The sequence below is a fragment of the Pseudoalteromonas sp. NZS100 genome (assembly GCF_015864815.1).
Lineage (GTDB): Bacteria > Pseudomonadota > Gammaproteobacteria > Enterobacterales > Alteromonadaceae > Pseudoalteromonas > Pseudoalteromonas distincta.
Window position 1 is genome coordinate 170,667 of the sequence record NZ_JADYWM010000002.1, and the last position, 115,343, is coordinate 286,009.

Annotated in this window: 99 protein-coding genes (2 of these 99 cut by a window edge); 58 read left to right on the forward strand and 41 right to left on the reverse strand. The window is 39.0% G+C overall.

What is annotated here, in order from left to right; translation table 11 throughout:
* Positions 1 to 938 carry the 5' end (the start) of a GGDEF domain-containing protein gene (locus I6E69_RS02585; RefSeq protein ID WP_197120577.1) on the reverse strand. 982 nt of this gene lie to the left of the window's left edge, so only the first 938 of its 1,920 coding nucleotides appear in the window; its start codon is at positions 936 to 938; its stop codon lies beyond the left edge, outside the window.
* 177 nt (positions 939 to 1,115) lie between these two features.
* Complete coding sequence (locus tag I6E69_RS02590) at positions 1,116 to 2,771, reverse strand: pseudouridine synthase (protein WP_197120578.1); 1,656 nt, start codon at positions 2,769 to 2,771, stop codon at positions 1,116 to 1,118.
* 316 nt (positions 2,772 to 3,087) lie between these two features.
* Between I6E69_RS02590 and poxB the strand changes: the two genes are divergently transcribed.
* Positions 3,088 to 4,812: a ubiquinone-dependent pyruvate dehydrogenase gene (poxB, locus tag I6E69_RS02595; RefSeq protein WP_197120579.1), complete on the forward strand. Its 1,725-nt coding sequence runs from the start codon at positions 3,088 to 3,090 to the stop codon at positions 4,810 to 4,812.
* 244 nt (positions 4,813 to 5,056) lie between these two features.
* Here poxB and I6E69_RS02600 read toward each other — a convergent pair whose 3' ends face one another.
* From I6E69_RS02600 to I6E69_RS02610, 3 genes are all read right to left on the reverse strand, one after another.
* On the reverse strand, positions 5,057 to 6,283 hold the full coding sequence (locus tag I6E69_RS02600; RefSeq protein ID WP_076924234.1) for a threonine/serine exporter ThrE family protein: 1,227 nt from the start codon (positions 6,281 to 6,283) through the stop codon (positions 5,057 to 5,059).
* Between the two features lie 116 nt (positions 6,284 to 6,399).
* Positions 6,400 to 7,629: a glycosyltransferase gene (locus I6E69_RS02605; protein ID WP_197120580.1), complete on the reverse strand. Its 1,230-nt coding sequence runs from the start codon at positions 7,627 to 7,629 to the stop codon at positions 6,400 to 6,402.
* Positions 7,626 to 8,621, reverse strand: coding sequence for a LacI family DNA-binding transcriptional regulator (locus tag I6E69_RS02610; protein WP_197120581.1), 996 nt, complete (start codon positions 8,619 to 8,621; stop codon positions 7,626 to 7,628). The genes I6E69_RS02605 and I6E69_RS02610 overlap by 4 nt, the downstream gene beginning before the upstream one ends.
* A 166-nt stretch (positions 8,622 to 8,787) precedes the next feature.
* Between I6E69_RS02610 and I6E69_RS02615 the strand changes: the two genes are divergently transcribed.
* From I6E69_RS02615 to I6E69_RS02675, 13 genes are all read left to right on the forward strand, one after another.
* Positions 8,788 to 11,250 carry a prolyl oligopeptidase family serine peptidase gene (locus tag I6E69_RS02615; RefSeq protein ID WP_197120582.1) on the forward strand — a complete coding sequence of 821 codons (2,463 nt, stop codon included), beginning with the start codon at positions 8,788 to 8,790 and terminating at the stop codon, positions 11,248 to 11,250.
* Between the two features lie 63 nt (positions 11,251 to 11,313).
* Positions 11,314 to 11,526, forward strand: a complete 213-nt coding sequence (locus tag I6E69_RS02620) for a S9 family peptidase (protein ID WP_197120583.1) — start codon at positions 11,314 to 11,316, stop codon at positions 11,524 to 11,526.
* 71 nt (positions 11,527 to 11,597) lie between these two features.
* Positions 11,598 to 12,215, forward strand: a complete 618-nt coding sequence (locus tag I6E69_RS02625; protein ID WP_197120584.1) for a LysE family translocator — start codon at positions 11,598 to 11,600, stop codon at positions 12,213 to 12,215.
* A gap of 305 nt (positions 12,216 to 12,520) precedes the next feature.
* Positions 12,521 to 13,243 carry a hypothetical protein gene (locus I6E69_RS02630; RefSeq protein WP_002960140.1) on the forward strand — a complete coding sequence of 241 codons (723 nt, stop codon included), beginning with the start codon at positions 12,521 to 12,523 and terminating at the stop codon, positions 13,241 to 13,243.
* The gene (locus I6E69_RS02635; protein ID WP_039488413.1) at positions 13,243 to 14,145 is read left to right on the forward strand and encodes an LPP20 family lipoprotein; all 903 of its coding nucleotides are present in this window, start codon (positions 13,243 to 13,245) and stop codon (positions 14,143 to 14,145) included. Before I6E69_RS02630 ends, I6E69_RS02635 begins: the two co-directional genes overlap by 1 nt.
* 8 nt (positions 14,146 to 14,153) lie before the next feature.
* Positions 14,154 to 15,284, forward strand: coding sequence for a hypothetical protein (locus tag I6E69_RS02640; RefSeq protein WP_197120585.1), 1,131 nt, complete (start codon positions 14,154 to 14,156; stop codon positions 15,282 to 15,284).
* Entirely contained in the window at positions 15,281 to 16,648 is a 1,368-nt protein-coding gene (locus tag I6E69_RS02645; RefSeq protein WP_149603554.1) for a hypothetical protein, read from the forward strand. The genes I6E69_RS02640 and I6E69_RS02645 overlap by 4 nt, the downstream gene beginning before the upstream one ends.
* A gap of 9 nt (positions 16,649 to 16,657) precedes the next feature.
* Positions 16,658 to 17,953: a hypothetical protein gene (locus I6E69_RS02650; protein WP_002960146.1), complete on the forward strand. Its 1,296-nt coding sequence runs from the start codon at positions 16,658 to 16,660 to the stop codon at positions 17,951 to 17,953.
* On the forward strand, positions 17,953 to 18,666 hold the full coding sequence (locus I6E69_RS02655; RefSeq protein WP_149603555.1) for a hypothetical protein: 714 nt from the start codon (positions 17,953 to 17,955) through the stop codon (positions 18,664 to 18,666). Before I6E69_RS02650 ends, I6E69_RS02655 begins: the two co-directional genes overlap by 1 nt.
* An 18-nt stretch (positions 18,667 to 18,684) precedes the next feature.
* Entirely contained in the window at positions 18,685 to 19,902 is a 1,218-nt protein-coding gene (locus I6E69_RS02660) for a murein transglycosylase domain-containing protein (RefSeq protein WP_002960150.1), read from the forward strand.
* A 1-nt stretch (position 19,903) separates the two neighbouring features.
* Positions 19,904 to 20,473, forward strand: a complete 570-nt coding sequence (locus I6E69_RS02665) for a hypothetical protein (RefSeq protein WP_197120586.1) — start codon at positions 19,904 to 19,906, stop codon at positions 20,471 to 20,473.
* A gap of 77 nt (positions 20,474 to 20,550) precedes the next feature.
* Positions 20,551 to 20,799 carry a DUF4282 domain-containing protein gene (locus I6E69_RS02670; RefSeq protein ID WP_002960155.1) on the forward strand — a complete coding sequence of 83 codons (249 nt, stop codon included), beginning with the start codon at positions 20,551 to 20,553 and terminating at the stop codon, positions 20,797 to 20,799.
* 149 nt (positions 20,800 to 20,948) lie between these two features.
* A complete protein-coding gene (locus tag I6E69_RS02675) occupies positions 20,949 to 21,440 on the forward strand; it encodes a DUF2798 domain-containing protein (protein ID WP_182692473.1) in 492 nt (163 codons plus the stop codon).
* A 52-nt stretch (positions 21,441 to 21,492) separates the two neighbouring features.
* On the opposite strand, the gene uvrA is transcribed toward I6E69_RS02675, so the two are convergent.
* Positions 21,493 to 24,051: an excinuclease ABC subunit UvrA gene (uvrA, locus tag I6E69_RS02680; protein WP_197120587.1), complete on the reverse strand. Its 2,559-nt coding sequence runs from the start codon at positions 24,049 to 24,051 to the stop codon at positions 21,493 to 21,495.
* 256 nt (positions 24,052 to 24,307) lie between these two features.
* Between uvrA and I6E69_RS02685 the strand changes: the two genes are divergently transcribed.
* The 6 genes from I6E69_RS02685 to I6E69_RS02710 all read left to right on the forward strand — a co-directional run bounded on the left by I6E69_RS02685 (position 24,308) and on the right by I6E69_RS02710 (position 29,184).
* Positions 24,308 to 24,712 carry a hypothetical protein gene (locus I6E69_RS02685; protein ID WP_039488419.1) on the forward strand — a complete coding sequence of 135 codons (405 nt, stop codon included), beginning with the start codon at positions 24,308 to 24,310 and terminating at the stop codon, positions 24,710 to 24,712.
* 55 nt (positions 24,713 to 24,767) lie between these two features.
* Entirely contained in the window at positions 24,768 to 25,313 is a 546-nt protein-coding gene (locus tag I6E69_RS02690; RefSeq protein WP_197120588.1) for a hypothetical protein, read from the forward strand.
* Positions 25,314 to 25,507: 194 nt separating this feature from the next.
* The gene (locus tag I6E69_RS02695; protein WP_197120589.1) at positions 25,508 to 26,704 is read left to right on the forward strand and encodes a DUF3800 domain-containing protein; all 1,197 of its coding nucleotides are present in this window, start codon (positions 25,508 to 25,510) and stop codon (positions 26,702 to 26,704) included.
* A 133-nt stretch (positions 26,705 to 26,837) separates the two neighbouring features.
* Positions 26,838 to 27,305 carry a hypothetical protein gene (locus I6E69_RS02700; protein WP_197120590.1) on the forward strand — a complete coding sequence of 156 codons (468 nt, stop codon included), beginning with the start codon at positions 26,838 to 26,840 and terminating at the stop codon, positions 27,303 to 27,305.
* A 302-nt stretch (positions 27,306 to 27,607) separates the two neighbouring features.
* The gene (locus I6E69_RS02705) at positions 27,608 to 28,429 is read left to right on the forward strand and encodes a hypothetical protein (RefSeq protein WP_231619690.1); all 822 of its coding nucleotides are present in this window, start codon (positions 27,608 to 27,610) and stop codon (positions 28,427 to 28,429) included.
* 323 nt (positions 28,430 to 28,752) lie between these two features.
* Positions 28,753 to 29,184: a universal stress protein gene (locus tag I6E69_RS02710; protein WP_008165663.1), complete on the forward strand. Its 432-nt coding sequence runs from the start codon at positions 28,753 to 28,755 to the stop codon at positions 29,182 to 29,184.
* A gap of 348 nt (positions 29,185 to 29,532) precedes the next feature.
* On the opposite strand, the gene I6E69_RS02715 is transcribed toward I6E69_RS02710, so the two are convergent.
* Positions 29,533 to 31,116 (reverse strand): sulfotransferase, encoded by a 1,584-nt coding sequence (locus I6E69_RS02715; protein WP_197120591.1) that lies wholly within the window; start codon positions 31,114 to 31,116, stop codon positions 29,533 to 29,535.
* Positions 31,117 to 31,201: 85 nt separating this feature from the next.
* Complete coding sequence (locus I6E69_RS02720; protein WP_197120592.1) at positions 31,202 to 33,616, reverse strand: TonB-dependent receptor; 2,415 nt, start codon at positions 33,614 to 33,616, stop codon at positions 31,202 to 31,204.
* A 479-nt stretch (positions 33,617 to 34,095) separates the two neighbouring features.
* Between I6E69_RS02720 and I6E69_RS02725 the strand changes: the two genes are divergently transcribed.
* Both I6E69_RS02725 and I6E69_RS02730 read left to right on the forward strand, forming a co-directional pair.
* Positions 34,096 to 35,190 carry an NADH:flavin oxidoreductase/NADH oxidase gene (locus I6E69_RS02725; protein ID WP_197120593.1) on the forward strand — a complete coding sequence of 365 codons (1,095 nt, stop codon included), beginning with the start codon at positions 34,096 to 34,098 and terminating at the stop codon, positions 35,188 to 35,190.
* A gap of 75 nt (positions 35,191 to 35,265) precedes the next feature.
* Positions 35,266 to 36,462 carry an MFS transporter gene (locus I6E69_RS02730; RefSeq protein ID WP_197120594.1) on the forward strand — a complete coding sequence of 399 codons (1,197 nt, stop codon included), beginning with the start codon at positions 35,266 to 35,268 and terminating at the stop codon, positions 36,460 to 36,462.
* 81 nt (positions 36,463 to 36,543) lie between these two features.
* On the opposite strand, the gene I6E69_RS02735 is transcribed toward I6E69_RS02730, so the two are convergent.
* From I6E69_RS02735 to I6E69_RS02750, 4 genes are all read right to left on the reverse strand, one after another.
* On the reverse strand, positions 36,544 to 37,407 hold the full coding sequence (locus I6E69_RS02735) for a DMT family transporter (RefSeq protein WP_197120595.1): 864 nt from the start codon (positions 37,405 to 37,407) through the stop codon (positions 36,544 to 36,546).
* 232 nt (positions 37,408 to 37,639) lie between these two features.
* Positions 37,640 to 38,383 (reverse strand): FadR/GntR family transcriptional regulator, encoded by a 744-nt coding sequence (locus I6E69_RS02740; protein ID WP_002960591.1) that lies wholly within the window; start codon positions 38,381 to 38,383, stop codon positions 37,640 to 37,642.
* Positions 38,384 to 38,810: 427 nt separating this feature from the next.
* The gene (locus I6E69_RS02745) at positions 38,811 to 39,794 is read right to left on the reverse strand and encodes a Gfo/Idh/MocA family protein (protein ID WP_197120596.1); all 984 of its coding nucleotides are present in this window, start codon (positions 39,792 to 39,794) and stop codon (positions 38,811 to 38,813) included.
* 40 nt (positions 39,795 to 39,834) lie between these two features.
* Positions 39,835 to 40,845, reverse strand: a complete 1,011-nt coding sequence (locus tag I6E69_RS02750) for an AraC family transcriptional regulator (protein ID WP_002960595.1) — start codon at positions 40,843 to 40,845, stop codon at positions 39,835 to 39,837.
* Between the two features lie 102 nt (positions 40,846 to 40,947).
* Here I6E69_RS02750 and I6E69_RS02755 point away from each other — a divergent pair, with 102 nt between their 5' ends.
* The gene (locus I6E69_RS02755; protein ID WP_197120597.1) at positions 40,948 to 42,552 is read left to right on the forward strand and encodes a GMC family oxidoreductase; all 1,605 of its coding nucleotides are present in this window, start codon (positions 40,948 to 40,950) and stop codon (positions 42,550 to 42,552) included.
* Between the two features lie 27 nt (positions 42,553 to 42,579).
* On the opposite strand, the gene I6E69_RS02760 is transcribed toward I6E69_RS02755, so the two are convergent.
* The 3 genes from I6E69_RS02760 to I6E69_RS02770 all read right to left on the reverse strand — a co-directional run bounded on the left by I6E69_RS02760 (position 42,580) and on the right by I6E69_RS02770 (position 44,287).
* Positions 42,580 to 43,395 (reverse strand): class I SAM-dependent methyltransferase, encoded by an 816-nt coding sequence (locus tag I6E69_RS02760; protein ID WP_165723378.1) that lies wholly within the window; start codon positions 43,393 to 43,395, stop codon positions 42,580 to 42,582.
* A 3-nt stretch (positions 43,396 to 43,398) separates the two neighbouring features.
* Positions 43,399 to 43,800 (reverse strand): hypothetical protein, encoded by a 402-nt coding sequence (locus I6E69_RS02765; protein ID WP_165723377.1) that lies wholly within the window; start codon positions 43,798 to 43,800, stop codon positions 43,399 to 43,401.
* Positions 43,801 to 43,867: 67 nt separating this feature from the next.
* Positions 43,868 to 44,287 carry a DUF3429 domain-containing protein gene (locus tag I6E69_RS02770; RefSeq protein WP_149593146.1) on the reverse strand — a complete coding sequence of 140 codons (420 nt, stop codon included), beginning with the start codon at positions 44,285 to 44,287 and terminating at the stop codon, positions 43,868 to 43,870.
* Positions 44,288 to 44,568: 281 nt separating this feature from the next.
* Here I6E69_RS02770 and ahpC point away from each other — a divergent pair, with 281 nt between their 5' ends.
* Positions 44,569 to 45,138: an alkyl hydroperoxide reductase subunit C gene (gene ahpC, locus I6E69_RS02775; RefSeq protein WP_002960601.1), complete on the forward strand. Its 570-nt coding sequence runs from the start codon at positions 44,569 to 44,571 to the stop codon at positions 45,136 to 45,138.
* Positions 45,139 to 45,292: 154 nt separating this feature from the next.
* Positions 45,293 to 46,867 carry an alkyl hydroperoxide reductase subunit F gene (ahpF, locus tag I6E69_RS02780; protein WP_165723376.1) on the forward strand — a complete coding sequence of 525 codons (1,575 nt, stop codon included), beginning with the start codon at positions 45,293 to 45,295 and terminating at the stop codon, positions 46,865 to 46,867.
* Between the two features lie 429 nt (positions 46,868 to 47,296).
* Here ahpF and I6E69_RS02785 read toward each other — a convergent pair whose 3' ends face one another.
* The 3 genes from I6E69_RS02785 to I6E69_RS02795 all read right to left on the reverse strand — a co-directional run bounded on the left by I6E69_RS02785 (position 47,297) and on the right by I6E69_RS02795 (position 50,547).
* Positions 47,297 to 49,318 (reverse strand): ATP-binding protein, encoded by a 2,022-nt coding sequence (locus I6E69_RS02785; RefSeq protein WP_024605668.1) that lies wholly within the window; start codon positions 49,316 to 49,318, stop codon positions 47,297 to 47,299.
* Positions 49,319 to 49,545: 227 nt separating this feature from the next.
* Positions 49,546 to 49,767, reverse strand: a complete 222-nt coding sequence (locus I6E69_RS02790; RefSeq protein WP_007581825.1) for a hypothetical protein — start codon at positions 49,765 to 49,767, stop codon at positions 49,546 to 49,548.
* Positions 49,768 to 49,776: 9 nt separating this feature from the next.
* Complete coding sequence (locus I6E69_RS02795) at positions 49,777 to 50,547, reverse strand: undecaprenyl-diphosphate phosphatase (RefSeq protein WP_165723375.1); 771 nt, start codon at positions 50,545 to 50,547, stop codon at positions 49,777 to 49,779.
* A 236-nt stretch (positions 50,548 to 50,783) separates the two neighbouring features.
* Between I6E69_RS02795 and I6E69_RS02800 the strand changes: the two genes are divergently transcribed.
* The 3 genes from I6E69_RS02800 to I6E69_RS02810 are packed head-to-tail and all read left to right on the forward strand — an operon-like array spanning position 50,784 to position 52,905.
* The gene (locus tag I6E69_RS02800) at positions 50,784 to 51,071 is read left to right on the forward strand and encodes a hypothetical protein (RefSeq protein WP_165723374.1); all 288 of its coding nucleotides are present in this window, start codon (positions 50,784 to 50,786) and stop codon (positions 51,069 to 51,071) included.
* Positions 51,068 to 52,663: a PepSY domain-containing protein gene (locus tag I6E69_RS02805; RefSeq protein ID WP_182753073.1), complete on the forward strand. Its 1,596-nt coding sequence runs from the start codon at positions 51,068 to 51,070 to the stop codon at positions 52,661 to 52,663. The genes I6E69_RS02800 and I6E69_RS02805 overlap by 4 nt, the downstream gene beginning before the upstream one ends.
* Complete coding sequence (locus tag I6E69_RS02810) at positions 52,660 to 52,905, forward strand: hypothetical protein (protein ID WP_165723373.1); 246 nt, start codon at positions 52,660 to 52,662, stop codon at positions 52,903 to 52,905. The genes I6E69_RS02805 and I6E69_RS02810 overlap by 4 nt, the downstream gene beginning before the upstream one ends.
* Positions 52,906 to 52,913: 8 nt before the next feature.
* Here I6E69_RS02810 and I6E69_RS02815 read toward each other — a convergent pair whose 3' ends face one another.
* Entirely contained in the window at positions 52,914 to 53,750 is an 837-nt protein-coding gene (locus I6E69_RS02815) for a patatin family protein (protein ID WP_165723372.1), read from the reverse strand.
* Positions 53,751 to 53,917: 167 nt separating this feature from the next.
* On the opposite strand from I6E69_RS02815, the gene I6E69_RS02820 reads away from it, so the two are divergent.
* Positions 53,918 to 54,790 carry an SMP-30/gluconolactonase/LRE family protein gene (locus I6E69_RS02820; protein ID WP_165723371.1) on the forward strand — a complete coding sequence of 291 codons (873 nt, stop codon included), beginning with the start codon at positions 53,918 to 53,920 and terminating at the stop codon, positions 54,788 to 54,790.
* A 238-nt stretch (positions 54,791 to 55,028) separates the two neighbouring features.
* Here the strand turns inward: I6E69_RS02820 and I6E69_RS02825 are convergent, their stop codons facing one another.
* Positions 55,029 to 56,468: a diguanylate cyclase gene (locus tag I6E69_RS02825; RefSeq protein WP_165723370.1), complete on the reverse strand. Its 1,440-nt coding sequence runs from the start codon at positions 56,466 to 56,468 to the stop codon at positions 55,029 to 55,031.
* Between the two features lie 197 nt (positions 56,469 to 56,665).
* Between I6E69_RS02825 and I6E69_RS02830 the strand changes: the two genes are divergently transcribed.
* Positions 56,666 to 57,559 carry a cation diffusion facilitator family transporter gene (locus tag I6E69_RS02830; protein WP_002960617.1) on the forward strand — a complete coding sequence of 298 codons (894 nt, stop codon included), beginning with the start codon at positions 56,666 to 56,668 and terminating at the stop codon, positions 57,557 to 57,559.
* 69 nt (positions 57,560 to 57,628) lie between these two features.
* Here I6E69_RS02830 and I6E69_RS02835 read toward each other — a convergent pair whose 3' ends face one another.
* Positions 57,629 to 62,143: an EAL domain-containing protein gene (locus tag I6E69_RS02835; protein WP_165723369.1), complete on the reverse strand. Its 4,515-nt coding sequence runs from the start codon at positions 62,141 to 62,143 to the stop codon at positions 57,629 to 57,631.
* A gap of 166 nt (positions 62,144 to 62,309) precedes the next feature.
* Here I6E69_RS02835 and I6E69_RS02840 point away from each other — a divergent pair, with 166 nt between their 5' ends.
* The 3 genes from I6E69_RS02840 (at position 62,310) to I6E69_RS02850 (ending at position 64,956) form a co-directional block, all read left to right on the forward strand.
* Complete coding sequence (locus tag I6E69_RS02840) at positions 62,310 to 62,861, forward strand: isochorismatase family protein (protein ID WP_165723368.1); 552 nt, start codon at positions 62,310 to 62,312, stop codon at positions 62,859 to 62,861.
* 120 nt (positions 62,862 to 62,981) lie between these two features.
* Entirely contained in the window at positions 62,982 to 64,448 is a 1,467-nt protein-coding gene (locus tag I6E69_RS02845; protein WP_024597358.1) for a methyl-accepting chemotaxis protein, read from the forward strand.
* Positions 64,432 to 64,956 carry a DUF6436 domain-containing protein gene (locus tag I6E69_RS02850; protein ID WP_024608847.1) on the forward strand — a complete coding sequence of 175 codons (525 nt, stop codon included), beginning with the start codon at positions 64,432 to 64,434 and terminating at the stop codon, positions 64,954 to 64,956. The genes I6E69_RS02845 and I6E69_RS02850 overlap by 17 nt, the downstream gene beginning before the upstream one ends.
* A gap of 61 nt (positions 64,957 to 65,017) precedes the next feature.
* Here the strand turns inward: I6E69_RS02850 and I6E69_RS02855 are convergent, their stop codons facing one another.
* Positions 65,018 to 65,575 carry a TMEM165/GDT1 family protein gene (locus I6E69_RS02855; RefSeq protein ID WP_024597356.1) on the reverse strand — a complete coding sequence of 186 codons (558 nt, stop codon included), beginning with the start codon at positions 65,573 to 65,575 and terminating at the stop codon, positions 65,018 to 65,020.
* A gap of 342 nt (positions 65,576 to 65,917) precedes the next feature.
* On the opposite strand from I6E69_RS02855, the gene I6E69_RS02860 reads away from it, so the two are divergent.
* Complete coding sequence (locus tag I6E69_RS02860; protein WP_002960627.1) at positions 65,918 to 66,112, forward strand: (2Fe-2S)-binding protein; 195 nt, start codon at positions 65,918 to 65,920, stop codon at positions 66,110 to 66,112.
* Positions 66,113 to 66,177: 65 nt separating this feature from the next.
* Here the strand turns inward: I6E69_RS02860 and bfr (I6E69_RS02865) are convergent, their stop codons facing one another.
* From bfr (I6E69_RS02865) to I6E69_RS02885, 5 genes are all read right to left on the reverse strand, one after another.
* A complete protein-coding gene (bfr, locus tag I6E69_RS02865) occupies positions 66,178 to 66,642 on the reverse strand; it encodes a bacterioferritin (RefSeq protein WP_165724973.1) in 465 nt (154 codons plus the stop codon).
* Positions 66,643 to 66,654: 12 nt separating this feature from the next.
* Positions 66,655 to 67,125 carry a bacterioferritin gene (gene bfr / locus I6E69_RS02870; protein ID WP_002958985.1) on the reverse strand — a complete coding sequence of 157 codons (471 nt, stop codon included), beginning with the start codon at positions 67,123 to 67,125 and terminating at the stop codon, positions 66,655 to 66,657.
* Positions 67,126 to 67,656: 531 nt separating this feature from the next.
* On the reverse strand, positions 67,657 to 69,792 hold the full coding sequence (locus I6E69_RS02875; protein ID WP_197120598.1) for a TonB-dependent receptor: 2,136 nt from the start codon (positions 69,790 to 69,792) through the stop codon (positions 67,657 to 67,659).
* Positions 69,793 to 69,864: 72 nt separating this feature from the next.
* Positions 69,865 to 70,935, reverse strand: coding sequence for a PepSY domain-containing protein (locus tag I6E69_RS02880; RefSeq protein WP_197120599.1), 1,071 nt, complete (start codon positions 70,933 to 70,935; stop codon positions 69,865 to 69,867).
* A gap of 103 nt (positions 70,936 to 71,038) precedes the next feature.
* Complete coding sequence (locus I6E69_RS02885) at positions 71,039 to 71,917, reverse strand: cation diffusion facilitator family transporter (protein ID WP_039488448.1); 879 nt, start codon at positions 71,915 to 71,917, stop codon at positions 71,039 to 71,041.
* A 251-nt stretch (positions 71,918 to 72,168) separates the two neighbouring features.
* Between I6E69_RS02885 and I6E69_RS02890 the strand changes: the two genes are divergently transcribed.
* From I6E69_RS02890 to I6E69_RS02925, 8 genes are all read left to right on the forward strand, one after another.
* Positions 72,169 to 76,932, forward strand: a complete 4,764-nt coding sequence (locus I6E69_RS02890) for a PAS domain-containing protein (RefSeq protein ID WP_197120600.1) — start codon at positions 72,169 to 72,171, stop codon at positions 76,930 to 76,932.
* Between the two features lie 12 nt (positions 76,933 to 76,944).
* Positions 76,945 to 77,427, forward strand: a complete 483-nt coding sequence (locus tag I6E69_RS02895) for a GNAT family N-acetyltransferase (RefSeq protein ID WP_002958990.1) — start codon at positions 76,945 to 76,947, stop codon at positions 77,425 to 77,427.
* A gap of 79 nt (positions 77,428 to 77,506) precedes the next feature.
* Positions 77,507 to 78,013 carry a hypothetical protein gene (locus I6E69_RS02900; protein ID WP_197120601.1) on the forward strand — a complete coding sequence of 169 codons (507 nt, stop codon included), beginning with the start codon at positions 77,507 to 77,509 and terminating at the stop codon, positions 78,011 to 78,013.
* Positions 78,014 to 78,035: 22 nt separating this feature from the next.
* Entirely contained in the window at positions 78,036 to 78,647 is a 612-nt protein-coding gene (locus tag I6E69_RS02905) for a superoxide dismutase (protein WP_197120602.1), read from the forward strand.
* Positions 78,648 to 78,721: 74 nt separating this feature from the next.
* Complete coding sequence (locus tag I6E69_RS02910; RefSeq protein WP_197120603.1) at positions 78,722 to 80,074, forward strand: DNA-3-methyladenine glycosylase 2 family protein; 1,353 nt, start codon at positions 78,722 to 78,724, stop codon at positions 80,072 to 80,074.
* Positions 80,074 to 80,544: a methylated-DNA--[protein]-cysteine S-methyltransferase gene (locus I6E69_RS02915; RefSeq protein WP_024595650.1), complete on the forward strand. Its 471-nt coding sequence runs from the start codon at positions 80,074 to 80,076 to the stop codon at positions 80,542 to 80,544. The genes I6E69_RS02910 and I6E69_RS02915 overlap by 1 nt, the downstream gene beginning before the upstream one ends.
* A 72-nt stretch (positions 80,545 to 80,616) precedes the next feature.
* A complete protein-coding gene (locus tag I6E69_RS02920; protein ID WP_039488454.1) occupies positions 80,617 to 81,411 on the forward strand; it encodes an amino acid ABC transporter substrate-binding protein in 795 nt (264 codons plus the stop codon).
* Between the two features lie 93 nt (positions 81,412 to 81,504).
* On the forward strand, positions 81,505 to 82,098 hold the full coding sequence (locus I6E69_RS02925) for a thymidine kinase (RefSeq protein WP_007582344.1): 594 nt from the start codon (positions 81,505 to 81,507) through the stop codon (positions 82,096 to 82,098).
* On the opposite strand, the gene ltaE is transcribed toward I6E69_RS02925, so the two are convergent.
* Both ltaE and rlmF read right to left on the reverse strand, forming a co-directional pair.
* On the reverse strand, positions 82,072 to 83,076 hold the full coding sequence (gene ltaE / locus I6E69_RS02930) for a low-specificity L-threonine aldolase (RefSeq protein WP_138490360.1): 1,005 nt from the start codon (positions 83,074 to 83,076) through the stop codon (positions 82,072 to 82,074). The genes I6E69_RS02925 and ltaE overlap by 27 nt on opposite strands.
* A 40-nt stretch (positions 83,077 to 83,116) precedes the next feature.
* A complete protein-coding gene (rlmF, locus tag I6E69_RS02935; protein ID WP_197120604.1) occupies positions 83,117 to 84,049 on the reverse strand; it encodes a 23S rRNA (adenine(1618)-N(6))-methyltransferase RlmF in 933 nt (310 codons plus the stop codon).
* 128 nt (positions 84,050 to 84,177) lie between these two features.
* On the opposite strand from rlmF, the gene I6E69_RS02940 reads away from it, so the two are divergent.
* On the forward strand, positions 84,178 to 85,086 hold the full coding sequence (locus tag I6E69_RS02940) for an alpha/beta fold hydrolase (protein WP_002958999.1): 909 nt from the start codon (positions 84,178 to 84,180) through the stop codon (positions 85,084 to 85,086).
* Here the strand turns inward: I6E69_RS02940 and I6E69_RS02945 are convergent.
* The 3 genes from I6E69_RS02945 to I6E69_RS02955 form a co-directional block, all read right to left on the reverse strand.
* Positions 85,083 to 86,516 carry a sulfotransferase gene (locus I6E69_RS02945; RefSeq protein ID WP_197120605.1) on the reverse strand — a complete coding sequence of 478 codons (1,434 nt, stop codon included), beginning with the start codon at positions 86,514 to 86,516 and terminating at the stop codon, positions 85,083 to 85,085. The two genes, I6E69_RS02940 and I6E69_RS02945, sit on opposite strands and share 4 nt — an antisense overlap.
* Before the next feature lie 250 nt (positions 86,517 to 86,766).
* Positions 86,767 to 89,349, reverse strand: coding sequence for a TonB-dependent siderophore receptor (locus tag I6E69_RS02950; protein WP_197120606.1), 2,583 nt, complete (start codon positions 89,347 to 89,349; stop codon positions 86,767 to 86,769).
* Between the two features lie 317 nt (positions 89,350 to 89,666).
* Positions 89,667 to 89,840, reverse strand: coding sequence for an oxidoreductase-like domain-containing protein (locus I6E69_RS02955; RefSeq protein WP_154902924.1), 174 nt, complete (start codon positions 89,838 to 89,840; stop codon positions 89,667 to 89,669).
* A 103-nt stretch (positions 89,841 to 89,943) separates the two neighbouring features.
* Here I6E69_RS02955 and I6E69_RS02960 point away from each other — a divergent pair, with 103 nt between their 5' ends.
* Complete coding sequence (locus tag I6E69_RS02960) at positions 89,944 to 90,366, forward strand: hypothetical protein (protein WP_002959004.1); 423 nt, start codon at positions 89,944 to 89,946, stop codon at positions 90,364 to 90,366.
* A gap of 87 nt (positions 90,367 to 90,453) precedes the next feature.
* Complete coding sequence (locus I6E69_RS02965) at positions 90,454 to 91,818, forward strand: M17 family metallopeptidase (RefSeq protein ID WP_197120607.1); 1,365 nt, start codon at positions 90,454 to 90,456, stop codon at positions 91,816 to 91,818.
* Between the two features lie 38 nt (positions 91,819 to 91,856).
* On the opposite strand, the gene I6E69_RS02970 is transcribed toward I6E69_RS02965, so the two are convergent.
* Entirely contained in the window at positions 91,857 to 92,243 is a 387-nt protein-coding gene (locus tag I6E69_RS02970) for a VOC family protein (protein ID WP_024595717.1), read from the reverse strand.
* A 70-nt stretch (positions 92,244 to 92,313) separates the two neighbouring features.
* Positions 92,314 to 93,393, reverse strand: coding sequence for a ketoacyl-ACP synthase III (locus I6E69_RS02975; RefSeq protein WP_197120608.1), 1,080 nt, complete (start codon positions 93,391 to 93,393; stop codon positions 92,314 to 92,316).
* Positions 93,394 to 93,546: 153 nt separating this feature from the next.
* On the opposite strand from I6E69_RS02975, the gene I6E69_RS02980 reads away from it, so the two are divergent.
* From I6E69_RS02980 to I6E69_RS03005, 6 genes are all read left to right on the forward strand, one after another.
* Positions 93,547 to 94,854: an amidohydrolase family protein gene (locus I6E69_RS02980; RefSeq protein ID WP_197120609.1), complete on the forward strand. Its 1,308-nt coding sequence runs from the start codon at positions 93,547 to 93,549 to the stop codon at positions 94,852 to 94,854.
* A gap of 8 nt (positions 94,855 to 94,862) precedes the next feature.
* On the forward strand, positions 94,863 to 95,267 hold the full coding sequence (locus tag I6E69_RS02985; RefSeq protein WP_024595765.1) for a DUF4440 domain-containing protein: 405 nt from the start codon (positions 94,863 to 94,865) through the stop codon (positions 95,265 to 95,267).
* Between the two features lie 61 nt (positions 95,268 to 95,328).
* Positions 95,329 to 96,570: a sensor histidine kinase gene (locus I6E69_RS02990; protein WP_197120610.1), complete on the forward strand. Its 1,242-nt coding sequence runs from the start codon at positions 95,329 to 95,331 to the stop codon at positions 96,568 to 96,570.
* Positions 96,567 to 97,094: a response regulator transcription factor gene (locus I6E69_RS02995; RefSeq protein WP_188161085.1), complete on the forward strand. Its 528-nt coding sequence runs from the start codon at positions 96,567 to 96,569 to the stop codon at positions 97,092 to 97,094. Before I6E69_RS02990 ends, I6E69_RS02995 begins: the two co-directional genes overlap by 4 nt.
* 27 nt (positions 97,095 to 97,121) lie before the next feature.
* Positions 97,122 to 97,544, forward strand: coding sequence for a thiol-disulfide oxidoreductase DCC family protein (locus I6E69_RS03000; RefSeq protein ID WP_024594548.1), 423 nt, complete (start codon positions 97,122 to 97,124; stop codon positions 97,542 to 97,544).
* A 102-nt stretch (positions 97,545 to 97,646) separates the two neighbouring features.
* A complete protein-coding gene (locus I6E69_RS03005) occupies positions 97,647 to 97,925 on the forward strand; it encodes a peptidylprolyl isomerase (RefSeq protein ID WP_002959014.1) in 279 nt (92 codons plus the stop codon).
* Between the two features lie 79 nt (positions 97,926 to 98,004).
* Here the strand turns inward: I6E69_RS03005 and I6E69_RS03010 are convergent, their stop codons facing one another.
* From I6E69_RS03010 to I6E69_RS03035, 6 genes are all read right to left on the reverse strand, one after another.
* Positions 98,005 to 98,352, reverse strand: a complete 348-nt coding sequence (locus tag I6E69_RS03010; protein ID WP_182681587.1) for an energy transducer TonB — start codon at positions 98,350 to 98,352, stop codon at positions 98,005 to 98,007.
* A 167-nt stretch (positions 98,353 to 98,519) separates the two neighbouring features.
* Positions 98,520 to 99,179: a DsbA family oxidoreductase gene (locus I6E69_RS03015; protein ID WP_008134379.1), complete on the reverse strand. Its 660-nt coding sequence runs from the start codon at positions 99,177 to 99,179 to the stop codon at positions 98,520 to 98,522.
* A 114-nt stretch (positions 99,180 to 99,293) separates the two neighbouring features.
* The gene (locus tag I6E69_RS03020; protein ID WP_197120611.1) at positions 99,294 to 100,514 is read right to left on the reverse strand and encodes a Xaa-Pro peptidase family protein; all 1,221 of its coding nucleotides are present in this window, start codon (positions 100,512 to 100,514) and stop codon (positions 99,294 to 99,296) included.
* Positions 100,515 to 100,615: 101 nt separating this feature from the next.
* Complete coding sequence (locus I6E69_RS03025; protein WP_193227135.1) at positions 100,616 to 101,224, reverse strand: flavin reductase family protein; 609 nt, start codon at positions 101,222 to 101,224, stop codon at positions 100,616 to 100,618.
* A gap of 9 nt (positions 101,225 to 101,233) precedes the next feature.
* The gene (locus I6E69_RS03030; RefSeq protein ID WP_197120612.1) at positions 101,234 to 101,956 is read right to left on the reverse strand and encodes an SDR family NAD(P)-dependent oxidoreductase; all 723 of its coding nucleotides are present in this window, start codon (positions 101,954 to 101,956) and stop codon (positions 101,234 to 101,236) included.
* On the reverse strand, positions 101,953 to 102,351 hold the full coding sequence (locus I6E69_RS03035) for a thiol-disulfide oxidoreductase DCC family protein (RefSeq protein WP_024594554.1): 399 nt from the start codon (positions 102,349 to 102,351) through the stop codon (positions 101,953 to 101,955). Before I6E69_RS03035 ends, I6E69_RS03030 begins: the two co-directional genes overlap by 4 nt.
* 120 nt (positions 102,352 to 102,471) lie before the next feature.
* On the opposite strand from I6E69_RS03035, the gene ppc reads away from it, so the two are divergent.
* Entirely contained in the window at positions 102,472 to 105,117 is a 2,646-nt protein-coding gene (ppc, locus tag I6E69_RS03040; RefSeq protein ID WP_197120613.1) for a phosphoenolpyruvate carboxylase, read from the forward strand.
* A 136-nt stretch (positions 105,118 to 105,253) separates the two neighbouring features.
* Complete coding sequence (gene cdd / locus I6E69_RS03045) at positions 105,254 to 106,180, forward strand: cytidine deaminase (RefSeq protein ID WP_197120614.1); 927 nt, start codon at positions 105,254 to 105,256, stop codon at positions 106,178 to 106,180.
* Between the two features lie 98 nt (positions 106,181 to 106,278).
* Here cdd and udp read toward each other — a convergent pair whose 3' ends face one another.
* A complete protein-coding gene (gene udp, locus I6E69_RS03050; protein ID WP_002959023.1) occupies positions 106,279 to 107,034 on the reverse strand; it encodes a uridine phosphorylase in 756 nt (251 codons plus the stop codon).
* A gap of 464 nt (positions 107,035 to 107,498) precedes the next feature.
* On the opposite strand from udp, the gene I6E69_RS03055 reads away from it, so the two are divergent.
* The 5 genes from I6E69_RS03055 to I6E69_RS03075 all read left to right on the forward strand — a co-directional run.
* A complete protein-coding gene (locus I6E69_RS03055; RefSeq protein WP_024605708.1) occupies positions 107,499 to 108,608 on the forward strand; it encodes an arginase family protein in 1,110 nt (369 codons plus the stop codon).
* A gap of 129 nt (positions 108,609 to 108,737) precedes the next feature.
* Positions 108,738 to 109,427 carry a transporter substrate-binding domain-containing protein gene (locus I6E69_RS03060; protein WP_002959026.1) on the forward strand — a complete coding sequence of 230 codons (690 nt, stop codon included), beginning with the start codon at positions 108,738 to 108,740 and terminating at the stop codon, positions 109,425 to 109,427.
* Positions 109,428 to 109,574: 147 nt separating this feature from the next.
* The gene (locus I6E69_RS03065) at positions 109,575 to 110,876 is read left to right on the forward strand and encodes a hemolysin family protein (protein WP_197120615.1); all 1,302 of its coding nucleotides are present in this window, start codon (positions 109,575 to 109,577) and stop codon (positions 110,874 to 110,876) included.
* A 290-nt stretch (positions 110,877 to 111,166) separates the two neighbouring features.
* Positions 111,167 to 112,336, forward strand: a complete 1,170-nt coding sequence (locus tag I6E69_RS03070; protein ID WP_024594995.1) for an efflux RND transporter periplasmic adaptor subunit — start codon at positions 111,167 to 111,169, stop codon at positions 112,334 to 112,336.
* A gap of 12 nt (positions 112,337 to 112,348) precedes the next feature.
* Positions 112,349 to 115,343 carry the 5' portion of an efflux RND transporter permease subunit gene (locus I6E69_RS03075; RefSeq protein ID WP_002959029.1) on the forward strand. It continues 140 nt past the right edge of the window, so only the first 2,995 of its 3,135 coding nucleotides appear in the window; it begins with the start codon at positions 112,349 to 112,351; its stop codon lies off the right edge, out of view.

Genomic DNA, 115,343 nt, shown 5'->3' on the forward strand with positions numbered 1-115,343 from the left:
TTCTCTTTAGTTAAAGTTAAAGCTTTATCGTAGTTGGCTTGTAAGTACTCAATGCTAGCAATTGAGTACTGAGCAAAGGTTAAGCCTTTTTGCATATTAACTTTTTTGAAATAGAGCAATGCTTTGTCTAGGTATATTAAGGCATCTTTAGGCTTCTTAATCTCCAGCAATACATTGCCTAAGCTCCAATATGCTTTTGAGGTAAAAAGCCCATCTTGTGTTTGCTCATATGCCGCAACCGCTTTTTTTGCATAATATACGGCTTTGTCTTTTTCGTTTAGATAATTATATGCATCGGCTATTTTTCTAAAAAAGTATCCTTGAGATGCTGAATCGTCATCTTTTAATGCTAATTCTAACCCCTCTAGTGCAACATTTAGGGTCTTTTTCAATGCATCTGTATCGGTGTAATAGTAAGCAAGTGCTCGTAAAATAATGATTTTTTCTTTAGTTGAATGCTGTTGCAAGCTCTCTTCTAATTTTGTGGCTAGCGTTTGTGCTGGAGCTGGGTTTGGCTCCCTCGCTAGAGACTTGAGTTGTGATTCGAGAAATAATAAATATACACTTTTTTGATTTGGTAACTCTTTGTTCTTTAAGTAATAGGATAAGTGTGTGTTTAACGCTTCGTATTTTTCTTGTCTAAAAAGTAACTCCGCATACAAAGCGGCCGCTTCTAGATGAAGGTTTTCCCAATTTTGCTCTTTGCTTATTTTAAACGCTTGAGTGAGTTTGTCTTCATTTTGAAGATAGTCTAGTTCATTTAGTTTTATGTTATTGATGAGGGTTTGAGTTGTTTCAAAGTCTAACGCATGTAAAGTTGCACTTAATGAATCGCCGTTAGCTGAGGCAAGCTTACTTAAAAGTAAAAATAAAATGAGAACAACATACTTTGCCCATAAAGTATTACCTAAAATCTTTATTTGTGTATTGTTAGCCATGTTAATCCTTTGCTGACTTATTTTTATTATTGAAATAATTATTCACATTGCTTAATAAACTTGGGCTTGAACAATTTTTTATACTCATCATTGAAGAAAAAGACCACAAACGATATCAATTTAATTAATAAAAACCAACACATTGTATAATATAATGGTTGTAGCTATGTGTTTTTATTAAAAATCTGCGGCTACTTCAAACTCTAATCGTTTAAGTGTAATTGGGTGAGTAAATGCTAAGTATTCTGCATGTAAATGTAATCTATCGGCTTTTTGCCCGTAATGTGTGTCGCCTATAATTGGCATGTTTAAACCTAAACTGTGCGCGCAATGCACTCTTAATTGATGAGTACGCCCTGTTTTAGGATATAACTGTAATCGGGTAATATTGTTGTTACGCTCTAAAATGTGCCAGGTAGTAAGTGATGGCTTACCGTGTTTGTAACACACCATTTGGCGCGGTTTATCATCAAAGTCGAGCACTAAGGGTAAATCAATTACTCCGCTATCCTCAGCTACATTACCATTAACTAATGCGACATAACGTTTATCTATAGTGCGGTCAATAAATTGCTTTTGCAGTGCTTTGTGCACGCGTTTATTAAGTGCAATCATCAATAACCCAGAAGTCGACATATCTAACCTGTGCACAATTAGTGGGCCTGATGCCTCTGGAAACTGCGTTTTGATTCGCATATAAACTGAGTCTTCAATATTTACGCCAGGCACAGATAAAAACTCAGCGGGCTTATTTACCACAAGTAAGTCGTCATCTTTATAAACAATATTTAAATCTTTACCTTGAGCTGGGTTGATAAGTAGCGGGTTATCTTCAACATCTAAACCCTTTAGCATGTGCCCAAGTATTGGTTGGCATTTACTGTAACAAGAAGGGTAGTAGTTTTTATGTTGCCTAATTGCTGATTTAGGTGCAGCTCCCCACCAAAATTCAGCTATTGCAAGTGGCTTTAAGCCATGTTTATAGGCGTATTGTAATAATTTAGGCGCTGCACAATCGCCAGCACCCGAAGGAGGAGTATGCTCAGGCAGTGCTGCAAATATGGCATTTAAGTCTGTAGTTTCACCATTTGCATTTAAAAATTGGTACTGTGCAAATAGCTTTTTTTGTAAGCTTTTAGAAAGCGTTTTACGGCGTTTTTTTAAATGAGCAATTTCATCAGAAATATTGATGCGTGTTTGCTGCAGTGACTCGATTATATTTTGCCAATAGGCTTTAAGTGACAGCAGTTGCTTTTTTTCTACGATACTTTGCCCTGCAAGCTTATTTTTTAACTGCTCAAAATCACTTTCGCTAAGCTCTAATTCGCCTTCGGTACGTTGTATTTTACGTTGCTGGCGACCGGCTTGCATTACTGTCTGTTGGGCTAATAGTGCTTGCTGGTAGCTCTGTGTTGCATCATCAAGTTTGCTATTAACTTCATGCAGTTGTTCGCTATTTTCTAATTGCTCAATTTGAGCATTAATATCGTTAATTATTTTACTTTGAGCCAAATAGCTATCGTCTTGCAGTTGCATGCTAGAAACTGGCGGTACAAAGCTAATATTGGCTTTATCACCTTCAATTTGCCCCGAATAAGCACTTAAAAAGCCTAATTGTTGCTTAGCATTTTGCACCACTAAAACCCCAAACATTTTACCGGCATTTTCTGCTTTTAAATGCGTTAACGTTTCAAGTTGTTGCTGTAATTGTTTTGTGGCTTCTACAGCTATTGGTTGCGGCTCGTAATAAAAAGGGAAAGTAAACTTTTCAGGGAGCGCGAGAGAATCAATATTTTGAGAAAATAATGTAAAGCACGAAGCAGAATTTGACATAGAAGTAGGAGAAAAGCATTCAGTAAAATAATTGAGCGCATAATAACATATTCATAGTTAAGCCACTAAAAATCTCGCACCCGCATATTCATAAATACTTTAAAGCGGACATTCATGTTTTATGTATCAGTATGGGGTCGCAGCAAGCATAGGCGTTTGTTAGTAAAGTCTCAGTAGTAATATATCTATCATTATAAAAATATTTAAGCTTATCGATTCTCAATAATTGAGCGCATTTCGAAACGATGACTTACCTGATAGATCAGAGACGAAAAATCAATTTACAGAATAACTGAATATTTAGGAGTTCTATATTATGAGTCAAAATATCGCAAGTTTTATCACTAAAACCCTCGAACAAGCGGGCGTAAAACGTATTTGGGGAGTAACTGGTGATTCACTTAACGGCATTAGTGAAAGTCTGCGAAAAATAGGAACAATTGAATGGCTAGGAACGCGACATGAAGAAGTTGCCGCATTTGCAGCCGGTGGCGAAGCGCATTTATCAGGGGAGCTTGCGGTGTGTGCGGGTTCTTGCGGGCCAGGTAACCTTCATTTAATTAATGGCTTATTTGATTGTCAGCGTAATAATGTTCCGGTATTAGCTATTGCCGCACATATTCCTTCATCTGAAATTGGCAGTAGTTATTTTCAAGAAACCCACCCGCAAGAATTATTTAAAGAATGCAGTGTGTATTGTGAAATGGTGTCGAGCCCCGAGCAAATGCCGTACCTGCTAGAAACCGCAATGCGACAAGCAATATTAAATAAAGGCGTGAGTGTACTTGTGCTACCTGGCGACATTGCATTAAAAGATATGCCTAAAGCTATTAAGCCAAAATGGAATGTGCCAAAACCAGCAACGCATACTCCCGCTTTATCTGATATTGAAGCAATGGCGACTCATCTTAATAAAAGTAAAAAAGTAACCTTGTTATGTGGTGCTGGTTGTAAAGATGCCCACGACGAAATTGTTGCGCTAGCCGAAAAATTACAAGCACCGATAGTGCATGCTATGCGTGGTAAAGAATTTATTGAGTACGATAACCCTTACGATGTTGGTATGACCGGATTCATTGGCTTTGCGTCGGGGTATCATGCAATGCAAGAAGCCGATACATTACTTATGATTGGTACGAGCTTTCCTTATCGTGCATTTTATCCCGAAAATACCACTATATTGCAAATTGATAATCAGGCCGCGTCACTCGGGCGACACGTGCAAATTGACTGTGGCGTATTAGGCGATACAAAAAATTCAGTGACCACTCTGCTTGATTATATTAAAGGTGAACGGAGCAGTTCGCACTTAGAAAAAAGTGTTAAAAACTACAAAGAGTCTCGACAAGATCTCGATGAACTAGCTACTGGCAAAACCTCGCAAAATTTAATTCACCCGCAATACCTAACACGTTTACTCAACGAGCAAGCGGCTGACGATGCTGTTTTTACTTGTGATGTAGGTACGCCAACAGTGTGGGCTGCACGTTATTTGTCAATGAATGGAAAGCGCCGCTTAATTGGATCGTTTAATCATGGTTCTATGGCAAATGCCATGTCGCAGGCAATGGGGGTTCAATCTGTAGATAGAGACCGCCAAGTCATTGCAATGTGTGGTGATGGTGGCTTTTCGATGTTAATGGGCGACTTAATCTCGCTTAAACAGCTTAATTTACCAATAAAGATTGTTGTTTATAATAATCGCTCACTTAGTTTTGTGGCTATGGAAATGAAAGCAAGTGGGTTTTTATCAAGCGATACCGATTTAGAAAACCCAAGCTTTGCTAAAATTGCAGAGGCCTGTGGCTTAAAAGGGATTCATGTAAGCGACCCTGAAAAATTACCATCGGCAATGAACGAGATGATGAATCACTCAGGACCTGTTGTTTTAGAAGTCGATACAGCAAAACAAGAGCTTTCAATGCCGCCGCAAATCAAATTAGAGCAAGCAAAAGGCTTTAGTGTTTACATGATGAAAGCGCTGATAAATGGCAAAGGTAACGAGATTGTAGAGCTTGCCAAAACTAACTGGTCACGCTAGTTAAGTTACTTCCCTATTGAGTATTTTTGCTCAATAGGGAAGTGTAAATTAGAAGTAGGATATGATTAAAATGGAAGGTTTTTTAGTATAGTGTTGGAATCACTACGATGCTTTTGAGCTCACTCAAGTGCGATGTAAAGAGCTAAAACACTTAGCATTGGCATCAATTGCTACTTGGTAGTTGTTTTAGTTTAACGTTTCACTCGCTTTACTCAATCAAAGTAAAGCGAGCGCTCAGTATCACTTACAAACTCTTTTTAGGCGGTAGGGCGACGTTTGCAAATATTAGTCCTGCAACAAGCGACATAAATATTAAAAACGTTTGTTGGCCTATGTGTTCTGCGTATATAAAGTCTTGGCCTTCAATGAGTGAGTTTAAGCCAATATAGGTTTTGCTACCTGGTACTAATACAATTAAGCCTTGCATGGCCACAATAGAGGCTGGCGCATTAGCAACGCGGTTAAACAAGTTACTAAATATACCCACCGATAAAGCACCCACAAACGTACCTAACGTGTAATCAAGATACATAGCCGAGCCAATACTGGTGCCATACGCTATAAAGCCTGATGCAATAGACCAAACCGCATGCTTAAGTTTGGTTCTAAAAATCACGATTAAGCTGCTACAAAGTAAAAATATAGCCAGCCATGCGGTCCATTTTGGTAATGGCTCAGGTTGTACAAAGTCGGCTTGCCCAAAGAGTGCAAAGCCAATACCTATACCAATGAAACCACCAAAATACAGTTTAAACAACAGCATAAACGAGTCCATTACCCTTGCTGTGCCCGACACTAAATGCCGCGCTGCAAGCTCTGCTAAACCAAGCGCAAGTGCTAAACCGGGTATAAATACAATAATGGCCGAAAGTACCACCAAGCGTATATTTATTTCAGGCGTTATATACACGCTTACTGCACATGCAAGTACTGCTGATATTATGGCAACTAATGGCTCAAGCATGTGAGCTACGCGTTTTGAGCGACCAGACCAAAGCACAAACACATAAACGACTAAAGTAAGCAGCGATGACCAAATAACATCAGTCCAGCTAGTACCCATTAACATAGCAAACGCACCACCAGAAGTTGCAAAGGCAACGCCCGTTGTTAATTTATTATATGGGTTTGGCATCACAAAAATTGCGTCTAGTTGCGCATCAACTTCTTGTAAACTTAGCTTGTCGTCAAGCATTTGGTTTACAAGGTCGTCGGTGTCGGCAAGTGAGCCTAAATCGTGATCGCCAGGGTCTACACGTGCAACGTGGGTGTACTCATCTTCGTGGCCATCGGTCCAAATAACAAACGTTACAGAGGTTGGCGACATAACAAATGACGATTTAAGTCCTAAGTAAGTAGCCACTTCCATTAGGTGGGCTTCTAGGCGGTAGGCTGGGGTGCCATACTTGTGAAGCATTTTACCCAATTTAACGATAAATTTGCGTTTTTCTGTAAAGGTTGCAGTTTTCAAATCTTTTTGGACCAAATATTGCGATAACTAAGCTAAAAATATAGACAATACAGCTAAAACTGCCCACGTTTGATGGGCGCGATTTTAAACACTAATTGGTGTGTGTCTAGTCATTTTTAATCTAATTTTTTATTTTTTTCAGCTATCCATTGCGACATGTATTGAGTGCTGCGCATTGTATGATGTTTGAGCATTTGGCCTGTGAAGTTTTTTTTGCGATGAGCGCTTAAATCGCAACTTATTGAATCAATTTTTTTAATTAACGCTGCGCTTAATTGGGCTTTATCGTACAGCGTATTAAGGAGTGTATTACCATCTTGCTGCGCTTGTTCAAAGTCACTTTGATTGTTGTGCATTTCAATGGCAGCGTTGGCAAAGTCATCGGCTGTGTTGGCTACTTTACCTGGCCATGGTAAATCGTTATGCATACCCTCTGCGCCAATGTTAGTGGTAACGCTGGGTGTTTGCATTATCATGGCTTCAAGCAATTTACCTTTAATGCCTGCACCAAAGCGCAGTGGAGCTAAACATACACGCGCACTTTGCATTACATCAAACGCATTATCGGCCCAACCTTTTATTAAAAACCCTGTTTTAGGGTTATTTAATGCCGTGGCTTTTGGTGGTGGGTAGGAGCCATAAATATGTAGTTCTGCTTTTGGGAGTTGCTTGCGAATAAGTGGCCATATTTTTTGCAAGTAAAGTACAGCATCCCAGTTTGGTGCGTGCCTAAAGTTACCTATGGTCATAAAGTGCTGGCGCTGCTCAAACGTTTTTGTACTTGTAGGTAATGAGCTTAAATCGACCATAAACGGTAAATGGTGTAATAGGCTTGGCTCTATTTTAAATACGCTGTTTAGCAGGCTCATTTCATAACTTGAAATAATTAAGCTTAGGTCGCAGCGTAAAATAGCGGCAATTTCGCGTTTTGCGATGTCTGAGTGTAAATCGCTGGTTGTAAACTCACGCTCACCTTTGTGCGCTTCGTGGCGAGCGTTACGCAAACATTGTAAATCTTCGGTATCTAATATTTTAATGGCATTTGGGCAATGCTTATCGACGCGCCAGCCAAATTGTTCTTCCATCATAAAGCGGTCAAACATGACTATATCTGGGTTATAGGCTTTAACGTATTCGTCAAAGCTGTCGCAGTTTAGTGCAATGCTTTGGCTGGTTATACCAAAGTCGTCAAGGTTTACCATGTGGTCGGTGCGCTGCGCGGGCGTTGCAAATTCAACGTCCCAGTTTTGCGCTCTAAATGCATTTAATAACGACATCATGTGCGTTCCCGCAGCAGACGAATTTGGCTCTGGCCATACGTAGCCAATTACCAGCACTTTTTTCATTGGCTAGAATCTCTAATTTGTAAGTTTACATTTACCAGTGTTTTTACTGGCGGGGCTGTATTTTGTAGTAGCTCTTGCAGTATTAAAAGGCACCGCTTAGCTATATCAGTTGTACTAATAGCCACGGTGGTTAAGTGATTATTTATAACCGCGCTATTAGGAATGTGGTGGCAACTCACTACTTTAATACAGTGATGAGTTAATGAGTTAATAGCGGCAATAACACCTTGAGCAATAATATCGTTTGCACACACCACTGCGTTTAATGTGGGGTTGTGTTTATATGCTTCTATAAATGCATTTTTAGCGCTAAGGGCTGTGTTTACTGCGCAGTCAATGGGTGCTAATGGTGCAATGCTGTGCTGCGCGCATGCGGTATTAAAGCCACTTTGCAGTGCTTGTGAATCACTTAAAGTAAGTTCATTGCCTATAAATGCTATGTTTGTCACGCCTTGTGCGAGTAAATGCATACTGGCTACGTGGCTGGCTTTTTTATAGTCGGGTAATACACACGGAGCTGCGCTAAAGGGCACTTCGCTCATTAAGGTAATTACTTTGTGTTGCGCGCTGAGCGCATCAAGCCATTTGGGGCAAGTATTAGCAACGGGGCAAATAATAAATGCAGCCGCGTTGTATTCTTTTAAGTTTTTAACTGCGTTTGCTTGTAGCTCAAGACTATTATTACTGCTTACAATCATGGCTTGTAAGCCATTGTCGTTTAACAAAAGTTGTAGGCTGGTGGCAAGTTGCGCCATAGTTGGGTTTGTTAAATCATTTATTACTATGGCCACTAAGTTAGAGCGTTTTGAGCGCATAGCAGCGGCATCACGATTATAAACGTACCCTAGCTCATCTATCGCTTTGAGTATTTTTTGTTTACTTTTATTGCCCACTTTATCGCTTTGGGTAAGCACCAACGATACGGTTGATTTTGATACACCAGCACGCTCTGCAACATCAAAAATGGTGACTGATTTGGCTTTGTTATGCATTGTATTTTAAGTACCGCAGTGGTGAATAAATAGCGCTGTAGTTTAGCTTAATCAGCACTATTAAGTCATCTTTTAGAGGTGTTTAACTTACCTTAATACTTTATGAACAAAGCAAAACGTGTTTATATACGCCTATAAGAGTAAAAAATAACAAAAGGATAAAAACATGAGCGCTTTTAGGCTGTTAGTTGCCTTTATTTGTTGTGCGGCATTAGTCCCAACAAGTTACGCCGAGCAGGGCTATCAAACCCCATCACCCGAACTTGCAGCATTGGTTGACGCTAAGTTAGCACCCACTAGTTACTTATCGAGCGATGGCCAATGGCTAGCGCTTTTTGAACGCAAACGTGTAGTAACCCTTGATGAACTTGCAAAAGAAGAGCTTAAGCTTGCAGGTATTAAGCTAAACCCCGCTAATTTTTCGCGCTCTCGTGTGAGTGCCAAATTTAGTGCCGTGGAGCTAAAGCATGTTCAAAGCGGGTCGGTTATTAGCATTAACAACTTACCTAATGGCATTATCCGCTCACCTAAATGGTCATCTAATAGTAAATATTTAGCCTTTGTTGTTGAGCAACCAACCCAAGCCAACTTATGGCTTTACAGCGTTGAAACCAAACAAGCAAAAGAGTTAACTAGTGCTGCGTTAAATTCGGTACTAACTGCCTCACCATATAAATGGCTGCCAGATAGCAGCGCCATTGTTGCAAATCTCGCTGTTAATTTTGGTAAACCAAGGCTTGAAAATAATAGCCAAAATGTAGTGCCTGTTATTCAACAAAGTACTGGCGAAAAAGCGCCAGCACGTACTTACCAAAATTTATTAACCAGCCCGTTTGATGAATCACAGTTTAAGTTTTACGGCCAAGGGCAGCTGGCTTACATTACGCTTGATGGCAATACTCAAGCAATAGGTAGCCCTTCTTTATTTAAATCGTTTTCGGTATCACCTGATTCTACCAATATTTTAGTTGCCGGTATTAATGAGCCGTTTTCGTATCAAGTGCCTTACAGCCGCTTTGCAAGCACGTGGCAAATATGGGGCATGCGCGGCTATGCATTAGCAGAGCTGGCAAAACAGCCACTTGCCGATAATATTCCGCAAGGTTATGACAGTGTACGCACTGGCCGCCGTGATTTTGAATGGCGAGCCGATCAAGGTGCTGAAGTTATTTGGGCCGAGGCGCAAGATGGCGGCGACATGAAAACCGACGTTGAGCATCATGATTATGTTTACAGCTTACGTGCACCCTTTAAACGCGAGCCTAAATTATTTGCCAAAGTAGAGCGCCGTTATGCGGGAATGGAGTGGGGCAACGAAAACGTAGCAATGCTGACAGACTGGCGCTTTAGCGATCGCCAAGTACGCACCTTTGTTGTACAACCTCGAAATGCCGACAGAAACCGCGTGCTATTTTCAGAGCGTAGTTACAACGACGCGTACAAAGACCCGGGTAATGCCATTTACGAGCGCAACGATTTAGGCGCAAACGTAATTAAAATTGTAGGCGGGCGTTATATTTACCTGCGCGGTAACGGTGCTTCAGAGCAAGGTAATGTGCCGTTTTTAGATAGGTACGATGTTAAAACAAATAGCAGCAAGCGTTTATGGCAATCAGAAGCGCCATACTACGAGCGTGTACGCGCTCTGCTTGATGACGAAGGTGAGCGCTTTATTACTATTCGCGAATCTAAAACTGAGCAACCTAACTTTTTTATACGTGATTTAGATAACGACACGTTAACGCAACTAACGACATTTGAGCATCCGTACCCTGCATTTAAAGGCGTAACTAAAGAGCAATTACGTTATAAACGCGACGACGGTGTTGAGCTTTCGGGCACGCTTTATTTACCACCAGGGTACGATAAAACACAAGGCCCGTTACCGGTACTTATGTGGGCTTACCCACTTGAATACAAAGATAAAGCCGTTGCATCGCAAGTACGCGAATCGCCTTATGCATTTACCTACATTGGTTATTGGGGGCCAATGCCTTACCTTGCTAAAGGGATTGCCGTGTTTGACGACCCTAAAATGCCAATAGTGGGTATTGATGGCAGCGAGCCAAACGATAATTTTAGAAAGCAGTTAGTATCAAGTGCGCAAGCAGCTGTTGATGTATTAGTTAAAAAAGGCGTTGCCGATAAAAACAAGATAGCCATAGCAGGGCACTCATACGGTGCATTTATGGTTGCTAACTTATTGGCTCATAGCGATTTATTTAAAACAGGTATTGCCCGTAGCGGCGCGTATAACCGCACATTAACGCCGTTTGGTTTTCAAGGAGAAGAGCGTGATTTTTGGCAAGCACAAAGTGTGTACGCTAATATGTCGCCGTTTTTCCATGCTGAAAAAATTAACGAACCAATGCTAATGATCCACGGTCAGGAAGATCCTAATTCTGGCACTTTCCCAATGCAAAGTGAGCGCATGTACGCAGCGCTAAAAGGTTTAGGTAAAGATGCTCGCTTAGTAATGCTCCCTTATGAAGCACATGGTTACCGTGCGCGTAAAAGCTTATTACATGTGTTGTGGGAACAAGAACAGTGGTTAGATAAGTATTTGTTAAATGATACAGCAAAGCCATTAGAGGTTATTACTGCACCCGTGGTAAGTGCTGGGCAATAGATGCTTTTTACATATGCGGTGGGGTGCAAGAAGACCCACCCTCAATCTCACGGAACCTTCCCAATGCAAAGTGAGCCCATGTACGCAGCCCTAAAAGGTTTAGGTAAAGATGCTCGCTTAGTAATGCTCCCTTATGAAGCACATGGTTACCGTGCGCGTAAAAGCTTATTACATGTATTGTGGGAACAAGAACAGTGGTTAGATAAGTATTTGTTAAATGATACAGCAGAGCCAGTAGAGGTTATTACTGAACCCGTGGTAAGTGCTGGGCAATAGTAATAAAAATGAGTAAGTAACAGCGCGGCTACTTATAGCCGCGTTTTTGCTTTTAATATGAGAGTAAATTAATGATTGATGTAGCAGCACTTGCGGTTTTTATTCCTACGTTCTTTTTTGTGTCGATAACGCCTGGTATGTGTATGACCCTTGCCATGACACTCGGTATGAGCATTGGCGTGCGCCGCACATTATGGATGATGATAGGCGAGCTGTTAGGTGTCGCAAGTGTTGCTATAGCTGCGGTATTAGGCGTTGCAAGCGTAATGCTAAATTACCCTGATGCGTTCGCTATTTTAAAGTGGGTAGGCGGTGCGTACCTAATTTATATTGGCGTTAACATGTGGCGAGCCAAAGGAAAAATGTCGGTCGATACCTCAAAACCAAGTGACGTAAGTAGGAAGTCGTTATTTACGCAAGGTTTTGTAACCGCAATAGCAAATCCTAAAGGGTGGGCGTTTATGATTTCACTACTGCCACCCTTTATAAGTGTTGAGCATGCTGTAGCCCCTCAGCTTTTAGTATTGCTTGGCGTTATAATGACCACCGAATTTTTAAGTATGTTAGCTTACGCAACAGGCGGTAAAAGCTTACGTTTATTTTTAAGCCGTGGTGATAATATAAAATGGATGAACCGTATTGCTGGTAGTTTAATGATTGCTGTAGGTGTGTGGTTAGCGTTGGACTAATTATTCAAGATTAACGCTAAACGTGATTGAACAATATCTATACAGCTTGCAAGGGTTTTTTATATAAAACTAAATAAATAGAGCTATCACACAAAAATGAGACAAAAGTATTAACTTAAGCTGAACACCTTGTCGTGGTTACATTTGTTTATTTTTTTGTTGATAGTAATATAAATTTATTAATTTTCTGTGTTGCATTTTTTTACAAATTCGGTAATTCTATTCTCATATTCAAGGAAGAATGAATCAAGTCAACAGCTTAGCTTTGTGCTTTCTTGCCTTTTTAATGTATAGGGAATTACCTCATGAAAAAAGCTATTCTATCCGCACTTATTTTTGTACCTCTTTTTGCTGGTTGTGTTTCAACAACCGATACTAGTACTTCTGCTAATTTAGACCGCAATACTGCAGTTGCAGAGTTAACTACTCGAATGGATACACTCGGTTATTTTCACCCGGTGGCTGTACAGGTAGGTATTGACGAATTTTTAAATATGTCAGCTATTATCCTTGAGCGTCAACGAAAAGTTATGGGTGAATACCGCACTCAAACTGATAACTACCGTGATGTACAAGCCTTTTTATATGCCCATCAAAAGTCGACACCAGAGCAGCTTCAAGCTGCAATCGAAGAGTTTGACGCAGGAGCAAAGAATAAAGATGAAGAAATTGGTCATAAAATAGCAGCTTATAACTTAGCGAACGAAGGTATTTATCAGCAAAATGTTGAACTTGCGACTGATTTAACGGTAGAGATTGCTAAATCTGCTTATATTTTAAGCCAACACAGCACTGTCATAGCGAAAGTAACAGCTTTAAAAATGGGTGGAAATCTTGTCAGTTCATGGCTTTCAAGCGATGAAGAGAATGCTGAGCAAGAAGAAGATCCTAAAGATATAGGCACCGCTCTTATTAAAGCAAAAGATCAACTTGCGTTAGCGCTTGAAGCAAACGAAATTATAGAACTTGAGCAAGCAACAATTACTGCAATAAATGAGTTACAACTTGAGCAAGAAGCGAAAGGCTAATGAAAACAAGCATTTTTGCTTTTTTTATAGCATGTGCTTTTAGCTGCTCAGCTCAAAACTGGCCAGATTGGGTAACTCAACCGCAAAAAAGTGATGAATATATTACTGCGGTTGGGGTTGGTGAGAGTCGCTTAGCTGCAAAGCAAGCGGCTATAGCCGATATTACTACTCAACTAAGCGTTGATGTAAGTACGCAGCAATTACAAAAGCTCATAAAGCAGGACAACCAAGCAAGCAATTATTTTGAACAAGCAACAACCTTAACTAGTTTACCGTTTACATTAACTGGACTAGAGGAGCTAAATACGCTTGAGCAAAATAACTTATTTGCTTTAAAAATGGGAGTTAAAAAATCGACTTTAGTAAAAAACCTAAAATCTGATTTATTAAAACTTTCTCGTATCTCTGCGCCAAAAAATGACAACGAACAGCGTTTCATTTGGGCACTTAAAAATAGTGGAGGTCTTGATGTTGCGGCAAAAAAGCTAGCAGTATTAGAGCTCCTTTCTGGGCCTAAGCTATTAATTCAATCGACTTTAAATAATTTATTGAATGAGCAAGCAAAAGCATTAAATGCTGTTTCTTGTGATGTGATCGGTGCTAATAATATTAGCGAAATTAAATCAGCACTAAATAATGCACTCCCACATAGCGGCGATACACGTTTATGGATGCGTCCCCAAATACGTTGGCAGTACGCCAAATCTAATAATAATTATTCAGCCAAAGTTATTTTAACTCTAGCGCTTACGCGTAGTTCAAGTCCTTTCAAAGTATTACTACAACAGGATCTTTTTGCGCAAGAAAGTGCTACGACACAAGAAAATGCAAAACAAAAAGCGATTAACAATTTAGTACAACAACTTAAAGCGCCTGCTAGTCAGTGGCTGTTCGATATTTAGGAATGGTAATGAAATTAATAAAAAACTTAACTCTATCAGCATTTACACTCGCCTTATTAGCAGGGTGTAACTCTTCACCTAAACAAGGAAGTGCTACACAATCAGGGTTGGTTAGTAACAACGCCTCAAATACCGTAATAGCCAAAAGTGCTTATATATTTAATGACGCGGATATAGCTATGCCTGCATATTTTGACACCCAAGGTCTAGAGCGTTGCACGTTTGATGCAAATACAGAAACAGATAGTTGTCCGCTTAAAAAACCAATCGTACGCATGTACTTTGATTTAGCTGGTGTAAATGGCAGTGGTATTGGTGTTGATGCTATGCGCGAGTTTGACAACCAAAACTTATTGCTAATGCTCGAAAATCAATTTGCAGGAATTAATCGCTTCAGGATAGTAACGCGTGATGATGATGCTATTTCAAAGGAACAACAATTAATTTTACAACAACAAGGAGTGGCTGCCGCTGCCAAGCGTGCAGAAGTTAAAGCGTTAATCCCCGATTTTGTAGTAAAAATAGACTCACTCAGAACATTAAAAACCGAAGGTTCAATTACCGATTGGGCCGACTATACATTAGAGTTGACAACAGGCGTTATAAATCCGCAAACACGTGAAAAACTATCGCACCCTAATTTAGGCAAAATTCGTGTTAAATCTGAAGATGTACGTGATCGCTCGGAGTTAAAATTTACGACTGTAAGCGGGCGCTACGTCGCAGGTTTTCACTTTGATCAAAGTGCTCATGTAAATGCAGTACTCAGTGATATGGGATCGCGTGGTATTGATATCTTGCTTACCCGTATGTTGAGTGAAATGCCTGCCACAGCGCAAGTTTTAGGTATTAAAGGGAACAAAATTAGTTTAGATAGAGGTCAAAATGCAGGCGTACTTCCTAACGAAACAATGATAGTTTTTAGCTATGAAGCAGGATTTGTTGAACCGATTGGCGTTGCGAATGTTAACCCTTCGCGTAGTAGTGCAAATGGTGAAATTATTCGTTGGAAAGACTCCGATGCAGCAGATGATGTTAAAAACAAAGCTGAAAATGGTATTTATCGACCGTCAAATGGTACAAAAATATTTGCTGTATCGGTCGGTACTCCCGCTGACTTTTTGGAGAGCCGTACATGATCAAAAAGCTTGGTTTATTAGCATTATGTTCCTTGAGTGCGCAAGCTCAAGTGAATGTATTGTCTGATGGTACACTGCAAACACAGTCATGTGCATATGGACGAGGTAGCACGGCTATCTCGGGTGCAAAAGCCCAAGCTAGTGCTGAGCTTATAAGTTTTATTAAAGGTAATAAAAGCTTAACAACCCAGAGTGCACAGCAACATTTAGCAACCAGTTTAGATGATGATGCCGCCAGCTTATATGAGCAACAACGCACTATGATGATGGAAGGTTTGAGTGCTGGTGCCGTTCCTTTAAATTACTCAACGCCTACACTCAGTGGTAACGACACATGCATGACTGTAAGCCTTAACCCGCAAGAGTTAGGAGAGCCGCAAGAGCAAAGCTGGCAACAAACCACTCAAAATATTAGTGTGACAGTAATAGGCCAAGGCTGGAAAAAAGAAGGTAAAACAGCACTGACGATTGCAGAGCAAGATGCTTTGCAACGTGCTGTATCGCAAGTTGTAGGTGTGTGGCTTACTCAGCAGCATACGCAATCATCAAGTACAAGTATGAATATTGTTGACGGTAACGAATCAACAAACATGCAAGAGTTAATAGGGCAACAGCTTTCGAGTCATAGTGAAGGGCTTGTGAAAGAGTGGCAAACCCTGCAAACCAGAGAACTGCAAAATGGTGGTGTGGAAGTCACCGTTATGGCTGTTGTAGAAAAAACACCACTTATTCAAAAAGCATCTAAATTACTAAGCATGATTGGATCACCTAGAGTGCAAGTTATTGCGCCTGAACCATTAAAAACCGAACTAAAAGTTTGGTTAAACGAGCAAGGAATTGAAGTTGGTAACGCGGCTAGTTTAGTTATTTATGCAAAATCTGAAGTGATTAAGCGCGCTAACAACAGACAACTTTATTTAAGTGCTGACGTTAGAGATTTAGCTGGAAACATTTATGGTCAGTGGAAAAACGATCCTTCATTTATGTCGTTGCCTAATGCTCCTTACGTAGAAAAAGATTTAATGGCAGTACATTTGGCGAGCGAGTCACAATCAAAAGCGCTTCATAAAGCCCTTAATAATGCATTTACTCAAGTAGTTGCAAGAGGGGGCTTGGTTCGTGAAGTCATGTTGCCAAGCAATAAGCTAACGCAACCAGAAAAATTGCATGATGTGTTAAGTACGTTAGGTGGCGTAAGCGATATATCTATACATAAACAGCAAAAATATACCGTAGCAAGCCTGAGATTTAAAGGTAGCACCGGGGAGCTTGCTCATGCGCTTGATCAGGCGTTAATGACAATAACAGCAAAAAGCCTTTCAAAAATTACAGTCGAAGACGACTTTACACTCAGGTACAAATAAGGATAGATGATGAAATTAAAAATATTAACATTAGCAATGGTTTTAGCTATGCCTGCAATCGCAGAGGAAGAATTTAGCCTAACAGATATGATACCTGCTCGCCCAGGCGCGCAAGTAGTGGGTGCTGAACAAGCCCAAGTTTCTGGCGATGTAGTGGTTGCAAAAGATACAAGCGTTGCAGTTGCTGTTGCTCATCAGGCACTGATGGATGACAACGAAGACGGTATTAAAATGATTCAGGTTGGTAGTGGCACCGGTATTTTATCTATTGGTAGTGCCAGTTATAACACCTACGAAAATATGAATGCGACTTTGCTGTCTAAACGCGGTGCTTATAATCAAGCTTATTTAATTGCGAAAAAACAATTAATTGAAAATATGAAAGGTGTTGAACATCAATGTAGCAATGTAGTGTCTGCAAGAATGGATGTTATTGATACGGGCGTTGAAGGTACGGCAAACGAACAAACTAATATGATGGAGGCGTGTAAAGAGTCTGTATCGGGCTCGTTAGCGGGCTTTGTTACTTATGACGTTTACGACAACGTTGATGATAAAGGCGTACGTGTAAGCTTAATTTCAACGCCTAAAACACGTTCACAAATTAAAGGTAATCGTGGTGCCGTAGCGGTAACTACTGAACCGAATGTAATTTTCCAACAAGTAATCAGTGATGTTAAAAGTGGTGTTTTACCACCTGTTGGCGCCAAAGTACTTACTAACGCTGATACTGGCGAAGTTATCGTTTTAGGTTATGGCTCTGCAATTGCACGTCAAAATAGAAACAGCAATGTTGCTCGTAAGCTTAAAGGCGTTGCTAAATCGCAATCGCAAACACGTGCGCGTTCTGCGTTGCTTGCCACTATTCAAGGTGAAAAAGTGTATTGGCAAGGTAGCTTTAACGAAAAGCAAATGGAAGGTACCAAACAGTTTGAGTACGATGACCCATACTTAAATGATCCGCAACAAGTAGAAATTCTTGAAGAAGATCGCAGTACGTTTTTAAATCAATTAAAAACATCTGACGAGTATTCAACCGTTGCAAAAGGTAAATTACCACCTGGTGTAAGTGTTAAAAGTTTTGCAAGTGATGATGGATTTTGGCAGTACAGCGTAGCTGTTTATGCGCCAAGCTTAGAGGCAACGGCACGCAAAGCAGCTAAAGAGATGGAAGGTAATAATGGCCAAACTGTTAACGGTGTAAGTCACTACGGCCACAAAATAAAAGCACACGGTGGGTTAAACGAAAAAGCGGCTAACCCTCAAGGTGCATCAGGTAAAGTAGCGAGCGAAAAGGAACTTTAATGCTAGCACCTATTTTAGCGCTTTCGTTGGTGGCTTCGGCCACTTTCGACTCAGAGCAAACCATTGAACAACAAACTGCTTTTTTTAAAAGTCAGGCTAATGGTCAATACGCCCGAGTAATGGCGTTAAAATCGAGTGCAAAAAATGCGCTTGAGCAGGCATGTCGAAATGCATTGACCTTGCCTGAGCGTCGTATTATTAGAAATACTTTAGCTAAAAAGCTCAATATTACTTTGCCAGAGTCGGTAAGCTTTATTGACGCTGAAATTACGGACTATGAGCAAGAAAAACAGCAAGAATGGTTAACTTGTACTGGTGTTGTAACACCTGCTGCGCAAGATATTAACGAAGCTGGACTTGCCATTAGAGCGGCTTGGCAAGTTGGTAGCCAAAAAGATAAAGCAAACTTACGCGCTTTATTGCAAGTTGCATTGAATCACCCTACAACGATGTCTGATGCAGTAGCATTAGCAGCTGATCAATCGCCAGAGGAGCAACGTTTAAGCTATCTCGATAAATATTTAAAAGCGAGTGAGTTAAAACTCGATGAAGCGAGAGCCTCAGTTGCACAAACCTGGTTTGTTAATAAGCGCTATAAGCAAGTAATTTCGTTAACCCGGCGATGTGAAAGCATAGACTGTAAGCGTTTAAACTTAGCTGCTCAAACTGAGTTTGATAATCTATCTGCTGATGATTTAAGTAGTTATTTTTAATTTTATAGGGATATAAAAATGCACTCAAAAGTTAAAATATTACTAAAAATTAGCGCTTTAGCTTGTTTAACTATGAGCTTAAATAGCTTAGCTCAAACAAGTGAAGAAGCCGAATTTGAGGCTTTTTTAAAAAAGCGTCAAAGTGAGTTTAGTCAGTACGAACAACAGCAAAGGCAAGAATTTGAAGCGTTTGTAAGTGCTTGGCATAATGCGCAAAATGCATATTTAAAACAAGTAACCCAAAAGTGGCAAGATCCAAATCTGCCAAGCTCAACAGTGTGGGTTAAATACAGTGATGATCTAAATAAACGCACGAGTGTAAATTTCGAAAGTGGTGAAGTCGTTGTTGAGTTATTAAACAGCCAAAACGACGAGCAAGCAGTTGAATATGCAAAGCAGCAATTAAATGAGCTTTCACAAGTAACGGTTAATAAAACACTTTCAAATGATCCCGTTTATATTGCGGCAAATAACACAATAAACAGCAAAAACTTTACCTCAACGGGTAAGCCTTTAAATAAAAAAGTTGAGCAAAGTAAGTCACCAAAAACGACTCAAGCTAAAAAAATAGTCGAGCAAACGGTGCTCTCTACAGAGATTGTAAAAGAGGTGCTCACTGCAAAGGCACCTGTAATAACAAAACAAAAAGACAGGGTAAAAATTAGCTATAAATTGCCCGATAATACACTTTCGAATCAAGCAAAACGTTATCTACCAGAAGTCCAACAGCAAGCCAAGCGTTATAACTTAGATCCCGCACTGTTATTGGCAATTATACATACCGAATCGAGTTTTAATCCGCTTGCACGCTCGCCAATTCCTGCTTTTGGTTTAATGCAAATAGTGCCTACTTCAGCGGGTAAAGATGTGAGCAATTTTTTGCAAGGTAAACCGCTATTACTTAGCCCTGAGTACTTATTTCAGGCTGATAATAACGTAGAAGCAGGCAGCACTTATGTGCATATTTTAAGTAATCGTTACTTTAAAAATGTACGTAATGTGCAATCAAGAATTTACATGAGTATTGCAGCTTATAATACTGGCCCAGGTAACGTAGCCAAAACGCTGAGTGGCTCTAAATCACTGAACCAAGCAAGTATTGCAGCTAATGCAATGTCAGCTGAGAAGGTTTACACCCTAATGGTTAACAATTTACCTGCGCAAGAAACCCGTAACTATTTACAAAAAGTGGTAAAACGCACCGCTTATTATCAAAAGCAATTGAAAGGAATTTAAAATGAAAAAGTTATTACCTCTAATAGCCGCTTTAGCATTAGGTGCGTGTTCAAGCACTGAAAAAACACAGTCTGAGCCGTTAGCAAAAAATGATTCAGTACCAAGTTGGGTGTTATTACCTGTGTCTGATAAAGGTTTAGCATCGTCGTCATGCGTACCTTGGTCAGGCAGTATGTCAACCGACAGAGCACAAGCAATTGCAGCTGCTCGCGCCGATTTATCTCAGCAAATACAGGTTAAAGCAAGCGTTATGGACAAGCTATACCAACGTAAAGCACAAAGTAATGATGAGCTAAACGTTGGTGGAACTTTTGAGCAAGTAAGTAAGCAAGTTGCACAGCAAAGCCTTATGGGTGCTGTGCCACAAGAAGTTGCATTTGCTAAATTAGACGGGGTAAAGCAACTTTGTACATTCGTTGTAATGAGCAATACACAAGAAACATTTAATAACCTAGTAGCTCAATCTGGTAAGCGTCTAGATCCTAGTTCACGCGAAGCGCTTTACGAAGAGTTTAAAGCCCAAAAAGCGATGAAAGATCTTGAAAAAGAGCTAGATAGTTTAAATAAATAATAAAAAATTCTATATTGCTAGTTTAGTTTCTAACTCCGCTAAACTAGTATTCTTAAACGGAGTTATAAAGGACTAAAATGAAAGATATATTCTTTTTTGATTCAATGTTAACCCCAAAAATAATTACATTCGTTTACTGGTTAATTTTAATAGGTACTTTGATCTCAGGTGTAACAACAATGTTTGCTAAGTATGGTGGTGGTTTCATTAGTGGTTTGGCCATAATTGTTGGTGGGGCAATTGGTGCGCGCATCTGGTGTGAGCTATTAATTGTATTATTTAAAATTCATGAGAATCTTCAAAAAATAGCTAATAAATCAGAATAAATTTAAATACTCATAAAGTAGTGGTTGCATCGAGTGCTACCACTACTTTTAATCTTAGGCGGTCCAACCAATTTAAAGTAGTTGATATTGTCAATTAATTTGCTATAGTTGACTTTGTCATCTATTTAACGCTTAAGGCATGCCCAAAAATGAGTACACCTGTATCAGCAAATCCAGTAATGGTTGAGCCTAAAAAAACACCTGTAATTTATAAAATACTGGTTATGGTTAGTATTATTACCTTAATTGGCGGTACTCTAACTGGCATTATGACTTATGTGAATGTGGGTGTTACAGAGCATTTTTATGCAGACTGGTTTACTTCATTTATAAGTGCAGTACTTGTAATGGCGCCTGTTGGTTTTGTAATGATGACCTTAATGCATAAGCTAGTTAATAAGTTATTGCCTAGTAGTAGCGAGCTAAAACGTAATTTAGTGATTAGTGTTTTTATGGCGCTGATCATGGAGTCGGTGATGGCGTTTGTTACCGCTACTAATAATATTGGCTATGCAGATATGCGTGTATTTGTAACTGGATGGGCTGAAGGGTTATTAGCCGCATTACCAATAGGTTTAACTATAATGCTGATAATGTCGGTTACGGTAAAACCTAAAATAGAACGCTTTTTAAAAAGCTAATAACAAAAAAGAGCCATTGGCTCTTTTTTGTTATTTAGTGTTTACCTGCTCTTTAAATTGCGCCATTCAAAAAAGGTGCTGTTCGGCTTATTTTAGATTGAGCTACCTCTGTAGGTTTACCTTGGGCTACAATTAAGCCGCCTTCTTCACCAGCACCGGGTCCTACATCAATTACCCAGTCACTATTGCGAGCTACTTGCATATCGTGTTCAACCATAATGACGGTATTGCCAGCATCAACTAATTTATTTAACTGCGACATTAACATTGATACATCGGATGGATGCAGGCCTGTAGTTGGCTCATCAAGAATATAAAGTGTGTTACCGCGCTGCGCACGTTGCAGCTCCGTTGCTAATTTAATACGCTGCGCTTCACCGCCCGAAAGCTCAGTGGCAGGTTGCCCTAAACGCAAATACCCAAGACCAACTTGCATAAGTGCATCGAGTGCTCGCAGTATTGCAGGTTCGTTTTCAAAAAAGGTATGCGCCGATTCAACCGTTAAATTGAGAATATCGCTGATGTTTTTATCACGATATGTAACCTCAAGTGTTTGCTCGTTATAACGTTTGCCATGACATACTTGGCAAGGTGAGTAAACGCTAGGTAAAAACAGTAGTTCTATACTTACAAAGCCAACGCCTTCACAGTTTTTACAACGACCTTTTGCAACATTAAACGAAAAGCGACCGGCATCGTAACGGCGCTCTTTCGCTTTTTTTGTAGAAGCAAATAGTTTACGCACGTGATCAAACAAACCCGTGTAGGTAGCTAAGTTTGAACGAGGGGTACGGCCAATCGCTTTTTGATTTACGGTAATTAGGCGGCTTATATTATTTATACCTTCAATGATTTTTCCGCTGGTGTGTGTTTGCAGCTCTTGTTCGAGTAAGTCGGCTTCGTCGGTGGGGGCTTCCGGTATTACTTTTTGCCCAAGTGCTTCGTAAACAAGTTCTACTAACGCTTGGCTTACTAAACTTGATTTACCAGAGCCCGAAACCCCAGTAACGGTTGTCATTACGCCTAGCGGAAATTCTGCATTGAGATTTTTAAGGTTGTTACGCTCAATATCAGCTAATTTTAACCACGCTTTTGGCTGCCTTTGCTCCTTTTTTTGCGCGCTGTTTTGAGTAGACTCTTGACTGGTGTTTTTAGCAAAAAGGTGACGACCGGTGTGCGAATTTTTTATTTTTCTTAACCCTTCAACAGGGCCGCTGTAAATAATGTCGCCACCATGCACACCGGCATCAGGGCCGACATCAACAATCCAATCGGCATGGTTAACAACGCTAACATCGTGTTCAACAACAAATACAGAATTGCCAGCCGCTATTAGCTCATCGAGTGCTTTTAAAAGTGCTTGTGTGTCGGCAGGGTGTAAACCCGCTGATGGTTCATCTAACACGTAAACCACCCCAAATAATTTAGAGCGAATTTGTGTGGCAAGTCGCAACCGTTGTAGCTCCCCAGGTGAGAGCGTTGGCGTTGTACGCTCAAGCGACAAGTACCCTAAACCAAGCATGGTTAGTGCTTCAATACGGGTAAGAATATCGCTGGTAATGCGCTGCGTAACAATGGCTTGCTCTGGATTTTTTGTATTTTTATTTATTTTGGGATTGGCGGCATTACTTAGTTTTTTAGCAAGCTCGTTTAATGTAAGTTGAGATAGCTCGCCAATATCGAGCCCTGCAAATTTAACACTTAACGATGCTTGTTTTAATTTTTTACCTTGGCAAGTAGGGCACTGCGATATTTGCATAAACTGCGATACGCGCTTTTTTGTACGCGGGCTTTGGGTAGTAGCAAAAGACTGTAAAACAAAGCGTTTAGCGCTTGAAAAAGTTCCCATGTAGCTAGGATCTTCGTTATTTTTTATCGCATTTTGTGTTTGCTCATAGGTGTAATCTGGGTATACCGGCACAGTAGGTGTTTCGTCGGTAAATAAAATCCAATCCCGTGCTTTTTTAGAAAGCTTATTCCAAGGAGTATCTATATCGTAGCCAAGGGAAGTAAGAATACGGCTTAGGTTTTTACCTTGCCATGCTGGTGGCCACGCTTCAATGGCGCGCTGGCGAATAGTTTTTGTATCGTCTGGCACAAGTAGCTTTTCGGTTACTTCAAACACTCGGCCTATTCCTGAGCATTCTGGGCACGCACCTTGTGGCGTATTTGGCGAAAACGCATCAGCATAAAGTATGCCTTGCCCTTTGGGGTAATCGCCAGCACGAGAGTAAAGCATACGTAGCGCGTTAGAAATAGTTGTTATGCTGCCAACTGATGAGCGAACCGAGGGTGCGCCGCGCTGCTGCTGCAAAGCAACGGCAGGCGGTAGCCCTTCAATAGAGTCAACATCGGGCTCATCAACTTGATCTATCAACCTACGGGCGTAAGGCGATACTGAATCAAGATAACGGTGCTGCGACTCAGCAAACAGCGTTCCAAAAGCAAGCGACGATTTTCCAGAGCCCGATATTCCTGTAAAAACAACCAATGCGTTACGAGGTAAGTCAACGTCTACATTTTTTAAGTTGTGAACGCGCGCCCCTCTTACTTGAATGCTGTTACTGGGATCAGATAAATTCATTGTTGAGTTTTTATGTGTGCTTGCCATACGTTTATACTCCTGTTTAATCGCGCTTTTTACTTTAAGTTAGCTTTGAATTATTTACTCTTATCACTCGTTATTACCTCAAAGTAGCGCAAGCACACTGAATGAGCGCTTAGTCTGTAGTGGCGCAGCCAAAGCGCTGGATAAAATTACGATGATTGTTTGTTTACATAATAGGTATGGAATGCGAATATAATTTAAACAGTTATTGTTATGTAATTTACTAGGTATGTTACTTGGTAATAAAAAGGAACTAACAGTGAATAAAGCCTTAGTGATCATTTTATTGGTGCTTTCGTGGGCAACCCAAGCCGACTCTATTAACGCGCTAAATGTCGACCGTGCAGTACCAAATAGCATGCACTTATCGTTTGCAAACGATAGCAACATAACCCCTAAAAAAGGGGATTTTAAAATCGTTAATTATGTATTAATGAGTAATGAAGAGGGCGAACGCTGGGCTGTTATAACGCTAACTAACTTATCGTCGGGCAATCGCGAATTAGGCGAGGAGCACTTACTTGCGCTTTTTGCTGATGGCAGCCGATTCATGCCAATGGAATTTAAACTCGGTTTTAAAGGCAACGAAACACAATCGGTTACTGTATCGTTTGCCGATTATAAGTTCCCTATTTTAAGTGTGTATTCGAGTAACGATTTGTAATTAATAACGATGCGATAATATTAAATTAGGGATATTTCTAAAATTAAGGATTTTTATGAAGTTTGAAGATGCGCAACAAAATATGAACCTCGCATACTTCGGTGGTGGAACCGGTGTATTAGTGTCTGGCTTGGTTTGGTGTATAGCTGGCTTTGTCGCATTACTGCATTCAAATCAATCGAGTATGCTTACTTTGTTTTTTGGTGGTATGTTTATACATCCTTTAGCCATGCTACTTTCAAAAGCTCTTAAACGCTCTGGCAATCATGACCCTAAAAATCCATTAGGTAAATTGGCCTTAGAAAGCACTATTATTTTATTTGTTGGTTTGTTTTTAGCGTTTTACGTAGCAAAACTTCAAGCTGAATGGTTTTATTCAATAATGCTGATGATAATTGGTGTTCGCTATTTAGTTTTCAACACTTTATATGGCATGAAAGTGTACTGGATTTTAGGTGCTTCGCTTATGTTTTTTGGCATGTTGTGTATTGTATTAAATGCCAATTTTGTAATCGGCGCCTTTATTGGCGGGATAACCGAAATAGTATTTGCGCTAGTAATATTTGCCCAATCGAAAGGTATGGTTTTAAAAACAAAATAACAAGCTCTTATAATCGCAAAATAGTGTGCAGTTGGAGTTACCCTTCAGCTTGGTAATATAGCAAAGGTTTTAAAGTATTGAGTATCTGTAAATTGCATGTATCCATTAGTCGGTTTAGAGCGATAACCGGTCATTGAGATTGGCTAAATATGCGGAATGAGCGCTCTATTAAATTGTTAAGTGTCAGGGATAGTATGAGCAAAAATAGTAAAACTAAAAGAGATGCCAAGAAAAAATATCAAATGCGTTTGCAGAACCAACAAAAGGAAGCGGCTTTACGGGTGAAACAAATGATTCCGACTATCTATTGTGATGAATCTGGCAATACCGGTTCAAATCTACTTGACCCAAATCAACCTGTATTTACTTTAGCAAGTTGTCGATTTTCTGAATACGACTCCAAGAAGTTAATTGCACTTCTTGAATCCAGCTCACCTCATGAGGCGCACTTTAAAAACTTACGCCGAAGGAAGTCAGGGCAGGATGGTATTATTAGACTTATGAGTAGTAAATTACTCAACTTAGGAACAGTGAAGGTCAATATTTTCTTAAAAGAGTTTATGATTACTACGAAAATTGTAGACATACTTATTGAGCATATGATGCACATTTCCGGTGAGGACCTTTACTTAAACGGTAGGAATATAGCGCTATCTAATATGCTCTATTACTGCTTGCCTTCATACTGTGATGAAAACTTAGTAAAAGCTATGTATAAATCATTTGTAATTATGATTCGAGAGCAAGGCCAAAATCATATTGATGTTTTTTACTCCAGTGTTGAGAAAGTAAAAGAATCATCTAGTAATGAAAAATTTAAGCAAAATATCGATCTTATATTATCTACTAAAGACTGTATTGATGATGCACTAAACGGTATCGACAAATTTTCATTAGATCCTTCAATTCCAGCGTTATTTAGTCATTGTGCACAATGGGGTGAGGCATTCCCTAAAGGATTCCATATTATCCATGATGACTCACACAGTATTGCAAAGCAGCGTTTGTTATTTGCTCAGTTTATGGATTGGACTCAAAATGAAGTCGAACTGGGTTATGATCGAAGAAAATTTAATCTTCCTCTAAAAGGTAAGTCATTAAAGTTTGCTAGCTCGGAAAATCACTTACAGATACAAGTAGCGGACATCATTGCTAGTTCATTTTCATATTGGGCTGCCGGAGTGAGTCGTGGAGAAACAGAAGATTATTTGTTTTTAGAGTTAGCTAAGCTTAACTTGGATAAATATATTGGTCATAACAAAATATGGCCGACGCAGGACGTTACTCCTGAGGACTTAGGAACCGTACACGATGGTGGTCTAAATGCGGCAAATTATACACCGTTTTTTCTAAATAGAGCGGTTCCTAATCCAGATGTGGCAAACACTTAACAAGGCTCCGCTGCGACGGAAATGTACTTCATTCGACAATAACTTCTTTAAGTTAAACAGTGGGTTATAATCAACAATATGGCATACTCTACATGTGCCATGTTTAGTTTAAATTTCTTAAAGGTTTATTTAAATGAAGAAACTAACGATAGTAATGACAACTGCTTTATTCTCAAGTGTTTTACATGCCAATACAATGTATGACGGCATTTACTATTGCAAAGAATCAGCGTCGACCGCGGTCGGTATTGGAGTAAATGGCGAAAGTGTCATAGAACTAGACTTGATGACACTCACCGTTAAGCTTAAAAATGGGAAGTTAACTATCAAGGACGGTGAAATATTTCACCCTATTTCAAAAAAGAAGATGAGCTATGAATATGAAATTGTCGATGGTGGAAATAGCGGTCGAATAACTATTTTGAGTTATACTGACAGTGGTTTTTTCGCTCATTCTATGAATCAAAATTTTTCTCTTAAAAAACAAGGCTCAAAGCTATCATTTTCACAATACAATGGTTATGCCTACAAAGTACCTAAAGGGAAAAGTTACATGAATAGAGTTGCGCAGGTGTCTAGTGGGAAGTGTGAAAAGTGGTAGATTCAAACAAATGTTTTGTAGGTTTTCGAAGTAGTGAGTGTGTTATAACAAACATTTAAGAGTGCTCCCCAACGCTTAGCACTTTACATTCCATCATTAGGTTGAGTGTTTAAGGTGGTATGGTTAGGTTCAGTGGTAGTGTTGCTCACACCTTAATGCGGTGCTACCAATGACCGCTCATGGCACTCAACCGCACTTCGGCTAAGAGCGAACTACTGACATTGAGCTAATCTTCATTGTTAGAAAGCATTATGCTGTAGCATTATAATGACTTTTTATTTTATAGGGATCTGAAATAACAAATGATTAGAACTTTTTTGTTGTGTTGCGCTTTTATAATTGCGACGTCTGCTTATGGAAATATGCCATCCTATTTCAACGAAGATATTGATAGCGAGTACAGAGAGCTGCTTAAACATGCAGACAAGATGCTTCCTGAAACAAATAAACAGCTAGCATATCTTCCTTCATTCTTTCCATTTAGCCTGTTGGATGTTCGCCCAACAAATTTCGTCAATAATAATGACAAGCAAGCCTTTGCAAATTTTAATTTTGGGGTATTAGGAAGTAGGTTCCTGAATATTAATAAGAAGCAACTTTCTAATTTGCCAAGCATCTCAATATGCAAAGAGCAAAAATGTAAAAAAGAACGAATTAAGCTGATAAAGCAGTTTTTAGTGGATTCAAAGAGTGAAGTTGAAATGTTGAGACAAAATACAAATATTTATATTGTCCAGCAAACGGCACCACATGTTTTTCGCATAAATAACACGTTTTATAGTCCAACGCAGCTTATTACCTACTACCCATCCAAACAAGCAGGATTCATCCCGTCAGGTGACTATAAGCTATCCAAGCCTGAAGAAGCTCCCAAAATGTTGGCATTATCTGAAGTTACTAAGGTTCTGAGAGAGGTAATGGCTAAGTATAATGTTGCTGCAATCACGAGAGTAAACGAAGAGAGTCTCAACATAATCTTTGGAGGTATAAGCGATAACCACTGGGGAATCGTTATTAACCATAAATCAACTATTCCAACTTCTGGTGATTATAGCCATATAGGTTTGGAATTCGATATTGTTCAAAAAGTTTCAGATAGCAGTTTTTACTATCAGACTAACTAATGGCTGTTATTGGCACTTTTGTGAAGTTCAACTGTGAGCGAAAAACTGACTGTCAGCCCCAATTATTCCAAATATTGATTATCTTATAAAAGAAACAACAACGACAACCAGAGTAATAAACCCAGCAATCACAGCCTAATCAATAAGCATAAATTGATGAGGTATTGTTACTTTTAGTGCCTTATTGTTATTTATTGATCGTAATCAATAGATAACCCTTTAATACTCACTACACTTAACTTGCTGAGATGGAGCCGAGTCTATTCTTATGGAGTTGGTAATATCATTGAAAAATATGATTTTAAATTGTGAAGGAGAATAATATGCGCACAGGTAATATTTTATGGCCTACGGATTTTTCTGATACTGCATCACATGCTTTGCAATATGCCATTGAAATGGCGAATTTGTATCAAGTAGGCATTCGTATTTTACACATTGTTGATCAGCCTTCAGATAATGAAAATTATATGATCCTTGCGATAACTCCCCAAGAGTTAGCTAAAAATATGGAAGACGCTGCGGCGAGTAAAATGCACGAGTTATTAGGTCAGTTGAATACTGATTTAAAGATTGAAACAGTTATTCGACATGGTGATGCCATTAATGAGATTTTAGATGAGACTAATAGCGGTGATATAGGCATGGTGGTAATTGCCAGTCATGGGAGAACCGGACTTTCTCATTTTTTGAATGTTAACGTTGCAGAAACGATCGCCAATAAAGCTGATTGCCCAGTGTTAATAGTCAAATAAAATTGGCGCGTATCTCTTGTCCCGCTGCGGTTTTAGACGGGACAAAGTGGCCAGCAGGTTGGGTAAAAATGTGAGTTGTGTAAACATCAATACACGGTTTAATTGCCCGAAAGTGAACGTTTCATACTGGGGCAGTACCTGCATGTATAACCTGGTCTTTTCCTCATGAATTGACTGAATAATTAAGGTCCGCTTATGGCCACCCTCCAACCACTCCACAACATAAAATGTTGAAAATAATTGGCAAGGTATTTTACTGTGTCGGATGGCGCTTCGCTTATCCGGCCTACGCTGGCACAAAGCGGACTATCCCTAAGTCCACTCATTTAACTCCCAGCTATAAAACCCTTACTCAAAACTGATACCTTGTTTTAAAAGGTACTCCACTGCTTTATCTGTATGTGGCTTAAATGCCTTCCAGCGGCCAATTGCTTTATTGTTAAGTGGTTGGCGTACTTGCATTTTACTTGCAGTAGAGACCGGTGCGGTGTTTAAGTGAAAATCTATACACTGGGGTTGCCACTCTAGGTTACAAAAGCTGACTAACTCTTTAATTTGTTGCTCGGGCTGTGCGACTAATTCTTCGTATTTTACTAATTTTATATTGCTGTGCAGGGTACTAAAGTGCTGCATTAGTTTGTAAAAACGGCTGTAAAATTTTGCAGTGTCGAGTAAATCGAGCGAGTACGCGTAGTAGGGGTTATTAATGGTAAATAATTGGCGATAGTTGCCAATACAGGTGTCCATTGGATCGCGCAGCATACAAATTATTTTGGCGTTTGGCAGTGCTTTGGTTATTAAATCGATATAAAAAAAGTTAAACGGGAGCTTATCAATAAAGTGTTTATGGCTGCCTGTTATTACGCGTGTTGCGTTTAAATAGGTTGACCCAAGCTGATTAAAATCAAGCTCGTAGGCTTTACTGAGCGTTTGAGTGTCGAGCACGTGAGGTGTTTGTGTTTGGCTTAGCTTTTTAACGCTTAGGCCAAAGTCTTGTAATTCACCGGCTGATTGCACGTCGCTGTGGCTCGATAAAATACGCTCAACTAATGTGGTGCCAGAGCGGGGCATACCTAATACAAAAATAGGTTCGGCCGTTGGGTTACCTTGTGTTAGCGCTTGTGTGTGCTGCTCACTTAAGAGTTTAATGTGTTCAAATAACTCAGTTGAGCTTTTATGGTCAAACGGCTGCACAGCACGTTTTGCTACTTTACCTTGCTCTAACGCGTTAAAAGCTTCTGAAAATTCACCAATATCTTGATACTCTTTTGCTAAAGCATGGCCAATATGCAGTTTTGCATCGGGGTGCGTTACTTGCTCAAATACGTTTTTTAAGCGCTCAATATGGTTGTTTTGCTTACTTACTTTAGTTAAATCACTTAATGCAAAATGACTTTGATGGTGCAGCGGGTTAAGCGCTATGGCATTTTCAAAAGCGTGTTGGGCTTTATCAAATAGTCCTAAAAACTTAGCGCTTACACCGTAGTTATAATAAAACGGTGGTTGAGCTTTGTTAGCTGCTGTAGCCAGTGTAATAGCGCGCTCAAAGTAGTTAAGTGCGTGTTCGTGAATGCCTGCTTGAGTAAGTGCAACGCCAAGTGTGTCGGCATCAAGGGCTTTAGTTATTTGTTTTAATGGCACCGATAGTGCGGTGTTTTTTGCTTTTTGTAATTCGCCAGTAAGTGCGTAACATTTAGCAAGTTGCGCGGTGTATTCAATACTTTGGCCAAGGGTAAGGGCTTTTTCGATGAGCTTTATTGCTTTGTGTATTTGCCCAACAGTTAAATTAACCATTGCCAGCAAAAAATACCCATCAGCAAAGTCTGGTTTGAGTGTAACTAACTCCACAAGGGCTTTGTGTGCTTGCTCTATTTTACCTTGGTTTAGGGAGTGTATTGCGCTTTGATGAAGTTGCTTTAAATTTGGCTGCATGGTTTTTGGTAATTATTTTGTGAAAGAAAATAAAAAGGCTCAAATAAATTTGAGCCTTAAAACATTGTTTAAAAATTACTATAAATTATATTTCAAATTTGTAGTTAAATTTAACACCTACCGTAAGCGGGCGATTAATGTAATGGCCGTAGTTACGTTGTATGTCGGCACCATTTGCTGATGTTATATCGGCATCTGAACGACGAACTGAGGTAACTGCGTATTTGTTGAATAGGTTATCAACATATAGGGTAGTTGACCATGCATCAGCTGTTAATTTAGCAGATATATTACTTAAGCTGTAACCTGGTAGTGTTTCGCCATTGTCATGCAAGCCAACTCTTGTAATTACATCGCTTTGCGCGGTTAGACCGTAGTTAATATCAAGCGTTTTGTCGTTAAATACATCTGTTTGATAGTTTACACCCATTGAGAACTGATGCTCTGGAGAGCCTGGTAAACGGTCGCCGTCTTCTGCGCCATCGGTACCATCAGCATTAAACAAAAATGGTGCATCTGATGTTAGCTCTGCTTTTGTATAAGCATAGGTTGCATAAACTGAAAACGAGTCAGATAAAATGGCACGGGTAGATATTTCAATCCCTTTTGCGTTAGCGCTACCTGCGTTAGATAAGTACGGTAGTTGGCCTACATCAGTAGCGCCCGCAATTTGTGCATCATCCCAATCTACGTTAAATAGAGCGGCGTTAAAGTGAAGTTGGCTTCTAAACCAGGTGCTTTTAAAGCCTAACTCGTAGTTTGTTGTTGTATCGGCATCGTAAAGCATTTCTTCTGGACTACCACAACCTGCTTGGTTAGCTGGTAATGGATCAGGACACGGTGCTAAACCATTTGAACCGCCGATTCTAAATCCTTCACTTACCGTTACATAGCCCATGACTGAATTTGTGAATTGGTATTTAGCATTAAACTTAAAGAGGCTGCCGTTATCGTCAGCTTCATTTTTTTCAAAGTTTAATGAAATAGCATCAGGTGCTGCGTCATCAAATAAGGTATTAAATAATGGAAAATCTACAGCTGACTCAGATTCAACGTCGTATTGGTATAAACGCATACCTAAAGTTACGTCTAGTTTTTCTGTTACTTGGTAGCCTATTTCGCCAAACAAAGCTGATTCTGTTATCTCGGTACGATCTACCGAGAAGTACTCAAGTTGATCTGGGCGAGACTGCGAAGCGCCAAAGTTTTCTACTGCAAAGTCACCAAAGCCAGGCGTAAACTCTTTACTAGAAGCATCCGTTTCTATTTTGTTGTAAAACGCACCAACAATCCAGTTTAAGTCGCTATCGCCTTGCGATACTAAACGCAGCTCTTGGGTGAAGGTGTCTTCTTCTTCAATCTCACGCGTGAAAGATGAAAACGCTGGGAATTCTTCATAGCCGTAATCAAGACGAATAAGTAAGTCTGTTTGATCGCGTTGACCGTCGGCATCAAAGCTCGAAATACCGGTAGCCGATACTAGCTCTGCAAAACCTAAGTCGGCTTTTAGTTCAAGGCTTAGTAATTGATCTTTTTTCTCGCGAGGCTCTTCAAAGCGATAAGCCGATTCGTATTTACCTATTACATCGCTTAAGCCGTTGTTTGCATTAAGGCTGTTGTAATGAACAATCGAGCGGCCTTCGCTGTCTTGGTTTTGGTAAAAGTAGTTAAGCGTACCTTCAAACGATTCATTTGGTTTAAAGCGTACAGAAATACGACCTGTTGTGGTGGTTTCGCCGTTGGCGTCTTTCACATTTTTAAGGTTGTTGTTAACCGCTGAGCTATCGCTCCAATCTGGATCAGGTAGTGATACGCCTGGCTCGCGTACTACGTAGCCGTAATCGATAAAACCCGGATCTTCATATACGTTTAAGCTGGCGCGTACTGCTAATTTATCTTCAATAATAGGAAGGTTAAAAATAAAACCGCCTTCGCCACCTAAAGAGTCACTTTCTTTTGTTTGAAATAGGTCGCCGTAAACTTCAAGCGATGTAAAATCAAGCTCAGGCTGTTTAAGCATGTAGCGAATTGCACCGCCCAATGTGCCTGCACCATAAAGCGTGCCTTGTGGCCCAATTAATACTTCAACACGCTCAATATCTACTAGGCGCATATCTACCGAAACTGGAATTTCGTTAATGTAAGTAGATACTGTGCCGCCATCTGATGATGGACCAGACGAGTTTGTATTTAAACCACGAACAATAATAGGCGAGCCTGAGCGGCCACCTTGATCGGTAATTGTTAAACCAGGTACCCAGCGCGCTACATCCGCAAGCTCACTGATATTTTGATCTTTCATTATATCAGCATCAAGGGCTGTAATATTTAGCGGTGCATTTTGCACAGAGCCGCTGCGCCTTGTTGCTGTAACTTCGATTACTTCGAGTGATTTGTTTTTAGCTGCAACTTCTTCTTGAGCAAGTGCGGCATTAGGCAATAAAAATACGCTAGAAACAGCGCTCGAAATAGCCAAGGTTAACAAGCTTGGTTTAAACATAAAAAGTGATCCCCAGTTCAAATGTTTTACATTAGTAAATTAAGTTAAGCAGTTTATCAGGGAGTGAAGTCGCTTGGAATATTTAAATTGAATTTTAATTCACTTTTATAGAATAAATATGGTTGATATGTAGGGTTTTTATTTGGTTAATCGGTAATACAGGCAATGGCTTAGTGTAATTAGGTACAGTTAGATTAAAAATTAAACCCTTGTTTAAAGGTAAATAGTCATTCATATTTTTAAAGATGGTGTTATGACGTGCTCGTTAAACAAATTATTACATTAAAATTAATATTTCATAATGTCATTACTTATACTTTTATTAGCACTATTAAAGTGTATTTTGATCCCCATTAAGAGTGTTAAGTCGCCATTATTAGTGACAGTTTAAGTTATTGAGTGAGCGTGTTTGATTGCCGCTTCGTATTCTCTTTTTTATTTTGTCCGCACTTTTTTGTGCGTGTTTTTAAGGATTAACAATGAGCCAACTATTTTCGCCTTTATCACTTGGGCAAGTAACGTTAGATAACCGTATTATTATTGCCCCTATGTGCCAGTATTCAGCCAATAATGGCGCTGCTAGCGATTGGCATACTATTCATTTAGGCCAATTGAGTTTAAGTGGTGCAGGGTTACTTATTTTAGAAGCAACAGCAGTAAACCCAGAAGGGCGTATTAGTTACGGCGATTTAGGGCTTTGGAATAATGAAACCCAGCAAGCACTAGGCAAAAGCCTAAAAGCAGTAAGGCAATACAGCCCTATGCCTATTGGTATTCAGTTAGCGCATGCTGGGCGCAAAGCATCAACTGAAAAACCATGGGACGGTGGTGATGCCATTGCACCTGATGATGTAAATGGCTGGCAAACGCTCGCACCTTCGGCAATTGCGTACGACGCTAACAGCCCAGTGCCAAAAGCAATGAGCCAATCTGACATAGATTCACTAATTAAAGATTTTGTAAGTGCAGCTAAACGGGCTGATGAACTCGGCCTTGATTTAATCGAGCTACATGGTGCGCACGGTTACCTGTTACATCAATTTTTGTCGCCACTTTCAAACAAGCGCGATGACAACTACGGTGGCAGCCTAGAAAACAGAATGCGCTTATTGCTTGATGTGTTTAAAGCGGTAAGAGAGGTATTCCCCAGTAATAAAGCGGTAGGTGTGCGTATTTCGGCAACCGATTGGGTTAAAGGCGGCTGGGATTTAGAGCAATCGATAGTGCTTAGTAAAGCGCTTGATGAACTAGGTTGTGATTTTATTCATGTAAGTACAGCAGGCCTAAGCCCTGAGCAACAAATACCAGTAAAACCTAATTTTCAGGTACCGTTTGCAACAGCCATCAAAGAAGCGGTTAAAATGCCTGTTATAGCGGTGGGTTTAATTACACAGGCGCAACAAGCCGAAGATATTATTAGTGAGCAGCAAGCCGATGGCGTAGCACTAGCGCGTGGTATTTTATATAACCCGCACTGGCCGTGGCATGCAGCTGCAGAGCTTGGCGCTACAGTAACTGCACCTAAACAATATTTACGTTCAAGCCCACATGGGCAGCCATCACCAATAAAATAAAGTTTAGTTTTTTTGTAGAAACCCAACCCGCGTTTGCGGGTTGGGTTTTATTATTTTTATAAAGTAGAGACACACATGACCCAAACAGGCGTTTCAGCGCAACCTCTTAGCAATACACTCGTTACTATTATTGCTTTGTGTTGCGGTCTTATTGTTGCCAATATTTATTACGCTCAACCTATTATTGAGTTACTTGCCCCAGAAGTTGGATTAAGTTCACGCAGTGCTAGCCTTATCGTATCGCTTACACAAATAGGCTACGCTTTGGGGTTGTTTTTTTTAGTACCACTAGCTGATTTAGTTGAAAATAAAAAGCTTATGTTGGTCACTCTTGGTGTGTCGTTTTTGAGTTTAGTGGGTACGGCACTTGCTGATTCACCTAATGTAATGCTTATTTTGTGTTTGATGATAGGTATAAGTTCGGTTTCTGTTCAGGTGCTTATTCCGCTTGCTGCGCATTTATCGTCTGACGAGAAGCGCGGGCAGGTTCTTGGCAATATTATGGCGGGTTTGTTGTTAGGTATTTTGCTAGCAAGACCTATATCGAGCTTAATAGCCGATCACTTTGGTTGGCGTGCTGTATTTTACTTTGCAGCAGGGTGTATGGTGTTTATTGCAGGCGTAATTTATTTTGCTATTCCAAGCAGGCAACCGACCCATAAAACAACGTATTTTAAGTTATTAAAATCGCTTAAACAGTTAATGATTAGCCAACCAGTGCTGCGCCAACGTTCACTTTTTCAAGCGTTAATGTTTGCATCGTTCAGTTTATTTTGGACGAGCGTACCGGTTGTGCTTGCCCGTGAGTATGGTTTATCCCAATCAGAAATAGCATTATTTGCACTAGTGGGCGCAGCAGGTGCTGTAGCAGCCCCCATTGTTGGGCGTTTGGCTGATAAAGGTTATACGCATCAGTTATCGTTACTGGCCAAACTTATTGCAGCACTGTGCTTTTTACCAAGCTTATTTGAGTTACCTTACGGCATTATAGTATTGGCATTAACCGGTGTGTTTATTGATTTTTCTGTGCAGGCCAATATGGTATTGGGTCAACGTGCAGTGTATGCACTAGAGCCACAAAGCCGTGCGCGTTTAAACGCTATTTACATGACTAGCATATTTGTAGGTGGCGCAGTAGGCTCGCTTATTGCCAGCCCATTATATGAAGCGGGCGGGTGGACAGCTATTGCTCTGGTCGCTACCGGCATGCCGCTTATTTCGTTGATTGGCTATTTGGTTACAACTAAAAAGCAAAGTAAGGCTGTGAGTTAAAAAATTACCAGATACAACACAATAAAGTCACCATGTGCGTGGTGACTTTATTTAACTTGTTTAGGTTAGTTTGGTAGTTAATTAAGTAGCCTGTTTTTTTGCGTTTGAAAACGAGCTACCAACAGATGCAATAATTACAAGCAAAATAGCGAGCCACTGCCATAAAGTAAGCAATTCACCCAGTATAATAAACCCTGCGAGCGAGGCAATTGCAGGCTCTAAGCTCATCATTACGCTAAACCCTTGTGAAGGCATGTTACGCAGTGCAACCATTTCAAGTGTATAAGGCAGTGCACTTGATAAAATAGCGATACCAATCCCCAGTGGGATAATTTCCCACGTAAACGCGGCGCTTTGCATAATGCCGCCGTAAGGCACTAGCACTATAGCGGCAACAGTCATGCCCAATGCGACAGTGGCTCCACCAGAGCTTTGTGTGCCCGTTTTTTTACCAAATAATATATAACCTGCCCAACATGCACCGGCACCAAGAGCAAGTGCAACACCTAATGGATCAAGACTGTCTTGGCCGCTCATATCTGGAAGCAAAAGCAAAATACCGGTAATAGCACAGGCAACCCAAAATAAGTCACGTTTGCGGCGTGATGAAAATAAGGCAACAGCAAGCGGGCCTGTAAATTCAAGCGCTACACCTATGCCTAGTGGAATGCGTTCAATAGCGTAATAAAACAAAATGTTCATGCCGCCTAAACTTAAACCATACACAATTATAGGAATACGATTACCCGTAGTGGGTAAGTGTTTCCAAGGTTTAAACACTAAGCAAAGTATAAATGCAGAAAAACCAAGCCTAAGGGCTGTCGTGCCCTCTGGGCCAACAATTGGAAAAAGTTGTTTTGCAAACGACGCGCCCGTTTGAATGGTCATCATGGCAAGCAATACACACACGATAGCCAGTAAATAACTTTTTGAAGATGCTTGCATTTTAATCCTTGAGTTGAGTAACTCTATCAATTAGTTATGTAATGCAGGGAGTATAAAAGCTAAACCCGCCCGATATTAATGGCGGCATACTATCTTTTTTTAAATTTATAGGTAAGTGTTTGCGACCAAAAATAACGCAATTAAAAGTATATTAAATAGGGAAGGTAAATAAAGTAAGAGGTAAAGTTAGCAAACAAGTGTTTGCTAACTTTAATAAGTTGGTTAAAAGGCCTTAGTGGGCACTTTTATTAACTAAGCCGTCAAGCGAGTAGAGGCCTCGTTTTTCATCATTTTTGCGTTTAATTTCTTCAAGTGCGCGCGATTCTACGGCATCAAATAAAGCATTAATTAAGCGATTAAAATGTTTGTGCATTGCACTGCGCGCTGCATTTGCATCATGCGACTTTAGGGCTGTATAAATAGCGGTGTGTTCGTCCATAACGCATTCGTTATTGTTTTTACACACACTGCCATAGTCAGCAACAATTTGTGGATTTGTTAAACGTAAATCCCACAAGTTAGACACTGCAAATTCAAGTGCTTTATTACGCGTTGCTCTAGCTATAATTTCGTGGAACTCACGATCGGCTTGCTCAACATACAGGCCTTTTTCCATAGCAATTAATGTTTTATTTAGTTGCTCTAGTTCTTCTTCTGTAATGCTTTGAGCAGCTAAAGCGGCAATTTCGCCTTCAATTAATGCGCGAGCTTGAGTAAGTTCAAATGCACTGATCTCTTTTGATTTTATAGATGCATTTTTTTGTTCTACTACGTAAACACCAGAGCCAGTTTTAACTTCAACTCGGCCACGTACTTCTAATGCGATAATAGCTTCTCTAATGGTAGGGCGGCTTACATCAAACATTTCTGCAAGTTCACGTTCAGGTGGTAAACGACTCCCAGCAGAAAATTCGCCTTGATTTATTAAAGACTCAATTTTATCAACTATGCGCCAAAATAAGCGACGATTACCCATACTTTACCTTCATTACCTTAAGGAATAATGGCCTCTGGGGCCTATAAGTCAAAACCAACTGTTAATATCAGAGGTTACCTTAAAATTCACTATTATGTCAAAATTCTAACGCGATGTTAGGGTTAAAAACCACTATACACCAATGGTTGCATTCTTGTATTACCAATTTAGTTTAAAATAATGTAATTGGCCAGCTTGATTGGTAATGTTTTTATGTGTTAGGTTAGATTTAAGGTTATTGAGTAATAAATATTGGTAATAAACCGAGTTGGGTTGTCAGTGTTAAGTTTGTTGTAGAAGTATTTGATTGCCCATGGATGGGGATCGCTATTTTAAAGTGTTTTGTAAAATGTGTCGTTGTACGAGAGCTATTTAAGCTTTCTTCTGGGCGTTAACTGTCGTTGGTTAACGCCCATATTTTATTTAATTAGTCGTTAGGGTACACAACCCCAAGCTGTTTGCGCGCTTCATCAAGAACGCTCATTACGTTACTGGCTAAAATGTGCGTATTAATTGGTGACTCAAGGATATTTTGCTTCACTAATGACATAAAATGCTCAACTTCGTATTTCATAGAGTGCTCATCAAACGGCTGGGATATAACCTCTACCTCACCATTATTAGCAATAAACTCCACCTTTTTGAGTTGCGATACGGCTTCTATTCGTATGCGTCCAAGCTCGCCTTGTATTTCGGTTATGTTGTCGCCTTGCGATATTTTAGAGTAGCTAATAACGGCTTGTTTATCAGCGTAGTTTAGTAATACATCGCCCGCACCATCTACACCTGTATCAAGTAATACGCCACTGGCACTTACGCTTTGCGGCGCTCCCCAAAGTGCAATTAATAAATACAGTGGGTAAATCCCTAAATCAACTAAAGCACCATTAGCAAACTCGGGTAAAAACGTATTTGGACGTTCACCATTTTTATACCTATCGTAACGCGATGAGTATTGACTGTACTGGCCAATATATTTACGAGGTGTGCCAATTTTTACCATTGCCTGTTGTAGCTGTTCATAGTTAGGCAAGTGAGTGGTCATCATGGCTTCCATGTAAAGGCGCTGATGCTTTTTTGCTGTAGCTATAATGCTTGCAAGCTCTTTAGAATTGGCAGCTGATGGTTTTTCGCCAAGGACATGTTTACCCGCTTCTAGACACATAACGGCATATTGTTTGTGTAAGCTGTTAGGGGCGGCTATGTAGACAGCATCAACATGTTTATCTTGGCAAACTTGCTCGATTGAGGTGAAAATTTTTGCTTGTGCATTTGGGTGTTTGGCTAAAAACGCTTCGCCGCTAGATACTGCGCGCGAGCACACCCCATATAAATTAAAATCGTTTAACGTATTTGCAGCGGCTAACAATGTGTCGCTAATAAAATTGGTGCCAACAATAACAAAGTTCATGCTCACTCCTTAGCTTAAATAAAAATAATAATAAGAGTGTTTAGTTTAACATTTTTTTAGTCCTATATGCTCGAGGGGAGCACCCAAACCAGCGTTTAACATTAACACTTAGTGTTGCTTGTTCCTGATACCCTAAAAGCTCAGATATGGTTGAGATTGTAAATTGGTTTTGCGCTAAATAGTGTGCAGCTAAAGCGCGGCGAGTGGCATCTTTTAGTTTTACAAAGCTCGTATTATGTTTGATAAGTTCTCGATGCAGAGTACGCGGGTGCATACCCAGCGCAGCTGAAATAGTTTGGTTACTACATTGATAAATAGGAAGCATAGGCCTAATTAGTGCACTAACTTGGTTGGGCAACGGTTGTGTGTGTTCTTTGTTTTTTGCCAAGAAGTTTAGCGCTGCTTGTACTTTATTTAGTTTAGGGTGATCAAGCTCAAGAGTTAAATCACTTTTTGAGATTACAATGCCAGCGCTGTTGCGATGCTCTATAACGTTACAACCAAGGTAAGTGTTATAGGCACGAGTATTAGTACTTAACTTTTTTGGCAAAAATATATTAATTGGTTTGCAGCGGTTATTACTCAGCTTTTTAATAACAGCTAATGCTAAACCAATGGTTAGCTCAATGACTTGGTTTATGTGCGGTAATGGTTTTAAATTAATTTCGAATGATAAAAACAAGCTTTTATCATTCTCTAAAGGGTGCGAGTTTAAGCTAAGTGCAGGGCTGTGTAAGTAAAGGTATTTAATAACCCAATTAAGTGCATCACCTAAATTAGTACTACTTTTGGCAGCTATTGCAATATGTCCTAAAATATCAAAATTTTGTCTACTTGCGAGCTTAAGGCCAAAACTAGAGCAATTGAACTTACAAGCACAGTATTCTAAAAGCTCAGCGTAGTCTCGATAAGGTAAATATTGGTTGTCGAGATTTTTAAAGTCAACGTTACTAATATTACAGCTTTGCATTATTTCATGCGGATCGCCGCCAAATTCGCTAATTAGCGTATCTATACCTTGTAATGACGTGGCTCTGATTAGGCTGCTCATGGTTAACCCCAAATAAGTGATGTCTAAAAATATCAAGTTTTATTGGGTTTTTCTATGCACTATTACTGTTAAGGCCGTTTAAAACTTTTATTAAGGTACACCATGAACAATACAACATTTGATTACATTGTGATTGGCGCAGGCAGTGGCGGCTGCGTTATGGCATCGCGTTTGTCTGAGGATAAAAATGTAAATGTTTGTTTAATTGAAGCTGGCGGCAGCGATAAAAGTGCATTTGTGCAAATGCCAGCTGGCATAGCAGCGAGTGTGCCTTATGGCATAAATAGCTGGCATTACAATACGGTGCCACAAAAAGCGCTTAATAACCGCTGTGGTTTTGTGCCGCGCGGCAAAGTATTGGGTGGGTCAAGCTCTACCAATGCAATGGTTTATATTCGCGGTAACAAATACGATTACAATAATTGGGCACAGCTTGGTAATGAAGGCTGGGATTTTGAGAGTTTACTCCCGTACTTTATTAAAGCTGAGAACAATAAAGCGTTTATAAATAATGAGCTGCACGGAACAAAAGGCCCGCTACATGTACAAGAGCTAAGTAATCCAAGCAATGTAAACCAATATTTTCTAAATGCCTGTGCTGAGCAGAGCGTTAATTTAAGCGACGATATAAATGGCAAAGAGCAAAGCGGCGCGCGTTTATCGCAGGTAACTCAGCACAATGGCGAGCGTTGTAGTGCAGCAAAAGCATATTTAACACCGCATTTAAACCGCCCGAATTTAACGGTATTAACCCATAGCCACGTTAATAAAATAAATATAGCTAATAAGATAACGCAAGGCGTGCAAATAGGGCGTAATAAGGAGGTTATTAATTTACGTGCTAAACAAGAGGTAATACTTAGTGCTGGCGCTATTAATTCGCCGCAAATATTAATGCTTTCGGGTATTGGCCCAAAAGAGCAGTTAAGTGCACATAACATTAAGGTTCAGCACGTACTTGAAGGTGTTGGCGCTAATTTACAAGATCACTTAACGGTAGTGCCACTTTATAAATCAAAAACAAGTAAAGGCACATTTGGTATAAGCCCGCTTGGCATTGCCAGCATTTTAAAAGGATGCGTTAACTGGTTTAGTAAACGAGAAGGGCGATTAACCAGTAATTTTGCAGAGTCGCACGCGTTTATTAAATTATTTGAAGGCTCGCCAGCGCCCGATGTGCAGCTAGAATTTGTAATTGGGCTGGTGGACGATCATAGTCGTAAATTACACACTGGGCATGGTTACAGTATACACAGCAGTATTATGCGCCCCAAAAGCCGAGGTACTATTACATTAGCCGATAACAACCCGCGTAGTGCACCGCTTATAGACCCTAATTATTTAAGCCACCCAGATGATTTAACTGTAATGCTTGCAGGCCTTAAAAAAACACTCGCTATTATGCAAAGCAACGCTTTTGATAACATACGCGGTAAAATGCTCTACCCGCTTGATATAAATAATGATGAGCAGCTAATTGAGTTTATACGCCAAACTGCAGATACCGAGTATCACCCAGTAGGGACATGTAAAATGGGGCAAGACTCAATGGCAGTGGTAGATACTAATTTACGAGTACACGGGGTGAGTAACTTACGCGTAGTTGATGCGTCGATTATGCCTACTATTATTACCGGCAACACAAATGCGCCGGTAATTGCGATTGCTGAAAAAGCGGCTGATTTAATTAAACACGAAAACGTATAATTGAATTAACAATAGCAGGGCTATTAATTAGCGATAAAACTCATTTAGCCATTGTTGCCAATCGCTTTCAAGATGTAGCATTTGCTGATGCTTTTTAGCGTTTAGATGCTTGGCTTCGTCCTCGCTTGCCACATAAGGCCCAACGCGGCATAGGGGGCAATGGTTAGATGTTAAGTATGCAGGCTTTGTAAGGCGTGAGCTTAATTCGCTAGTATGTTTATCGAGACTTTTTGGGCTGAAAACGTAAGTTATGCCGCTTGTGTCTTTAACGTGTTTATCGCGGTCAACATTACGAATTTTATAACCTTCAAAATGGCTAATATCAAATGGGATTTGGCCTAAATAATCTGCGGTTAAACCGTTATTTAAACTCCCTTCTATATTCCACTCACGATAAGGTTTTACATCCTTTGAGGTGATGTAACAAAGCATTGGCCCATTTTTATCAAGCGCGTATTCGTTAGCGTATTTAATAAATTGGTGCAGTAAAGCGCGGTTTAATACGTTCATACTGGTTTGGCGCGTGTTGTTTTCAAATGCTTCACGGCCAACAAATGCAGGTATAAGCGGAAACTGAAAAATAACCACATCAAAGCTGTGCTGGTTTTCACTTAGAGCTTGCCAACATGCAGGGTTTGTTACATCAAAACTATTAAGTACCTCAACGTTATGCGCTTTTAAGTTGCTAAGTGCATTGTGCTGGTACTTTTGCTCAATAGTAGTTTGGTCATCGTAAGTGGATGCAACCAAAACTTTTGGCGATAGATGGGTGTAAATAGCGTTCGAAAACGATAAATCGCCATCGCCTACGGTGAGTATTCGCCATTGAGGATTTAAATACATATTTTATTTAGTGTTTATGTGTGTAGCAGTATTATTTATATTGCTATTTGTTTGTGAGTCTTTTGCTAGTAAACGATGAAACGCAAGTCTGGTTTTTAATCCTTCGATTGCGATTTGTTTAATAATAAGATTAAAGGTAATTAAAATAGCAAAGGCAATATGAATAGGGCCGTGAGTGAACCCTGCATCTGTATCGTACAGTGTTAAACCGAATAGCAAAAATAAGACGACTAATAATATTTCGAGTAATTGACTTGAATAAAAGCTTAAACGACCTTCGCTTTTATGATCTTTTTTAATGCGAATAGCACAAAAAAATGGGATCACTTTGATTTTAAATGCAGCGTTTTTTTCTACGTAGTTTTCGCCAAGTTCGTCGAGTTGTTGGCGTAGTTGGTCAATCATGGTGTGTCCTCAAATAGCAGTGCGCGGATATTACCTTATTACCACGCAATATTTAAGTTTACAGCTGCTATTTAGGGTAAATACTCATACCAATAGTCAGAATGTGACAAACAAACACAACAGAGGTAAGTACAAAGCGCATTTTTTGATAATCTTTATGATAGGTTTGCCATTGTGGCGTGGCTTTTTCAAATATAAGTACTAACCAAAAACTAGCACCTAGCCAAGCCAGTGCCCACTCTACAGGTAAAAATGATACAAATGGAACTGGGATAACAGGTAATACCGCTTTAATTGCATTGCTATAGCTTTGCTCTCCGGCGCGCCATAAGTTACCCGCCATAAATGCTAAAATGGCGATACTGTAAAAAGTAAAAAACTCTAAGTTAAGGCTATTACTGCCAAACATGAGTGGCCAACCTACACACCCTAAAAACGGGATTAAGCCTAGATAACCTAGCTGTATATGGTTAACAAATTTTTCCATTACGGTGCGCCTTATATTTAATGACTTATTTGAAGCGGGGCTATTGTAGCAGTATTGCGATTAGCGGTCTTAATAATTCGCCAGCGTTTACAATTCAACTGATGTTTACAATAACAATGATTATATAGTTCAACCCAAAAAACCGATTGTTTTAATCTAAACAATCAATTTTATTTAATTTCCTATTGGCCTTATTGTACTACTCAAGCCAACGCAGAAGGTCGTTCAAAACGAAAGCGTTGATTACTTTTAAAATACATAAACACAGATGAGGAAATACCATGAGCACTTCATTAATTAATACAAAATTACAACCATTCAATGCAACCGCTTACCACAACGGTGACTTTGTAGAATTGTCTGAAAAAGATGTTCTAGGTAAATGGTCAATCTTCTTCTTTTACCCAGCAGACTTTACATTTGTATGTCCTACCGAATTAGGTGACCTTGCAGATTACTATGCACAACTTCAAGAAATGGGCGTAGAAGTTTACTCAGTATCTACCGACACTCATTTTACTCATAAAGCATGGCACGACACGTCAGACACTATCGGTAAAATTACTTACCCAATGATTGGCGACCCAACAGGGCGTATTACACGTAGCTTTGGTGTAATGATTGAAGAAGAAGGTTTAGCACTTCGCGGTACATTTGTAATGAACCCAGAAGGCGAAATTAAAGTAATCGAAACTCACGATTTAGGAATTGGCCGAAGCGCTAAAGAACTAGTTCGTAAAGTACAAGCTGCACAATACATTGCAACTCACGATGGTGAAGTTTGCCCTGCATCTTGGCAGCCAGGTGAAGACACACTTGCACCTTCACTAGACCTAGTCGGTAAAATCTAAGTATAGATTTATTCCTACTATAAGGGCAGGTAACTGCCCTTAAATCAACGAACATCCGTTTGTTGGTGCCTCCTATATCAATATACTTGTTTAAGCACATGCATTATTTGGCATGGGAGGCTTGCTGTTTAAATTTTCCTAAAAGGGTTAAGCCATGTTAGATAACAACATAAAAAATCAATTAAAAAGCCATTTTGAATCGCTTACTCAACCTGTTGAGCTGCTTATTGCCTTGGATGACAGCAAAAAATCAGCAGAAGTAGAAAGCTTAGCGAACGATTTAGCCTCACTGAGCGATAAATTTACGGTAATGAACAACCCAGATACAAGCGCGCGTCGCCCGTCAATGGTTGTACATTCACCTATTAAAAATACCCATATTACGTTTGCAGGCGTACCTATGGGCCACGAATTCACAAGTTTAGTGCTAGCACTTTTACATACTGGCGGACACGCAAGTAAAGCTAAAAGCGAAGACATTGAACAAATACAATCGCTCACTCAAGAACTCAGCTTTGAAGTATACATAAGTTTAAGTTGCCAAACGTGCCCGCAAGTAGTCCAAGCACTTAATACTATGGCAGCGACAAACAGCAATATTAAAGCGACCATGATTGATGGCGCATTATTTCAAAGTGAGGTAGAAGAGCGAAATATTTTAGCTGTACCGGCTGTGTATTTAAATGGCGAACCATTTAGCCAAGGTGCACTAAGCCTTACCGATATACTCAATAAAGTAGATAGCAAAGGGGCACAGCGCCAAGCTGAATCGCTAAGTAAAAAAGATAAATTTGATGTACTTGTAATTGGTGGCGGGCCTGCGGGCGCATCGGCTGCGATTTACTCAGCACGAAAAGGTTTAAATACAGGTATTGTTGCCGACAGATTTGGTGGACAAGTTGCAGATACATTAGCAATAGAAAACTTTATTTCGATTAAGGCGACTGAAGGGCCTAAATTGGTTGCTCAGCTTGAAGAGCACGTTAAAGAATACGATGTTGATGTAATGCATAATCAGCGTGCAGCGGCACTTGGTTATAACAATGGCTACGAAATTACACTAGAAAATGGCGCAGTACTTAAAGCTAAGTCGCTCGTACTTGCAACTGGTGCACGCTGGCGCGAAATGAACGTACCAGGGGAGCAAGAATATCGCGGCCATGGTGTGGCATATTGCCCACATTGTGATGGCCCTTTATTTAAAGGTAAACCTGTTGCCGTAATTGGCGGTGGTAATTCAGGTATAGAAGCAGCAATCGATTTAGCTAATATTGTGCAAAGTGTTACGGTACTTGAATTTGCAGACACACTACGTGCTGATGAAGTGCTTATTCGTAAAGCTAAAAGCATGGCTAATATTACCATTATCAAAAGTGCACAAACTACCGAAGTACTTGGTGATGGTAAAAAAGTAACTGGCTTAATGTACACAGATAGAGTTACAGGGGAGAGCAAAGAGCTTGAACTTGCCGGTATATTTGTACAAATAGGCTTAATACCAAATACTGAGTGGTTAAAAGACAGCGACCTTGAATTAAGTAAATTTGGTGAAATACTGATTGATGCTAAAGGCGCAACTTCATTACCAGGAATTTACGGCGCGGGGGATGCAACCAATACTCCGTTTAAACAAATTATTATTGCAATGGGCAGCGGTGCAACAGCAAGTTTAGGTGCATTTGATTATTTAATTCGTCACTCTGAAGAAGCTGATCAAAGTGCTGCTTAACATTATTTAATAAAAAATTTAGTAAAAACTCTCTTGATATAACAGCAAGGCTACACCCATAGCTGTTTGTTAACCCAAGCCGCCCTTCTCCAAAGGCGGCTTTTTTAATACTTAAGAATTAGCACACGATTTAATCGCACCCACCGCCAGAATCGCCGCCGCTACAATTTGTATGAGAATGCGATGAGTTACTGCTAGAGGAAACTGATGAGTCACTGCCAGTATAAGCTGATGATCCACGTGATGACTTAGCACTGATAAATGTAACTAACAGCAATACGCCTGATACGATAACTATTGTTATTGATGAGCTCCATTGCCCAGTGGAAACGCCTTTAAATACTGCAACAATAAGTACTGTTAGTAATATAGTTCTAATTATGTTTTTAATTTTATATCCTTATTTAACCAATCAGTTAGCTATAAAGGTTAGCTAACTTTAGCTGTATGCTCAAGCGCGTTAATAACCGCTTTTTCAAGTATGGGTAGTTTAAACGGTTTTGATATAAACATATCCATACCGGCTTGTTTGCAGGCAAGTTTGTCTTGTGATGAAGTATTAGCAGTTATAGCCACTATGTAGGTTTCTTCATGCGAGCAGATGTTTTCTGATCTAAGCTGCTTTGTTGCCTCAAATCCATCGAGTATGGGCATTATGCAGTCCATAAAAATAAGGTCATAATGCTTTTGGCGACATTTTAATACAGCATCTTGGCCATCAACTGCAGAGTCGGCTTTTATATTAAGTTTGCCTAAAGAAGCATGAAGTACCAACCTATTAATGTCGTTATCATCGACTACAAGCACTGATAGTTCACTGCCGTTGATATCTAACGTTGATTTAAGGCTTTCTTGTTTTTGTTCTGTCCCTTTCTCAATAGGAATATTTACTAAAAACGTAGTGCCTTTATTAGGTGTACTTTTTACCTTTATTTTTCCGCCCATATATTCAACAAGCTCTTTTACTATTGCAAGGCCAAGGCCTGTTCCACCTTTTGAATTCTTAGCATCTACTTCTTGAGAAAAAGGAGAAAATAGTGATTCTAAAAAGCCTTTACTCATTCCTCGGCCGGTATCAGACACTTCAATATTTAAAATTAGCTTATTTTTTATTTTAGAAAGGTTTGTGTTTAGTGTAACTGAACCATTCTCAGTAAATTTCAGCGCATTGCTTAGTAAGTTAGAGGTTATTTGGCTAAGGCGTGTGTTGTCGCTAAACGCCCAGCAGTTGTCATCAATTGTATTATTTACTTGTAGCGTTACATGCGTGTTTTTAAATAGAGGTGTATACAAAGAAGTTAAATCGGTAAAAATTGTTTTTAGTAAAAAGTCAGTAGGTTCAAGCTTTAGCTCACCATGATTAATTTTAGAAAAATCGAGAACTTCGTTAATTATACTGAGTAAAATATCGGCGCTTCTAAGTGCGATTTTAATTTTTTCGGCACGCACTTCTTCACTATGCTCGTCGACTAATGTTGTAAGCATACCTGTAATACCATTGAGTGGGGTTCTTAATTCGTGGCTGATTTTAGCAAATAGCATGCTTCTGTCTTCAAGTAGGCGCTCTGCTTGAGCTTGCTTTTGTTTAAGCTCTTCTCGTAGCATTACTGATTCGGTTACATCTTGGCAGGTGCCAAATAACCGCACGCATCGGCCTTCATCAAATTCGGCCTCACCAAAGGTAGCCACCCATAAGTGTTTATTTTTAGCGGTTACTACTTCTAGTTCTAAATTCCATTTTTTGCCTTTTTCTATGGCTAATTCTACCGCGCGAGTAATGCCTTCACGACTTGGGCCTTCTTTATAAAACTCGATTGCAGAATTCATTTGCGGTTGAAATTGTTCATCCACCTCATGTATGAGGTAGGTTTGCTCACTCCAGGTAATTTTATCGGAGATTAGATCAACTTCCCACGTGCCTATATTTGCAATGTGCTCTAACTTTAATAAAGTATTACTATTTTTTATGAGTTGTTCTTTAGCTTGGGTGCGAGCAAATTCCGATCCAAGCCATTGTGCAAATAATTCGATGTAGTCATAAGCATCATCGTTAAAAGCGAGGGAGTCTTTTGCGGATGAAAAGTTAACGGTGCCAAATATTTTATCACCAATTTTTATTGGCGCGCCAATATAAGACTCTAACTGAAAGTTTATATAACAGGGGTGGTTTGCAATTGCACTTTGAGATGCTTTATGAAAGGCAAGTGCAGAGCCAGCAGCGAGCGTATGTACGCAATAGGTGCCTTGTAATTCAAACACGGTACCGGGTAAAAGTGAGTTGTCAGGGGTTTTGGCATATAAAACGGTGTAGCTGTTTTTATCTACTTTACTAATAATACCTAGCTCAAGGTCAAATACTTCTAACCCAAACACTAAGAGCTTATTAATTTTATTTTCAAAATCAAGAGATTGATTAGAAACTATATCGTGAAAACATCGTAAAAAATTCAAAAGAAAACACCCCGTAAGCTTTTGTTCAATTTATATAATACATAGGCCAATTAGGGCATTGGTATTAGTTTAAAATCCAGTTTAGCAGTTTTAATTACTAATAACTAAAGTTGATACGTATTAAATTATATAACCTTATGTTTTTATGAACTAAGTTAGTGGTTTATTAATAGTGCTAGTTTATAGTGCAACATGCCGCCGAGCATATAATACTCAGCGGTATACTTTTAATACGTTGAATTTGGGGTATATTGCGGGTTGATATCGCCGCCTACTTCCTCTGGGTCAACATCGTTAATAAGCAGTGTTTCACGTACAGCTTCAATGTGATCAAGTACGCTTTGGTAGCGCTCGCCATATTCATACTTTGTTACTTCAATCGCTTTAGGCATGTAAGTAAAAGCTATTTTTAGGGCGTGGAGTGCTTCTTCGTTTATTTTTTCGCTCATAATATTCTCTTATGTGTAGGCTATAGCTAATAAAATAACACCAAATACGATTCGGTAAAGACCAAAACTAACAAAAGTGAAATTTTCTAGAAAGCGTATGAATAGTTTAATAGTAAAATAAGCGACTATAAAAGACGTTAAAAAACCCACAGCAAGGGCAGTTAGGTCATCTAAGCTAAACAGTTGGTAATGTTTAAGTAAGTCATATCCTGAGGCTGCTGCAAGTACAGGTAAACCAAGTAAAAATGAAAATTCAGCGCTGGCTTTTCGGTTTAAACCACACAGCATGGCACCAACAATAGAACTTCCAGCACGACTAGTCCCTGGAATTAACGCAAATACTTGTGCTACGCCAATCCAAAGAGCTTGTTTATAAGTAACTTGGGTTACATCGGTAGTTGTGCAGTGAGTCTCTTTATAATTGCGCTCTAATAGTAAAAAAATCACACCGCCTACAATAAACATAACACCTACTACTGGTACGCTAAACAGTGTTTTTATTACATCACTAAATATAAAACCAATAATACCCAAAGGAATAAATGCAATGGCAACTTTCACCCATAAATTGAAATGTTTAGGGCTAAACTTATCTTTATAGTTGGCTAGTACCGCTAAAATGGCGGCAAGTTGGATAATGACTTCGAAGGCGAGGTTAGCGTCTGTTGATTCAATGCCTAGCCACTTTGACGCTACAATTAAGTGCCCAGTTGATGATATGGGTAAAAATTCTGTTATACCTTCAATAATACCTAAAATAATCGCGTTAATTATATCCACGGTTTACTGCTTCCTGAAAAATTAAAAAGCCCGAACTCGGCTTAACTGAAATGACGCATTACTGCGTACCTAAATTGCGAGGCGTAGCATAAAAGCTCTTAAGGCAAACCAACAGTGTTATTAGACTTAATTTGTTTAATAAATTGCATTAAGCGATAAATGCACAATATAATAGTAATTGTTATCATTTGCATATGCTGTTTTGTATATGTTTGGGCAAATTTATTGAGCGAATAATGAATAATAAAAAAACGTTTACAGCTACACGGAGAAGGCACTTAATTGCGTGTGTTTTAGCGCTAGTTACAGCGGTAATAATGATTCCGGGTATGACAACCTATTTACCATTTCAAATGAATGAACAAATATTACTGCCTATTTTACTCTTTCCTGTTATTTGGACTGCGTTGTTTATTTATGCGTATTTGGCGCAAAAGGTATGGCAACCGTTTGTTGTAATGTTTGCACTGTGTGTATTACATGGTTTATTGAGTTTTTGGGCGTTAACGCAGGGGCAGGGATGAAGTCGATTACTTTAAAAAAGCTATTTTTATTACATAGCTGGGTAGGAATTATTACTGCTGTACTGCTATTTATTGTTGCATTTAGTGGGGCGTTAGCAGTGCTGTCGCGACCTGAGTTAAAAATATGGGCAAATCCAGAGCTACAATCTAGTCAACACGTTGCCAGCGCGCAAATTAATCGACTAGTAAACGAATACCATAAACAGGTGCCTAGTGAATTTGGTGAAAACATTCATGTGTTTTTACCAAGTGGACATAACTTTCATTTATTAACGTTGGTATTTGAATCCCACCATGGCGATGAAAACTATGACCAAGAGGTGGCCAGAGTATTTCAATTTCATCCCAATACATTGGCGCTGGAAAATACTTACTATGGTCCTAGTAAAGAATTTTACGCTAATAAAAAAACGGATGCGCCAACTTATATAGGTGAGTTTCATGCAGATTTGCATTTAGGGCGACCAATTGGGTTAATACTCACTGGTTTTTTAGGTTTAACACTTTTAGTAAGTGCAGTGACAGGCTTGTTTATTCATCGTAAATTGATAAAAGAGCTCTTTACGTTTAGGCGAGATAAAGGATTAGATATTGCAGTAAGCGATGCTCATAAGGTCATAGGTATTTGGGGCAGCGTATTTAATATTGTAATTGGTTTTACAGGATCATTTTTAGGGCTTGCGACCGTTATTTTATTACCAGCAGCTGCGTTTGTGAGCTTTGGTGGCGATCAAGATAAGTTAATAGAAACGTTTACCGCTATTCCTGAGCCGGTAGTTAGCCACATTAAGCAACCTACAAAAATAGACACTATTTTAGACAATGCTCATAGTCGTTACCCTGAAGCAATAATTAGGGATGTCACAATAATGGCGCATAACGATGCGAATGCGCAGGTGTATTTGCGTTTGTTAGGTGGCGAGGCTGTTGCTTCTCAATTACTGCATTATAAAGGCAATGGTGAGTTTGTGCAGTCGATGAGTAGTTTTGGTGATATTTCAGGTGTTTCGATAAAAGTAATTGAGTTGATGTTTCCGCTGCACTTTGGGAACTTTGCAGGGGTGTTTGTAAAATTACTTTGGGTATTGCTTGGCTTAAGTACTGCGCTTTTACCTATTTCGGGCATGATGATGTGGCTAGCAAAGCGTACACGTGGCAGTAGCCCGTCGCTGAGTGTGCAGGCATATGCACGCTGGAATCGTTTTATTATTGGTAGTTGTGGAGGCTTGGTATTAGCAAGCTTTGTGTTATTTCCTTTGCAAGTTGTACTTAATTATACCGTTATTGGTGTGGCGCAAAATAGCTTTTTTGGACCCGTGTTTTTTTATACGTGGTTGGCATGGTTACTCTTAAGTGTATTGCCTATAGGTTATAAAAACTATTTTAAGCTGACTCTTTTGCTATGCGGCGCTTCGCTTGCTTTGGTGCTGCCGCTCAATATTATATTTGGCGTGAGTAATGTTATTAACCTTAATAGCTCGCTTGTCGCGATAGTAGATATAAGTTTTATGGTGGTGGGTATCGCGTGTATTTTTGGTGCCTTAAAAATAAAAAACACACAAAAATTACAAGCAGAGGTACAACCCGCATGAACGAACTACTAATTATAATTGCCATGGTAAGTCTATTATTAATGATGCTTAATATACGCAAAAACACACTCACAATACCCACTAAAGCTTTTTTATGTACACTGCTATTTAGTTTAGCGCTGATATGCTTTATGAGTGTTTATGGTATTTTAGGCGGTGCAATATGCACCGTTGTAGGAGCTATGTTAGCAGGGTTACTAACTGCAGTTATTGCGGGTAAAGCGCCGCAATTATTAGGGTAAAAATGCAGTTATTTAGCTAAAAAGGCCTTAGCAGCATCAACTCCCATATTGTAACCACTATTAAGTATTTCAAACTTTTTAGTGGTTCGGCCAACTTTAAAATTAGCTGGTGGAGCAATAATATTGATTTTGCAGTCATTTGGTGGATTCATAATAAAATCGATAGACTTATTATAAAAATCAGCCCTATCTAAGGTCGCTTGAACTAATGCAGGATAGTTTTTATACATTTTTTTAGTAAGCCAAGGTGCCTTACTTGGTTTTTTACGATAGCCTAAACATTGAGACAAAATAACGGTGATTTCGCGTGCACCCATTTCGTAAGCTTTTATAACCGGAATTGAATCAGCAACACCGCCATCGGTCATCGCTATGTCATTAATAATAGGGTAGTCACGATATGCAATGGGTATAGCGCATGATGCTTTTAATTGATGCACCATATCGGCGCTGGTGGCTTTTAAATAGTGTGCTTTGCCTGATTCGATTGCCGTAGATACAATATAAAACTCTTGTGGAGTTTGTTCGAATACCTCTGTATGAAGGCGTATTTCGCGAATTGTTTCTTGCCATAACCAATCTAAATCAAATAAATGACCACCTTTAATAAAGCGCGCTAAATTAATAAATTCAGGACGGCATGAATAGTCGGTAATCACTTTATAATTTCGCATCGGTTGTTTGCATAAAAATGCGGCTATATTAGTTGCTCCGGCTGAAACACCAAAATAGCGTTCAAATGGCTGGTATTGCTGTTTTAAAAACTCATCAAGCACACCAGCGGCAAATATACCGCGCATTGCACCGCCTTCAACGACGAGTGTGTTTTTATTATTGTTGTTCATGGCCAATCCTTTTTATGAAATTTGATGTTATCAACTCAGTCTAAAAAATGCGATAGAGATTACTGAAGATGATAAAAAATTAAAGCCGGGTACACATCGCGAAACTCACTGCTTTCTGGTAAGGTTTAGTATTACAAGGCTTTGTTAATAATAAAGAATAACTACTTATGTTTGATCCTAGCGTAACCATTTTTGAAAGCACACAGAGTCAGCTTGCAGAAAGTCCTCTTTGGCATCCTATGCTGAACACTTTTTTTTGGGTCGATATAAATAAAAAATTACTTTTAAGCAAAAATATACACAGCGAAAGCCAACTAAAAACCGTGAATATGCCCGATACGCTCAGTGCAATAGCGTGGATTGATGAGCAGCACTTATTGCTAGGGACAAGTACTGGTATATACAAATACCATATTAATTCAAGCACTCGCCATCTTATCCTTAGTATTGAAAATACACAGCTAAATCGACGTTCAAACGACGGCCGTGCTGATCCATGGGGTGGCTTTTGGTTAAGTACAATGGATGTAAATGCTAAAAAAGGGGATGGTATAATATACCGTTATTATAAAAACCAGCTTAAAGCCGTTGTAAGTGGTTTGAGTATCCCAAATGGATTGTGTTTTGATAAGTCCCGTTTACGCGGTTATTACTGCGACTCTTTAACTAGTTGCATTTATGTATTAGATTTGGATGAGAAAACTGGTGAGCCTTGCGCTGAGCCACGTGTTTTTTATCAATTTAATAATACTGATGTTGACCCCGATGGCTGCGTAACCGATAAATTAGGCAATTTGTGGCTAGCTGTTTGGGGAATGGGATGTGTTATGTGTTTATCCCCAAGCGGTGAGCTAATTAAAACAATAGAGCTTTGTGCATTAAAACCGACGTGCACCGCCTTCGGTGGTGAAAATGCTGAGTTGCTACTTGTAACATCGGCATTTGATGAAGCGATTAATAATACTGTTGGTGAACAAGGCGCTGTATTTCAGATCTCCGGTATAAAAAAAGGGCAGTTTGAGCCGCCCGTTTTACTGTAACTTGTAATTTTCAGTGATGATTAGCTTTTAGGCGTAACCCACATAATACCACTTCTTTTTTAGTTACTAAAACCTCAGTACTGGCGATAATTGGTTGCTCACTTTCAACGCCTTACTTAGCTTACTACGCGTAAATCACTGAGTAGTTGTATTGTTTATAATTTCAGGTGTATGGATTATCACTACAGCAAACTTTAAACCACTAAAACTCACTGCAGTGAGCCACCTTAGTCGGTTTTTAAAAACTAGCTATTTTATTTCTACCTGTTTCTTTTGCGTTATAAAGGGCTATGTCGGCGTTAGTTATAACCTCTTTGGGTTTTGTTTTGTGATTGGGTATGAAACTATAAAACCCAATGCTTAAAGTGAGGTATTTACTGACAGTTGAAAAGTTATGTTCAATTGCGAGTTCTGCGATTTTTTCCTGAATAAGAACAGCAAACCTTTGACAGTGTTCTGTGTCGACTGCAGGTAAAACTATCGCAAATTCTTCACCCCCGAAACGAGCTGCTAGATCACCTTCGCGTTTACAAATATTGTGTAGCGCTTTGGCCACTCGCTTTAGCACTTCATCGCCAAGCTGATGCCCATAGTTATCGTTATAACGCTTAAAAAAATCAATATCACACATAATTAAACTAATGGGTTCCTTATTACGTGCACAGCGCTTAATTTCGCATTTTAAAGTCTGATCAAAACAGCGTCTATTAGCAATGTTTGTAAGGCCATCAGTATTGACTTGTTTATTGAGTTTTTGGTTGGCGTTAATGAGTTGCTGCTGAGTTTGTTGAAGCTCTTGCTTATAATTTAAATTTTTGAAAGCATTAGCAAGCATTTCACCTACTAACCTTAGGCGAATAAGGTCTAAATCTGTCCAATCTCGCTTTTGAACAACACAATCACAGCCAATAAAGCCAACCAGTTCTTTGTCATAACGTAATCCAATGCAAAGTACCGATTTTATTTCTTGTCGCTGGAAAATCGTTTTTTCGCTCATTGCTTGAATGGGGAGCAACGTTACATCATTCACTCTGAATAAGTGGGTACGGGCCATCGAACTAAAAAAATAAGGGAGGTCGCTTTTTAAAAGGTTTTGTAAGTCGTCTTTAAAAGCTTTGATACCATCATTGACCCATTCGTGAGTGTTATTAATAGTTTTACCATCATCGGAAAACTTAAAAAGATAACTCCTATCGGCATTGCAAACCGTACCGACTGCTTTTAATGCATAGTTGATATGCTTATCAACATCGTCATTTTGAATATCAATTAAGTCAGTTGAGATGTTCGATATAATATTATCAAAATCATATTGTTCATCCACGTTGTTATTTAATATATCGATAATAATAATGGAGTTTGAATTAGGTAAATTTGCAAATTTTACGTTGAGTAGCAATTTGGATGATTGTTTCGATAAAATAAACTGGCATTGGTTATTTGCCGTAAAATAATCAAAGAATAGCTCCTCGATCAACAGATTTTTTTTACTGTGATGATTGGTTAAAGTGATGTGTGAAAAATCAGTTTTATAAAAATGTGATTGGTCTTTTAAGTCAAACAAGTCCTGTGCCTGGCTGTTAACTTTAAATATATCTTCATTTGCATCATAAAGTAATACACAAAACGGCAATAACTCCAAGTTTTGCCATGCTTCTTCTGATAGGTTATTACTCACTCAACTCTCCATGTGTCCAAGCCATAATTAAATTCTTTTTCTTTACTAACTATTAGCACATTTTTTTTGATTTACTAAGTTTTTAGTGCGTTTGCGGGCAGTACGTATTATAATTGATACTGTATATCATTACCCATTTCTACTCTAAGCCATCTTTGGCTTATTTGCACTTTAAGTATAGGTTATTCAAGCATTTCATGACAGAAATCACTACACACCAAGCTTCTCGTCGTCGGTTACTCATTGCGCTAGCAATTACGTGTTCGTTTATGGTAATTCAGGTTATAGGTGCTTATTATTCTAATTCGCTTGCTGTTCTTGCTGATGCGGGGCATTTGTTTGTTCACAATAGCTCGTTATTCATCGCACTGATAGCATCAAGTCTCGCTATTCATTTTGCCAAAACCTATAACGATGGCCATCAACGAGCAGAGCTTTTTGGTGGCCTAGTGAACGGGTTTTTATACCTAGCAATCAGTTTAATTATTTTGTATGAAGGTGGTGAGCGCTATATACACCAACATGAAGGAAATGAGCTGGCTATCAATAGTTATTTAATGTCGGTTATTGCTGCTATTGGTTTTTTATTTCATGGGGCTGCTGCATGGGTTTTATATAAAGGCCGCAAAGCGAGTATTAATGTGTACGCGGTATTTTTACACTCATTCTTTGATCTGATTTCTACCGTATCGACATTTGTTGCCGGTATTCTTATATATTTCACAGGCTGGGTTGTAATCGATATTTTATCGAGTATGTTAATTGCTTCTTTCGTATTATTCACCGGTATTAAGGTCATAATTAGTTGTATAAAAGGTTTACGCCTAAATAAAGCGAAACTTCCTAAAGTTACTGATATTGAAAGTAAAATTACAGATATGGAACATGTTCATAATGTCCATAACGTCACTGTAACGCGCAAGTATAATGGTATTGTAGTAGGCGCACACGTTGTCCTTAAACAACATTGTACGATTGAAAAACATGATGAAGCGTGTCGTATGAAGGTAGAGCAATTATTAGCCGAAAAATTTAATGTACGTAATAGTGTATTACAAATCGAAAGCCATGAATGCCATCATATCCATTAATAGCATCTAATTAATATAAAAGCGTGTAATAATGATTAGCACGCTTTTAATGTTTCAAATCAAATCAAATCAAATCAAATCAAATCTAATCAAATCAATGATATTGCTAAAACAATCGCTTTTACGTAAGTCTTTAGCATTCATTGGTTTTGCAAAGTAATAACCCTGTAATACATGGCAGCCAACCTCGGCTAAAAAGAGCATCTGTTCGCGCGTTTCTACTCCTTCTGCAATGCAGTATAGATCTAAGTTTTCTGCCAATGAAAAAATAGTTTTAATAATTGATTCATCTCCCTTATCTATACCAATACTATTTACAAAGCTTTGATCTATCTTAATAACATTAATAGGGAATTGGCTTAAGTAGGTGAGTGATGAGTATCCTGTACCAAAATCGTCAAGCAGTAATTTAAACCCAGCAGCTTTTAGGTTTTGCAGCTGTTTGGCTGCTTTAAGCTTATCTTCTAATAAAATACTCTCTGTTATTTCGAGCCTTAATTGTCTTGGATGAACTTGAGAGTCCGCTAATATAGCCATTAACCGCTGTGTTATGTTTGTTTTTAAAATGTGTTTAGGCGATAAGTTTAAAGATATATAAAACAACGGGTTTTCGCTGAGTATAGGTGCAAGTTCAATTAGTGAACGGTGCAAGGCTTGCTCAGTAAGAAGTTCTATTAAACCGGTTTCCTCAGCTACAGGAATAAAAAGAGCTGGAGATATTAACTGGCCTTCATTTTTCCAGCGCATGAGTAACTCCACGCCATTTATTGTTTTCTCTTCTATGTCGATAATAGGCTGGTAGTGATTAAAAAATCGGTTGTCTTTTACTGCATCTTTTAAATCATTTTCAAGCAGTAATTTTTGTTTTATTAGCTCATTCATTTCATCGCTAAAAAACTTAAAGTCGTTTCTCCCGCCTTGCTTAGCGTGCATCATTGCAACATCGGCATTACGGATGAGTATATCTGTGGTTATAGCATCGAATGGGTACAGAGCTACGCCAATACTTGCTGAAATATTAATAGAGAAGTCTTCAATAATTACTTTATTAGCTAATTCATTACTAATTTTTCTTACGGTATCGCGAAGAGATTGGAGTGATTTTATATTTTGAATCAGCACTAAAAATTCATCACCACTTTGGCGGCCAAGTATAGCGTCCTCGCTAAGCATGCCGCTTACTCTTTGGGTGATATTACATAAAAGCTTGTCACCTACTGCATGACCAAAAGAGTCATTAACAGGTTTGAACTTATCTAAATCAATAAATAATAATGCGCATTGGGTATTGTTTTTATCGGCATATTTAATCGCCTTTTCAATGTTTTGATACATTAAACTACGATTAGGTAGATGTGTTAGAGGGTCAAAATTAGCCAAATAGCGCAGTTCGTTTTCAGCACGTTTTTGTTCAGTTAAATCTGTAATAACAATCACATAGTAACTTGCAGTGTCTTTTGTTACAGCTGTGGCACTTATATGTATTGGGTGTTCGTTATTTCTTGCTGTTCTTATATAAACATCACTTTGCCAGTTTTCAGTTGGTTTTAATTTTTTTAAAATACTAGCAAACTCTCTGCACTTATCTTTACCAATTGCTTTAATAAACAATTTAGGGCTAATTTGGGTGGCCGTTTGCTCGTTTGAAAATGTTTCAATAAAACTATTGTTCGCAGAAAATGGCATTAAACGCTTATCGAGTATAAGTAACCAATCGTTTATTTGGCTAAACGCTTCACCTAAAATTTTTGCTTGTTGCTCATTAGCTCGTTGCTCGGTGATATTGGTATATATGCCAGAAACATATAGCGGCTCATTTGTTTGAGGATCGTATATAACTTGCCCTGTATCTTGATACCAGAGCCAATGGCCATTTTTATGCTGTAAACGGTAAGTTGCTTGCCAGTTTTGTTGTTTTTTGTACTTGAAGTAGTTTTCCCATTGGTTTTCAAAACGACGTCGATCGTCTGGGTGTATAATCGCTAAAAATTGATCTATATGCACGCGTTCAGGTAAGTCTGTATAGCCTAATTCACTTCCTCTGAGCGTATTTACGGAAGCGTCTTTAAAGTTATAATCCCATACGCCGCTTTTATTATTTTTAAGCGCGAGTTCTGTTTGCTTTTGCGAATGAATAGTCGCTCTATGGGCTTGTTCAATTGCTACTCGGCGGCTGCGATACTGCCAAAAAATAAAAAATAACACCCCAAGAATTAAAATAATGTAGGTGGCTATAGCAATGGGCGATTTCCAAGGAGCATACGCCACGTTGATATTAAGTGTTGTAGGCTCGCTTGTAATAATACCATCACGATTATGTGCTGATATTTTTAGTGAGTAATTACCAGGTTGAAGCTTTGTGAAAAACACTTGATTAGATTGTAAATCTTCATATGTAAGAGACGTAGGCCCTGAAAGGATTACTTTATAATATGCTTTATCAATATTAGGGTAAGAGAAGTTAGAAAAGCTAACCGTCAATCCCATGTCTTCATAATTTAATTCAAGTGGTTTGCTAAGGTATTTATGAGGGTTGTAATTGAGTTCCCTAGTAAGGAGGCTAATATCAGTAATGGCTAGATTACTTTTTTGTAGTTGTTCTTTTTCATTAAAGTCTATCGGGTCAAGAAGTAAGGCTCCAGCATTGCTACCGAATATAAGCCTGCCATCGCTTAGTGTTGCTGCCGCTATTGGTGTAAATTGGTTTATATTCAAACCGTCTTTTACTGAAAAACTCACTACATTGAGAGTATCTAGGTCTATTTGATACAGACCATTGTCGGTACTTGCCCATAAAAAGCCGTTTTTATCGGGAAGTAGTGAATAGATAGAATCAGTATTAAACGAATTTTTTAATCCTATATAGTGCTTTCTTTCATAAGTAACGGGGTCAACGCCGAGCAAACCTTCGTGAGTGGTTGCTAACCATAAAATGTTTCGTTTTGAGTCTAAGTAAAAGTTTTCTACAGTGTAAAAAATATCTTCTTTAGGATTAAAAGACTGAAATATAGTCGTTAAAGTTTTCGTTTTTTCGTTGTACCTAAGGAAGCTTTTTGATGTGCCAAGTACAAACTCTTCAGGATGTGTGTCGAGGTGTTTATAAAAAGCGTAAGAAAATAAAGGATCGACTTGCTCTTTGAGCCCCTTAATAATTCTTGTTTTTCCTGTTGTTTCATTAAAAACATAAAAATTATCATTCGACATAAATGCATATGTGTCTGCAGATAACTGGGCAAAGCCAAATAAGTTGGATTGGTTAATTACATTTTTTTCTGTGTCTTTATTTTCAATAATTTTACCCGTTTGTTTATCAAACAGTTTAAAACCATCGAAAGTAACAAGCCAAAGGAATTGATTATCACCAATTGAAGACGCAAAAATATCATAAACGGCAGATGCCCCGTATATTGCTTTTGAGTCGGTTGAGCTCAGATATACATCACTTTTATTTGTTGTTTTGTCGTACCGTGCAATTCCATCTTCTGTTCCTAACCAAATAATATTATTTTTGTCTTGGTAGGTGGCATGAATAGTATTGTTACCGGGTAAAGTAATGTGTTTAAACCGTCGGGTTATAATTGGCCATGTAAACACGCCCTGGGTTCTAGATGCGAGCCAAAGTACGCCGGACTTATCAACCATTAGATCGTTTATTGAGTTTTCATTAATATTAAACTTACTTTTTTCATAATTTAATACGAATTCTAGTTCTTTGGTTTCGCGGTGATAACTGAACAATCCACTTTCGGTTGCTACAAACTCCCCGTAAACAGTATTGGCATAATCCCATATATTATAATCAGGGATTAAAGTTGTAATATTTGCTGCAGATATATTTTTGGTATTATCGAATGCTAATTGATACATGCCTTCAACAGTACCAACAAGTAATCCTAATTCATTATCAATACTTAAGAATTTGACGTTTACATTATCTATCGTATTTTTTTCAGGGGGATGAAGAGGTATTTTTACAAGTTCTGAATTATCTATATTTGCAGTGTATAAACCATCATTTGTACCAATATATAAAGTGTTTTTATATATTGTTAATGACCGAATGTAGTCACCTTTATTTGGTAGGGTTAGCTTAAATGTAAAGTGTTTACTCGTCTCATCAAATGTATATATTTGAGCATCTATGGCGAAATAAAAAGTGTTTTGTTGCTGAGTCATTGCAGAGATCGGAGAGAACATTTTTTGTTCTTTATCTATTTGACCAGAATAGATTTTTTCGGTTTTTAAAGTGAGGGGATCTATTATATAGGCACCAGAAAGATCTGTTGAGACAATGATTTTTCCGTCTTCGGCTTTAAATAATGCATAAATATAGTGTTTATCCAGGCCAAAGCCGCCACTAAAAGTTTTTACATTATATCCATCAAAACGATTTAAACCCTGTTGGGTTGCTATCCAAATATAACCAATATCATCCTCTTGAGTCTGCAAAACGTAACTTTGCGATAGGCCTTCGTCAGTAGAAATTCGTTGTAATTGCTGAGCATAGTTTTGTGATGCAAAAGTGCTTTGGATGCATAGTAAAAAAGTAATGGTGATATGAAAAAAAAATTTGCTCAAACGCACTTATAAACACTCTCAGTGGAAGATAGGATGATGCTTAGCTAGATAGTAAATATAGCATAAGTTTTTATTTTTTAATTACAAATAATATACATAACGCTAAAAGTTCTATTTTTAAATAGTGAGCTACTCTATACAGATAATAGTAAATGCTTATAAGGAGAGTATAGTGCTTTTCTCTAATATTGATGCAAAAAACAGCGTGTTATTAGTTATAGACTTACAAGAGTTGCTTGCTCCTGCAATTAAAGATTTTCCGAATATTTTAAAAAGCACATTGCAGTTAGCTCAAGCGGGTATTATTCATGGCGTTCCATGTTTAGTAACGGAGCAATATGTGAAAGGTTTGGGCGAGACTAATCAGCAAATTAAAAATACGTTACCTAATGCCACGTATTTTCATAAAACGTACTTTAGTGCGTGTGCAGAGCCTGGTTTTGTTGATACGTTAAAAAACCATGGTAAAAAGCAAGTTGTTGTTGTGGGAACTGAAGCACATGTGTGTGTTTTACAAACATGCTTAGATTTAATAGAAAATGACTTTGAAGTTATTATTGTTTACGACGGAGTTGGTTCGAGAAACCCACAACATAAAAATTTGGCGATTGAGCAGCTACGTCAAGCTGGAGCTGTAATTTCATGCGCTGAAATAGTAATTTTTCAATGGACAAAAAAAGCTGCTACGCCTACTTTTAAGAAAATACTGCCTATAATTAAGTAAGGCTTTGAACATTTTTATATAACGTGGATGATATTTATTAGGAGAGTTGCTCCAATTTAGGTGTTGTGACGTACATATATTAATGTGTTTAATACACTACAAATTTTATTAAAGGGTTTTATGTCTAGTGTCACTCGGTTATTTATCATAATTTTTAGTCTTCTATTTGTTGAATCCATAGGGATTGGTTTGTATTTTGGGACGTTAACCCAAGCATTTATTGTTGGACTACCACTTTGTTTACTCCCTATCTGGTTACTTAAAACACAGCCAGATAACCCTATCACTGCACATGTAGTTGCAGCTGCAATAATGATGTTTTCTTTTTTACATATTCAGCAGGCTTTTGGGTTAATCGAAGTACATTTTGAAATATTTATCTTAATGGCTGTACTTATAATGTTTGTACAGTGGCGAGTGTTTATTACCGCTATTATTTTTGTAGCGGTTCATCATTTATCTTTTTATTATTTACAAACTCAAAATACGGGTTTTTACGTATTTGACCCTGATAGGCTTGCTTTTACTACGGTGCTTATTCATGCTGGATACGCAATAGTTGAAGTATTAGTTGCAGGCTATATTGCAAAAACGCTGCAACGGGAACGTCGTGCGGGCTTATCTTTAAGTTATGCGACAGAACAAATAATGAAAGATCCTGAAAACATTAAACTCTCTCTTCGCGCGGATGACACTAAAAGCGAAGCTGTAGCAGGATTTAACACATTACTAGATTACTTATCTGATGTTATTAAACAGGTACAAACTCAATCAGAATCATTGCAAAAAAACTCACAAGAGCTTATTGATGTTCACGATCAGTTAGCGAGTGGAGCGGTTCAACGTACGCAACAAACTGATGATATTGCTAATTCTGGCGCTCAAGTTGCCAATGGCTTTAAACTTGTAGAAGAAGAAAGTGAGGTGCTTAAGCGCCAAGTTGACCATATTACACAATCTGCAGGTGATGCATTAAAAGAAGTGCTTCAAACAGACGCTAAAAGTAGAGAGTTGTTAACACTGCTTAACCATACCGAAGAAAAAATAAATCACTTAGTGGCAGCGGGCGATGTTATTTCAGGGCTTCTTAATGAAATATCAGGCATTGCTGAGCAAACAAACCTACTTGCTTTAAATGCCGCTATTGAAGCAGCCCGCGCAGGCGAACACGGTCGAGGTTTTGCTGTTGTTGCTGATGAGGTAAGATCTTTGGCCAACCACAGTAAAGCAACAACAGATAAAATTAGTCTTACATTAAAAGATCTTGTTAATAATAGTAAAACGTCAACGCAATCAATGAGTCAGTGTGTGAGTTTTGTAGTTGATTTAACAAGTATTAGTGCTGCAATGAAAGAGAATATTTCAGCAATGAGCGAGCAAATAGCCGCAGTATCTTCAAGCTCTGACTCAGTTGCACAAGTGGTAGCCGAGCAGGCAGGTAATACCGAGTTAATAGCAAGCAGTACTGATACTATGCGCCAAAATCAGTACCAAGATACGCAAATAGTGCAGCAGTTAACCGCTAAGGTGCAGTTAATCGATGTAAGTATTGATGTATTAGAGCAAAGCATTGCCAAGTTTAAATAAATCTAACTCTTTTGTATTTTCGCTTATAGCTATATGGCTTGTTTGTGTTGTTGCAGGGTTAGTTTATTTTCAGTTAGAGCAACTTAAGCCGTTTGATAGCTCAAAAGTTTTATTGCAAAAGCACTGGTTTAATAACTTTAAAAAGCAATTGGACTGGGTTGACACTAATGAAGCGTCGTTAGTGCTTATAACTGAAAAAAATTGCGGGTGCACCATACAGGCTAAACCACATATTTCATCGTTGAGCTCTTTTGCTGCCAATAAAGCTATGAAGGTTGTACAAGTTGAATTAACACCAAAGCTTAAACACGTTATTCCGGCAACGCCTGCCGCCGTTATTATTAATAAAAACGGTGAGTTTGTTTATGCCGGTCCGCTCTCTGAAGGATTAGCGTGTGCCCAAGGAAGTGGCTTTGTTGAAACTGCGGTCACTAATTTAGCTGCAGGTTTTAATTCCAACCTTTTAATTACGCAAACCAAGGGGTGTTACTGTGTAAACAATGCATAAATAACGTGCAGAAAAAATTAAAGCTCGCACTTGAATTAACAGGTTCGAGCTTTAATATTGATTAAATTGTAACTAAGCCATAAATACCTAATGACACAAACACACAAGCAGCAATAGCACGTACGGTGTTTAGAGATATTCTTTTTAGTAATGCATTACCAGCATATATAACAGGCACGTTAGCAATTAGCATACCTAACGTGGTTCCTACCGTTACCCAAAACACAGACTGATATTGTGCGCCTAGCAACACTGTCGCTATTTGTGTTTTATCACCAATTTCTGCAATAAAAAATAATACAAAAGCGACTAAAAAAGCCCCGTAGCTATCGTATTTACTACTTACATCTTCGTCTTTATCTGGAACTAATAGCCAAAGGCCAACAACAATAAAGCTGATGTTTACAAGCCAAGGTAAATATTCAGAAGAAAAACTATTACTTAACCACTGCCCAAACCACGCTGATAGGCCATGATTGAGTAAAGTTGCGGCTAAAATACCAAGAATAAGTGCGCCTTTATTACGAAAACGGGCAGCTAACAGGAGCGATAAAAGCTGGGTTTTATCGCCAATTTCGGCAAGAGTGACAGTGACGGTTGAGGTTAAAAAAACTTCCATTATTGATTCTTACAGGCGGGAATACTAAACCAAGGCAAACAACTATCTCCCGCCATGAGGATAGTGTCTACCTAGGTCTCGCCGATAACGCTTGCTACAACATTACAAACTTACCATGCACATGAGGTGCAATTATGTTGATAAGTTTACTCATTACTGAGCGGGCTACTCCCCTAAGAGGCGGCCATTATTCCATAACTTTATTTTTAGGTAAATATAGTTAAGGGAACAAATACCATATTCTAATAAATAATTTATATTTATTAGTGAAGAAGCTATTGATAACAATTGTCGTTTAGATTAGTATGCATCTATTGATTGTAATTAACACGGTTTGTATTGATGTATATTTGTCTTTGTCACGGTGTGACTGATAAAAAAATTGAGCAAACAATTGACGATGGTGCAACGACCATGCGTGAATTAACCAAAGAGCTTAAAGTAGGCAGCCAATGCGGTAAGTGTTGTGGTTGTACTAAAAAGATCCTTAATCGCAGACTTATTCAAATTGCGGATGTAACGGATCAAGTTGCTTAATTACATATAAAATTTAGATATAAAAAAAGCAGCTTTTTAGCTGCTTTTTTTATGCTTGTTACTATTTACAGTTGAGACTGTAAGTAGTTTTTGATACCCGTATTTTTAATAAGTAATTGTTGGGTTTCTAACCAATCAATTTGCTCTTCTTGTTCATTTAAAATGTGATCAAGGGCTTCACGGGTAATGTAGTCTTTTTTGTTTTCAGCCAGTTTAACGGCGCTTCGTAACTCGTCAATAGTATCGAGTTCAAAACTCATGTTAGCAGCAATCATTTCTTCGCTGTTTTCACCAATACGTAATCGACCTAGGTCTTGAAGATTTGGTAAGCCTTCTAAAAACAAAATACGTTCAATTAAACGATCAGCGTTTTTCATTTTTTGAATTGATACTTTGTAGTCTGCTTTATCAAGCTGTGTAAAGCCAAAATCTTTAAACATACGTGCATGTAAAAAGTATTGGTTAATACCAACAAGCTCATTAGCGAGTACTTTATTAAGCGCTGCAATAACGTCTTTATCGCCTTTCATAACATGCTCCTACTAAGCCATTTGTGCTTGATGATAATTTTCAGAACCAATTTTATCAATTAGACCAAGTTGTTGCTCTAACCAGTAAACATGGTCTTCTTCGGTATCAAATAACAGCTTTTCTAAAATGCTACGAGATTGATAATCTTGTTGTTCTTCACATATTGCGATGACGTCTTTAACACACGCAACTACTTCAAGCTCTAGTGTTAAATCGTTTTGCATCATGCTTTTTACATCGTTACCGATAAGTAAATCACGGCGCTTAGTCATATTTGGTACACCTTCTAAAAACAAGATGCGCTTAATAAGCCAGTCTGCGTGATCTTTTTCTTCTTCCATTTCGTGGTTAAGGCGCTCGTATAGTTTGTTTAAACCCCAGTCGTCATACATGCGCGAGTGTATAAAATACTGATCGATTGCTGCTAATTCGTTAGCTAACAATGTATTAAACGCATCGATTACTTTTTGATTACCTTTCATGATAAATCGCCTCAACTATTTCAATTGTATGCAGTGTAGTACATATAGCCTATATTGCAAGTTTTCTCTATAAAAATCATTGCGTTACTATTGGTTTTGATTCTTATTTAAGTTTGCGTTACTGCTTGGTTTATGGACAGTTTTTTATTTGTATTAGCATCTAATACAAGATCATGATTGTTAGGGCGTATTGAACTATGGTGGTTGAATTTGCAGCAGTGTGTTTTGTTTTTAGGCAAGGCAGTGCCTATGTAGTGTGGTTATTCCCCATAAATAGGCGATAACGCAGCATAAAGACCAAACATGCGCTGCCCAAAGGGTTCTTTCTAGGGGCGATTAACTTTTTGTTGCTCGGTTTTTACTTAGCCCACTAGGTTACAAACCTCGCGCCGCAATTTAATCGCCTCTAGATTGAACAAATCTCAATCCACAAAGATCAACACGCCCTAAATAAAAAGTGAGACGTTTATTTATGCGGGATTTGTTGAGCATATAGGCATGCAGGGCATGCCTATAACGTGCGCTTATTTGTTAAAATTGATATTTAGCACCCAGCGTTGCGGTTGTGCCTAATCCTTTAATGTTATATCCACCGTAGGTGTAAGATTGTGCGCGGGCAGGGTAGTAATCACTATTGAATAGGTTTTCGATACCAAAATAGCCACTCCACCTGGCGTTAACATTGTACTGGCCACTTAAGTTAAATGTGTTGTAGCTACTCACAGGGCCCTGATCGCCAGAGTATTGGCCTTGCGCATTTTTATCAAAGCGCTTTCTGTCACCTACATATAAAAAACTCATTGCAAGTGATAACTTTTCGTTAGTTTGCCATGTTAAATTAGCAGTGGCTTTTGGTGGGCTGATTTGTTTTGCCCCTAAATATTCATCCGCTTCGGTGTTTTTACCTTCTACGTAGCTGTATGTAGCGCTTAATTTAAGATCTTGATTAATAGTATAATTAACTAAACTTTCGTAACCCCATATTTCTTGCGGTGCGCGTACGGGTTCGTAAACACCCGTTACTTCGTTAAATTCATTACTGGTGCCAAGCTCTGAAGTACTTCTGTACAGTGCAAATTCAAAACGAACGTTTTCAAACTGTGAAGTAAAACCAACTTCGTAGTTGTCAATTATAGATGCTTGTGTCTGAATAAGTGCAATATCGTCAACGGTTGCAGCGCGAAGCAAGCGCCCAATATCAGAAATATCAGAGCCCTGTGAGTAACTAAAAAATGGGCTGAATGCATCTGTTAAATTGTATTTTATGCCTGCATTATACGTTGTAGCGTCATAGTTTATGGTATCACCACGCACATTTAATGGGACTGAGCATTGCGAAGGGGTTCTACACAGTTTTAATGTTTGGTAATCACTTACGCTCAAATCAATACTTTCGTTTCTTACACCTGCTTTTACAATAATATCGTCGTTTATTACCCATTTGGTTTGTAAAAAGCCAGCCACACTTTCCATGTCCATTTCTGGCACCCACACACGGCCATCCACTAAAGGTTGTGATGTTTTATCGTTTAAGGCATCAATACCGTAGATTAAGGTGGCTGTAACGTTTTCAAAATCAAACTGACTATTAAATGTAGCCCTTGCACCTTGCTTGTCTGATTTTATAACCGATTGACCACCGCTATAGCCTTCATCGAGGTTAGCTAGGTTAGTGGAGAAAAAGAATACGTTTTCTATATCTTGTTTATAAAGATCGAGGGTCATTTGTGTGTTTTCAAACAACGCGTAATCAACATATTTTAGGGTTATATTTTCGTTGCCTTCTGGGCCTTGCGGCTTACCTTGTTTTTGAAGATCTAAGGGGACGTGTATAGCGTAAGTTTTTTCTCCTATATTGCCATCACCAGTAACATCGCCTAAATCAGTTTTTTGCTGTGAGCTGAAATAGTTATAGCTAAACTGCAGTTGCTTTTCGTCGTCAAAATCATAAGTTAGTTTGGTAAAATAGTTTTGAGTCTCAGAGTCTGATAAACCGTATTGTAAGCCTAAAATATCGCCCTGTGCATCGCGTTGTACGCCGTTTTCTTCATAGCTTGCCGTTAACAGGTAGCTTAGTTGGTCGAGCTTACCGTTTACTGCGGCTGATACTCTACCGCCGCCACTTTCTGCTAACTTAACAGCGCTAAAGCGGCTTGAAATACTTATTTCACCTTCAGGTTTACCATCACTGCGAGCCTGTTTGGTTATGTAGTTAATAATGCCACCTGAGGCACCATTACCATAAATAGACGTTGCGCCTTTTATGACTTCAATGCGCGCTATGGCACTTGCATCAAGTGTTTTTACGCCTAAAGAACCATTACGAAGAGGGGTTGATTGCGGTACGCCATCAATCATTATTAGAGGCGCACGGCCGCGTAGTGTTTGTCCTGAATTACTTGAACTGCCTGTATCTGGGGCAAGCCCTGGAACCATTTGCGCGAGTAAACTTCCCAATTCTGAGCTTACTTTTAAATGCTGTTGTATTTGTTGCTGATTAATAACGGTGATAGATGCAGGTACTTCGTCAATGCTTTCTGATATGCGGCTGCCTGAAACAATGACATGCTCAAATTGATCAGAACTGTATTCATTTTTATTATTTTCATTTGCTAACGTGTTAGTACTTATTGCAACAGCAATAAGGCAAAGCGAAGTTTTTAACATGGGGTGTCTTAGTTGATAATAATTTACGTAATGGTAATTATTATCAACCAATGACACAAGTGTTAATGAGATTTATTTCCATTTATGGCGTTTTAACCAAAAATATACACCGCTTACAATAAAAAATGCGAGTGAAAGGGCTATTAATAACCATAAAAACTGCACGATAGGACCTGCAAAATCACCAATGTGAAACTTATATTTGAAGTTCCATGCTTGTGTTGTGAAGTTTGTTTTACTGGCGTCAAATGAGTTTAATACTTTACCCGTAAATGGGTTAGTCCAAACCCAGCTGTAAGCGTGGCTTTCGCCAGGGTTTTGCATTCTCAGTGCAATTGCTTCGTCATCCTTTTTAGGTAAGTAAACTCTATATAATTTACCGTCTGGAAATACGTTCTCTGCATTTTTAATTGCTTGATTGTAGTTTAAAGCAGCTTGAGAAGGGGTTATTACTTTTGGTGCTTTAGGTCTTTGTTCTACCTTGTTTAAGGTCACAAATTCTAATACCGATTGAGTTTGTGTTTTCCAGTTAAATGCCATACCAGTAAAGGCAATCAGCATAAGTGGTATAAAAAAGTAAACACCAAGTACTGTATGTAATTGATACATGAGCACTCTAAATTTGGCTTTTGGTTTTATAGCTAAACGTTTAACTCTGTTTTTGGGCTTTACCCATAAGTAAAAGCCCAGTAATACATTTATTAAAAGTAGCAATGCACACACCGACATCCAATTTCGAAAGGTTTTCTCACCTTTACTGTTTTCAAACAACAGCCAACGATGTAATCCCATAGCAAACCCATAAATCGTATCGGTTGATTCATAGACGTTTAGTACACTCCCAGAGTAGGGGTTAACACTGGCGTAGCGTTTATTGGCTAACCGAAATTGCCATGCTGCGTTTGGCGCTTGTTCGGGCATAAAAAAGGTGATTTTTTGCTTAGTTTGAGCTTGTACATTTTGTATAAGTTCATCGTAATACATTAAGTTTTTTTGGGGTGTTACTTGCCATTTTGCAGGCTCTATTAGGTGCTGTATGTCTTTTGCATAAATCATAACAGCACCGGTTAGGCTCACTATTAATAAAAATAGTCCGCTAATAAGGGCAAGGCCTAAATGAATTCTACGTAACCAAAGTTTCAAAAACGGTATCTCATTATGAGTTAATGACAATATTGTAAATGATAATACGAGCTGTTTTCAATTAAATAAGTTGTGTATTTGGTTTAGCTTGTTATTAAGAACATTAAATTAGGCTTTTATTTGTAATAGATTGGATTTCTATTATGCAATTTTCGATTTTAAAATTGTCGTGCAAAAAACTTTTAACTGCGGCTAAATCAATTACGTGCTGGGTGCTAATAATAAGCTCGCAATAATTTTCTTTATCATCTAGTTGCCAAAGCTTAATGCTCATTACCGATTCGATATTAAATTCATTACTAATAGCATGTGATATTGCATCTGTATCAACGTTGCTAGGCGCTGCTTGCATTAAAATTTTGCAGCTTTGCTTTAATAGTAAAATGCCATGATAAATTACATAAAGAGAAATAAGCACAGTGGCAATTAAATCAACGATATACCACTGGTATAAAATAATTAAGGTGCCTGCAATAATAACAACAATAGATGCCATTGCATCTGATACGTTATGAATAAAGGCCGCTTTTATATTTATACTGTGATTTGCGCCAGCTCGGTAGGTTAAAAATGCGGTTGCTAAATCAATTACCAACGCTATTGCTGCCACCCACACAACTATCCAACCATTAATTGGTTGAGGGTTTAAATAGCTCGAAATGGCTTCAAAAATTAAATACACACCAATTAATATCAATGTACTGCTATTAAAAAGTGTGGCAAGTATTTCAGCGCGTTTATAGCCAAAATGATGAGTGGTGTCAGCAGGTTTATTACCAATTTTACGTGCAACGAGCGCGATAAATATAGCGGCAGCATCACTTAAATTATGAAGTGCATCGGCTATAAGTGACAAACTGCCCGAAAATACCCCGCCAATAACTTGGGCTACGGTTAGCAATACATTAATAACCACAGCGACGGTTAGCTGTTTATCGCTCTGGTTTTCGTCTACATGACTATGTGAGTGATCGTGCGCCATAATGACCTCAAATGTATTAATTGAATATTGCTTATATCATGGCTGGTTTAAAACCGCTACAGATGTGGTAGCGTCAATAAATCTAATTATAAGTTAGTAATAAAGGCGTATATTTTAAAAAGTGTGAATTTAATATTGTAACGCTAAACACCCATTTTTTAAGGAGTTTACCGCTCAAAACTTGCGTCTTTATATATTTAGTGCATTAATGTAAGTAATATTAAATGATTATAAGTTGCTGGATATTAAGCATGCACAAAGGTTTAAACTTTGGTGAATTAACAGGTAAAGGACAGTCTGTTCGAAGTAAGTTAATTATAACCTTTATAATTATAGCCTTAGGGCCACTTTGTATACTTACTTGGTTTAGCCTTGGACATGTAAATAGCACGCTTAAGCAAAATGCAGACGCTGAACTTAACGAGCTTAATAATATAGGTAAGCAATTTGCTGATATTTGGTTTGCAGAGCATGTTAAGGATCTATATTTGCTTAGGGCGCAGTTTGATATTAGCCCGACTAAAAAACAACAATTAATAGCGCAATTTGTTGAGCAGTACGACTTTGTTAATAATGTAGAACTTATTGATGTAAACCTCGTTAAATCACTACCTTCATCACCCTTTTTTAATATTATTAAAGATCAACGTTTTAATAACATACTCTCTGGTATTAAAAATACAGGTAAAATCCAATTTCAGTCAATGACAGTCTCAGGGCGTGAGTATCATATTATTGGCTTACCGTTAGTAAATACCGAAAATAAGCTACAAGCCATATTGCTCGCAGATATAAATTTAAACGGCTTATTAAATAATCTAAGTAAAATACACGCTGCAAATAAAGACATAACATTTTATGTTATGCATAATAATAAAATTCAAAAAAATAATAATTCAGAAGATTCTCAACCATTATTTTTCTCTCAAAACGGCTCCCCAACGCAACGTGTTTTTTCTTACAGTAATAAAAATGAAGAGACTTTATACGGGTATATTGATTCTCTAGAGTTTGTAAATGAATCTGGATGGCAGTTACTTGTAACAAAACCAAAAGAAGTTGCACTACAAGGCGCTAATTTTTATAAACAGCTTGCTTTATTAACAAATGCGGGGGCATTGCTGCTTATATTAACGTCATCGTGGTGGTTTGGGCGTCGACTTTCTAGACCTTTAATTAACTTAGCTAAAATTGTTGAAAGTATTACAAAAGGAGACAAGGTAAAAGTCCCTGTAATAAACGACAGTATTGAGTTTCACCAGCTTTCATTGGGTTTACGTAATTTAGTAGCCGTAAAAGAAGAGCAACAAAGTATATTACAAAAACAACGCTCTGCACTTCAAATTGCATTAAAACAATTAGCCGAGCAAAAAAGTGCATTAGATGAACACGCTATTGTTGCTGTAACTGATTTGCATGGCACCATCACTTTTGTAAATAAGAAATTTTGTGAGATTAGTGGCTACGATGAACACGAATTAATAGGTCAAAACCATCGCCTTTTAAATTCAGGAAAACACGAAAAAGCATTTTTTAAAAATATGTATAAAACGCTTAAACGTGGTGATATATGGAACGGGCAAATATGCAATAAAGCTAAGCATGGTGGCATATATTGGGTAGATACGACAATTGCACCATTTTTAGATGAAAATGGAAAACCGCAAAACTATATTGCTATTCGTAATGACATTACAGCCCTTAAAGTACAAGAGCTAGAGCTTGAGCAACACAAAACACAGTTACAGCTAGTGATAGACTCAACAGCCGTGGGTATTTGGGATTGGTATATTGATACTAATAAAGTGACGTTTAATAACCGCTGGGCCGAGATAATAGGTTACAAACTCAGTGAGATTGAACCTTGTACTATAAATACTTGGTATACCTATGCTCACCCAGACGACTTAGTGATATCAAATAAAAAACTTCAAGAGCACTTTGCCGGTGAGACTGACTATTTTGTTAGTGAAGCCCGCATGAAGCATAAAAATGGACATTGGATTTGGGTACTCGATACTGCAAAAGTAGTTGAGTGGAATACCGATGGCTCTCCAAAACGTATGATAGGTACGCATTTAGATATATCAGAACGAAAATCTACAGAGCTTGAGCTACAAGGAAGCCGCGATAGGTTTGCATCTTTAGTATCAAATATCCCTGGCATTATTTATCGATGTAAGTTTGATGAAAAATTAAGCATGCTTTATATGAGCGAGCAAGCGAGTGAAATAACAGGTTATTCACCTGATGAGTTGATACATGATGAACCCCCCAGCTTTTTTGATTTGATATGCGAAGGCGATTCTAAAAAAATAAAAGATGAAATTCTACGTTGTGTTAGTGCAAAACAGTCATGGTCTGTTGAGTATAGGATTACAGCCCGCGATGGCACCTTACATTGGGTAAATGAAAAAGGCCAAGCCATTTACGCAGATGATGGCAGCATATTGTATTTAGATGGATTTATTTTAGATATTACAGAGCGTTACAATACACAGTTAAAAATAAATCGTCAGCAAAGCCTACTTGAATCAATGAGTAAGCAAGGACAGATTGGCGCATGGGAGATGGACTTAGATGCGCATACACTTTATTGGTCTGATGAAGTTAAAGTTATTCACGAAGTACCAGAGGGCTTTGAACCGAGCATAGATACCGCTATTAACTTTTATAAACCAGGCATACACCGAGATACTATAAGTACCTTATTTGAGTGCGCAGTGACTTTAGGTGAAAGCTGGAGTGTAGAGCTTATTATTTTGACCTATTCTGGGCAAGAGCGTTGGGTTAAATCGATGGGCCAAGCTGAGCTTAAAGACGGTAAATGTGTACGTGTGTTTGGTTCATTTCAAAGTATTGATGCACATAAACGACTTGAACTTGAGAGCGAAAAAGCAAATCGTTATAACAAAAATTTAGCCGCGCTTACAGTCGCACCTGAAGTGCAAAATAGTGATGTAGAACAGGTTAAAAAGCTAGCCGTTAAATCTATGTGTGAAGTGCTAAATGTTACACGAGCTTCGATATGGATCTTTAACGAAAAACGAGATGTGATGACGTGTCATAGCTTATATATAAATGGTCAAGGGTTTGTAGATACCGACGCTATTTTAACTGCTAAAGACTACCCAGCTTATTTTAATGCTATTTATAAACATAATTTAGTGGCTATTGATGATGTTTATACTCACTCAGCAACTGTTGATTTTATTGAAGCATATGTAACACCACTAAATATTAAATCGATGCTTGATGCTGTAATTGCAACAGGCGATGGTAATTTAGGTATTTTGTGCGCTGAAACAGTAGGCGAGCATCACAACTGGACGCAAAGTGAAGAAACGTATCTTCGCTCATTAGCTACTTTAGTGGGAAGCACTTTAGTTTCTCAAAAACGAAAAGTAATTAGTGAGGAGCTAAAAGTAGCACTTGTAAAAGCTGAAGATGCAGCCATTGCTAAGAGCCAATTCTTAGCAACCATGAGCCATGAAATTAGAACGCCAATGAATGGCGTACTCGGCATGCTAGAGCTTGTTCAATTAGAGTCGTTATCTAAACCAATAGAAACAAAAGTAGATATAGCCAAAAAAAGTGCACATTCTTTATTGGGTGTAATTAATGATATTTTAGATTTCTCTAAAGCTGAAGCAGGTAAAATCGAGCTTGAAGAGATTAACTTTAATGGACGTGATTTAATTGGTGAAGTTGCTGCCGCACAAGCATTTACAGCTCAAGATAAGGGTATTGAAATTATTTTGGATCTGGTAGCGCTAGAGCCTTCGCAGTTATGCGGCGATCCTGGGCGCATTCGCCAAGTTATTACTAATTTATTGAGCAACGCCGTTAAGTTTACGAGTCAAGGCGAGGTTGTTGTAAGCGCGAAAATTAATAAAGTAGCTCAAGGTTTAGAGTTTGTTGTAAGTATAAAGGACTCAGGCATAGGAATAAGTTTAGAAAAACAAGAGCAATTATTTACTCCGTTTTCTCAAGTCGATGCATCAACAACGCGTGAATATGGAGGCAGTGGCTTAGGGCTGGCTATTTGTAAGCAGCTTTGTGAGCTAATGGGGGGAGCAATCTCTCTCACTAGCGAAGCCGGTAAAGGGAGTACTTTTACTGCCACTATTATGCTGACTCCGGGAGATCAAAAAGAACGTTATATTCCTAATATTAATATGGAAGAGCTAACCGTTTTGGTTGTTGATGATAACGAGACAAATCGAATTGTAATTTCACAGCAGCTTGAGCACTGGGGCGCTAAAGTTGCGCTTGCATGTGACGCACGCGAAGCTCTTGATATGTGCGCGCAGCAGTATAAAAGTAACAATTGCATGTATGATATTGCAGTGCTTGACATGCAAATGCCAGGAATGGATGGCATAGAGCTGTGTAAAGCACTAAAAGCACATGAAGATTATAAATCAATGCCACTTGTAATGATGACCAGTATTGCTGGTATGGAAGGTGCGCAGCGCTATTCTAATTCAGGCTTTCAGGCATATTTCCCCAAACCTGTAACCACTGCCGATTTAATTTCTGCACTGTCAGTCATAACAAGTAATGATGCAGGTGAGACACTCCCACTTGTTACTTCAGGCTATATTTCCTCTCTTAAAAAAGAACAAGTGCAGGAATCTACCCAAATATTACTTGTAGAGGATAATCCAATTAATCGGCAAGTGGCTACATTAATGCTTAAAAAGCTTAATTGTGACGTTACAATTGCCGAAAATGGTCAACTAGCGATAGATATATTAGAGTCTCATGATTCTGGCTTTTTTAAGCTCGTTCTTATGGATTGCCAGATGCCTGTTATGGATGGCTTTGCTACAACTGCAGCTATACGTAAAGGTATGGCGGGTATACAACACAAAAACATTAGGATCATTGCTATTACGGCTAACGCAATGGACTCTGATAAAGAGCGTTGTATAACCGCAGGAATGGATGACTACTTGAGCAAACCGATTCAATTAGATATTTTAAAAGATAAATTAGAGCAGTATATTTAAGGTAAAAATACAATGAGCCAACCCGTTATAATACGTGATGCAAAGCCAAGTGATGCGAAAACAATTTTGCACTTTATTACCGAACTAGCCATATATGAAAAAGAACCGGATGCAGTTAAAACAGACGAACAGGCTATTTTAGATACGCTGTTTAGCGACGGTGCTACTGCGCACAGCATAATTTGTTTAGAAGGTGATGAGCCAATTGGTTTTGCGGTCTATTTTTATAATTACTCTACATGGTTAGGTAAAAATGGCCTATACCTTGAAGATTTATACGTAAGCCCAGATAGCCGTGGCAATGGTGCAGGTAAAGCCATTATGAAGCACTTAGCTAATAAGGCGATTAGTAATGACTGTGGTCGTTTTGAATGGGTAGTGCTTGATTGGAATAAACCCGCTATCGATTTTTACAATAGCATTGGTGCAAAGCCTCAAAACGAATGGATAATATATCGCTTAACGGGGCAGGAATTACTAGACTTTGCTAAATAGTTAATGAAAATCATTTGCATTTAGGTTTGTGGGTGTGTAAGTTAACTACACGCCCATAAATAAACGTGCAGATGATTATATGTTCTCAAATCAAAAACAATCCCACTCAGATTTACTTTGTCTTGATCAAGCATTAAGCCCTTGGCAGTCAAATATAATGCAAGGTAATTATGCATTTGAACAAGGTGCACTTCTCGAAGCCCGCGATAAATACTTATTAGCTAAAACACTTGCAGATCATCTTCTTCAGCAGTTTTTATATGCTCAGATTAATAACAATGTCATCCATGCTATTGAGCATTGCATACCCGCACTTGTTGTTGCGTCGCATAATTTAGCTGATACCTATATAGCTATGCAACAGCCTGAAAATGCATGCAAATGGCTATGCGAAGTACACTTAACACTCTGTTCGCTAATTAAGCATACTCATTACGATATACAAAAAGTGAGTAAGCATCATTACACTAAAACGTCCTCTGAACTTGTATCATTTGCAAGACGCTATCATTTTTTACCTGAGCTAATAGAGCAAGTGAATTTTTGCTTATGCTCAGAGAGCACTACAAACAATCAACTGCACTAATTTAAAAGAAAAAGGAGTATTTATGGCTTTTACTTTGCCTGCACTTAACTATGAGTACGATGCGCTTGAGCCTCATATTGATGGTAAAACAATGCATATTCACCACACATTACATCATCAAACGTATATAAATAAAGCCAATGCTGCTTTAGCAGATACTGTTTATGCAACCGCAAATGCTGAAAAATTACTTAAGGGAATAAACAGCCTGCCTAGTAATTTACAAAAAGCAGTACAAGAGCATGTAGGAGGGCATTTTAATCACAGCTTATTTTGGCAAGTAATGAGCCCTCAAGGAGGAGGTGAACCTGAAGGTAGTGTAGCTCAGGCTATATCTGAGCAGCTAGGCAGTTTTGATAAGTTTAAAGACCAATTTACTACTGCTGCAATTAGTCAATTTGGCAGTGGTTGGGCGTGGCTAAGTGTAACGCCGGATGAAAAGTTGATTGTAGAAAATAGTGCTAATCAAGATTGCCCTTTAATGCAGGGAAATACCCCTATTTTGGGACTTGATGTATGGGAGCATGCCTATTATTTGAAGTATCAAAATAAGCGTCCTGACTATATTGCTGCTTTTTATAATGTAATTAATTGGACTGAAGTTGAAAAACGCTACCTAGCCGCAGTAAGTTGAGTGCCGAATATGGCTAGTAATGTGAGTTTTTTTGTATAAGCTAGGCTCTATTAGGTTAATTTATAGAGCCGTTTATGGACACTTCACATTGGCAAAAAGCACGTCAGAGTCGCGATCCTCGTTTTGACGGGCTTTTTTACGTAGCGGTAAAAAGTACCGGTATATATTGCAGACCAATTTGCCCTGCACCAACGGCTCACGAAAAAAACGTTGCTTATTATCAGTTTGCCCATAACGCGGCGCAAGATGGTTTTAGGCCGTGTATCAGATGCAGGCCCGATAGTGCCCCTGGCAGCGCAGCATGGCAGGGTACAAAAACGACTGCACTTAGAGCAAAACAGTTAATAGATCAAAGTGATGAACACGACTGCGAAAAATTAGCAGCTCGTTTAGGTATAAGTAGTCGTTATTTAAGGCAGTTGTTTAAGCAGTATTTTGGCGTGTCGATTACGCAATATCGATTATTTAACCAATGCCACTTTGCTAAAAAACTGATTCAAGAAACACATTTACCCCTTACCGAAATAGCGTTTGCCGCAGGCTTTAAAAGCATTAGGCGTTTTAATGATGCATTTTTACAGCAGTTAAATATAGCTCCCTCGAAGCTGCGCAGTGGCGATAAAAAACCAACGTCAACACTCATTTTAACCCTGCCATTTAGGCCGCCTTATAATTGGCCTGCTTTGCAGGGCTTTTTACAAAGGCGCTTGATAAAACCAATGGAGTGGGTAACACAAACGAGCTACGGGCGTACTTTTGCAAGTGATAAATATAAAGGAAGCTTTACCGCTGAATTTATAGCTAATAAAAACCACTTTAGTGTATCTATCAATATAGACAATACGGCGTACTTACAACCTGTTATAAATAATATACGCCGTGTGCTTGATTTAGATGCCGATATTAATTTAATTGAAACGCATTTAAGCGCCAATATAAACAATGCGTTTACAGTGTGTGAAGGGCTCAGACTTCCAGGGATTTGGTCAAGTTTTGAAGCCGGTATAAGAGCGGTACTCGGACAACAAGTGAGTGTTACTGCGGCGCATAATTTAGTAACAAAGTTAGTTGATGAATTAGGCGAAAAAGAGGGCGATGCCGTTTATTTTCCTACGGCTAAAATTGTTACTAATAGTGATTTTGCATTTTTTAAAATGCCACAAGCACGCAAAAATGCACTGCATAATTTAGCCCATTTTTGTGCACTAAATCCTGAAAATGACGATTTAGACGAATGGCTTAGCTTAAAGGGAATTGGTCCTTGGACAGTAAATTATGCAAAGCTGCGAGGACAAAGCCAACCCGATATATTACTTGATGGCGACTTAGGTGTTAAAAAAGCTCAAGCGGCGGCAAACCCTTTTGAGCCTGCTAATTGCGCTCCTTTTCGCTCTTACTTAACTTTTCAACTTTGGCAGCAATTATAATGATTATTCAAACATCAATTTCGAGCCCTATAGACGACATAATTATTCAAGCGACCGAGAAAGGCGTGAGTTACGTTGGTTTTTATCCACCAGTTGAATACTCTTATACGCCATTTGAGCAAGTTACTAACAAGGCGGTGCTTATTTGCGCTGCGCAGTTAAATGAGTACTTTGCAAAAAAACGCACTACGTTTGATGTACCACTTGATACAACCGGTACGGTATTTCAGCAAAGTGTATGGCAAGCACTATTAACGGTGCCTTTTGGACAATCGCAAACATACGGCTATATTGCTAACCAACTCAATAACCCAAAAGCAGTGAGGGCAGTAGGTGCTGCTAATGGTAAAAATCCGATTAGTATTATTGTACCGTGCCACCGCATTATTGGCGCAAATGCAAAGTTAACGGGCTATGCTGGTGGGCTTGAAAGGAAACTGTGGTTGCTGAAACACGAAGGATTAATGTAAATTAATTGATAAAATATAGTCAGTCTGCTTAACTCAACCTATAATTTAAATAATCAACTAATAAAAATTATTATGCGTATTAATAGCTTAGTTTACTTTTTTATTGCCAGTTTAATGTTTACCGCTACTGCGTTTAGCAAACCGCAGAGTCTCGTGTTTTGTTACGAAGACAAAAACATAGCACCCATGTTTTTAGGTGATGGCCAAAATATACCAACAGATAAACCTGGTGCATCAATCGAAATACTTCAACAACTTGATTTAGCATTGCCCAATGTAGCAATATCATTTGTTAGAAAGCCATGGCGTAGATGCTTAAACGATTTAGAATTTAATCGAGTTAATGCTGTTATTGCAAGCTACCGGAAAGGGCGAGAAAACGTTGCTGTTTACCCTGTTGATGAGCAAGGTAAGTTACAAGATAACTACGCAGTAAGTGAATTTGGCAGCTGCCTTATAGGGCGTTATAAATTTCATAAGGAATGGGAGACTCGTGAAGTATTTCAAAATAAAGCATTTACGATAGCTATTCCTAATGGTTATGGGCTAAATAGCGCGTTAAAAGAAGAACCATTTTTTATTCATAATACGTTTTCTAAAAGCAAAGCTTTTGAGTTGCTAGATAAGGGAGTAGTGCAGGCGAGCGTTGATCTATGCCAAGTAGATGGCTTAAAAGTGTCGAGTTATCCGTATGAGGGTAATAATGTTAAACCTATTTATCCCCCTTACGAAACCAGCCATGGTTATCTTGTTTTTTCAAAAAAATTCTACGAAGAAAATAACACCCTAAGTTGGGAAATGTGGGAGTGGTTATCAAAATTTGAAAGTGCACCTGTGTATATTAAATACTTACAAACACTTAAATAAACAGGCCCTGACAAAATAAAATTCGCGTTTGTAAATTGGTATTAATTTAATATTAAGGTAGCATAAGCGCACTTTTTATAAAATGGCACCGCAATGGCTCAATTATACTTTTACTACTCTGCAATGAATGCAGGTAAATCAACCACGTTATTACAATCTGCATTTAATTATAAAGAACGTGGCATGGAACCTGTGATCCTGACTGCTGCTATTGATGATAGACAAGGCGTGGGTAAAGTATCGTCTCGTATTGGTTTGCAAGCTGATGCGCATGTATTTGATGCCAGTAAAGATGTTTTTGATCTTATTCAATCTCTCAATAATGATAAAAAGCGCCATTGTGTGTTAGTTGACGAGTGCCAATTTTTATCAAAAGAACAAGTAATGCAATTAACCGATGTGGTTGATGAACTCGGTATACCGGTATTGTGTTATGGCTTGCGTAACGACTTTAGAGGCGAGCTATTTATAGGGTCGCAATATTTGCTTGCGTGGGCTGATAAGTTAGTTGAGCTTAAAACTGTTTGCCACTGTGGGCGTAAAGCTAACCATGTACTGCGTACCGATGAAAATGGCGAAGCAATAGCCGATGGTAACCAAGTAGAAATTGGCGGCAATGACCGATATGTTTCGGTATGCCGCAAACATTATAAAGCCGCGTTAAATATGGGCCGACAAAGCATTTAAAAATGTATCAATATCTTCGCGGGTTATATCTAAATGCGTAACTAGCCTAAGCTGCTTGCTTGGGCTAAATAATATTCCTTGTTGTTTTAGCGCTTCAGCAATATCTTCAATATTTATACTGCTACTGTATGTTGCGTAAACCATATTAGTGGTGTTAGTCATATCGACAGTAAAGCCACTGATCTCACTTAATTGTTGAGCCAAATAACGTGCATTTTCATGATCGTCTTTTAAGCGCTCTACATTGTGCTCAAGTGCAAATTGTCCAGCGGCTGCAAGCATTCCGGCTTGGCGCATACCACCACCAAGTACTTTTCTCCATCGTCTTGCTTTATTAATAAGTGCTGGTGAGCCTAATAATAAAGAGCCTACGGGCGCACCTAAACCTTTAGATAAACAAATAGAAACTGAGTCAAAGTGTTTTGTAATTTCTGTGATATCAACTTTTAGCTCAACAGCGGCATTAAAAGCACGTGCGCCGTCTAAGTGCAGCGCTAAACTATGCGTATTAACAAAGTCACGTGCTTGGGCTAAGTACTCAAGCGGGAGTACTTTTCCGCCAATGGTATTTTCTAAGCTGAGCAATCGCGTTTTTGCAAAATGGCAATCGTCTGGTTTTATAGCCGCCGCTATTTTACTAAAAGGGATGCTGCCATCAGCTTCGTTTTCAATAGGCTGTGGCTGAACAGATCCTAATACAGCTGCGCCGCCACCCTCAAACTTATAATTGTGAGCATTTTGGCCACAAATGTATTCGTCACCTCGCTCACAGTGCGCCATTAACGCAAGTAAGTTGGCTTGTGTGCCTGAGCTACAATAAAGTGCGGCTTCAAAATTAAAACGCTTACACGCATAGGCTTCTAGTTGGTTAATGCTTTCATCATCACCATATACATCGTCACCAACCGGTGCGTTGTACATAATATCGCGCATTTCTTTTGTTGGTTTTGTAACTGTATCAGAGCGAAAATCTATCATGATTGCCTTATCCTTTTTATTATTTTTAATAAAATTGGTATTAATCAAGCTCGCTACAAATTTGCTCACGAGTGTCTTTATCAAAGTAGGTCCATGCAATAAAGCGGCTAATTTTTTGACCTTGTGCCATATCAACAATTTTATACTGTGCTATTGGGTGAGCTTTTAATACTTCTTCAAGGGCTGCAATATTATCCTTTTTAGAGACTAACGACGTAAACCACAGTACTTGCTCTGCAAAGTCTTCGCTTTCTTCAATCATATTAGAGATAAACTGTACTTCACCACCTTCACACCACAATTCATTATTATGGCCACCAAAGTTAAGCGTGCTACTGGGTGTTTTTCCTAAGTTTTTCCATTTACGTTCACTGCCTTTACTTGCCTCTTCTTCACTTGCATGAAACGGCGGGTTACAGAGCGTTAAATGGTATAGATCTTTTTGATTTATAACGCCTTTAAAAATATGTGATGCGTTTTTTTGTTGTTTTAGGGTTATTTTTAAACCATTAAACTGAGCAATTTGCTTTGCTATTTTTACCGAGGCTGTATCGATATCAGTCCCAGTAAAATGCCACTTATATTCACTTGTACCAGTAAGCGGATAAACTAAGTTAGCGCCAGTACCAATATCAAGTACTTTAATTTGCTTACCTAAAGGTATTTGTTGTTGGTTATCATCACTTAATAGGTCGGCCAAGTAGTGAATGTAGTCAACACGCCCAGGTATAGGCGGGCATAAGTTGTGCTCGGGAATATCCCAAAAATCAATATTATAATGTGCTTTTAAAAGAGCCTGATTAAGTGTTTTAACAGCCTTGTTATCACTAAAATCAATGCTTTTAGTCCCTGCAGGTGTGGTTATAACAAATGGCAGTAGAGCAGGGTGCTCTGTTGTTAATAAATCGAAGTCGTACCCATTTTTATGTAGGTTGCGAGGGTGTAATTTTGAACGTGTTTTATTTTCTTTCATGGCTTCATTTTAACAACAGATATAATGACGTAAGTGTAACAAATGCTGATGGGTAAAGTGCAGACATTTCCTTTGGTATATTTAATATTGCTGGTAGGATGAGTTGAAAATAATAAAAAGGAATAACTGTGGCAATTTCTCAGCAATCAATAATTATCAATTTAGCTGATCAACAAACTCTTCATTTACGCCGTATTAGCGATGAAGATCAGCAAGGGCCCATCGTATTTTTTATGCATGGAGCAATAGAAAACGGTAAGATTTTTTACACGCACTCCAATAAAGGACTTGCCCCTTTTTTAGCTGAGCATGGGTATAGATGTTATGTGGCTGATTTACGTGGCCGAGGTGATAGCAAGCCAATCATTTCGAGCGAGTCCGAATATGGACAAACTGAGTCTATCCTAGAAGACATCCCTGCCTTTATTAAGCAAATAGAGTTGATTGAAGGCAAAAAGCCAGACTACTGGGTTGCTCACTCTTGGGGCGGGGTATTGATGAACAGCGCGTTTGCACGTTTTCCAGAATATATTAACGATGTTAAAGCATGTGTGTATTTTGGCTCTAAGCGTTCTTTATTTAATAGTCACCCTCAAAAATTATTACAAGCCAATTTAATTTGGTATTTTATGGCGCCTTTACTTGCTAAAAAACATGGCTATTTAAATGCTAAAGGTTATAAGTGGGGCAGCGATAACGAAACTCAAAAGTCGCATTATCAAAGTATGCAATGGGCTAAAAAGAAGCCATGGATAGATTCTGATGATAATTTTGATTATGCAAAAACGCTAAACAACCTGCATTTACCGCCAACGCTTCATATTGCTGCGGTAAAAGATAAAGCATTAGCGCAACCAATCGATATTCAAAAATTTATGGACGAATCGGGGCAAGGCATTCAGCAAATGCGAATTTACGGTCGTAAACACGGCCATAATTTTGATTACGATCATATTAATATGCTTACCCACCCAAGTGCGCGTGATGATCAATTTAAAGATTTACTTAATTGGTTTAAAGCACATCCGATTAATTAATTCTCATCAAGTAACTTTAGAAGAGGTGTTTTGTAACGCTCCCACTTAGCGATTGCGGCATTATTAATAGGTTGGCGAATAGCATGTTTACTCAAGGTCGTTACCGGTGTTTTTTGTTTATAAAACGCTAAGCAGCGCTCTTCAAAACTACAGTTTAAAAAGCCAAGTAACTGCGTTAGCTGCTCTTTTGGGTTACTCACTAAATCTTCGTAACTGACATCATAAATTGGCATCTCTTTAAAAGAGTGCCAATGGCTCATCAGTTTTTCATACAACTTATGATAAAGCTTAAACTCAGGTAGTGAGCAAAAGTAAGGCTCGTTTTCAGCAAAGTAATTAGTGAAGATAGAAAATGCGGTGGCATTAAAATCACGACTTAAATTTATAAATTTAGCATTTGGAAATAGAATATATATAAGTCCGAGCGACTGATAATTACTCGGCAGTTTATTTATTATAAAAGGTCTGATGGGCGATGCTGTTTTTAATGTTGTGATATACAGCTCGCGGGCTTTTTTGATTAAATCCGGCGTTAAATGTGCTAAACATTGCGGGTAAGTCACTCCCGTTTTTTGTTCGATAAAAGCAACTGCGTTATTACTAATACTCGTACTTTCTCCTAGGCTTGAAAACTGACTATGGCTTGCCAACATTTGCTCCACAAGGGTAGAACCACTACGAGGCATGCCAATAATAAATACAGGCGTGATATTACCCGTAAACTTTTTATCGGCAGAGGCTATAAACTCCTCGGTGTTGTATTTTATTATTTCATCGTAAAAAGGGGTTAAATCTTTAGTGTTAAATTCACTTAATTTTTTTTGTAATTTATTCGCCAATATAAAATAATTAAATGCTTGCTCGGTATCCTCAAGTGCATCGTAACTGTTTGCTAATGCGTAGTAACACACCATTTTTAAACGTAAATTACTCGTTTGAGTTAATAAGTGGTGCAAATTACTTACATAATTATGTTCTTTATCAAAGCGACCTAATTGTACAAGTTCAAATAAAATATAGGCTGTTACAGGGTATACACCAATGCTGAGTGCATGAGCAAAAGTTGTATGAGCTTTATCTAACTCGCCATGTGTTAAATAGTGCTGTGCTAAGTAATAATGAGGTTCTGGATTATGACTTGCTAATTTTTTTGCGTATTCAAGCACCGTTAGTGCATCGTTTGGCGAATGAACACCGTTAAATGCATCAGCAAGGGCATGTAATGGTTCAAGCATATGAGGCAAGCGCTCACAAGCTTTTTGGAGTAGGTATACAGCAGCGTCGTAACGTTCTAGTCGTAAGGCAATTCTGCCTAAGCCAAATAAAGCCTCACCATTTTCAGGGTTACTATTTAAAATTGCTTTAAAATGGAACTCGGCTTCTTTGAGTTTATTTTGTTGCAGTAGTTGGTTGGCTTTTTCAAGTAGCATAGTTATACCAATTTTATTAAAAAAATAATCATTCTATCGCATTAAATAGCGTACTCACTGCGTTAAAAATTATTCATATAGAGCAACTATATATCATAGTTTTCGCCTTGTTATTACGCTATTTTCTGAGCGCTATAATAGAACACTTATTCAATGCAATTGGTATTGTTCATTATTATTTTTATTAACTATAAAATTAAAAAGGCGAAATGTCTTTAACATTTCGCCTTTGGTTCTTCATGAAAATAGTTTAAAAAGTATATGTTGCTTTAGCGTAGTAAAAGCCACCGTTAATACCAAACGGAGATGTTTCGTAGAACTGACCACCCCAGTTGTTATTAGGGATGCCCGTTGCATCTGCAAAATCAAGTTTTTCAGCATCTTGGTCGAATAAGTTTTGAGCACCTACTGAGAAGCTAACTGATTCATTTAAGAAGTAAGTTACTTCAGCATCAATAGTGACTGCAGCATCTGCTGTTTTAGCTGTTGCATCATAATCAACGTGAACACCTTGGTATTCGCCGTAGTAGTTTGCACGAGCAAATGCAGAAACTGATTCCCATTGTTGAGACAATGTGAACGTTGCACGATGATTAGGTAAATCCTCTTCTAAGCGTTTAACTTTAAACGCACCTGTAATCTCACTAAATTTAGTTACTTCAGTATCATTCCAGTTATATGCAAGGCTAAAGGTAGAGCTACCGCCCATTAGTTCAGCAGTGTAGTTTGCAACTAAATCGATACCTTGTGTTGTTGTGTCAAAGTCGTTTGTAAAAAAGCTTACTTGAGCAAGACCTTGTACATTAGGTACTCCTGCTGCTGCAAGGGTATCTTTGTCTGCTTGGCTTAAGTTGATTTTATCTGATTGGCTAATACGGTCATCTACTTGGATGTTGTAGTAATCAAGCGTTAAAAATAATTCGCCAATTGTGTATACAGCACCAAGCGTATAACTTTGTGATTCTTCCGGCTCAAGCTCTGTACCACCTAATTGCACTGCAATTGGGTTTGTTGGTGGAAGAAGCGCTGAATCTTGTAATACACCGCCATCTAAACTTGTTTGTACATTACTTACGTTAGCTTGACCAACCGTTGGTGCACGGAAACCACTGCTTACAGAACCACGCACGTTTAAGTCTTCAGTTAAATGGTATTGAGCCATTACTTTGTAGTTAGTGGTAGTGCCAAAGCTGTCGTAGTCTTCAAATCGAAGTGCTACGCCCATTAAAAAGTCTTCAGTAAACGGTGCTTCAACATCAACATATGCTGCATAGTTACGGCGAGAAAATTCACCCGCTTGTGATGGTTTAAAACCAGGAAAGCCGTTAGAGCCAATACCAAAGCCTTGTTCTGTTAAAGGGCCTGCTGTGTAAGATGCTTCATCACCAGAGACGATAGTAAATGTTTCTTCATGCCACTCAAAACCACCGGCAATGTTTACATCATAAGCTAAACCAAAGTCGATACCTTTTGATAAATCAAAGTTAAAGTTCTTCTCTAGCTGTTCGTATTTACCCGGGCTGAAGTCTCGTGGTGTATCTGCACCTAAAGAGGCATTAACCGTGTCGTAAATAAAGTAACGTGATTCATTTAAGCCAACAGTACCGCTTAAGTCATAGTAAGTATCTTTTAAGAAGCCACCAGTGAATCGACCTTTAGTACCAATAGTTAAAGAAGTATCAGTAATGTTGCCGCCAAAGTTAGGTGTAAAGCCACCTGGAAGCATCTCATTAAAGGCAAAACAATCTGGGTTGTTTGCTACACCATTTATGTAAGCAGGATCATCTAGTACATTGCCGTCTGTTATTGTGATAGTTGGACAGTTAGCACTCATATCAGGTGTTGTGTCGGCAACAAGTAATGTTTCGCCACCATCATTTGAGTAAACACCAGAACGAGTTTGCGGATTACGGTAATAAAAACCGCCACGTACATCACGTTCAGAGTAGTTACCAAACATGTAAAATTCAGAGTCGTTTGTTAGCTCTAAACCCACATTACCAAAAATAGTAATATCGTCATCTACTTCTGGTGCACCCCATACTTGTGCAAGAGAAGATACATCAGGCACACCGGCAGCTGAAAGTGCTGCAGCATCGGCACGTTGAACTGAACGGCTTGTTGCATCAGCTGTTTTATATTGAAAGCTTAAATTAGCAAAACCATTGTCGGTAAACGGTAAACCAATGTTACCCGATACTTGAGTTGTATCGCCATCACCTTCGTAGAACTGGCCGTGGCGAACTTCTAATTTACCGCCTTCTGACGCGTCTTTTAGTTGGAAATTCATTACACCGGCGATTGCATCAGAACCATACTGCGCAGCCGCGCCATCGCGAAGTACTTCTACTTGTTTAATCGCAATGCTTGGAATAACTGAAATATCTGCGCCTTGCGCGCCATCGTTAATACCACCGCCTAAAAATGCGATTACAGAAGCACGGTGACGACGTTTGCCGTTTAAAAGAACCAATGTGCTGTCTGACGGTAAACCACGTAAGTTAGCTGGACGAACAAGAGAAGCCGCATCACTGATAGGGTTTTGGTGTACGTTAAACGATGGTACTGCACCTTTTAAAAGTTCAAGCATGTCAGTGTTACCTGACTTTTCAAGCTCTTCGCCGCCAATAATGTCGATTGGAACCGGTGAGTCACCTATTGAACGAGGAGCTGAACGCGTACCTACTACGGCAATTTTCTCAACGTTTTTATTTACTTTAGTTTGTTCCTGCTCGTCTGCCGCAATAGCAGATCCAGAAATAAATAACCCTGCAGTGGTTGTAGCTAAAGCAAATTTGATTGCTTGGTTTAGCGCATTACTTTTTAATTTCATTCTAATTTTCCCCAGTTAGAATAATTCTTATTTTTGATGTGAATTTCACATCATTTGTTTTTAACTTAATTTTTTGTTTCACATAAGTTTGAGGTTTTAGCTCAAAAGCCTAATCAATTAAGCTTACTTTTTGTGAAGTCCTATCTACAGACTATAGATAAAAAACAGGAAGGGCAATTACTAATTAACCGTTTGATAACAAAAAGATTCAATTTAAGAAAAAATGCAACAGTGGTGCAAAGTAAAACTAAAATGAACTAAATAAGTGCAAATAAGGCTATTGAGGGGAATATTAATGCGCTAACTGCATTTAAATGTTATTTATTTGTATCTTTTTTTGTGGGGTTTTCAATGTTTTGTGCGTACCGCCAAGCTGCTAATTTTTCTTTGTATTCATCCCATACGCAGGGACAGCAACTGCCACCACCGCAACATTCATCAGATTTTGGTTTTTCAGGTTTTTGCGGTAATTGATTTGTTATATTCTGCATTGTTGTATGTATTTAATACTAATTTGGTGCAAAGGGTAAGTTAAAGGGTGTTGAAAGTAAATTATTCTTTGTGAACCTGTGCTGCTGTGTGAAAATAAAAGTTATGCGATTATATAAAGTTATTCACCGTGCACCTTGGCGGGTAGTTAAAATTAGTAAAAAACGCCAACAGCTGCGTTTTCGCCGTGCTATGGTGGCGCTTAAAATCGCACTCGCCCAAGAAAAACAAGAAACTAAAGAAATGCTCTCTATTTATAGGCGTTACACTCAAGGCCACACAAGTAAAGAAGAGTTAAAACGCGCAAATGAGCAATTTGTTGATATTTTAAAAGGGTTAGGGCTCGGTGTATTTGCTGTATTACCTTTTGCTCCGCTTACAATTCCTTTAGTTGTTAAATTAGGGAGTTTGGTGGGAGTTGATGTACTGCCAAGTTCGTTTAATATGAACAAATCTATTAAAGAACTAGATGCTAAAATAGATCAAGAAAATCAAAAGCAAGAATCTAAAAATAGCTTAAAAAAGTAGCTAAAATCCCTTCAAATTAGCGATACCTTTTAGGTGCGCTTATTGATATGCTCTTAAGTACCATTTTTATATTATATGAGCTTTTTAATGAGTGCATTACTACGTCATACATCTTCTGGTATTCCTTTATCTTTTATTCTTAAAAACGAATTATCTGACTGGCAAGCACAGCAGCCTGCATTTATACAAAATTGGTTAACTAATACAGGTTTTGAAAAGCAAGGTGTTGCTTTAATTCCTGATGCTAAAACGGGCGAGTTAAGCCAGGTATTTTGTTTAATGCAAAGCAGCGATGATTTTTGGGCTGCGGGTAATTTAGCAAATACACTTCCTACAGGTACTTATCAAATTCAAGGCGACAGCGCTTTTGTAGAGCAGGTTGCTTTAGGGTTTGTACTTGGTGGTTACGAATTTAGTGAATACAAAGAAAAGCCAACGGCAAAGGCGCAATTAGCCATTAGCGATAAAGCGTTATATGAACGCATTAGCCAACAAGCTGATGCCATTACACTTGCACGTGATTTAGTTAATACCCCAGCGGTAGATATGATGCCGCAACACTTATCGCAAGTTATGGAAGATTTAGCTGCAACTTACAATGGCGAATTTTCACAGTGGGTTGGCGATGAGTTACTAGAGCAAAACTACCCGACTATTCACATGGTGGGTCGTGCAAGCGAAAATAAACCGCGTTTACTTGATTTAAAATGGGGCGCGACAGATGCTCCATTAATTACACTAGTCGGTAAGGGCGTATGTTTTGACTCAGGCGGACTTGATTTAAAACCGAGCTCTGGCATGCGTAACATGAAAAAAGACATGGGCGGCGCGGCGCACGTAATTGCACTAGCGCAGCTTATTATGGCAGCTAACTTACCAATTAGATTACGAGTGCTTGTACCTGCGGTTGAAAATGCGGTATCGCGAAATGCATTTCGCCCGGGCGATGTTGTTAAAACACGCAAAGGCATTATGGTCGAAATTGATAATACCGACGCTGAAGGCCGCTTAGTATTGTGTGATGCATTAAGCGAAGCACAAAACGATAATCCTGAGCTAATTATTGATTTTGCTACCCTCACGGGTGCATGTCGTGTTGCGTTAGGCACGGAGCTTCCGGGCTTTTTCTCAACAGAGCGCGGTGTAGCAAATGGCATTATTGATGCAGGTTTAAGTGTCCATGATCCTGTTTGGCAACTTCCGCTGTTTGAGCAATACAAAAACTTACTAAAAAGTGATGTAGCCGATATGGCAAACTGTGCAAGTACACCGTTTGGTGGTGCTATTACCGCAGCGCTTTACTTAAAAGAATTTGTTGAACCAACAACACCGTGGGTACATTTTGATGTAATGGCGTGGAACTTACGTGCATTACCAGGTCGTCCAACGGGTGGTGAAGCATTAGGTATTCGTGCTGTATTTAACTACTTACAAAATCGTTTTAATAAATAAGTTTTTGATTCAATAGTAAGAACTTGAGCTTATGAGTTTTAAACCTCATAAAGCTCAAGTGGCAAGTTATCTGGATCGGCAAAAAAGGTAAACTTTTTGCCGGTTATTTCATCCACTCTAATATCCTCAACGTTTACATCGCACGACTCTAAATACGTTTTTGCAATCTGTACATCCGCTACCTTAAAAGCTAAATGTCTTAAGCCTTGTGCTTCGGGATAGCTGGGTCTTACGGGCGATCCATTAAACGAAAATAGCTCTATTTGGCTACCATCGGGCATGGCTAAATCTAATTTATATGAATTACGATCAGCTCTAAAGTGCTCATTAATAACGTTAAGTTTAAGTACATTGCTATAAAAGTGTTTAGAACGTGTATAGTCACTGCAAATAATCGCAGCGTGATGAATACCTAAAAGTTTCAAATTTAATTCCTTAAAAAGCAAAAACGCACTTAAATAAGTGCGTTTTAAATGTGGCTTATTACATGTTGTGTTAGCTAGGCTGCGCTTCTTTACATGCTTTAACGGCCGGTGCTACAAGCTCTAAACCTGTTTGATCACACGGCGGTAAAGCAGCATCGCTTACACTAATAGGCGTTACACGTTCGCCCCATTTTATGTAACTTGCAGCCCACGTAAGGCCTGCACCAAATGCAGCAGACATAATGTTTGAATGCGGTTTAATTAACCCTTGCTCAACCGCTTCACATAACGCAATAGCAATAGTCGCAGCAGAGGTATTACCATACTCACCAATGTTAACCATTACTTTTTCGTCAGGTACTTTTAAGCGATGCTGAATAGCCTGAATAATACGTAAGTTAGCTTGGTGTGGAACGAGTACATTAATGTCGTCAAGGCTTAAATCGGCTTGTTTAAGTACATCGTCGCACGCTTCGCTCATGCCTTTTACAGCACGTTTAAAAATTTCACGGCCTTCAAATAATAAATCAGAAGGACCAATTGGCTCATACTTATTTAAATCGCTACCAAAGTTGGTGATGTGTAAAATATCGCGGTCTTCGCTGTCACAACCGGTTTTGGTACCAAGTAAACCCGCTGGGGTATCGGCAGCTTCAAGTATTACTGCACCTGCGCCATCGCCAAATAAAACAGCGCTGTCGCGACGTGCCCAGTTTACATACCAGGTCATACGTTCAGCGGCAATGACGACTGCTTTTTTGATCATACCCGCTTGAATTTGTGCTGTAGCAGCTTGCAATGCATATAAAAAGCCCGAACATGCCGCGTTTGTATCCATTGCGGCAGCGCCTGTTGCACCAATGTTTTTTTGCACTTGTGAGGCGGTATTTGCCACAACAGTAGAAGGTGTACAGGTTGCTAATATCACTAAATCAATATCTTTAGGATCAATGCCTGCGCACGCAATAGCATGCTTAGCAGCAACGGTTGCCAGCTCAGCGGTACTTACATGACTCACTCGGCGAGATTTAATGCCAGTACGCGTGGTTATCCACTCGTCGGTGGTATCAACTATTTCACTAATTTCATCGTTGCTAATGCTTGCTGGTGGAATGCATTTACCCCAACCAGTGATATGTGCGTAAGGCATAGTATGTTCTCTTAAGGTGGTCTGACATGTGTTACTAATGGGGGAGTTATACCAAAAAACGGCTTTCAAGACTAGTTTATAGCATGCTTTGTATCGTAAATATTCGCAATTACAGGTTATTTAAGGTAATGCTAGTATAAAAAAGGAGCAAGTATGAAAACAACACTAATAACAACATTCACTGCAATAACGCTGGCATTAATAACAAATGGGGCTTTTGCTCAACAGCATAAAATTATTTATGCGGGCAGTTTACTTGCATCCGAAGATCAAAAAGTAAAAACAGAGCAAACGTTAGTCATAACAGATAACACAATAACAGCCATTAAAAACGGCTACCTCACAAAAGCAGAACTTAACCTACCTGATGCCTATATTATCAATCTTAAAAATCAATTTGTAATGCCTGGTCTCATTGATATGCATGTTCACGTTACGTTTGAGCGAGATGCTAAAGCAAATCCTCACCGCTGGGCAACAGAATATGATGCCGATTATGCTTTGCGCTCAATTAAATATTTACAACGTACGCTCGATGCGGGTTTTACATCAGTGCGAGATTTAGGTAGCGATCACAAAGTAATATTTCCGCTAAAACGCGCTATTGAGCGAAATGATATTAACGGCCCTCGCATTTTTGCAGCGGGTAATACAATATCGCCTACCGGTGGACACGCAGATATGCACGGTTATCGAAAAGATATTACAGATGCGGTTACAGGCGGGATTGGTATTTGTAATGGCGCGGATGATTGTAGCCGTGCGGTACGCGAGGTAATTAAAAGTGGTGCTGATGTAATTAAAATTACTGCCACGGGTGGAGTACTAAGTAATACCGCTGCTGGGGTTAACCAACAACTTACAGATGCAGAGCTGATTGCAATTGTTGATACGGCTCACCACTTAGGACGTAAAGTTACAGCCCATGCACACGGTACACAAGGTATAAAAGCGGCCTTAAAAGCCGGTGTAGATTCTATTGAGCATGGCTCTTATTTAGATAAAGAGGCAATAAAGTTATTTAAAAAAACGGGGGCTTATTTAGTACCGACGCTTTTAGCGGGTGCAACGGTAAGTGAAGAGGTGCTTACAAACTCAAATATGCTACCGGCAATAGCCGACAAAGTGCGTGAAGTGACTCCAAAAATGCAGGCTTCGTTTAAACTTGCACTGAAAAACAAGGTTAATATAGCTTTTGGAACAGACTCTGGGGTGTCGCGTCATGGGCTCAATGCTAACGAGTTTAGTTTAATGGTAAACAATGGAATGAGCGAAGCCCAAGCTATTAAATCAGCAACCATACATGCAGCTAAACTGCTGGGGCAAAGCGCACTCATTGGCGACTTGAGTGTTGGTAAACAAGCAGATATTATCAGTGTGAATGGCTCACCGCTTAAAAATATCGACGTACTTAAAAACGTGCAATTTGTTATGAAAGCCGGGCAAGTTTATAAACAATAGGGAAGGTTATGAGCAGCAAAATAAAAGTGTCGTTGTTTAATCATTTGATTGACGCTGAGCGCCAGTTACTAGACCCAGAAGTTCGCCAATCTGAGCGCGCATTAGATGCTTTACTCGATGATGAATTTATCGAAATTGCTGCCAATGGCACTACATTTAATAAATACCAAGTACTTACCCGCTTACCTACCGAGGTTGTGCCACAGTTTTATAATCAGCATTTTAAGGGCCGAATGCTGAGCGATGATGTAGTGCAACTTAGTTACCAAGCTGCTTTTAGGCGCTCTGCTCGCGCTGAGTTTAATTATTCATTGCGTATGTCGCTTTGGCGTAAAAGTAATGAACAATGGAAAATGGTGTTTCACCAAGGAACGCCTTGTGCGCCGTTTTCAATTTCGATGGATGATGATTAAAAATCATATAACCGTTAAAATAACCTTATTAAACATTTGATTGGGCAATAACCTGTTGTTAATGCGTACCGACCCCACCATTAGTCGATTATTAATGCTGCGAAGCGGCGCGATTGCCGTGCAATTAATTGCGGTACTTAGCGTTTATTTTTTACTAGAACATCAAATTGCATTACTGCCTTTACTTATTGTTATTGCCGTTGAGGCTGTGTTTCAGCTTATTAGCCTATTTGCTTATCGAAATGTAAGCCGTGCTAAACCTTTGGGTATGTTGATGCAGCTAACTGCAGACGTATTATTTTTAACGGTTTTGCTATCGCTAAGCGGCGGTGCAACTAATGCATTTGTTTCGCTGTTATTGCTCCCAATAATGATCGCTGCTGTTACGCTGCGAGAAAAAGGATTAGCTTATATTGCGGTATTAGCCATTGCCGCATACAGTTTGCTACTTATAAAGATGCCCGATCACAGTATGCATCAAATGAATATGAGTGGTCATTTTATTGGCATGTGGGTTAATTTTGTTTTAAGTGCCAGCGTAATTGCCCTCGTTATTGGCGCAATGAGCAGGGCACTTAAAGAGCGAGAGCGAATTATTGCAAACGTGCGTGAAAAACAATTGCGTAATGAACAGCTTGTTACCCTTGATGGGGCTGCTGCACAAATCACCCATCAACTAGCGACCCCAATTGCAAATTTACAGCTATTGTTTGAAGAGTTATTAGAAGACCAGCCAAACAACCCTATTGTTAAGCACATGCAAGCGCCGCTTACTCAGTGTAGTACGCAACTTAACGACTTTAGAAAACTCTCAGAGCAATTACGCCTTAAAAATTCGCAAGAGCATACCACCGTAAAGCAACTGCAAACGCAAATTACAGATACGCTTTTACTGCAATACCCTGATCAGCACATTAAATGGATAACGCCACCTATTGCGGCAACGCTATTGAGTGATGCGATGTTATTGCCTGCTATTTTAAATTTATTGCAAAATGCCGCGCTCGCTAATCAAAAACAAGGCCAAACTCAATTAGAGCTGAGTTGGCAGCAAGATAACTTACATAGTGAATGCGTTTACTTGTTAATTCGCGATTTTGGCCGTGGCTTTTCATCATCGCAATTAGCAGAGCTTGGCGGGCAACTTATGCCAAGCGATCAAGGAATGGGGCTTGCTGTGCTTTTATCAAACGTTACTTTTGAGCGTTTAAATGGCTCACTTACCTTGTTTAACCATGCAGATGGCGGCGCTGTCGCCAAAGTTAAACTCGCTATTGTAAACACTGAGAATAACGCCTCATGAAGTTACTTATAATTGAAGACGACATTAATTTAGCCAGCACACTGGCAAGGCGTTTAACTAAACAGGGCTTTACCTGTGAGGTGGCGCATAATCAAAGTGATGCGTTACTTACCGCGCGTAAACTATTGCCCGACTTTGTTTTATTAGACATGAAACTGGGCGACGATAACGGACTTGCACTCATAAAACCGCTGCGTAGTTTGCTCACTCAGGCTCATATTGTTTTACTAACTGGGTTTGCAAGTATAGCAACCGCAGTAGAGGCAATGCGTTTAGGCGCAAACGATTACCTTACTAAGCCGGTTGATATGGCAACTTTATTAAAAGCGCTTAACACTGAGCCTGTGGCATCGGCATCGAGTGCTATTGATGATGCGGTTATGTCGCCGGAGCGTTTAGAGTGGGAGCATATTCAACAAGTATTACACAGTAATAATGGCAATGTGTCGGTTACCGCAAGGCAACTTAATATGCATAGACGTACTTTGCAGCGCAAATTACAAAAAAAGCCGGTGCAGCAGTAATTTAGTACTTAATTTAAGGAAAGTGATATGAGCGATGATGCAGCTATATTAATGCAAAACCAAAAAGTTATTTTATTTGATGCGCAATGTAAGCTGTGCAGCGCGTGGTGTAATTTTATTATTGCTCACGATAAAAATACTATTTTTAAATTATGCAGCGTGCAATCTTCAAAAGGAGAACTGTTGTTAACACACTTTGGTTTTTCAACCAGTGAATACGCTTCAATGGTGCTTGTTGAAAATGGTAAAGCATTTACACAAAGCCATGCTTTTTTTAATGTTGTTAAGCAGCTAGGTTACCCATACAAGCTAGCAAACGTATTTAGTATTTTGCCAAATAGTTTTAATAATTGGTTATACGATAGGGTTGCTTTAAACCGCTATACCTTATTTGGAAAATATCAGTATTGCAGAATTTCCAACCCAGATGATGCTAAACATTATTTATAAATTAGGCATTAATACACTGCAGTATAAGTAGATGCTAGGTTTATGAGGTTGTGTTAAAATCGCCGCGTTTAATTTTAGCTAACGGTATAAAAGGCTTTTTTCATGGCAAACACAGCACATGCACTTCACATTTTGGTTAAGCACAAAGAAATTGCAGAAGATATTATTAAGCAATTAGGTAAAGGTGCAAAATTTCAAACCTTAGCTAAAAAGTATTCGTCATGCCCATCGGGTAAAAAAGGCGGTGACTTAGGTGAATTTAGACGCGGACAAATGGTTCCACAGTTTGACAAAATTGCATTTAAAGGCGCAATTTTAGAACCCCACCTAGTTAAAACTAAATTTGGCTGGCATGTAATTAAAGTACTTTATCGTACTTAGTTTACTTTTAAGTAAAGAAGTAACTTTCGCTGTATAGAAAAAGGCTGCAATGTGCAGCTTTTTTAGTTTTAGTTAGTTATTATTTTGCTAAATTAAAATCTATAGTCATTTCTAAGTCTTCATCAACTACCGCAATACCATTAACTACTTTAGGTGCATAACGCCATTTAGAAAGAGAGCGAATCGCTGCTTTATCAAAAATTTTCACAGGCTCAGCTTTAATCACTTTAATATTAACTGGCTTACCAGATGTATCTACATCAAAAGACATTGTCACACTACCTTCAATTTTTTCACGGACACTTTTAATTGGATACTCCGCAGGACTGGGCATTATCAGTGTAGCGTTAGGGCTATCAGGTAGATGTGTTGTCGAACAAGCGGTTAAAAGAAACAGTGACGTCAATGTTGTAATTATATATTTCATTATAAATCCCTTTGTAGGTATGATTATCGATTTGTTAGATGTCGTTTCTATAATGACACCAAAAGAGATTCAAGGTAAATAATAAATTTGTATTGTTTTTGAACTGATGAATAAACAAGAAAGGCTGCAATGTGCAGCCTTTCTTAATTTTAAACTATATTTGTGTATTAAGCGTCTTGCTTAGCTTCTTCTTCACTAATTTGTTTTAGTGCTTGAATGAATGAGTCGCTTGGTTGTCCGCCAGTAAGTGCATATTTATCGTTTATGATAAACGTAGGTACTGAAGTAATACCCATTTGTTTAAAGTTGTCTTGCTCTTGGCGTACGTCTTGTACGTATTTGTCTGAATGTAGAATACCGCGCGCAGTTTCTTTATCAAGACCTACTTTTTCAACAACGTCGAGTAGTGCTTCTTCTTGATTTAAGTATTTTAAATCAGTGAAGTGCGCTTCAAAAAAGGCGAGTTTTAATTCGGTTTGCTTACCTTCTTCACGTGCCCACATTAATAAACGATGCAAATCAAAGCTGTTGATCATGATGCGTTTGCCATCAAAATTAAAGGTAAACCCAGCACGCTGACCGGCTTCGAACATATTTTTACGATTTTCGTCGCCTTGCTCTTCACTTAAGTTGTACTTTTGCATTAAGTGTTCGTTTAAGTCTTGACCTTCAATTGGCATATCTGGGTTTAGTTCAAAAGGATGCCACGTAATATCTGCGCTCATTTCGTCTTTGAGTTGCTCTAGTGCAGTTTCTAGGTTTTTATAACCCACTACACACCAAGGGCACATTACGTCTGAAACGATATCAATTTTAAAATTTTTCATATTTATCCTTTTGAGGATTGCTTTGGTATAACAGGGGATATTGGGATGAACTGCACTTTATCAATACCAAACTAAAAAGAGCAGCTAAACAGCTGCTCTTGAAGGTATTCAGTTTTAAGCGTTAAGCCCAAATGGGTCGTCAATGCTATAACTTGGTTGTGTAAACCAATGAGGGCCGTTGTCGGTCATGTAAAAATGATCCTCTAAACGCACGCCAAATTCATCGGGTATAACTAACATTGGCTCGTTACTAAAGCACATGCCTGGGGCAAGTGGGGTTTTATCACCGCCAACTAAGTATGGCCATTCGTGAATATCTAGCCCAATACCGTGCCCCGTTCGGTGTGGGCAACCCGGTGTTTGGTACTGCGGGCCTAGCCCTTGCGCTGCTAAATAGTTACGTGCGCCCGCGTCAACGTCTTCGCACGTAGCACCAATTTTAGCTGCATTAAACGCGGCCATTTGCGCTGCTTTTTCATGATCCCAAAACATCCGTTGGCGCATTGTTGGTTCGCCAAATACATAGGTACGGGTTATATCTGATAGGTAATCGTGTACTTTACAGCCAGTATCAATTAGTACCATATCGCCTTTTTTAAGTATTTGGGCACCTTTAACACCGTGCGGGAAAGACGTTGCAACACCAAATAAAACAATACAAAAATAGTTACCTGGTGCACCCACTTTTTGGTGTGCTTGCTTAATAAAAGCTTCTACTTCGGTGGTGGTTATTCCCTCATAAAGCATGCTTGCTGTGGCTTGATGTACGGCTAAGGTCATGTCCATCGCGCGTTGCATTAAGCTAAGTTCATGAACTGATTTATGCATACGGCAATGCGCCGTTACAGGTTGTGCGTTTATGAGTGTTAAACCCGTTTGCGCTTTATTAATGCCGTCGAATATAAAAAATTGTGCGCTTTCATCAATGCCAATAGTTGCGTTTTCATTAATGTTTAGTTTTTTTAACACTTCGACAAAAAGTGCATAAGGATTTTCGTGCTCTTGCCACCCATGAATAGGCCCATCTATTACTTTAAACCCGTTTAGTGAACCAATTTCGAAATAAGGCGCAATGTATTGTACTTCACCAAGGGCGGGTAATATCGCGCCAACCATACGTTCGCTCGCGTACCATTTCATGCCTGTAAAGTAGGTAAGGTTGGTGCCAGCGTTTAAATAAATTGCATCTATGTTGTTTGCTAGCATATACGCTTGCGCCTTGGCTATGCGCTCTAAATGTTCGTCAGCTGCGATAGGGATCAGCGTTTGCGTCATGTTACTTAGGCTTGCCAGCGCTTGCTCGCTTGATTGAGTACCAATACCGATGGTGGTCATATTTTTCTCCTTGGATTTTTAGCTAGTGTGATTAATACCAAGGTAAAATTCAATGTTATGCGATAAGAGGCTATTAGTTTATAGCCTCTTAAAATGGCATATTATTTTTTAGCGTAAGGTAAGCGCGTGAGTTTATTACTTGTGTGGTAGCTATCAAGCCCGGTTACTGCCACCGTTTCAATAGCCTGTAAATCTAAAAATCCATCACTTTGAAGTGCTACTTCATCTAAATACACATCAGTGATTTCACCGATTACAAGCTCTGTACCATTAACGGCTAAATGTTGGTTTTCTACAAATTTAACCGAGTACTTTAAGCGGCTTTCTTTAACAAAAGGCGCTGCAAAGTCGTTTAAGTATTCGGGCGTTAAACCTGTCGCCGCAAATTCCGACTCGTCTTTGTCGTAGCGGGCTGATGTTTGATGAGCTTGCTTATAAATAGCTTTATTAACCTGGTTAATGGTGTAACTACCGGTTTCGATTATGTTTTCGAACGTATGTCGAGGCACGCTATTTGGGCGCATTATCATGCCAACTAGCGGCGGATGAGCCCCTAAATGAATAACAGAGCTAACAATGGCGAGATTAGTATTGCCTTGTTTGTCTTGCGTGCCAATTAGGTTGGCGCTTTTAAAACCCGAAAGCGAATTAATTAAATGAGTACGAGTGTGTTTTTCAAGTGCGTTTATGCGCTCTTTAGTAAAATGCATTAAAGGTCCTTACCACGGTATGGTTTCGCCTTGCCAATCTAAGTAGGCAGGCTCACCATTGAGTTCTAAATGAGGGTTATTAAAAGTAAGTGTAAAAAGCTGCTTAGCTACAAATTCAGCTGTAAAGAGTTTTCCAGCGGGTACGTTTTTTTGAAATGGCTTTGAAAGCGCAGTATCAGTAGTCCCTGGGTGAAATAAAACGAGCTTGGTATTTTTAGCTCGGCGTGAAAGCTCAATCGCTGCGGTTTTAAATAGCATGTTAAGAGCAGCCTTAGAGGCGCGATACGTATACCAACCGCCTAATTTATTGTCATTAATACTGCCCACACGCGCACTGAGTGCTGTAATAGTACAGTGCGTTTTATGTGTTAAGAGCGGCAAAATACTCTGCAAGCAAAGTAGGGGAGTTAGGGTGTTTGAATTGAGAAGTTGGCTAAAATACTCAGCGTCTAAATCCTCCAGCTTTTTTTCGGGCATATGGGTTTCGTTGTGCAGTGTACCATTGAATATAATAACTTGTTGTATATCGGCATTTTGCTCTTTTAGGTAATTAGTAACGCGCGCTAAACTTTGTTTTGTGTAGTCAGTATGCAGGTGGACAACACTTGAGTCAGATTCAATACTTTTTAAACTAATACAAACTATCTGATGAGTAGGCGTGTTTATTTGTAAATGTTCTATATATGCATTTGCTATGGCACTGCTTGCGCCGAATAAAACAATGGTTTTCATTTATCACCTTTTGCTTTTAGTCCACATTGGCCGTTACTGCACTGAGTATTTGGCATTAAAAAGCGACTGATGGGGTGCCTATACTTAGCAAATAGCAGGTATCCGCAGTCAGCGAAAAAGCGAATTATTGGCAAGCGAAAAATTTTCAACCAGCTGTGTTTACCCACTATTTTCCATGCTTCGTACGTTACATCAAGCCCGTAAATCATTTCACCTGATTGCTTTTGGGCTTGCAGGTAGTTCATTGCTTTGTCTTTATCAATATACGAGTAGCGTTCACTAAAGTCGCTCGCGTTAAGATCTTCAAGCGTAATTAGATTTTTAGAGTCTGCGTGTTTTAGTTGCTGCATTTCGGTGCTGCAAAGAGGGCAGTTTCCATCGTAAAAAATGATCATGTAATTGCTTTGTGATTATTTTATATATACTTTTTTACGACAAGACATTGCAAATGGATCTATTAAATATCTCTTCATGATGATATTAATAGTGTCCTACGAAACAAAGGAGAATGAGAAATGAGTGAACAATATGCCGCCTTGCGAGGTAATGTAAATTTACTTGGGCAATTACTAGGACAAACTATTAAGGATGCTCAAGGCCAAGCTATTTTAGATAAAGTAGAAGAAATTCGAGCTTTATCTAAATCATCTCGCAGTGGTAATGAAGACGACAGACAAGCGCTAATAGACGTTTTACATGCGCTTAGTGATGAAGAGCTTTTGCCGGTTGCCCGTTCATTTAATCATTTTTTAAACCTTGCTAATGTAGCAGAACAATTTCATACCGTTTCGCGTTTTAATGACGTTGGCCTTGGTCAACAAAACCCTCTCACTCAAACATTAAAAACGTTAGTTACAAAAGCAGAACAAGGCCAGCTAGATAGTAATCATTTGGCCGAAACACTCTCAAAACTCCACATAAACTTAGTATTAACCGCCCACCCAACCGAGGTGACGCGCCGTACTATTATTAACAAACATGTTGAACTAAGTGATTGCTTAGCGTCATTAGAGCGAAAAGATAACTTACCGCTAGAGCGAGACGCTATTTTAAATCGTATTGAACAGCTTATTAGCCAGGCTTGGCATACCGACGACATTCGTCGCTCTCGCCCAACGCCAGTTGATGAAGCTAAATGGGGTTATGCGGTAATCGAAAACAGTCTTTGGCACGCTGTTCCGCGCTTTTTACGTGAATTTTCAGCCAATGTTAAAGAGCAATTAAGTTTAGAGCTACCAAAAGATTACAGCCCGATTGAGTTCACATCTTGGATGGGTGGAGACCGTGATGGAAATCCATTTGTAACATCGCAGGTTACAGCAGAGGTGCTTGACCACGGTCGTTGGATGGCGCTTAACTTATATATTCAAGATTTAAAAACGTTATGCGCTGAACTCTCTATGTCAGACGCCAGTGAAGAGCTTATTGAGTTGGCAGGTCAAGACTTTGAACCATACAGAGCGGTGATCAAAAAGCTTAAAAACCAAGTTGCAGAGACCGTGGCTCACCTGGGCGCTAAAATTAAAAACAAGCGTAGCGATTCACAAGATTTAATTACCGATATTAATCAGCTTAAGCACCCTGTAGAGGTCTGCTACCGCTCGTTATTAAAGTGTAATATGAAAGTAGTTGCTGATGGATTATTGCTTGATTTACTGTACCGTATTAATAGCTTTGGCTTGCGTTTAGCTAAACTCGATGTGCGCCAAGACTCGTCTCGTCACAGCGATGTTTTTTCTGAGCTGACTCGTTATTTAGGTTTAGGCGACTACAACCAATGGCAAGAGCAAGATAAACAAGCTTTTTTACTTACTGAACTTAACTCTCGCAGACCGCTTATTCCAAAACATTGGCAACCAAGCCCTGATGTTCAAGAAGTGCTAGATACCTTTGACGTTATTGCTAAGCAAGACGAACAAACATTTGGCTTGTATATTATTTCGATGGCGCGAACAGCATCAGACATTTTAGCAGTACAATTATTGCTAAAAGAAAGCGGCTGTAGCTTTGATTTACCAGTAGCACCCTTGTTTGAAACACTCGATGATTTAAACGCAGGCAGTGATGTAATTACTACATTACTTGATAATGTTTGGTATCGCGGGCACATTAAAAACACCCAAAATGTAATGATTGGTTACTCTGATTCTGCTAAAGATGCCGGCATGATGGCAGCAGGTTGGGCGCAGTACGAAGCAATGGATAAATTAGTACAACTTGCTGATGAGCGTGGTATTGAACTTATTTTATTCCACGGACGTGGTGGCACAGTAGGGCGTGGTGGCGCACCTGCTGCACAAGCGCTGCATTCACAACCGCCAGGCTCTTTAAAAGGTGGTTTGCGTGTAACCGAGCAAGGCGAGATGATTCGCTTTAAATTTGGTTTACCTGATGTAGCACTGCAAAGCTTAAATATTTACGCAGGTGCAGTACTACAAAGTAACTTATTACCGCCGCCGGAACCAAAACCGCAGTGGCGCGAAGTAATGAAGCTAATAAGTGAGGAGTCGTGTGAACACTACCGTAATGTAGTTCGCCACGATGAAAACTTTGTACCTTACTTTAGAATGGCAACGCCTGAGCTTGAGCTGTCTAAGTTGCCGCTTGGCTCGCGTCCAGCAAAACGTAATCCTAATGGTGGCGTTGAAAGCCTGCGTGCTATTCCATGGATTTTTGCGTGGAGCCAAAACCGTTTAATGCTTCCTGCATGGTTAGGTGCGTTAACTGGCTTAAAAGCTGCGCTTAATAAGTACGGCGCAGAAACACTCAACGAAATGAGCCTACAGTGGCCGTTCTTTAGATCGCGCCTAGAAATGCTAGAAATGGTATTTAGTAAAGCCGATTGCTGGTTGAGTGAGCATTACGATAATGCGCTGGTGGAAGATATGTACAAACCATTGGGTGTAACACTTCGTAAAGAGCTTCAAGAAGCCATTAGCTTGGTGCAATCACTTAGCCCACAAAAAAGCCTACTCGCCGAACAACCTTGGATTAAGGAGTCGATTAGTTTACGTAACCCGTACACCGATCCACTTAACCTATTACAGGTTGAGCTTTTACGCCGTGCTCGCTCAGAGGAAAAACGAAACGAAGGTGACATTGATAATGCGTTAATGATCACGATGACAGGTATAGCTGCAGGTATGCGTAATACCGGCTAACACTTTATTTTGTTAGGTATACCTATTGGTATTAAAAGGGAGCACGCGATGTGCTCCCTTTTTTTGCGTTAAATAGGCTGGTATTTAACACCCTAACCTTTTAAACTACTTAGCCATTGAATAATTAAAAAATATTATGGCTTCAGCAACTTTTACTGTACAGCAAGATATAGCACTTACAAATTCGCACTTCACATTAACCGTAGCGCAAACAGCGTCATTACGTAGTCAATTAAAATCACAACGTGGCATATTAAATTCTAATAATATTAAACAGTTATGTGCACAGCTAAATGTGTCTGATGATGTATTACTACAAGGTTTAGTGCCTTTAGCTTCTGAGTATGCCGTTGCGCCAGTGTCAGATTTTCATGTAGGCGCAATTGTTAAAGCGCTTGATGAAAAGGGTGAGGTAAACTTTTACTTTGGTGCGAATGTAGAGTTTGATCATCAAGCATTGAGTTTAGTGGTTCATGCAGAGCAATCGGCTATAAATAACGCATGGTTAAACGGCGCTAAAAAAATAGTTAAAATTGCGATTAGCGATGCGCCTTGTGGGTATTGTCGCCAGTTTATGAACGAACTAGCTGATGCGAAAGAGTTTGATATTTTACTTCCTGATCAGCAATTTAAACTTGCTGAATTACTGCCGCATTCATTTGGACCTACCGATTTAGGTAACGAATTTAGCTTATTTAACCCAAAACCACAGCAAGGTAATTTTAGCGCTGAAGACCTTGATGAAACCCTTGCGCGTTTTGCACTTAATGCGTATGTGCCTTACAGCCACAACTTTAGCGCCGTAAAAATAAGTACATTTAGTGATGGTGATTTTTACGGAAGTTACGCCGAAAATGCAGCTTACAGTCCAAGTTTATCGCCACTACAAAGTGCACTAAGTCAGTTCTTTTTAGCTGGGCTTAGCTTTAACGAAAGTACGGTGAAGGGAATAACATTGCTCGAAACAGCGGGTCGTGAAAACCAGTCGCAAGTGGCAAAAGCTGTACTTGCCAGTTTTACGCATTTACCAGCACTTAAAGTAATTAGCGCACCACTTAAATAGTGGCTTGCATACAATAAAGCACAGCCGGCGCTGTGCTTTGTTAAAGCGAGCCATTCTATCGAATTAAATAACTCACTCACTGACTACTATAACCTGTATTAATCAAGTAATACTTTAGCTGCTTCTAATACGACGGCTACAGATTTACGCTCAATTTCACCGTGGTCTACATTTGGTATTTCTTGGCGAGTACGGTTAACAAGTACGCCTGCTACACATGCTGCTTGTAATCCAAGGGCTGCACACATAGTAAATAATGTTGCCGATTCCATTTCGTAGTTCATCACGCCCAATTTTTGCCACTCTTCGCAGCTACCTTGTAGTGATTTAGGAACGTAACCAGAGTGCGTATCGTAACGCTCCTGCCCTGGGTAGAATGTATCGCTTGATGCAGTAATACCAATATGAAAATCGATATTTAGGTTTTTACATGCTTGTACCATAGCTTGTGTTGCATAAAAGTCAGATACAGCAGGGTAGCTAAGTGGTGCAAAGTGTTGGCTAGCTCCATCTAAACGTACAGACGCTTGGCTAATTAAAATTTCGCCTTCATTAATGTGTGGCTGAATTGCACCGGTTGTACCAATACGTAAAAATTTACGCACGCCGAGTTGTGCTAATTCTTCTACTGCAATCGACGTAGATGGACCACCAATACCTGTAGAACATATAACCACAGAGTGGCCGTTTAATTGACCTAAATAAACATGAAACTCGCGAGTTTGAGCAAGGCAGGTTGGGTTGTCTAGGAATTTTGAAATACGTGCTGCACGATCTGGATCGCCTGGTACAATCGCAAGTTTTGCACCTTTAAGATCGTCAATACATAGTCCTAAGTGAAATACCTTTTCCATAGCTAAGCCTTTTATAATAATTTGTTGTCAATCTAGCATGATTGCTAGAAACGTTTATCAAGTACAGGACGATTGTCCGTTTTATCTTAACTCTTCCAATAAAGCCTTAATAATTTTAAGGGCTAATTTGATTTATTCACCAACTATGAATATTCACTCAAGCACTTATATACGTAGCCTTGTTGCGCTGTTGACATGTTCAAGCAGACATAATAAGTATCACTCAAGCGCGTAACTACGATTAAATGAATGATTACAGATTTTCATTAATATCAAATAAATTCAATGATTTAAATTTGTAGTGAACACGTAAAAACTAACGTGTTTACTTATATTAAGCACTGACTTATTTAGCAAAGTGGCATTTATTTAAAGTTTAGGCATTTTTAGTGATTTTGCATAACTACTCAAAAGTAATCAAAACTAATTAGCTACGTACAGAATAAAAACCGAAGGAGTTTATTATGAGCACACAATTTGAAGCATTTAAAAACAAAGTTGAGCACTGTTTGTGCGCACCGGGTGATGGCGTATACACAGTAAATACTGCAAAAGAGCGCAAAGCCGCACTGCGTAATAAACTTTACGGACAAACTGAAAACGTTGATAACTTGTGGCGCGAGTCTTTAAACGAATTACCAAACTCACCACATAAAGCCGTTATGTTAGGTATTAGTTCAGACTGTGGCGGTGGGATATTACGCGGCGCAAACTGGGGGCCGTTGTTTGTGCGCTCAGCTTTAATTGATCAGCAACCGCAGTGTCATTCTTTTGATTTGGGTGATGTACGTGTGATCCCACATTTACTTCATGACAAATACCTAAATGATGCAACCATTTCTAATTGCCAAAAAGCCTTATATGGTGATGAAGATAACGATTATTACGTAAGCCCGTTATCAATCACTGAAGATGTGTGCGACAGTTTTTACGCAACGTTTAAAGATAAAGGATTATTTGGTATTGGTGGCGATCACTCAATTAGTTACCCACTTACTAAAGCGTACTTAAAAGCAAAACGTGAACAAGGTAAGCGCACGGCTATTATTCACTTTGACGCGCATACTGATTTACTTGTGGAGCGCTTAGGTATTGATTTATGTTTTGGCTCGTGGTGTACACATATATTAGAGTTTTTACCGGCGCCGCATCATTTAATACAATTTGGTATACGCTCAAGTGGCAAGCCTAAAGCGCATTGGGAAAATACTTTTGGTGTTAAACAGCACTGGGCACATGAAATCATTGAACGCGGCGCAGCAGCGGTTGCTGCCGACGCTATTGCACAGTTAAAAGCCGATAACGTTGATGAAATATACGTAAGCTTTGATATTGATGCACTTGATGCTGAATTTGCATCCGCCACAGGTACGCCAGAGCATCACGGTTTAACGCCTCAGCATGCGCTTGATATTTTATCAGCCATTGCGGATGAGTTTCCTATTACGGGTGCAGATATGATGGAGATAGCGCCATTTACCGACAGCTCTTTAGTTGGTCAATCAAGCTCTGAGACGACACTTAGAGAAGGCGCTAAAATTTCAGCCTTTTTAATTAGTGCAATGAACAAGTAAGCTGTAGAAGCTATAAATACTAGCACTATCAGCGTATAAGTGTGCATCACATGACTAAAAACTAGCAGTTCATAAAGCCTCAGCTATATTTATTAAATACATATAATGAGTTAGTTGAGGCCTCGCTAGATGAAATTGTTGATCTTTTTATTGTTCATTAGCTGTATTAAAGTTGATGCAGCTGAAATTACAATAGTAACGGAAGTATTTCCGGACTTTCAGTATATTAATGAAGATAACAAACTCGTTGGCCGCTCTGTCGAAAAAGTTCATAAAGCGCTAGAAGGTACAGGTATAAACTACACTATGTTGGCGCATAGTTGGGCCATATCCTACAATGCAGCGCTACGCGATAAAAACACCTGTATATTTTCGATTGTTCGATTACCTAATAGAGAAAGTAAGTTTAACTGGGTAGGCGAACTGGAAAGCTTTGACTCTGCCATTTATGGTCTAAAATCCAGAGGTATAAAGTTAAACACTCTCAATGATGCTAAAAAATACAAAATAGCAGTACTGCGTGATAACTTTAGTCATCATTATTTGCTTGAAAGGGGCTTTAGTGAAAGCAAGCATTTATTACTCATCGATAGCCTAGATAAAATAGATAAACTCATAAGCACTCGTCACCATATACTTGATTTTGTTATCCTCAACAAAAAGCAATTTAACTATCGAGTTAAAACAGAGCCTAAGCTTGAGTTACTAGAACCATTACTTGATTTAAATACAACTCAGTCTCCGTTATTTTTTGCCTGTAATATAAATATGGATCCGGCTTTAGTTTCTCAATTAAAAGTTGCCTTTAATAAAATTTAAGCACTTTAAACTCACTGTTTTACCCCTTAAATAATTGAAAATTAATAGCTTAAATATATTTCGTAAATATAAATTGCTGCGTTTAAAAAACCGATTATAATCCAGCTGCTTTTTGTTTAAAAAAGCGCTAACTTATTGGAGCGTTAAATGGGTGATTTAATCGGGATTAGCTTATTGATCTTGATCAGTGCGTTGTTTGCTATGTCAGAAATAGCAATTGCAGCGTCGCGTAAAATAAAACTGCGAGTAATGGCAGATGAAGGAAATATAAAAGCAGCAGCGGTATTAAAGCTACAAGAAAATCCAGGGGCTTTTTTTGCCATGATCCAAATAGCACTCAACGCGATTGCGATATTGGGTGGTATTGTGGGCGAGCAGGCTTTATCGCCTTATGTTGAAAGTGTTTTAGTGCTTTTTTATCAAGGTGCACACTTAGAAAAAATTAGCTTTTTATTCTCATTTTTTACTATTACATCTCTGTTTATCTTGTTCGCCGATTTAATGCCAAAGCGTTTAGCGATGATCATGCCAGAAGCTGTCGCTGTTAGAGTCGTTACAATAATGCGCTGGGTAACCTTTGCCTTAACTCCGCTAGTGATGTTTTTTAATGGGGTAACGAACTTTGTGCTGCGCTTATTTAAAGTGCCTGCTGAGCGAGAAGACAACGTTACAACTGAGGACATTGTTGCCATGATGGAAGCGGGTGCTGCATATGGTAGTTTGCAAAAGCAAGAGTATGAACTCATTGGTAATGTGTTTGACCTAGAAGCGCGGTTTTTATCAAGCGTAATGACGCCACGCGACCAAATTGTCTATTTTGATTTAAACGAATCTAGCCATGATATTGCGACCAAAATTATTGACCACCCTCATAATCACTTTTTAGTGGTGTCAGGAAATTTAGATAAATTGCATGGCTCTGTTGAATCTAAAGATATTTTACGACAAGTACTAAAAGGCGAAGCCGCCAATATAAACGATGAGCTGATTGATAAAGATGTTTTTTACTTACCGGAAACATTAAGCCTATCAGAAGCCTTAAATGCGTTTAAAAGCGCAGCAAAGCCATTTGCTGTTGTCGTAAACGAATACGCGCTTTCGGTAGGTATTGTAACGGTAAAAGATTTAATGAAAGGGTTTATGGGTGATTTAATTACTCATCAAGGTGATGAATTAATTATAGAGCGCGATAAAAATTCATGGCTTGTAGATGGGTTAACTCCAATTACCGATTTAGCAAAGGTACTTGATATAGAAGAATTTCCTGATCAGATGCACTATGAAACTGTCGCTGGATTTTTAATTTACAGTATGAAGCGAATCCCTAAACGTGCAGAGCATTTAACTTTTTCAGGCTTTAAGTTTGAAGTTGTTGATGTAGAGGGAATTAGGGTAGAGCAGTTGTTAGTTTCAAGGGTTATTAACCCACAGAGTGCTAATATCCTTTAAAAGATTAGATATGACGCGAGTCGTTTTTATAAATGGCCAAGCTATATTTGCTTGGCTTTTTTGTGCCCGTTAAAACTTCGTTTCTAAAATGAGATATTATTTCAATGTGTTTAATTGCTTTATTCTCAAACAGCTTTGATTCTATTTTCATCTAATTAACATTAAATGCTACCTAAGACATATATCGAACTTAATAGTGTAAGTTTGTGTAAATTTCTCCTAATTAAGATTCATTATCAGCGCATTTTAATTTAGAATGATCGTTCACTCTAAACTAAAAGGTATTTAACATGCAGCGTTCCCGCATCGCTTTATTTGTATTGTCAGCCCTCGTCGGTTCTGTTGCTTTAACTGGTTGTGATCAGGCTGCTGAGCAGTCACAAGCTTCAGCTCCTAAAGCTGTCCCAGTGGGTGTAATTACAGTAAAAAGCCAAGCGCTTACTCTCAAAAAAGAACTTCCTGGTCGCATTAGTGCATTTCAAATTGCTGAAATTCGTCCACAAGTAAGTGGTATTGTACAATCTCGTTTATTTGTTGAAGGTAATGAGGTTAAACAAGGCCAAGCACTGTATCAAATAGACCCTGCTACATTTGAAGCAGACTTAGCAGCAAGTGAAGCAAGCGTAGCGCGCGCAGAGGCAAGCATTGCCAGCTCTAAATCAAAAGCATCGCGTTATAAAGAACTTTTAAAAATTAAAGCCGTGAGCCAACAAGATTTTGATGAAGCAGATGCCGCATACAAGCAAGCTAATGCTGAATTATTAACAGCTAAAGCGCAGTTAAAATCAGCGCAAATTAATCTCGATTACAGCCACGTCTCTTCTCCTATTAGTGGTCAAATTAGTAAATCAAGCGTAACAGTGGGTGCACTTGTAAGTGCCAATCAAAGTACAGCACTTGCTACAGTAACTCAGTTAGATCCAATTTATATCGATTTAACACAATCAAGTAATGAGCTTACTCAACTTAAAAAAGCAATATCATCAGGTGCTCTAACTGTTGATTCGGCTAGTCAAACTGACGTTGAACTTATTATGGAAGATGGCTCTATTTATCCTCATAAAGGCACATTACAGTTTTCTGAAGTGACCGTTGATCCAAGTACTGGCTCAGTAACACTGCGTGCTAAATTTTCAAACCCAGAAAAATTATTACTGCCTGGCATGTATGCTCGAGCTTCTATTGTGGAAGGTGTTAAAGCGGGTGCTATTTTAGCTCCGCAACGTGGTGTTAGCCGTAATTCAAAAGGCGAACCAACAGCAATGGTTGTCAGTAAAGACAACACAGTAGAAAGCCGCGTATTAAAAGTAGATAGAACGATTGGTTCTGATTGGCTTGTTACTGATGGCCTAAGTGATGGCGATAAGTTAATAGTTGAAGGTTTACAAAAAATCCGCCCTGGTGCACCTGTGAACCCATCTGAAATTCAATCGTCTGCTAAAGCCGATCAAGCGCAATAACGGAGAGTTTTAATGTCACGATTTTTTATCGATAGACCGATATTTGCTTGGGTACTCGCTATTGTAGTGATGCTTGCAGGTATTTTGGCGATTAGGAGTTTACCTATTTCGCAGTATCCTTCAATTGCACCACCTGCAGTGAGTATTACTGCAACGTACCCTGGTGCATCTGCACGAACACTTGAAGATACGGTAACGCAAGTTATTGAGCAAAAAATGAAAGGGCTTGATGGCTTGCTTTATATGTCATCTACGTCTGAGTCGAGTGGTTCTGCTACGCTTACACTTTCGTTTAGCGCTGAAACTGACCCTGATATTGCACAAGTTCAAGTGCAAAATAAACTAGCGACAGCAACTCCACTATTACCAGAAGCCGTACAAAGGCAAGGTGTGGTAGTTGCAAAATCAGCGCGTAACTTTTTAATGGTTTATGCTTTTGTGTCTAAAGATGGCAGCATGACTAATATTGATATTGGCGATTATGTTTCATCAAACGTGCAAGACATTGTCTCGCGTGTTGAAGGCGTAGGTGAAGTACAGCTGTTTGGTTCTCAGTACGCGATGCGTATTTGGTTAGACCCTGCAAAGTTACAAAATTATAAGCTTACACCTGCTGATATTAGTGCATCAATTAGTGCGCAAAATGCACAAGTATCTGCCGGTCAACTTGGCGGTATGCCTGCCGTTGATGGTCAGCAACTTAATGCAACAGTAACGGCGCAAAGCCGATTACAAACGCCAGAGCAATTTAAACAAATATTAGTTAAAACCAATCCAGATGGCTCTTTTGTACGTCTAGAGGACGTTGCTAAAGTAGAGCTTGGCGGTGAAAGCTACCGCGTTGTTGCTCGTTACGATGGGCAACCTGCATCAGGTTTAGGTATTAAGTTAGCCAGTGGCGCTAACGCACTTGATACCGCAGAGGGCGTTAAAAAAGCAATTGAAGAGCTAAAACCGTTTTTCCCTGAAGGGTTAGATGCCGTAATACCTTACGATACAACACCGTTCGTATCGTTATCTATCGAAAAAGTTATTCATACATTAATTGAAGCTGTTGTACTTGTTTTTGTAGTTATGTATTTGTTCCTACAAAACTTTAGGGCAACACTTATTCCAACTATTGCCGTACCTGTGGTTTTACTAGGTACATTTGGTATTTTATACACCTTTGGTTATTCAATAAATACGCTGACAATGTTTGCGATGGTACTTGCCATAGGCTTATTGGTAGATGATGCAATTGTTGTTGTAGAAAATGTTGAGCGTTTAATGACCGAGGAAAAACTCTCGGCACTTGAAGCTACACGTAAATCTATGGATGAAATTAAAGGCGCGCTGGTAGGTATTGCTATGGTGCTTTCTGCGGTATTTATTCCAATGGCATTCTTTAGTGGCTCTACCGGTATAATTTATCGTCAGTTTTCTATAACACTCGTATCGGCGATGGGGTTATCTGTTTTGGTGGCTCTTATTTTAACGCCAGCATTGTGTGCAACGCTTTTAAAACCAAGCCATGTACATACCAATGACACGTTGTTTGGCCGATTTTTTACAGGCTTTAACCGTGGTTTTGATAAAACAAATTCAGGTGCACAAAGCTTTGTAGGTCGCATGCTTACTCACTCTAAACGTTACTTACTTATTTATGGCGTGATTGTGGGTGGTATGGTTTATGTATTTTCAAGCTTGCCAACGGCATTTTTGCCTGACGAAGACCAAGGTATTTTGTTTAACCAAGTGTCATTACCAGCGGGTTCTACAACACAACAAACACTTGAGGTTGTTAAAAAGGTAGAAAACCACTTTTTAAACGATCAATCTGAAGCAGTAAACGGTATTTTTACCGTGACTGGTTTTAGTTTTGCAGGTTCTGGCCAAAACTCAGCAATTGCCTTTGTAAATCTTAAACATTGGGATGAGCGTCAGCGTGACGAGTTATCTGTTCAAGGTGTTGCAGGTAAAGCGATGGGCTACTTTTCAACGATAAAAGAAGCATTTGTTTTTGCCTTTCCGCCACCTGCAATTGTTGAACTGGGGACTGCTAATGGCTTCAATATTTTCTTACAAGACCGTGTAGGCCTTGGCCATGACGCACTTTTAGCTGCACGAAATCAGTTATTAGGTTTAGCAAGCCAAAGTCCAATTTTAGCGGGCGTGCGTCCAAATGGACAAGAAGATATGCCAGAGCTACAACTTGATACAGACCTTGCAAAAGCCGAAGCGCTTGGCGTGTCGCAAAACGATATTAACAGTACACTTTCGACAGCATGGGGTAGTAGTTATGTGAATGACTTTATTGACCGTGGTCGAGTTAAAAAAGTGTATATGCAAGGTGATGCACAATCTCGCATGGTTCCTGAGGATCTAAATAAGTGGTATGTACGCAATGATAATGGCGATATGGTGCCGTTTTCAGCGTTTGCTAGTGCCTACTGGACGTATGGTTCGCCGCGTTTAGAGCGTTACAATGGTTTTTCAGCAATGGAAATTCAAGGTAGTGCAGCGCCAGGTTACAGTACAGGCCAAGCAATGGATGAAATGGAGCGTTTAGTTAAACAATTACCAAATGGTATTTCGTCTGAGTGGACCGGTATTTCATTCCAAGAGCGCTCTAGTAGCGGTCAAGCACCTCTACTATATGGCCTATCGCTGCTGTTTGTATTTTTATGTTTAGCCGCGCTTTATGAAAGTTGGTCGGTACCGTTTGCGGTAATGATGATTGTGCCACTGGGTATATTTGGTGCAATTATGGCAGCGCTTGGCGGTGGCTTATCTAACGATATCTACTTGCAGGTAGGCTTGTTGACCACCATTGGTTTGGCATCTAAAAATGCGATACTGATTGTAGAGTTTGCGATTCATAAAATGGAAGAAGGGCTTGGCTTAGTTGATGCGGCTATTGCAGCTGTTCGCCTTCGTTTGCGTCCAATACTTATGACTTCGATGGCCTTTATTTGTGGTGTTTTACCACTTGCTATTGCCTCAAGCGCGGGTTCTGGTGCGCAAA

Bases quoted from the DNA above. Each gene is read 5' to 3' on its own strand.
- I6E69_RS02670 (WP_002960155.1), top strand. From the start codon at position 20,551: ATGAAAGATATATTCTTTTTTGATTCAATGTTAACCCCAAAAATAATT.
- I6E69_RS02790 (WP_007581825.1), bottom strand. From the start codon at position 49,767: ATGAGCGAAAAAATAAACGAAGAAGCACTCCACGCCCTAAAAATAGCT.
- I6E69_RS02995 (WP_188161085.1), top strand. From the start codon at position 96,567: ATGAAGTTACTTATAATTGAAGACGACATTAATTTAGCCAGCACACTG.
- I6E69_RS02820 (WP_165723371.1), top strand. From the start codon at position 53,918: ATGTTTGATCCTAGCGTAACCATTTTTGAAAGCACACAGAGTCAGCTT.
- I6E69_RS02725 (WP_197120593.1), top strand. From the start codon at position 34,096: ATGAGCCAACTATTTTCGCCTTTATCACTTGGGCAAGTAACGTTAGAT.
- I6E69_RS03000 (WP_024594548.1), top strand. From the start codon at position 97,122: ATGAGCGATGATGCAGCTATATTAATGCAAAACCAAAAAGTTATTTTA.
- ahpC (WP_002960601.1), top strand. From the start codon at position 44,569: ATGAGCACTTCATTAATTAATACAAAATTACAACCATTCAATGCAACC.
- I6E69_RS02845 (WP_024597358.1), top strand. From the start codon at position 62,982: ATGTCTAGTGTCACTCGGTTATTTATCATAATTTTTAGTCTTCTATTT.
- cdd (WP_197120614.1), top strand. From the start codon at position 105,254: ATGGCTTCAGCAACTTTTACTGTACAGCAAGATATAGCACTTACAAAT.
- I6E69_RS03070 (WP_024594995.1), top strand. From the start codon at position 111,167: ATGCAGCGTTCCCGCATCGCTTTATTTGTATTGTCAGCCCTCGTCGGT.
- I6E69_RS02895 (WP_002958990.1), top strand. From the start codon at position 76,945: ATGAGCCAACCCGTTATAATACGTGATGCAAAGCCAAGTGATGCGAAA.
- I6E69_RS02920 (WP_039488454.1), top strand. From the start codon at position 80,617: ATGCGTATTAATAGCTTAGTTTACTTTTTTATTGCCAGTTTAATGTTT.
- I6E69_RS02800 (WP_165723374.1), top strand. From the start codon at position 50,784: ATGAATAATAAAAAAACGTTTACAGCTACACGGAGAAGGCACTTAATT.
- I6E69_RS02635 (WP_039488413.1), top strand. From the start codon at position 13,243: ATGAAAACAAGCATTTTTGCTTTTTTTATAGCATGTGCTTTTAGCTGC.
- I6E69_RS02620 (WP_197120583.1), top strand. From the start codon at position 11,314: ATGCAAAGTGAGCCCATGTACGCAGCCCTAAAAGGTTTAGGTAAAGAT.
- I6E69_RS02980 (WP_197120609.1), top strand. From the start codon at position 93,547: ATGAAAACAACACTAATAACAACATTCACTGCAATAACGCTGGCATTA.
- I6E69_RS03035 (WP_024594554.1), bottom strand. From the start codon at position 102,351: ATGATCATTTTTTACGATGGAAACTGCCCTCTTTGCAGCACCGAAATG.
- poxB (WP_197120579.1), top strand. From the start codon at position 3,088: ATGAGTCAAAATATCGCAAGTTTTATCACTAAAACCCTCGAACAAGCG.
- I6E69_RS02705 (WP_231619690.1), top strand. From the start codon at position 27,608: ATGATTAGAACTTTTTTGTTGTGTTGCGCTTTTATAATTGCGACGTCT.
- I6E69_RS02605 (WP_197120580.1), bottom strand. From the start codon at position 7,629: ATGAAAAAAGTGCTGGTAATTGGCTACGTATGGCCAGAGCCAAATTCG.
- I6E69_RS02720 (WP_197120592.1), bottom strand. From the start codon at position 33,616: ATGTTTAAACCAAGCTTGTTAACCTTGGCTATTTCGAGCGCTGTTTCT.
- I6E69_RS02875 (WP_197120598.1), bottom strand. From the start codon at position 69,792: ATGTTAAAAACTTCGCTTTGCCTTATTGCTGTTGCAATAAGTACTAAC.
- I6E69_RS02860 (WP_002960627.1), top strand. From the start codon at position 65,918: ATGTATATTTGTCTTTGTCACGGTGTGACTGATAAAAAAATTGAGCAA.
- I6E69_RS02615 (WP_197120582.1), top strand. From the start codon at position 8,788: ATGAGCGCTTTTAGGCTGTTAGTTGCCTTTATTTGTTGTGCGGCATTA.
- bfr (WP_165724973.1), bottom strand. From the start codon at position 66,642: ATGAAAGGCGATAAAGACGTTATTGCAGCGCTTAATAAAGTACTCGCT.
- I6E69_RS02885 (WP_039488448.1), bottom strand. From the start codon at position 71,917: ATGGCGCACGATCACTCACATAGTCATGTAGACGAAAACCAGAGCGAT.
- I6E69_RS02590 (WP_197120578.1), bottom strand. From the start codon at position 2,771: ATGTCAAATTCTGCTTCGTGCTTTACATTATTTTCTCAAAATATTGAT.
- uvrA (WP_197120587.1), bottom strand. From the start codon at position 24,051: ATGGCAAGCACACATAAAAACTCAACAATGAATTTATCTGATCCCAGT.
- I6E69_RS02910 (WP_197120603.1), top strand. From the start codon at position 78,722: ATGGACACTTCACATTGGCAAAAAGCACGTCAGAGTCGCGATCCTCGT.
- I6E69_RS02975 (WP_197120608.1), bottom strand. From the start codon at position 93,393: ATGCCTTACGCACATATCACTGGTTGGGGTAAATGCATTCCACCAGCA.
- I6E69_RS02915 (WP_024595650.1), top strand. From the start codon at position 80,074: ATGATTATTCAAACATCAATTTCGAGCCCTATAGACGACATAATTATT.
- I6E69_RS03005 (WP_002959014.1), top strand. From the start codon at position 97,647: ATGGCAAACACAGCACATGCACTTCACATTTTGGTTAAGCACAAAGAA.
- I6E69_RS02675 (WP_182692473.1), top strand. From the start codon at position 20,949: ATGAGTACACCTGTATCAGCAAATCCAGTAATGGTTGAGCCTAAAAAA.
- I6E69_RS02950 (WP_197120606.1), bottom strand. From the start codon at position 89,349: ATGAAATTAAAAAGTAATGCGCTAAACCAAGCAATCAAATTTGCTTTA.
- I6E69_RS02665 (WP_197120586.1), top strand. From the start codon at position 19,904: ATGAAAAAGTTATTACCTCTAATAGCCGCTTTAGCATTAGGTGCGTGT.
- I6E69_RS02690 (WP_197120588.1), top strand. From the start codon at position 24,768: ATGAAGTTTGAAGATGCGCAACAAAATATGAACCTCGCATACTTCGGT.
- I6E69_RS02945 (WP_197120605.1), bottom strand. From the start codon at position 86,516: ATGCTACTTGAAAAAGCCAACCAACTACTGCAACAAAATAAACTCAAA.
- I6E69_RS02640 (WP_197120585.1), top strand. From the start codon at position 14,154: ATGAAATTAATAAAAAACTTAACTCTATCAGCATTTACACTCGCCTTA.
- I6E69_RS02770 (WP_149593146.1), bottom strand. From the start codon at position 44,287: ATGGAAAAATTTGTTAACCATATACAGCTAGGTTATCTAGGCTTAATC.
- I6E69_RS03055 (WP_024605708.1), top strand. From the start codon at position 107,499: ATGAGCACACAATTTGAAGCATTTAAAAACAAAGTTGAGCACTGTTTG.
- I6E69_RS03060 (WP_002959026.1), top strand. From the start codon at position 108,738: ATGAAATTGTTGATCTTTTTATTGTTCATTAGCTGTATTAAAGTTGAT.
- I6E69_RS02985 (WP_024595765.1), top strand. From the start codon at position 94,863: ATGAGCAGCAAAATAAAAGTGTCGTTGTTTAATCATTTGATTGACGCT.
- I6E69_RS02625 (WP_197120584.1), top strand. From the start codon at position 11,598: ATGATTGATGTAGCAGCACTTGCGGTTTTTATTCCTACGTTCTTTTTT.
- I6E69_RS02955 (WP_154902924.1), bottom strand. From the start codon at position 89,840: ATGCAGAATATAACAAATCAATTACCGCAAAAACCTGAAAAACCAAAA.
- I6E69_RS02810 (WP_165723373.1), top strand. From the start codon at position 52,660: ATGAACGAACTACTAATTATAATTGCCATGGTAAGTCTATTATTAATG.
- I6E69_RS02905 (WP_197120602.1), top strand. From the start codon at position 78,036: ATGGCTTTTACTTTGCCTGCACTTAACTATGAGTACGATGCGCTTGAG.
- I6E69_RS02855 (WP_024597356.1), bottom strand. From the start codon at position 65,575: ATGGAAGTTTTTTTAACCTCAACCGTCACTGTCACTCTTGCCGAAATT.
- I6E69_RS02750 (WP_002960595.1), bottom strand. From the start codon at position 40,845: ATGAGCAGCCTAATCAGAGCCACGTCATTACAAGGTATAGATACGCTA.
- I6E69_RS03030 (WP_197120612.1), bottom strand. From the start codon at position 101,956: ATGAAAACCATTGTTTTATTCGGCGCAAGCAGTGCCATAGCAAATGCA.
- I6E69_RS02710 (WP_008165663.1), top strand. From the start codon at position 28,753: ATGCGCACAGGTAATATTTTATGGCCTACGGATTTTTCTGATACTGCA.
- I6E69_RS02660 (WP_002960150.1), top strand. From the start codon at position 18,685: ATGCACTCAAAAGTTAAAATATTACTAAAAATTAGCGCTTTAGCTTGT.
- I6E69_RS02765 (WP_165723377.1), bottom strand. From the start codon at position 43,800: ATGATTGACCAACTACGCCAACAACTCGACGAACTTGGCGAAAACTAC.
- I6E69_RS02890 (WP_197120600.1), top strand. From the start codon at position 72,169: ATGCACAAAGGTTTAAACTTTGGTGAATTAACAGGTAAAGGACAGTCT.
- ppc (WP_197120613.1), top strand. From the start codon at position 102,472: ATGAGTGAACAATATGCCGCCTTGCGAGGTAATGTAAATTTACTTGGG.
- I6E69_RS02645 (WP_149603554.1), top strand. From the start codon at position 15,281: ATGATCAAAAAGCTTGGTTTATTAGCATTATGTTCCTTGAGTGCGCAA.
- I6E69_RS03065 (WP_197120615.1), top strand. From the start codon at position 109,575: ATGGGTGATTTAATCGGGATTAGCTTATTGATCTTGATCAGTGCGTTG.
- I6E69_RS02735 (WP_197120595.1), bottom strand. From the start codon at position 37,407: ATGCAAGCATCTTCAAAAAGTTATTTACTGGCTATCGTGTGTGTATTG.
- I6E69_RS02815 (WP_165723372.1), bottom strand. From the start codon at position 53,750: ATGAACAACAATAATAAAAACACACTCGTCGTTGAAGGCGGTGCAATG.
- I6E69_RS02730 (WP_197120594.1), top strand. From the start codon at position 35,266: ATGACCCAAACAGGCGTTTCAGCGCAACCTCTTAGCAATACACTCGTT.
- I6E69_RS02760 (WP_165723378.1), bottom strand. From the start codon at position 43,395: ATGTATTTAAATCCTCAATGGCGAATACTCACCGTAGGCGATGGCGAT.
- I6E69_RS02755 (WP_197120597.1), top strand. From the start codon at position 40,948: ATGAACAATACAACATTTGATTACATTGTGATTGGCGCAGGCAGTGGC.
- I6E69_RS03025 (WP_193227135.1), bottom strand. From the start codon at position 101,224: ATGCATTTTACTAAAGAGCGCATAAACGCACTTGAAAAACACACTCGT.
- I6E69_RS02965 (WP_197120607.1), top strand. From the start codon at position 90,454: ATGAGTGCATTACTACGTCATACATCTTCTGGTATTCCTTTATCTTTT.
- ltaE (WP_138490360.1), bottom strand. From the start codon at position 83,076: ATGATAGATTTTCGCTCTGATACAGTTACAAAACCAACAAAAGAAATG.
- I6E69_RS02695 (WP_197120589.1), top strand. From the start codon at position 25,508: ATGAGCAAAAATAGTAAAACTAAAAGAGATGCCAAGAAAAAATATCAA.
- I6E69_RS02715 (WP_197120591.1), bottom strand. From the start codon at position 31,116: ATGCAGCCAAATTTAAAGCAACTTCATCAAAGCGCAATACACTCCCTA.
- I6E69_RS02990 (WP_197120610.1), top strand. From the start codon at position 95,329: ATGCGTACCGACCCCACCATTAGTCGATTATTAATGCTGCGAAGCGGC.
- I6E69_RS02740 (WP_002960591.1), bottom strand. From the start codon at position 38,383: ATGGGTAATCGTCGCTTATTTTGGCGCATAGTTGATAAAATTGAGTCT.
- I6E69_RS02830 (WP_002960617.1), top strand. From the start codon at position 56,666: ATGACAGAAATCACTACACACCAAGCTTCTCGTCGTCGGTTACTCATT.
- rlmF (WP_197120604.1), bottom strand. From the start codon at position 84,049: ATGAAAGAAAATAAAACACGTTCAAAATTACACCCTCGCAACCTACAT.
- I6E69_RS02900 (WP_197120601.1), top strand. From the start codon at position 77,507: ATGTTCTCAAATCAAAAACAATCCCACTCAGATTTACTTTGTCTTGAT.
- I6E69_RS02655 (WP_149603555.1), top strand. From the start codon at position 17,953: ATGCTAGCACCTATTTTAGCGCTTTCGTTGGTGGCTTCGGCCACTTTC.
- I6E69_RS02960 (WP_002959004.1), top strand. From the start codon at position 89,944: ATGCGATTATATAAAGTTATTCACCGTGCACCTTGGCGGGTAGTTAAA.
- I6E69_RS02745 (WP_197120596.1), bottom strand. From the start codon at position 39,794: ATGAACTTTGTTATTGTTGGCACCAATTTTATTAGCGACACATTGTTA.
- udp (WP_002959023.1), bottom strand. From the start codon at position 107,034: ATGGAAAAGGTATTTCACTTAGGACTATGTATTGACGATCTTAAAGGT.
- I6E69_RS03020 (WP_197120611.1), bottom strand. From the start codon at position 100,514: ATGACCACCATCGGTATTGGTACTCAATCAAGCGAGCAAGCGCTGGCA.
- I6E69_RS03010 (WP_182681587.1), bottom strand. From the start codon at position 98,352: ATGAAATATATAATTACAACATTGACGTCACTGTTTCTTTTAACCGCT.
- I6E69_RS03015 (WP_008134379.1), bottom strand. From the start codon at position 99,179: ATGAAAAATTTTAAAATTGATATCGTTTCAGACGTAATGTGCCCTTGG.
- bfr (WP_002958985.1), bottom strand. From the start codon at position 67,125: ATGAAAGGTAATCAAAAAGTAATCGATGCGTTTAATACATTGTTAGCT.
- I6E69_RS02610 (WP_197120581.1), bottom strand. From the start codon at position 8,621: ATGCATAACAAAGCCAAATCAGTCACCATTTTTGATGTTGCAGAGCGT.
- I6E69_RS02805 (WP_182753073.1), top strand. From the start codon at position 51,068: ATGAAGTCGATTACTTTAAAAAAGCTATTTTTATTACATAGCTGGGTA.
- I6E69_RS02630 (WP_002960140.1), top strand. From the start codon at position 12,521: ATGAAAAAAGCTATTCTATCCGCACTTATTTTTGTACCTCTTTTTGCT.
- I6E69_RS02700 (WP_197120590.1), top strand. From the start codon at position 26,838: ATGAAGAAACTAACGATAGTAATGACAACTGCTTTATTCTCAAGTGTT.
- ahpF (WP_165723376.1), top strand. From the start codon at position 45,293: ATGTTAGATAACAACATAAAAAATCAATTAAAAAGCCATTTTGAATCG.
- I6E69_RS02925 (WP_007582344.1), top strand. From the start codon at position 81,505: ATGGCTCAATTATACTTTTACTACTCTGCAATGAATGCAGGTAAATCA.
- I6E69_RS02650 (WP_002960146.1), top strand. From the start codon at position 16,658: ATGAAATTAAAAATATTAACATTAGCAATGGTTTTAGCTATGCCTGCA.